This window comes from Bifidobacterium sp. B4079 (assembly GCF_026537385.1).
GTDB classification, from domain to species: Bacteria; Actinomycetota; Actinomycetes; order Actinomycetales; family Bifidobacteriaceae; genus Bombiscardovia; species Bombiscardovia asteroides_I.
The window spans coordinates 57,672-173,014 of sequence record NZ_JAFNMH010000002.1 but is presented as its reverse complement, the minus strand read 5'-3'; the positions used below and the strand labels follow the sequence as shown (position 1 = coordinate 173,014).

The following is a 115,343-nucleotide window of genomic DNA, read 5'->3' as shown; positions in this document are numbered from 1 at the left end:
TCATCCAATAAAAGGGCTTTGCCGATCCCTGTGAAGGTCAAGGGCATACGGCAGCCGGGCCAAGAGCGAATTTCAATGCCACGGCTGCCGTGGATTTTGTCAAGATATAAAGCCGATCCTGAGTCCTCCACAGCGAGATGCACCGTATCCTTGGCAGTCTGAGCCAGATCAAGCAGAAACGGGCGGGCAACCTCCTGAATCGATATCTTGTTCCTGGCCTGGAAACCCAGCTCGATCAGAGCAGGCCCCAAACGCAAATCCCCATTGCTCTCTTCACGGAGAAAACGCTGGCTGCGAAGAGCTTGTATCAGTCTATGCGCGCTGCTTCTGCTCAGACCTGTCTGTCCAGTTACTTCCTTGAGATTGCGCGCCCCATGCGCGACGGCCCGGAGCACCGCAATCCCATGCATCAGGGTCTGCGTTCCCGCAGGTGCCTTTGTCTCTGCCATATACCGCATTTTAAGGCGTCCCAACCAGGAGGACGAAAAACCCGTTCAGCCTTATTCATCTGAACAATGACAGCTCTTGTTCCATGGCACGCACATACAGATCGGTGTCTCCAGCGATAGCAATGAAACTTGCCCCCCACTCAAAATACTTTTTCGCCAGTGAGTCATCGAAGGCCAGGGACCCTGCAGCCTTGCCGTGGCGGAGGATGGAATCAAAGGCCTTATGTATAGCATCCTGGACCACAAGGTTGTCGGCATCATCCGGATATCCCAGCGAAGCAGAAAGATCCGCCGGCCCGATGAAGATTCCGTCGATACCATCGACAGCAGCTATGGCATCGATATTTTCCAAAGCCTCCCGACTTTCAACCTGCACGACAATGCACAATTCATCGGTGGCATCACGCATATAATCGGGTATTCGACCCCATTGACCCGATCGTGCCAGGACAGCTCCTACACCACGAATCCCCTCTGGGGCATATCGGACTGCCTTAACCATAAGCTGAGCCTGCTCAGACGTATTGACCATAGGCAGAAGGAGGGTCTGCGCCCCTAGGTCGAGGACCTGCTTGATCATCACAGGATCCGGACTGGCAGGACGCACGATCGGCGTACACGGATACCCGTGCACGGCTCTGAGCTGGTCAAGAATGGTAGTCAGCGTATTCGGACCATGCTCTCCGTCCACCAGCAACCAGTCAAATCCAGAACCAGCCGAGATCTCGGCGGCTGTCGCCGATCCGAAAGCTAGCCATAGCCCGAGTTGCCTACGATGCTCCTTTAAAGCCCTTTTGAATTCATTGTGAGGTATGTTGCACGACATGAAATGCCCTTCCGCATAGTTCTTTTCCTGACACGACCGGAACCGCGACATCGTCCGTCGCCGCTCAGTGCGTGTATGGCCGCTCCAGAGCGCATTCACGATTCAACTCGACGCCGAAACCCGGCTTGTCAAGTTGATTGGCAGTAATGACACCATGATCGGGAACAGGCTCTCCTATCAGGAGCGGATCAAACTGGGCACGGACATGATCCGCCTTCGGAGCAGTCATCAGATATTCGCTGAAGGGTGTGTTTGTAAAGGTGATGACGGCATGGTGGGAATATACGGACGAACCATGAGGAACCACCAATTGTCCATGAGCTCTTGCCAGTGCAGCAATATCCAGTAGGGATGTGATACCGCCGCACCAACCCACATCAGGCTGCAGAATATCGACTCCGGCATCCGAAAGTTCCTTGAACGAACTCAGATTGCCTGTATGCTCACCAGTAGTCATCAGCATGCCCGGAGGCATGTTCCTCTTTAATTCGCGATAGCTCTGTACATCGGCAGCGGGGAAGCACTCCTCCATCCACTTCAATCCATACGGTGCCGCAGCCCGAGCCAGTTTAGTCGCATAGTTCACATCCTGGCTCATCCAGCAATCGAACATAAGCCAGAAATCCGATCCGACTTTCTCGCGCATGTCAGCAAGCATCGCTATATCCTTGCGGATACCCTCCTCGCCGAAGGCCGAGCTCCAATGCGTCGGCATCTTTCCACCGATAAAGCCCATCTCCTTAGCCAGGTCGGGACGCGCCCCGGTGGCATAAAAATGGATTTCATCCCGGACTGCTCCTCCGAGAATTTTGTAGACAGGCAGTCCAATGACTTTCCCGAGAAGATCCCACAATGCCAGATCCACACAGGAGATCGCGTTTATGACGACACCGCCACCTCCTGAATAGAAAAGAGTCGCATTAGTCATCTGATCATGGATCAACTTAATTTGATCGACTCGTTTGCCCTCAACAAAGCGGCTCAAATGCTTCTCCACGATGAAGCAGCCGATCTGGCCGGCAGTCGAGATAGCGAACCCTGTCGTTCCATCGGAAGCCTCAACTTCAACGACCAGAGTCCCCAATACATTCAATCCAAATGACTGGCGGGACTGCTCATATTCTTTGTACTTGCTCATTGGCGTCGCGATATGGTCATCAATCCAGTGCCCTTTGCCCTGGTCATGGTAATCACCCCCTCCCTGGCCGTGTACTTTGGCCGCAGCACCACCCATGCTGTATGCCCTGATGGATCGTATCGTTGGCAACTTGGTTGAAGACAGCGACATTGCAACCTCCGGTTCTTCGTCATTGAATCGGCTTCTTCTTAGGATTTCAAAACCTATCCGTCGGAAGCCTGATATTCACAGTATCAGATATGAAATTACATCCCAATATTTGGGAATATTCCTAATAAGATACAGGCGGGAACATTATTGTCACGCAATTATGTGCAACAAGAGTTGTTCCATATATAGGGACGATTGCCCAATACTTGTATACTGGTGTCAATCACTGGTCCACTCGAGCAGAGATGCGTTAACTCAACGCTCCGATCACAGAGGATCGCGACACATGACCAGATGGGACAAATGCCGCAGACATGCGACTCTCCACTCCTGCACAAAGAGGTCAATATGACAAAAGAGCCAACGATCACAGCGAAACAGGCACGTCTCGACAAGATCATCATTAAGACCACGAAACGCTTGGTTCCTTTCCTGTTGCTCATGTACGTCATGGCGTTCTTCGACCGAAGCAACATCAGCTACGCCCAGCAATCGTACATGGCGGACACTGGGCTCACTGCCCAAGGTTATGCCTTGGGATCGGGATTGTTCTTCGTTATCTATTCCTTCTTAGGAGCACCATCTAATTTGATGATGCGCAAGGTAGGTGCCAGACGATGGCTCACCATACTGACTATTTTGTGGGGGATCGTCGGCACCGGCATGGCCTTTACGCATAATCAAACACAGTTCATTGTCGTGCGAATCCTGCTGGGCGTGGCAGAGGCAGGCTTCTTTCCCGGAGCCATCTATCTAACTACAATCTTCTTCCCCAGGAAACAGCAGGACGAAATCAGAGGACTGTTTTACATGGGGGCTCCTCTGGCCATGATCATCGGCGCGCCAGTGTCCGGTCTGCTACTACAGATGCACGGAATTCTCGGGATGCCTGGGTGGTTCTGGATGTTTCTGATCGAGGGTGTGGCTGCCATAGCCGTGGGAATCGCAGCTTACTTTTATCTGGACGACAGCCCCCGGACAGCAAGATTCCTGGATGCTGGCGAGGGCGAAATCCTGGCCGAGGCTATCGCTCATGACGAAGCAAACACCAAGGACAAGACGGAATCGAGTATGTCCGGGGCTCTCGGTTCATGGCGAGTCTGGGCTCTTTCAATCGTGTACTTTATGATTCAAGTGGGAGTCTACGGAATAACCTTCTACCTCCCTTCTCAGGTTTCTGGATTAATCGGCAAGAAGGTGGGCATGGAGGTCTCTCTGATATCCATGCTCCCCTGGCTTTGCGCACTGATCGGCACCTGGCTGCTCCCCAAATGGTCAACCAAGATCGGTCATCACCACCTCTTCGTCGCCATGATCCTGCTCGTCACCGGTTGCTCCATCACCTTTTCCGCATTCGCCAAACCATTGCCGGCTATCCTGTGTCTGTGCATTGCAGCCACGGGGGTAATCGCCAGTCAGCCCATCTTCTGGAGAATGCCTACCGAGCTTTTGACCGGTGCAGCCTTGGCAGGCGGCATCGGTGTCGTCAACATGGTAGGAGGGTTCGGAGGTTTCTTCGCACCCAACATAAGGGTATGGTTCGACTCGCTCTTCGGCACTCCCGCCACCGGCAGGGCCGGTCTGGTAGCCTTGGGGGGCTTCGTTCTTGCAGGCGCTCTGATATCCTGGCTGGTAGGTTTATCCGAACACCAAAAGCGCTGATCCCAGCAATCCCATCTATATAGGCCAACGGATTGCATACGGATCAGCAGCAGTCCACCGTTCATCACTGCGGTAACCGCAAAAGAGACAGGCGCACTGCTTCTGAATCCTTGGAAACTTTCGAATCGACCATCCCTGAATCCAGCGCCTGCGCACAGTCGCCATCCGCGTCAGAGCCTTCTGAGGCAGACGCTTCAAGGCTGGCTTGCCCAGCAGCGCCTGGCATGAGGCGGGCGGTCCGCCAAAGGATCACCCGCCTCGATCACTGGGCACTTTTCAGACAAATACGAACGGCGCAATCATCCGCTTGCACAAATCTTCACTTGGCGTAGTACTCGTCATAGGCCTTCTGCTCCAGCTTGATGCTCTGGTCCAGATTGGCCTTCTTGAGGGTGTCCAGGTACTGATCCCACTCGGCATCTACTCCCCCCTTGGTGGTCCATTGCGCAAACTTGGTCATGGCTGTATTGAGTATGGCCGTGTTGTTGTTCTGCAAAGTGCTGTTGTCGGCAGAAGAGAATTTGAGCCCACCGGGCAGAATGTCACGCTTGGGATCGACGTGGTTGAGAATGGGCTCCAAGGTCTTGACCTGGCCGCGCGCCTCCTGCACATCCGCCGGCAGCTCAATCTTCAGGTCCGGGCGAATCCAGTATGGCGAACCATCGGCCAGGGTCTGCGACCACTTCCATGTCGAAGGATCCTTGGTGGAGTCTGCAGGCGGCAGAATCTTATAGGACTTCTCGCCGGTCTTCCGAATATCCTTGCCCATGTCGCCCCAGAACTGCTGAAGAGACACGTCCTGGCCATAAAGGGCGTTGATCACCTTGAGCACAGCCTCCTTATTCGAAGGCTTGGCTGACATGGCCAAGGCTGATTCGTTGTAATCGTACTTGTCACCCACATGGTCGTAGACCAGTTCATCAGGATTCTGATCAGGCTTGGCCTTGAGCGTCGACATGGTCACGTACTGCTTGGCCAGCTGGGCACCGAACCGATCAGTCGCTGTCCAGCCCCAGGTGAATCCTACCTTGGCGGTGTCCCCCTGGCCGCGGGCGGTGGATTGCGCCGTGGAGTAATCGTGGGTGAAGGCATCCTTGGCGATGACCCCATCCTGCCAGAGCCGGTTCATGAACTGTACGACCTGCTTATATCTGGGATCAGTGAAGAAGGACTTGACCTGACCCTTGTCCACGTAATACCCCTGGGCGCTGCCAAGTGAGGTCACGATTCCCAGGCTGTTAAGAAAGATGACGGGCTCGTTCTTGCCGAATCCGGCCGGGGAGGGCGAATAGAAGTCGAAAGGCACCTCGTCAGCCTCTCCATTTCCGTTGGGATCCTGGGTCTTGAAGGTCTTGAGCACGTTCTCCAGCTCATCCCAGGTGGTCGGAACCTGCAATCCCAGCTTGTCCAGCCACTGCTTGTTGATGAATGTGTGGCTGGCATCGGCCGGCATGATCCCCTTGGCCACTGAGGGCAGAATGTATATGGCTCCGTCCTTCATGGTGACCGATCGTTTGGCGGCCAGATCAGTAGTGAACATCTTCTTTACGTTGGGCATCTTGTCCAAGTCCTTGCTCAGATTCTCGAACAGGGTGCTGTAGGTGGCCAGATCGGCCAGAGTAACGCCCTTGAGGATCAGATCCGGCACATCTCCGGCTGCGAACATGGCCTGTTTCTTCTGATCCCAGTCTGAGCTCGCCTCCTGCCAGTGGATCTCGCAGCCGCACTCCTTCTCAACCTGCTTGGGCCAGGCCATCTTGGACATCTTCTGCGTCAAGGGGTGCTTGGCCACAGCTATGGTGACGATGGGCTTGCCCTCGGCATTGGTTTTGGGCTTGCTGGACGAGCCGCCGCACCCCGCCAGCAGCATGGACAGGGCGACTATGCCCGCGCCCACGGCAGCCAGATAGGCGCGAATGCCCCCTGGTTCATGGTTTTTCATCATTGTTTCCTTTCTCTCGACTGATGACTGGTTGACCACGGCCATACAGTGCTTCATCTGCGATTGACCTTGACACTGCAACGATGAAGCAGGACCAAGCCAGAGCGCGACAGGGCCCGATCAGCCCTTGATGGCCCCGATCATGACTCCTTTGTTGAAGTACTTCTGGATGAAGGGATAGATGACCAGCAGGGGCAGGGTAGAGACGATGATGACCCCATACTTGATCTGGTCGGCGTATTCCTGGCCGTATCCAGCCCCGGAGGTGGCCCCCGATCCGCCCTGGAAAGCCTGATTCGACAGGAGGATGTCCCTGAGCACTATCTGCAGGGGCTGCTTGTCATAGGTGCGGATGTAGACCAAGCCGGTGAAGAAGTCGTTCCAGTGGCCCACCATGTAATAGAGGCCGATGACTGCAACGATAGCGCTGGACAGGGGCAGTACCACGCGGCCGAGATAACGGAACCAGCCTGCGCCGTCGATCTGAGCCGCGTCATGCAGATCCTCGGGAATGCTGGTCTCGAAGAAGGACCGGGCGATGATCAGATTGTAAACGCTGACCGCTCCGGGGATGACGAAGACGGCCCAGGAATCCAGCAGGTCCATCTGCTTGTAGAGCAGGTAGGTAGGAATCAGCCCGCCGTTGATGAACATGGTCACGGTGAAGAAGAGCATGATCAGACGCCGGCCTCGCAGCTCGCGTCGCGAAAGCGCGAAGGCCGCAGGCATGGTGACCACCAAGTTCAATGCAGTGCCGACAACTGTGTACAAGAGGGTATTTCTGTAGCCATTCCAGATGCGTCCATCGCCGAGAATCTGCCGGAATCCGTACAGGGAGAAACCCTTGGGCAGCCAGTTGACCTGCCCGGTATTGACCATGGTCTGGTCAGAGACCGAGGCGATGATGATGAACCATATGGGGTAGATGATGCTGGCGACCACCACAAGGAGGAGAATGACGATGACCGAGTCGGCAAGTCGGTCCTTCCAGCTCTGAGGATGGGTCAGCCGCCGGATACCGCTGCTCTTGATGCCATGGTTGATGCTCATGTCGGCTTCCTTCCGGATTCAGAAGATGCTGGTGTCGGAGATGCGCTTCGAGATTTGATTGGCGGCGACCAGGAAGATCAGATTGATCACCGTATTGAACAGGCCTATAGCCGTCGAGTAGGAGAACTGATTCTGCAAAATGCCGATTTTATAGGTGTAGGTACTGATGACCTCCGAGGCCGGCAGATTCAAAGTGTTCTGCATAAGGAAGACCTTTTCGAAGCCCACGTTGAGCACACCGCCCATATTGAGGATGAGCAGGATGCCGGCAGTAGGCAGGATGGCGGGAATGTCGATGTAGCGAATCAGCTGGAAGCGACCAGCGCCATCCATTCTGGCCGCCTCATAGAGGGCCGTATCCACCGAGCTTAGAGCCGCCAGGTAGATGATTGAATTCCACCCCATGTGCTGCCAGACTTCGCTGATCCAGTAGATGGGTGTGAAGGCTGCGGGATCACCCATGAAATTGGGATTGACTACATGCAGAAAAGCCAAAAAGCGGGTCAGCAAGCCTGATGAGGGAGCAAGGAAGAGATTGATCATCGCTACAATGACCACGGTGGAGATGAAGTGGGGCATATAGGTGATGGTCTGCACAAATCCCTTGACTTTGCCCGAATGGATCTGGTTGATGAGCAGGGCCAGGATGATGGGTGCAATGAAACCCATGACCAGGGTCCATAGGCTGATGCGGACCGTGTTGATCATCAGCGGCTTGAACATGGGCGAGGCGAAGAACTGACGGAAGTAGTGGAAGCCCACCCATTTGCCGCCGGTCAGGCCCTTGGTGAAGTCGAAATCGCGGAAGGCCAGCTGGATGCCGTACATGGGGCCGTAATGAAATATGGCCACAAAGACGATGGCAGGAAGCACCATCACCCACAAGGGCCAGCAACGATGCGCATATTCCGCGAAGCTCTCGCGACGGAGCCCACGCCTATTCGAAGTCTGTTTCCGCCGATAACGGGATGATCCGCGCTCTGAGTCCAATGCATCCTTGTGCGAGGTCATGACATGTCCCTTCTTCATCGAGTGGGATGCGCAGGAGCCGAAAGGATCAACCTCGATCGCACCTGAAACCGGACCGGACGACCTACGGCCCTAATCCCTATCGGCAACTCCGACACTGGCCATAATAAGAAGAAAGGAAAATTTTGTCAAATAAAAAAGTTTCTTAAAAGTAAAGTACGGAAGACTTGCTTGTGTCAGTGAAATTGCGACTGTGCGGCCCTCTGAAACTTTCGACTAGTGGATTTAGAGCGGCACTCTGGTGGAGGCGCGCTGGACAAGCGTGCCCTTGACGCACTCGATACCCTGGTGACCTCGGCCTTCCAGCATATCAGCCAGGCAGCTGGCTGCCCTGGTACCGATGGCCTTCAGGTTCAGGTCGACGCTGGTAAGCGGAGGACGCGAGTTGCCGACAATGACCGTCCGATTGTCAACCCCAACCACCGACACTCTATCCGGCACGGAAATATGCCGATCATGCAGGATATCCAGGCACCCACGGGCTATCTCGTCGTTGCCGCAAGCCACCCCATCGAAGTCGATGCCTTCATCCAGCAAGCCGACCATGGTACTACGCCCAGTCTCCTCGTTCCAGCCTCCATACCGAACTGTACGCACGGCAGCCAACCCGCGGCTATCCAGTTCTGCCATCTCGCCCTTGAGCCGCCTGACCGAGGACTGGAAGGCCGGATCGCCGGCAATCAGCACGATTTTTTTGGATCCTCCCTCGACCAGATGCCGTACCATCAGCCGCCCGATGTCCTCGTTGTCGGTAATGACAGAGCAGTCATGGGGATCCATGGACGCCTGGTTGGCATAGACAACCGGCACCGGGCAGCTGGTCAGCGCTGGCCGCGGATCGGTACGCCATCCCACCATCAGCAGACCTTTGACACCATAGGCCAGCAGATTATCTATATGGTGCTGCTCAAGAGCCGGATCCCTGCCGGCGTTGCACAGAAAAACAGGAATGGACTCGACTCCGAAGTAGCTTTCCGCGCCGATCAGGATGGGCATGGAGAACTGGCCGTCCAGGTCCGAAGTGACCAGGCCCACCGACTTAGGCAGGCTGGGAGGCTGGGACTGCTTTTGACGCTCATTGAGTGAAAAGGAAAGCTCCGCGGCGGCCTTGTACACCTTGGCTCTTGTCGGGCCGCTGACCTGTGCGCTGTTACGGAGCGCCTTGGAGGCTGTGGACACTGCAACCCCCGCCTTGGCAGCCACGTCGGCCAGCGTCACTTTCTTGCTCATCGGATCGCCTCCCGGCTCTTCTGGACTGTGAGCGTCTCCAACTATGGTAATGGAGAGAGACGGCCATCGAGCCCTGCCAGTCTCGCTCATCTTTTTACTCATTGAAAATTTTCCTAATCTGGTGTTAGCCTATGGGTGTCCAAACACAGGCGGCAGAGCATCCGCCTGATCAGAAGACAGTGGGAGCGACACCATGGTCACCTTGTTTCATCCCCAGCCCGGAACCATCCCAGTGACCGCCGGGTCAGGCGCTGTTCTGGCCGATTCAGGGGTCCGGCCTAATTGGCTGCTGGATCATGGCGAGGATACGGCCGTGCAAATTGCGGCGGGCAATCTGATGAGGGATTTTGCGACTGTCACAGACCGGACCCAGAGGCCGACCAATCTGATCGACGAGAGCAGCCCGACCATCTGCCTGGGCACCCTGGGCCATTCCAGTTGGATCGATTCGGCTGTCTGCTCCGACCAGCTCGATCTGACCCCGCTCAAGGATCCCCAAGGAGAGTACCGCTGGGAAGGCTTCACCTTGCAGGTCATCGACGGCACCCTCTATATCGCCGGGACTGACCGGCGCGGAACTATCTACGGAATCTACGCCCTCAGCCGGGCCATCGGCATCTCACCCTTGCACTGGTGGGGAAACGTACCGGCCCGTCGCCATGAACGGATATGCCTGCCCGACGACCTGCGCGTCTTCGACTGGCCCTCGGTCAGGTACCGGGGCTTCTTCATCAACGACGAGGAGGAGCTGGACGACTGGGCTCGCCTACACACTCCGGACGGAACCATCGGACCGGCGACCTATGAAAAAGTCTTTGACCTGATCCTACGGCTGGGCGGCAACTATCTGTGGCCAGCCATGCACGTCAACGCCTTCAATGCCGATCCGCGCAACGGAAGACTTGCCCAGAGCATGGGGATTGTCATCGGGAGCAGCCACTGCGACATGCTCCTGCGGAGCAACCAGCATGAGTGGGATCCCTGGGTGGCCTCACAAGGCAGGCATGTGGACTATGACTATTCGTTGCCCGGATGCAACCGGGATATGATTCGGCGCTACTGGTCACAGAGCGTGGACATGAACCGGAAATACGAGGTCACCTGGACCCTGGGCATGCGCGGTATTCACGACACGGGCCTGACCACGCGCGCCATCGACGAAGATCCGAACCTGGATCAGGAGGGTCGTCTGCGAGCGCGAGTCGATCTGCTCGGTCGGATTATTCGCGACCAGAGGAGCATTCTGCACGAACACTTGGGTCGACCTCCGCAGGAGGTCCCCCAGCTCTTCATTCCTTATAAGGAGGTGCTGCCCCTCTACGACGCGGGCCTGGACCTGCCCGAGGACGTGACCATCATGTGGGTCAATGACAACTACGGGTATATGCGCCGCTTCCCCAATCAGGCCGAACGGGCGCGCAGCGGGGGCAATGGGGTCTACTACCACAGCTCCTACTGGGCGCCGCCGAGGACCAGCTACCGCTGTACCTCATCCACTCCCCTGGCTCTGATGAACGACCAGCTGAGCAAGTGCTGGGATCGGGGCATCCGCCGGGTATGGGTAGACAATCTGGGAGCCATCAAGCGCCTGGAGCTGGAGGGATCCTACTTCCTCCACCTGGCCTGGAATGCAGACGAGAATCACCACAGTCTTTCGGCCCGGGACTTTGTGGCCGCCTGGTTCGACCAGAACTTCGCAGACGATCGCGGCTCTGAGGCGGCCGACATGTGCATGAGCTACTACCGGATCAACAATCAGGCCAAAATCGAACACCTGCATGAGGACTCATTCACCCAGACAGGGTACGATGACGAGGCCGGCGGCCGCCTGGCAGCCTTGCGGGAACTAGCAGAGCGCTCGCACAATCTCGGCAGGAGCGTAAAGCCAGAGTTCCGCGAAGCTTATCGATCACTGGTGGACCTGAAGATCGCCATGGCCTACTACGTGAACGCCCAGTTCTACCATGCGGACCGCAGCCGTCTCGAGGCCGCCCGAGGCGCTATGCCGGCCGCCCACAGACAGACGAGGATCTCCCATCTCTTCCAAGGGATGATCCGGGCTCTGCTCCATTGGTATAACAAGGAGCTGGCCCAGGGCTGCTGGGACGGCATCCTCACTCCCAACAGGTTCCCTCCTCCTACGCTACCTCAGTACCCGGCTTGCAGACCGGTGAAGGTCCAACCGAATCAGGGACTGATCCTGACGCCACAGGGAGCACAGGAGGGCGTCATAGTCCCTGGCAATAGCAATCACGTCAAGCTGGTCTTCGATCCCTATGGCATCACCGACCGTTGGATTGACCTGGACCTTATGGGCAGTCCTGCAGAGGAAGTGTGCATCAGCGCCAACCAGGACTGGATCAGTCTGCCAGCGGAACGGCGAATCGTCAGGGATGAATGGCGAATCCATGTACAGGTCGAGAACGCCTCAACCCATGCGGGTCGGCAGGGTACGCTGACCATCGTCACCCGTCCCAGCAAGCCAGAGACAACTGAAAAAGCCTGGTCTACCCCGATCATGGTCGATGTTCTGGTAGGCGAGAATCCTGGCTTCAGACAAGGATTCACCGGCTACGTCGAGGCTGATGGACACATCAGCATGGACCCCTCACGCGGACGTGTCAACCCCGACCTGACGGAGACCACCACTTGGCTGGCAACCCAAGATCTGGGGCGTTTCGGCCCAGGCCTGATGCAGACCAAGGGCTGGAGCGACCCGGAATCAGGAAGCGGGGCCTGTCTGAGTCTGGACTTCTGGCTAAAGACCCCCGGCCGCCACCGTCTAGAGGTTCACCGTCTGCCCACACTGAACTCGCGTGGGCGAATTCGCCTGCGTGTCAGCCTGGATGGCAATCGGGGCGAAATCCTGGAATCGCCCACCACTGACGAGTTCCGTGGCGACTGGCAGGAGACCATCGTATATAACGCCGAGCAACTGACCATGGTCCTGCCCTATTTGGAGGCAGGACCCCACCAGCTGCAGCTTATTGCCGTGGATGACTCCTTCGGCATCGACAAAGTCGTGATCAACACCGGTCGGAAACGGTCCAGCCGGCTGGGACCTGCTTTCAGCACCTGGGTGGCGGATGGCCGGCCCTCCAAACAGGCTGGCAACAGGAGCTTTCACGCAGCTCACATAGACAGGGCTCAGACCAGCAATCAGATTACAGTCTGTCAGCCAACGCCCACGGCCGGGGCCTTGGACCGCCCCCTACGGAATCTGGCCGTTGGAGACTACGGAATCGATCCGGACCGCACCCCGGAAGAACCTGTACCCTACTTCGATCAGGACTACTGGCTTCACGGCGGCTTGTATACACGGCCGAAGCTGGTCTGGCCTGCCGGGCATCAGCACGAGCAGAAGCTGAGCCAAAACAATGACGCCAACAAGACACCAGAGCGCATCTACCTTGAGACCGCTGACTGCCTAAGACAAGGCGAAAACGCCTGGCTGTCACAGAATGGGTCACAAAACGGCAAGCGTCGGCAGGGCTGCTGGTTTCCCACCGACGCCCCCACTCACAGGGGCCGGGGCCTGGCCATGCGGGCCGAGCCTAGGCAACAGCTCTGGCCCAAACCCGGTCAAGCTCCCGGCATGAACCTGGCCTTCCAGGTTGGCAGGCCAGGCAACTACCGGATCTGGCTCCTAGCCCAGTTCGCCTCCGACCTGGAGGACTCCTGCTATGTGATCTTGGACGGCGACCCGCTGCCCCCGGGCGACCTTTTCCCCCGAGGGGGAAGACTGATGACCTTTGCCACCGAGCATGTCTGGGGATGGTCGGAGATGGCCGCCATCCAGCTGACCGGCGGTCGGCACGTTCTGGTCTTGGAGCCGGAACGAGCCGGCATGCGCATCGCACGTGTCTACCTGGCCTGCGATGGATCACGGCCTCCCTTGGATGAGCAGTGGCCCGGTTAGAAAGACGACAGACCTGAGGACGCACATGGGCTGGACGCCTGAAATCAGCGGTCACTGCCGTTCTCTATGCCCTTGGGCATCCGCCTGGCCTTGCCGGAGAGGAGCGAGCCAGTCATGACTGCCGCAGCAACAATGGCTAGAGGAAGAGCTATAGCTGCACCTGTTCTGGGCAGTGCCTCCACCAGGGCGTTCCAATCGTCGCTATTGGAACGGACAGCCCGATCCGAGCACAGCAGACGGCCGTCGACCATCACGCCCCGGAAATCAGGCTGTTGATGGGTCTTGTCGGCATCTTCCCGCTCAGGAAGGGCCGCTTGACCTTCTACAGGACAGGGCACCAGGGGACTGCCGATCACCCTAGCCCTGTCAGTATGCCGGCCAGACATGCCCGACACTGTGGCATGCACGTCCACAGACTGGCCAGGACGGAGCATTAGGGTTGACCAATTATTCGGATAGCGGATCCCGGTCACCCGTCCCTGGCCCACGACTGTCTGATCCTCCAAATGCAGTTGGCGGGCAGGGAAGATTGCTCCAGTCCCATCGCTGGGATCGCGAGGAGAATCATTGGTGATCCGGAAGACAATGGGAACATCGTCATGAGCCCGGAGGGCCTGTTCCGGCTGATCCCGATCTCCTTTGGGCATGCCGCCGGCCTGATCAAACTTCTCGATATGCAAAGCCGGCGTCATATCGGGCGTGCTCGTCCAGACCGTGTTGGATGCCAGAATCTTGTCCTGATAGAACTCAGTGAATCGGTTCTCATGACGTTCCACGTTCTTCAGCCGCCTGCATTGCAAGTAGACCCTCCAACCGACCGGGCGGTCGCCTGAAGCGCTGACCAAGGCCAGATACCGCGACGTAGCCTCCACTTTGATCAGACCTGCAGGGCCTGCGGTCATCGTAAACCAAGGACCGCCATGTATATCTGCGGACATGTCTGAACCAGCCATGATCTGTCCATGATGAATCAGGATGCGTCCATTCTCGTAGAGGTCCTGGGTTGCGTAGACGGCCCAATGGCCAGTGAACCTATCCACCGCTGGGTCCAGCCGATCCTCAATCCGCCAGGTTTTCACCTGCGGATAGGCACGTCCGGCCGGCAGCAGACTGGAATCCAGACGGTACAGGAAGAGTCGGTCACGGTAGATACTGCCACCATGAGCGCTTCCTCCACCCACTGCGGCTACCACATCCTTGGCGGGATTGAGCGGCTTGACCGGATTGGTGACCACGTTGGTCGCTTTATGCAGGTTGTTGACGATCTGGGTCGCCTGGTTGCGAACCACATGACCGGTTTCCGCACGGATGACCGTGTAGGGCAGGACCAGATCATAAGTGCGCCCCAGCAGCCCTTGGTCAATAGACGGTTCTAAGAGGGGATTATGGCCTCGGACAGCGGCATAGGCTGCCAGATCGGCAGGCTGGGGATCCCCTTTGAGGGTCACGCCTGTAGCCGGCACATAGGTATCCACGGTTTTGGCGAAGACCAGGACTGTGCCGTTTCTTACCTGAATGTTGAAGGCCTTGGTGTAATCGCGGCCGTCAGAACCCAGAACCTCGATCCCCTTGGGATCGATATCCAGGTGACGAGCGTCGTAGGCATCCGTCATGCCCAGCCGCCAGACCGGATAGGCGGTGTCCTTACGGCGGGCGTCCAGACTGATCCGATAGACACCATGGTCGCCCACAAAAAGCACCTTGCCGTCGATACTGATGCCTGGATCATGCGCGCTGACATCGCTCTTTGATGGATGGAAGTCAGCCGGCGGATTGCTCACCTGATTGGAGGGAGTCAGCGAGTTGTTCAGCGTCAGCACCCACTGATTGCCCACGCGATGATCCGTTGGGGCCTTGGGGTCAACCCTGCCTTCGAAGCGCAGACGGATTCTGGGATTGCCCCCGGCCCGCCACTGGCTGATACGGACGGGGTCGGTAATGGTCACCCGCAGGCTATGGTCCTTGTCCTTCCACTTTGTGGCGTATCCGGTCTTGGCGATGACATCGCCGCTCTGCAGGTCAGTCACCTCAAGGGTCTGTTTGTCGGGCAAAAACCAGCGGTCATAGACATCCGTCAGGATGATTGATTTGACAGGATAGGCAAGATTGTCGGGCAGGCTGGGCTGGGTATCCAATCCATACTCCAGCCGCTGACCAGGAAAGACCACCCTGCCGTCAACACTGGCCTGCTCCCCGCCTTGGCCGGCCTCCGAGATGACATCCTTGCGCACCGGAGGCAGATATCCACAGATGCCTGGCTCGTTGGTCTGCACACTCTGTGTGTTGACTGTTTGGGAGCCCGAGTTAATCAGGGCCTCGCCCTGGTTGCCATGGCCGTCGGGCGCCTTGCAGAAGGTCAGCTCCTGATCGGGTGTTCTGCCCAAATCCTTGCGAACCTTGGCCGCACCGCCGCCGCCGGCAAATCGGACCGTGAAGGGAACCAGCATGGTGACCTGCATAGGGACCTCCATCCCCTTGAGAACGTTCAACCACCCGCTCTTGGCCTGGGCCCGCGCCCGAGCGCCTGTCACGCTGATCTCGAAACGGTCGGTCACATCCCTGCCCTTGGCCACGATGCCTCCGACGCTGCTGCGGCGGTAGTGCCCGTCTGCATCCGCCTTGGCCTTAGCCGCAAAAATGCGGATAGCCCCAGCCCCGTCCTGATCAACCAGATAGTTTGCAGCGCTCCAGTCGTCAGTCAGGGCGAAAACCTTAGGGGCCTCAATCAAATGAGCTTCGACAGTAGCGTTGACCACCGACCCCACTTGGTCGCCGTCCAAAAAGACGTGTCCGTCGGCACCTGTCCCGTTACTCCATTGGGGGTCTATGACGCTCTTCCACGCCCCCGTGGCTGTGTCTCGCAGAATCCAGGATTTGTCCGGCCTGGGCTTCCAGGTGGGCGTACGACGCTCCGGGGTCGACTGGTCAACCTGCCGGGCGGCGCCCTCCCAATGGATTCCTCCCTGGTCCAGAATCACCCCGGTTTCTGGCCGGTCGACAGTCACATCTAACTGCCATGCCCAGCGGTGTTCCTCCGGCAGAGCACCACCCTTCCAGGCGGCTGTGGCGCGGTCTCCAGGCGGCCTGGTCCCTTCGGCAGTGTTGAAAACGAATTTGTCGGTCAGGTCCTCGCCGCTGGTCTGGTCCCTGACATGCTGACCACTGATTCGGTACTGCTTGCCCTGAGGGTTGAAGACATCGCTAAAAGTCAGTTCGCGACCGTCCCGACCGGTTCCAGTGACAATATGCGTGCGATTGGTCATCCCATCCGCGCTGGTGCCACGATCTACTTGCTTATCAGGTGGATCCGGCGGCAGATCGGCCGGCTTGGGCTCGTAGTCGTTGAGCATGATCACCACCAGGGAGATGCCCTTCTCGTTGCCCGCATACTCGTCAGCGAACTTGTCCAGGTTGTCGTTGGGCTGATCCCAGAAGGAATCGCTGGTCCGATAGGTCACCCCACGATTGCTGAATGTGCTGTTTGCCACCTGGCTGCGCCAGTTATCCATCCAGAGCTTGTGAATAGCCACGGAGATCCCGTCAAATATACGTTGGGATCCACGGTAACCGGCAACCACGCCCACGCCGGTCACCCGGCAGTGGCCCTGTCCGGATTGGTCGGCATGGGCCTCGTTAAAGCGCGCCTGACAGTTGCCGTTGGCCTCATCCAGAGCCTGCCGCTTGACCCGGGCCGTAGTGGCATTGCGCCCGTCCACTACCCCCATCTGGGAGAACGCCCTGTCTATGCTGCCTATTTCATAACCGCCAAAAGCCCCCTGGTCGTCATCCTTGTAGGCCCAGCCCTGCCAGAGCCGGATCTTTTGGCCACCGGGTGGCACCGGTCTGCCACCGGCATGGCCTGATCCTCCGCCAGCCATGGCAGGAGCCGCCGGACCGGCAAGGGTCGCCAGGGCAGCCAGAGCCGCCAAGAGGCCGATCCATCTATGCTTGTTCATACTCGTCCTCACTTTTTCGCCCGCCCCATGCCTTGAGTATGGGCGGCCGCCGGGCATATAGGTGCGTGGGAGGGGAACTGTGGTCGAATGTGCCGCGAGACGGTTATGCTGTGTATGACACATACCTGTGCCGTCCAGACCGAAAAGGAGACAGGACAATGGCAGAGACATTCGACGTGTTGGTCGAGATCCCACGCGGCTCCCGCAACAAGTACGAGATGGACCACGACAGCGGCCATATCAGGCTGGACCGCACCCTCTTCACCTCCATGGGCTACCCCGATGACTATGGGTACATCGACGGCACCCTGGGCGAGGACGGGGATCCTTTGGATGCCCTGGTCATGATTCCCGACTCGGTCTTCCCGGGTTGCATCGTTGAATGCCGCGCCGTGGGGCTCTACCACATGGTCGACGAGGCCGGCGGGGATGACAAGGTCCTCTGCGTGCCCGCCGATGTCCGCTTCGACGCCATCAAGGACATCGACGACGTCTCCGACTTCCACAAGCAGGAGATCAAGCACTTCTTCGAGCAGTACAAGGCCCTGGAACCAGGCAAGGAGGTCATGCCCGGCGACTACTGGACCAACGCCGAGGCCGCCGAGACCCAGATCAAAGCTGCACGCGAGCGCCTGGCCGCCCAGCACTGACCCCACTTGAGGCCGCCCAGCGGCCTCATCAACCACCCCGGCGAGGGCCCAATCGAGCGTCCTAACCGGGGTTTTGCATGCCCAAATCCTCCCAAAATGCGTCTGGCCGTCTACCATTGCGAATTGCGGGTGTGCGCGCAAGGGCAGGAGCGGCTATGACTTTCTATACATACCAATACCTCAAGGGCGGGCAGACCAACTGGACCATGATCAGGATCATCGTGGTCGTCGTTCTGGCCCTGGCCTTCCTCTTCTTCCTGTTCATGTACTCCCGCCATCGCTGGAACCACAAGTACAAGGATCTGTCCATCATCCTGGCCACCCTGCTCCTGCTGGCGGCGGCCATCCAATACAGCGACTACACCAATCTGCGCACAGCCAGCCTGCAGAGCGGACAGCTGACCACAGTCATCGACAAGTCCGCCGCCAAGCTCAAGGTCAACCCTGAGCAAATCAGCATCAACGACACCTCGCGCAACAATGACATGATTATCAAGACCCCCAAGGGCTACTACACCCTGGTATTCAACAGCTCCGGCTCCGAATTCCTGCTGCAGCGTGCCGACCTGTACCACCCAGACATCACCGTGATCGGAGAGTGACCCATGGATATCAATTTCTACGTCAACGTGGCCTTGAAGCTGATCGTCGGGTTGCTCTTCATCACCCTGCTCATCAACGTGACCGGCAAGGGGAACCTGGCGCCCACTTCGCCCATGGACCAGCTGCAGAACTATGTCCTGGGCGGCATCATCGGCGGGGTCATCTACAGCGACAGCATCTCCATGGCCCAGTACATTGTCATCCTGCTGATATGGGCCGCGCTGATCCTCATCACCCGGTATGCCAAGACCCACATCCACGCGGTGGGCAAGTACGTCGACGGCGAACCGGTTACCATCATCAAGAACGGCAAACTGCTGGTACAGAACTGCCTCAAGGTCAATCTGACAGCGAAGGAGGTGGACTTCAAGCTGCGCACTAAGGGCATCAATGACATTCGCGACGTTAAGCGGGGCATCGTCGAGCAGAACGGCGGCCTGACCATCATCTCCGAAGGTGACAAGGACGTGCGCTACCCGGTGGTCATGGACGGGCGGGTCAATCCCGATGTACTCGACACCATGGGGCGGGACGAGGCCTGGCTCGACGAGCAACTGGCCAAGCAAGGCATACGCAAGGTCAGCGATGTGTACATGGCCCGATACCAGAACGGCGAGTTCTATGCCGTCACCTACCAAGACCAGTAGCGCCATCCAAACGGCGGCAGGCGGTCTGACGGTGACCATGACTCATCGACGGACCTATCCCACAGGCTGTCATGCTTGATAGTTCCAGCGCTGACAGGTAGAATCTATGTCCATATTGTTATGGCGTAGCATGTGAACGGCATTCAACGAATTCAAAGCCGATTCCAATCGGCAGTTCCGCGCTCGACGCTCCCGAGGCGTAGGCTGGTTTGAGGAGACCTGGTCGAGGCCCATCCCACCTGGGATGAACCCTTTCAAGGAATGCCGTGTTCTTGAGATTGCTGTTTATCGCTTTAGGTGTATCTTCCGACGCTTTTGCCGTCTCCATCAGCAAGGGGCTGTCCGTGGACCGACTGCAGGCCCGCCATCATTGGCTGGTCGGACTTTGGTTCGGCGGATTCCAGACTCTGCTACCCTTGCTGGGCTACTTCGCTGCCTCCATGCTGCAGGATTCCTTGGCCGCCGTGGATCACTGGATTATCTTCGGCATCCTTTCAGCCATCGGGATCAACATGATCCGCGAAGGCGTCTACGGCGAGGAAGAGGGAGCGAACGGCGAGGAGAGCTTTTCCTGGCGGCGGATGCTCCCTGCAGCCATCGCCACCAGCATCGACTCATTCGGCGTGGGCGCAGGCCTGGCCTTGCTGGGCATCAACATCTGGCTATCCGCACTGGTCATCGGGCTGGTGACGGCTGCGGCCTCCATTCTGGGGTTGCGCATCGGATACGCGGTCGGGTCCCGCTGGCGCAAGCCTGCCAGAATCGCCGGCGGCATCATTCTGATCGTCATGGGCATCCAGATCCTTCTGGATCACCTGATGAATGCCTGACTCAGAACGTCGTCTGCAAGACCATGGCGGCCAGAACCACGATGGATCCGGCCAGAAGAACCGACATCAGCGCCAGACCAACAGCCCCGCGCCGATCAGCTGCCTCCTGGGCCCAGCGATAGCCGGAGGTCATGAGCCCGACCAGCAGCAGCAAGGCCACAAGCACCACCAGAACCGGCATCAGGTCAGGATGCAAGCCTCTGACCAGCTCCGGCAGAAAGACCCACCCCGAGGCGGCGACAGCGGTCACCCCGCCCATGGCGGTTGCAGAAATGCCGCGGATAACCATTCGCCGGTCCCGACGCAGCATCTGACGAACAAACATGAATACGGCCAAAAGGGCCAGCAGAAATGCCGCAGTCGACAGCCAGGCCCAGAGAGCACCAGGCCCCTGCCCGACCAGGGCCGGCACCAGAGCGACCAAGGCCAGCAGACCAGACACGGCTCGGTCGGGGCCGGGTCGGATGCCACGGCCCACCAGGGGCCAAGAGACCAGCATGGCCAATGCCAGCACCAGGACCAGAACGGCCTGCACCCATTGAGCAACCCCGGGCTCGGCCAGCAAGCCCGCCACCACGCCCGGCAGGATCAGGGCCGCCAGAGCCAGCAGCTGCGTCAGGGCGAGTACGCGTCCATCCCGGATTCCTTTTACAGTCTGCGCCATGGGTCCTCCTGCCTGTCCCCGTCGGGAAGCTATACGTCACATCCTAGGGCAAGGCCATCCTGTGAACTCGGAGCCCCTGTGACTGGCCGATTGTACAATGATGGCAACTGTTCAACGAATCCACCCCCGCTATGGACGAACGGACAGGGAAGAAGGTACCCCCGTGACGGATCTGACCTTGATGACCTGCGCCGAGGACCCGGCATCGGTTCTGCCAGCCTTGGCCCTGCTCTCCCATCGAGTGCGCGTCCTGCCCCTGGATGCCGCCTCCCTGGTAAAGATGCCCGAGGACACCGTGCTGCTGATTGACGCCAGCGACGACCTGGCCGAAGCCAGGACGCTCTGCAACCTGACTCGGGCCTCGGGCCTGTCCACGCCCATCATCCTGATTCTGAGCGAGGGCGGCTTCACTGTGGTCAATGCCGGCTGGGGCGTGGCCGACGTCATCATTCAGTCCGCGTCCCCGGCCGAGGTCGAGGCCCGGCTACGACTGGTCTGCCAGCGAGTGACAACGACACGCAAGCCGGATGCCCGGCCAGAAGAGGCAGAAGATCAGGTACCTACCGGTCAGGTCCGCTCGGGCGATCTGGTTGTGGACACCGAGAGCTATACGGCCCGGATCCACGGCCGTCCCATCAACCTGGCCTACAAGGAGTTCGAGCTGCTCAAATACCTGGTCCAGCATCCCGGCAGGGTCTTCACCAGGGCGCAGCTCCTCCAAGAGGTCTGGGGCTATGACTACTACGGCGGAACCAGGACGGTTGATGTGCACGTGCGGCGACTCAGGGCCAAGCTGGGCAGCGAGTACGAGCACCTGATCGGCACAGTCCGCAACGTTGGCTATAGGTTCGACCCGCCCTCCTCAGCAAGGACGACCTCAGTCCCCAGACCGGAGCCGGATGCCAAGACCAATCCAGACCCAGTCGAGCAACGCGAGCAACAGGACGGCCAGTCGGAACAACCCGAGGATTCCAAGGAAAAGAAACCCGATCATAGTGACTGATGCATCATCAAATCGAAAGCGCCCCCAGGGCAGGGAAAGCAAGGCCCGGCGCCTGGCCCGCATGCACGAGGAGTACCAGATCCTCTGTCTGGTCTTTCCCGAGGCTGTCTGCGCCTTGCACTTCCGCAACCCCTTCGAACTGCTGGTGGCCACGGTCCTGAGCGCCCAGACCACCGACAAGCGGGTCAACTCGGTGACCCCCGATCTCTTTGAGCGCTACCCCGACCCCGCAACCATGGCCCAGGCCCAGCCGGCCGAACTGGAGGCCATCATCCACCCGGTGGGCTTCTACCATGCCAAGGCCCGCCACCTCTTAGGGCTCTCCCTGATGCTGACCGAAGACTACGGCGGCAAGGTCCCCCAGACCATGGAGGAGCTGACCAGCCTGCCCGGCGTGGGGCGCAAGACCGCCAACGTGGTTCTGGGCAATGCCTTCAACATCCCCGGATTCCCGGTGGACACCCACGTCACCCGGGTCACCGGCCGCCTGCGCTGGCGGACCGACTGGCGCAGCGCCCATCCCGATCCAGTGAAGATCGAGCATGAGATCTGCGACTGTTTCCCGCCCGAGGACTGGACTAATCTGTCGCATAGGCTGATTCTGCTCGGCAGGGCCACCTGCCACGCCCGCAAGCCCGACTGCCTCCACTGCCCCCTGGCCGAGACATGTCCCAGCGCCGAGATCCTGGCTGGACCGGCCTCTCGGTAGAATCAAGACCATGGCACGCGGCAGACACACACAAATCAAATCCGGAATCATCTTCTTCCTGGTACTGGCGGTCCTGACCGCGGGCACCTACATGGCCTGGCCGCTGGCGACAGGCAGAGGAGGCTGGCGGCTGCCCTGGGCACAGGAAGGTTCAGGCCGAATCGTGCACATCCGGGCCCGCCAGGCCCCCGTCTCCCTGGACATCCGCACCGAACCCGGACGCGCCACTGACCAGGCTCTGATGGGCAACGTCTACCAGACCCTGACCAGGCCCGACGCCAAAGGTCAGCCGACACCTGGCCTGGCCCAGAACTGGGAGGTCTCCGCAAACGGCCTGCTCTATACCTTCCATCTGCGCAATGACGCTCGTTTCGCCGATGGACGTCCCCTGACCTCGGAGGATGCCCTCTGGTCCCTGCACCAGATCATCGACCACCAATACCAGGGCTATCGGGACTTGGACGGACTGGCCAGGGTCACCAACCCCGATGATGCCACACTGGTAATCGGCCTGAAGAGCCCGAACGCCAGGCTGCTGACCGCACTGAGCGGTCGGGCGGGCATCGTCTACGACCGCCAGGCCCGGGTCAACTATTCCACTCGATCAGCTGGTTCGGGTCCCTACCAAGTGGACGACTGGCAACCGGGCACTAGCCTGACCCTGGCTGCCAACAAATCCTACCGAGGCCCAGACAGGCCCACCATTGGCAGGGTGATCTTCACCTATACCGGCAGCCCGCAAGGGACCATCAAGGATCTGGACCAGGGACGCCTGGACGCTGTAGTGGACATGGATCCCGCCACCGCCGCGCAGGCCCATAAGGCGCCGACCGTTACGCCCAGCACGGACAATGTGGTCTTGGCCTTCAACAACATAGCGACCAGCCCGCTGTCCGACCAGCATATGCGCGAAGCCGTCCGCTACGCCCTGGACCGCCAGTCCCTTGCCAAACTGGAGAGAGGCGGAGCCAAGGCGCTGGGCGGACCGCTCAACCAGCTGAGCCCTGGCTACGATCCTGGCCTGCAGGCCTTCCCCTTCGACCGGGCCCAGGCGATTCATCGGTCCTCCTACTACCGCCCGTCCTTCTTTAAGAACGGTCTGCGTCTGGTGTATCCCCGCGAATTCGGCAGCCGGATGGGCGAGCTGATGTGCACACAACTCAAGGCAGCAGGCATCCCCACTCAGGTTTCCATGGTGGATCAGCCCACCTTCCGCGACCAGGTGCTCAACCGCCGCGACTACGACATGGCCCTGATGGTCATGGACAATGATGAAATCGACCGCTTCGCTGACCCCGACTCCACCATGCTCTTCGACAACGTTGATGTTCAGAACTCCTGGAAGCAGGTGGCGGACTGCACCGACCAGAACACCTATGCCGGACGACTGCGGGCCTTTGCCCGGCAGGTCAGCGACCTCTCCCCCAGCGACTGGCTTTATCAGCGTACGCCCCTGGTCCTCACCGCCCCCCGCCTCCAGGGCATGCCCAGCTCCCTGGTGGACCGCTATCTGCCCCTGTGGAACCTGCACGTCCAGGGGTGAAAGGCCGGCGCCCCTTGTCACTGTTCGTCCATAAAATGCTGGTATGTCTGCTGAACACCAAGGAATCGTCAATGCCCATCTGACCCCCCTGCCCGACAGGGTGGGCGTGGATGGCCTGGAGGAAAAGTGGTGCCGCGACTGGGATGAGTCCGGCGTCTACCGCTTCCGCAACACCCGCGAGCGCTCCGGCGTCTACTCTATCGACACCCCGCCGCCCACGGTTTCAGGGCATTTGCATGTGGGGCACGTCTTCTCATACACCCATACCGACGTGATCGCCCGGTTCAAGCGGATGCAGGGCTACGATGTCTTCTACCCCATGGGCTGGGACGACAACGGTCTGCCCACCGAGCGACGGGTCCAGAACTATTACGGGGTCCGCGTGGACACCTCGCTCAAGTACGATCCGGACTTCAAGCCCCCCTTCCACGGGACCAAGGGCAAGAAGATCAGCGCTAAGGACCAGGTGCCCATCTCCCGTCAGAACTTCATCGAACTGTGCGAAGAACTGACCACCGAGGACGAGAAGCTCTTCGAGCAGCTCTGGCGGTCGCTGGGCCTGTCAGTGGATTGGTCGCAGACCTACCACACCATCGGCGAGCATCCCCGCCGGGTGGCACAGAAGGCTTTCCTGCGGAACCTGGCCCGGGGCGAGGCCTATCAGAAGGAGGCCCCCGGACTCTGGGACGTGACCTTCCAGACCGCCGTGGCCCAGGCCGAGCTCGAGTCGCGCGAGTACGACGGCTTCTACCATCGGGTGGCCTTCCGGTTTGCGGACGGCGCGCCAATATACATCGAGACCACCAGGCCTGAGCTGTTGGCGGCCTGCGGCGCCCTGATCGCCCACCCTGACGACAAGCGCTATCAGAAGTACTTCGGGCAGAAGGTCTACTCCCCCCTGTTCAAGGTAGAGGTGCCCATTCTGGCCCACCCCGCCGCCGAGATGGACAAGGGCGCCGGCATCGCCATGTGCTGCACCTTCGGCGACGTAACCGACGTGCAGTGGTGGCGGGATCTGAACCTGCCCACCAGGTCCATCATCCAGCGCAACGGTCGAATCGTCATGGATGTGCCTGACTGGATCACCGATGAAGGCGGACGGCGAATCTTCAAGCAGACCGAAGGCAAGACCACTTTCTCAGCCCGCAAGATCATCGTGGACGCCCTGCGCGAGTCCGGCGACCTGGACGGCGAGCCCAAGCCCACCAAGCGCATGACCAACTTCTATGAGAAGGGCGACAAGCCCCTGGAGATCGTCACCTCCCGTCAATGGTATCTGCGCAACGGCGGCACTGACCAGAAACTGAACCAGGAGCTGCTGGAGCGCGGCAGAGAGCTCAACTTCCATCCGGACTTCATGCGGGTGCGTTACAACAACTGGGTCGAGGGCCTGAACGGCGATTGGCTGATTTCCCGCCAGCGCTTCTTCGGAGTTCCTTTCCCCCTCTGGTACCCGGTAAAGGAGAACGGCGAGACCGACTACGCCCATCCCATCACCCCGGCCGAGGACAGGCTCCCCATTGATCCCAGTACTGATGCGCCCGAAGGCTTCGAAGAGTCTCAGCGCGACCAGCCCAGCGGATTCACGGCCGAGAAGGACATCATGGACACTTGGGCCACCAGTTCCCTGACTCCTCAAATCGTGACCCACTGGGCCGAACCGAGCGAGAAAGACCAGGCCCTCTTCAAGGCTACCTTCCCCATGGACCTGCGACCCCAGGGCCAGGACATCATCCGCACCTGGCTCTTCAGCTCCATAGACCGGGCGCACTTGGAGAACGGCTGCCTGCCCTGGAGCGACACCACCCTGTCGGGATGGATCCTGGACCCGGACCATAAGAAGATGAGCAAGTCCAAGGGCAATGTAGTAGTGCCGGATGAACCCATCAAAAAGTATGGCGCCGATGCCGTGCGCTACTGGGCATCCTGCGCCCGGCTGGGTCTGGACGCCACCTACGATGAGGGGCAGATGAAGATAGGCCGCCGTCTGGCCGTCAAACTTCTCAACGCCGTCAAGTTCGCCCTGGCCATCGGCCGCGAGGACGAGAACCATAAGGTCACCCGGGCAGCGGAGACCACCTGGAATCCTGCCGACGTCACGGTCCCGCTGGATCGCGCGGTCCTGGCCGGCCTTGCAAGGGTGATCGACCAGACCACCAAGGCCTTGGAATCCTACGAGCACTCCAAGGCCCTGGAGGTGACCGAATCCTTCTTCTGGGACTTCTGCGACAACTACATCGAGCTGGCCAAGAACCGGGCCTACGGAACCGCTGACGCCACAGGCAGGATCCCCGATGATGCCCAGGTGCTGAGCGCCCGCACGACCCTGGGGCTGGTCCTGGATGCGCTTGACCGTCTTCTGGCCCCCTTCCTGCCCTTCGCCACCGAGGAGGCATGGCAGTGGATGCACCAGGGGGACGGTTCAGTTCACCGGGCCTCCTGGCCTCACCCGGAAACATACCTGGCTGCCGCCCAGGGCCAGGACCCAGCCCTTCTGGCCTGGGCAGGAAGCGCCCTGGCATCCCTGCGGCGAATCAAGTCAGAGGCCAAGGTCTCCATGAGGACCCCTATCCTCTCCGCATCTCTCAGCGTGGCACCGGAGGGCCTGGAAGCTGTGAAGAACGCTTTGGAAGATATAGCCGAAGCAGGCAGGGTCACTGGAAACCTGAAACTGGCCGAGGAAGCCAACCAGCCCAAAGGGATGGGATCCGCCGAGGATGAGACCGGCATCCGTGTGACTGCCAGCCAGCTGGGCGAGCCTCCGGCTAAGAAGCCTCGCAAGTAGGCTCCAGGATTCGCAAGGCAACCGAAGCGATTCGGCCCTGGCCACCCGCCGCCGCCCTGAAGACATCGTCGTCTCCAGGGCGACAATCATAACAATCCGCGATGTCGAGCGTATGATTGCCGCTCGCACAAGAGACGGAACACAATCCTTACATCCTCGGCCCTTCCTTAAACCGCGACTTGCAGCATACAGGAACAACAGGATTGATCAGCGTTCATCCCTGTTCCATGGTCAAGGGCCGGGTCAGCTGCAGGCTGCCCTGCAGCGGTGCAAGAGCCTGAATACGACACCCCGATCCTGCCATTGATTGCAATGCTAAGGTTGAACGTGTATAGGGGCTTTAATCGGTGTGCATCGACGCAGTTTTGGGCCTTGGCCTGGGGAGTCGGCACACTGGGAGAAGGAAGATTCAAGTGGGGAAAGATCATGGCATCCGCAGACTGATGGCATTGACGGCTATGGTTGGGCTGGCGCTGGTCGGAGCATCAACGGGGGCGTACGCATCCACCGACGAGATGGCGCCGGCGCCTACCGCGGGGAGCAGCGGCACGGCTGAGGACGGAGCGCCCTCCCCCGGACAATACAGCAACATGGGCCCAGGCAGGGCGGCGGAGGCAAGGGCCCTGACCCCAACAGCCTGGCCGTCTCCGCTGGCCAGCGGCAATCCTTCCCCGCTCAAGGCCCTCCAACCATTGAGCGGAAAAGGGGCGGACGAATCGTTCAAGGACAGGCCGCGCGGAGACAAGCCATCCCGAACTATGGATTCATCATCGTATGCCATCACCTTCGATCCGGACGGAGGCTCGCAGACTCCCGGCTCACCAGCCTTGAACCAGTCGGTAACCGCAGGTCATCTGGCATCCCCTCCCTCCGTCACCAAGTCGGGCTGCCTCTTTGACGGCTGGTTCCTGAAAGATTCCAAGGTGGCCTACGACTTCGGCAAGCCGGTCACCGGCCCGCAGTCGCTTACAGCCCACTGGTCATCGATCAAAGATGGCCGGTGGACAACAGCCGACGCCAGCGGCGAAGACACAGGGGGCTCCGCAATCACCCTGACTCCGCCCAAGCCCCGAGGGGTCAGATTCGCACAGGTCAGCGCCGGACACGACCACACCCTTGCCGTGGGTTCAGACGGCCACATCTACGCCTGGGGCGACAACAGCAAGGGCGAACTCGGCAACGGCACCCTCACCAATGCAGACACACCGGTGCGGATAACTGACAATGCAGCCATACAAGGCAAGACCTTCATAGCCGTCAGCGCAGGAACCACATTCTCCATGGCCCTGGCCTCTGACGGGACGGTCTACACCTGGGGCAACAACAGCCGCGGCGAACTCGGCAATGGCTCCACCACGGACTCCGCCGAACCGGTGAAGGCAAACCTCAGGGCCACAATCACCGCCGTCAGCGCCGGGTACTGGCATGCCATGGCTCTGGCCTCGGATGGCACGATCTACACCTGGGGGGACAACGAATACGGCCAGCTCGGCAATGGGATGTCCGGCGTCAACGCCAACCCCACGCCCGCCGCGGTCCATTCACCATCCGGCATCACCTTCGCAGTCATCAGCGCCGGATACGATTTCCAAACGGCATTGGACAGCCAGGGCCATGCCTATGCCTGGGGCCGCAACCAGGGAGGCCAGCTGGCCAACGGAACAGCCGGCAACGCAGCCAGCGGCGTCTACACGCCCACACGCATTCTTAAAGACCAGGGCGGAACCGAGGATGGCACTGTCTATACCGACATCGATGCAGGGTATCTGCATGTCCTGGCGCTGAGCAAGGAGGGCGGGGTGTATTTCTGGGGCTATCCGCTGACCAAGGGAAGCGACACCGATGTCGACAGCGTTCACGCCTTTCACCCCAGCCAGATCAGTCTGCCTGCGGGGACAGCGGCACCTACCGCAGTCAGCGCCGGCGATTTCTCCTCTGCGGTGATCGACTCTGCGGGCAGCCTGTATATGCTCGGCAGCAATTCCAGCGGTCAGCTGGGCGACGGAACGACAAGCCCCAAATCAGCCATGACCAAGGTGAGCCTGACGGGCGCCACAGTCGCTGCATTCGATGTCTGCCGACACAGCCTGGCCATCGGCTCCGACGGACTCCCCTACAGCTGGGGGGAGGCAAGGAACGGCAAACTTGGAGAAGGCGACAATGGGCCTGCGTCCGGCCCGCAGACCAAACCTACACTGGTCAGCCCCCCTCAGATAGACCTGTCCAAGCTGAGCTTCGGCAAAACCGATGTAGCCAAGACCGACAGCAGCACCCCGATCAGCCGAGCCTCGGACGACACATGGAGCGCGAATGGCCAATGGACGGTCACCACCCCTCACCACACTTACGGAACCACCAAGATCAAAATCAATGATGGACAATGGGCCATCGGAGGCGCAAAACAGCAGGGGCAAGTCATCGCCGACTATACTTTCACACCCACTGCGCAGAAGATCGTCTTTGATTCGGACGGAGGCTCACAGGCCTCCAATCAATCCGTAACTGCAGGCCAGCTTGCTTCGCCCCCCACCGTGACCAAGTCAGGCTGCGTCTTCGACGGCTGGTTCGTCGAAGACGCCGATGGCAGCTCCAGGGTGGCCTACGACTTCAGCAAGCCGGTCACCAGACCACTGAACCTGAAAGCCCATTGGTCATCGTCGAATGCCGAATGGAAAACAGCGGACGCCCTCCACGGCGATGACACCGGGGGCTCCACAATCACCCTGACTCCCCCAAAACCCAAGGGGGTACGGTTCGCGCAGGTCAGCACAGGCCGCTACCACACCCTGGCCGTGGGCTCTGACGGGCACGTGTATGCCTGGGGAAGCCAGGCCAGCGGAACCCTGGGCAACGGCAAGGACACTGGCACGGCGGCAACACCAGTGCGGATCACCGATAATGATGCCGTAAAAGGAAAGACCTTCACAGCCGTCAGTGCAGGTGATGCCTACTCCATGGCCCTGGCCTCAGACGGCACGGTCTACACTTGGGGCAGCAACGGCAAGGGGCAGCTCGGCAACGGCTCCGCCGAGGATTATTCCACCGAACCGACAAGGGCAAAGACGGGCGATGCCGAAATCACCGCCATCAGCGCAGGACGAACCTACGCCATGGCCCTGTCCAAGGACGGAACGGTCTATACATGGGGTGACAACCAACGGGGTCAGCTCGGCAACGGCAGTTCGGACAACGACAGTCACCCCTCGCCCGCCAAGGTAACGTCGCTGTCCGGCATCACCGCCATCAGCGCAGGCTTCACCACCAGCACAGCGCTGGACAGTCAGGGCCATGCCTGGTCCTGGGGCGAAAACAGCAGGGGACAGCTCGGCGACGGCACCATCAATGACAGCCCAACGCCGGCACGTGTCCGAGACCTGGCCACAGGACAGCATGACGACCGGTTCTATATAGCCATCAGCGCTGGCTACCAGCATGTGCTGGCACTGGATACCGACCATGATGTCTACGGCTGGGGTTCCGGCACCGCAATCGGCCACTCTGCAGATACCAATGAAAGCGTGAAGGGATCTGTCGAAGTCAGCTTCGGCAGCGACGCTGTCAACATCACCGCCATCAGCGCCGGCGACGATGGATCCGAGGCTATAGATGACAGCGGAAGGATCTATACCTGGGGCAAAAAGGCCTACGGTCAGCTGGGCAACGGCTCAAGCCAAGAAGCAGCATGGCAGATCAGCCCGACTGCCATTGTCTTGGCTCAGTCTGTGAAAGCCAGCTCCGTATCCACCTCCAGCCATCACCAGACAGCCATTGGGTCCGACGGATTGCTCTACACCTGGGGATACAGCTACTACAACCAGCTCGGACGAGACTCATCCTCCACACGGCCCGGCACCACGCAACCGCCGCAAATCACTCTCACCAAGGTCGTCTTCGGCAACATGGCGAGCGGTGCCCGGCCGGCCAAGGAGCTGGCCCAGAGAGGCAGAGACACTTGGAATGACAATCAGGACTGGACTTTTACTACGCCCGCCTACCCGTACGGCCCCACCAGCTTCACCATCACCTGGAACATCGCCGGGGATTCCGGGGGCTCAAAGCAGACACAGCGATTCAGCTACACCTTCGATCCGGTCGATAAGCTCATTGCGCTCGAGCCAGCCGGAGGCACCGGAGCGGCATGGACAAGCAAGAACATCAAGGAAGGAGAATTGGTGCCTCGGCAAACCCTGGCCAAGGCAGGCTTCCAGTTCGACGGCTGGTTCGTCAAAGACGCCGATGGCAGCTCCAGGGTGGCCTACGACTTCAGCAAGCCGGTCACCAGCCCGCTGACCCTGGTCGCACACTGGACACATTCAGCCCGGATGACTGTCGACCCGGCCGGCAACCCGTCCACTGGCGGATACCAGGTCAGCATCACTCCACCTCCGCAGCGCGGCATCCGCTTCGCCCAGGTCAGCACGGGCAAGAACCATTCTCTGGCCGTCGGCAGCGACGGGAACGCCTACGCCTGGGGAAGCAACAGCAATGGACAGCTCGGCAACGGCACCACAAACAGCAGCAAGGTGCCCGTCCTAGTGAGGAAACCAGCCGATGCCGACGAAGATTTCACCTACACCCAGGTAAGCGCCGGATATGGATTCTCACTGGCCGTCGGCAGCGACGGGAACGCCTACGCCTGGGGAAGCAACAGCAATGGACAGCTCGGCAACGGCACCACAGACAGCAGCAAGGTGCCCGTCCTAGTGAGGAAACCAGCCGATGCCGACGAGGATTTCACCTACACCCAGGTAAGCGCGGGGGGATACCATTCCTTGGCCATTGGAAAGAATCATCAGGTCTACGCCTGGGGTGATAGGAGCAACGGCGGTCAGGTGGGCGACGGCAAGACGACAGGGAATGCCCCATCCCCCGTATCGGTGAATGTAGACGATGGCGCCAGCGGCTTTCACGCCAGACAGATCAGTGCAGGATACCAGCACTCCCTGGCCATCGACATGAGCGGACAAGTCTACGCCTGGGGATATGGCAATAGCGGCAGGCTGGGCAACAGTGCGCAGGCGTCAAAGGCTGCTCCCACATCCGTGTCCTCACCCCTGGAATACGGGGACGGGTCAGCAGGCTTCTTTGCCACCCAAGTCAGCGCAGGAGGCTCCCACTCGCTGGCCATTGGCAGAGACGGCAAGGCCTATGCCTGGGGCGCAAATACAGACGGCCGCCTCGGCACAGGAGATACCAACGATGCCGCCGTGCCGACCTTGGTGGCCGACCCCGACGGAAGCAGCGATGGTTTCAGCCCCATCCAGGTCAGCGCAGGAGGATGGTTCTGCCTGGGGATCGACGGCGGAGGACGGATCTACAGCTGGGGAAACAACGGTCAGAACGCCTTGGGGAATGTCTCCATCGCGGGGCCGATCAGCAGAATCCCTGCTCAAGTGGCGAACGCAGACAGCAACACCACTCGGATCAGCGCAGGCGAACGACAGGCCCTGGTCATCAACTCAGACGGCAAGGCCTACGCCTGGGGAGACAACAACGGCAAACAGCTGGGCGTCGGAACCGACGCAGCCAGCATCAAAGCGGCCACGCTGGTCTGCCCGCCCCAGTTCACAGTCAGTGCAGTCACGGTAGGGACGGATCCGCATACCACAAAGGTTCTCGAGCTGAAGCGGAACGGCGGATCGGACACATGGGAGTCCAGAAATGTCTGGACCTTCTACGCACCGGCATTCAAGGCAGGCACGACAACGGTCAACATCACCTGGAACATAGGCCAGGGCAGTCCGGAGACTGAGAGGCTGACCTTCACTTATAGGGATATTTTGCCGCTGACCGGCAGCCGGGGTCTGCTCGTCATACTGTTTGTCGGACTATTCGTGACGGCAACAGTCCTGGCGGCAAGGCAGCAGCATCAGGAAGCCGCGGGTCCGACCACGGCTGGCATTTGACAAGAGTAGGTCCCTGAGGGGGGGTTCTCCTGGCACTTGCTGGTAAGACGAACCTGTCTTGCTCTCAGTACTGTGGCCGAGGGCACAGGAGCTCGCCCATGTCCACGGCCATCATCGCATGATGGGCCCTTTCAGCGTGGACCAACCTGGCCGGCCAGCCGTTCGTGACACCGCTTGGCGGCATCGGCCACCAGATGAAGATAGGCCTCGGCCAGATCCGGGTCCAGTCCGTAGTCATCAGCCTTGCCTCGCAAGACCGCCACCTGGGCGGCCTCACGATGCAGATCCGCCGAAGCGAACCCCGCTCGGGCTTTAAGAAGCCCAATGCGACGCGTCACTCTGGACCGTTCAGCCAGCATGGCAATAATGGCAGCATCGATGGTGTCCACATCAGCACGCAGCTCTGCCACCTGGCGGGCGGCTTCGGCCTTGGCTCCCCCCTTCCGCGCCTGATCATCGATCACCGTTTCCACATTCGCTTCGCTCATAGGTCACCAGTCTAATCAAACGCTTCAGACGACCCAGCCGCTCCTCCTTTCGGAGACCGGCCTTGACTCGGCATGCGGATCACACAGGCTCCAGGGGGATGCTCATCCGCGCACGCCCACCGATGCAGGTGCCGAATGCGCGGCAGAGGAATTCCTTAACATATGAAGATGGCCGCACCCGCCGCCTCACGGCGCTTGTCAGTCTTTGTCGCAGCCTGATCGCCTGCAGGATCAACCGGTCGAACTGCAACCGCAATCCATGAGCCCACTCCAGCTAAAGCCGTCAGGCAAAAAGCCGAAAATCACAGCAGACAGAATCCGAATGGGCCAAACCGTTGAAAGGTACCGTTGCCTTGCATCACTGCATATACGCTGGGCCCCATCCGCGAAATGAGTCGCGGATGGGGCCCAGCGAGCGAATAGGTCATCAGGCCCGAGTCACTTCTGAGCCAGCATGGACTGGTTGATGGCTGCCAGGAAGTCCCGGTTGGTGGCGGTCTTCTTCAGTCTGGGCACCAGAGTCTGGTAGGCCTGCTCGGTCTCCATGCCACCCAGGAGACGACGCAGCCGGTAGACCACAGCCAGTTCCTCGGGCGCGGTGATCAGCTCTTCGCGCCGGGTGCCGGAGGCATTGATGTCGATGGCGGGGAACATGCGCTTGTCAGCCAGATCCCGGGTCAGCCTAAGCTCCATGTTGCCTGTGCCCTTGAACTCCTCGAAGATGACCTCGTCCATCTTGGATCCAGTCTCCACCAGGGCCGAAGAGATGATGGTCAAGGAGCCGCCGTTCTCGATGTTGCGGGCGGCGCCGAAGAAGCGCTTGGGCGGATAGAGGGCCTGCGCGTCCACGCCGCCGGAGAGGATGCGGCCGGAGGCGGGGGCCGAGATGTTGTAGGCGCGGGCCAGGCGGGTCATGGAATCCAGAAGGACCACCACATCCTGCCCCAGCTCCACCAGCCGTTTGGCCCGTTCGATGGCCAGCTCGGCCACGGTGGTGTGATCGCTGGCGGGGCGGTCGAAGGTGGAGGAGATGACCTCGCCCTGAACCGTGCGTTCCATGTCAGTGACCTCCTCGGGCCGCTCGTCCACCAGGACCACCATCAGGTGCACCTCTGGGTTGTTGGCGGTGATGGAGTTGGCGATGGACTGCAGGGTCAGGGTCTTGCCAGCCTTGGGAGGCGAAACTATCAGGCCGCGCTGGCCCTTGCCGATAGGGGCGACGATGTCGATCAGACGACCGGTGATGTTCTTGGGCTGGGTCTCCATCCGCATGCGCTCCTGCGGGTAGAGGGGGGTCAGCTTGTTGAAGTGAGGGCGCCCTGCAGCGTCCTCCACGCTCATGCCGTTGATGGTGTCGATGGCCTGCAGAGGAACGAACTTCTGCCGTTGGTTGCGATGCTCACCCTCGCGGGGGGGACGGATGGAGCCATGCACGGCATCGCCCTTGCGCAGGCCGTACTTCTTGACCTGGCCCATGGAGATGTAGACGTCGTTGGGGCCGGGCAGGTAGCCGGATGTGCGCACAAAGGCGTAGGAGTCCAGCACATCCACAATGCCTGCCACGGGGACCAGGTCCTCGGGCTTGAAGTTCTCCCTGGGCTCATAGTCACGATCCCGGCCGCTGCTGCGATGGTTGTTGCGGTTGCGACGGTCGTTGCGATCGTTGCGATCGCCCCGGTTCCGGCGATCATAGCCGTTGTGACGGTAGTCATGCCCTTCCTCGCCGCGATCCTCGTAGCTGCGCCGACGAGGGCGGTCATTCCGTGAGGGCAGAGCTGCCAGAATGTCGTCCAAATTGCGCACTGAGCCGGAGCCTTCGCGCTCCTCGCCATGCTCACGCTCGCTCCGGCTGCGGTTGGTGTGAGAGCCTCGAGATGAATCCGTGTTGCGGTGACGGCGACGGGATATGACCACGTTCTCCTCATCGGCCACGGTATGGGGGAATCGGTTCCGGTGCTCGCTATTATGGCCGCTCTTATGATCGTCAATGCCCAAAACATCGAAGAGGTCTCCGACAGGACGACCGTCCTTGGATTCCTCGGATTCCCTGGTATCGGTGATCTCCTGTCCGCCTTCTGCGGCGGGCTTTGCCTCCTGCCCTGTCGGCTGCTGCTGATCAGCGGCCTGGCCCCCCTTGGCCACGGCGGCCGCAGCCTTGGGCTTACCAACGGTTACTCCCTCAGGGGCCTTGCCGCCCGAGCGTGCCGCCTCGATCGTCTCGATCAGGACCGGCTTGCGCATGCCGGAAATACCGCGCAACCCCAGCTGCCTGGCCAATTCCTTGAGTTCGGGCAGCTTCATGGAATGAATATCTTGGCTTGTTGCCACTGTTGTAATGCCTTTCCTTCGCTATGCCTAATTAGGCTAGGCAAATAGCTTGAGAATAGTGCGGGGGTACCGCTCATGAAAATTCGATGCCGACTCGGCTTATCGAACTTCCATCAGCCTACAACGTGCGGCCGACCGGCGCAAGAATCGGCCCGCGTGTCCAGAAATTCATGGGTAAGCCTCTAGACTGAGCATATGAATAACCGATCATCTCTGCGTGAGCAACGGCGGAGCGAATTCGTAACCACCGCCATGCGGGTCTTCGACCGGAAAGGCGCTGCAAACACCTCCCTGCGCGACGTAATCCGCGCCATGAACCACGGCAAGGGCGTGGGCATGAGCGTTTTTTATTACTACTTCAAATCCAAGGACGACCTGGTAGATGCCTGCGCACGCACCTACCTGGCCTCCTACGTGGACCATGTAGTCGACATTCTGCAGGACCCGGACTTGAGCGTTCAAGAGGCGCTGGACGACATTTGCCCGCATCTGATAAGGGCCATCTGGAAGATGGATGTCATCTTCGCGGACAAAGCCAACTGGTACAACTACCTGAGTACCAACAGCAATGTGATGGAGGGCTTCGTCAGGCAAATCATCGACCCCTTGACCAAGGCCCTGGACCGCTGGCTGGATCAGGGCGGCCTGCCGCAGACCCAGCTGATCCAAACAGCCGGCACCCGCAGTGTGGCCTGGCTGATGGCCGACGGGCTATCGTCCATCGTCAGCAATGGCAGAAGGGCGGCAGGTCACCCGCACATCAGAGAGGTGGTCCGCCAACGTGTCCGCGAGAGCGTGGCCTTCTTCTCGCAGCTGCTGGGCCTGCCCCTGAAAGCACCCGCCATTGCCCTGTCGTAAATGACAAAGCCCCCAACCATACGGTCGGAGGCTTAAAGGAAACGAAGGCCGAAGTCTGCCTACTTCTCCTCGTGGTAGGACTTCTCGGTGTTGACGTTCCAGACGTTGGTCTTGTCGGCACGCCCCGATCTGATGTTGGCCACGGCCTCCATGGATGTGGCCATGGAGTGGTCCTGGTTGTTGTAGTGGTGCTGCCCGTTGCGGCCCACGCAGTAAAGGTTGCCAAAGGAATCCAGCCACTTGACCAGCTCCGGCATCTGGGCGTAGGTGTCGAAGTAGGCCGGGTAGGCCTTGAAAACCCTCTCCCGGTGCGAGTCCAGCACGTCGGCGGATCCGTTGATGATGCCCATTCGCGTCAGCTCCTTGACGGCGAAGTCAGTGGTCTCCTGATCGCTCATGCTCCAGAAGTCATCACCCTCCTTGCAGAAGTACTCCAGGCCGATCCAGACAGTGCCATCCACATTCTTGACCATGTAGGGACTCCAGTTGTTGAAGATCTGGATGCGGCCCATCTTGTAGCCGGGATCCTGCACGTAGATCCAGCAGTCGGGAACGATGGGCGGGTCGCCCAGGGTCTTGATGGAGGTGGTGTTGCGGATGCGCAGGTGACGGACCAGCAGGCCAACGGTCACGAAGTCGCGGTAGGGCAGGCCCTGAGCCACTCTGACCATCTCCTTGTCGGTGGACGGCTCCTCGTGGGCAATGGCCTCCACCAGGTCCTTGATGGGCATGGAGGAGATGATCTGGTCAGCCTGCAGGGTCACCTCCTTGCCATCAGCATTGCGATAGATCACACCAGTCATGTGGCCGTCTTGCTGAGTCAGTCCTATCACACGTGCATCGGTGATCACGTGGACTCCATGCTCCACATTGCGACGCTCCACGGTTTCCCAGAGTTGCCCTGGACCCAGCTTGGGGTACCAGAACTCCTCGATCAGGCTGGTCTCGACCTGGTGGGCATCGCGCTTCTTGGGCAGCAGCTTTTGGAAGGCGTTCTTGAGCACGCCCATGATGCTGAGCCCTTTGACCCGCTGGGCACCCCAGTCGGCGCTGATCTCGCGGGGGTGGCGACCCCAAAGCTTTTCGGTGTAGCCCTCGAAGAACATGGAGTAAAGCTTGCGACCGAACCGGTTGATATAGAAGTTCTCCAGGTTGTCCTCTGGCAGCTTGTGGACGACGGACTTCAGGTAGCTGAATCCGGCCTGCATGGTCAGCTTGAAACCCATGGCCTTGAGGGTGTTTGCGGACAAGGAGATGGGATAGTCGAAGAAGTGGTGGTTCCAATAAATCCTGGAGACTCGGTGACGCTTGAGCATGACCCGGTCGGTCTTCTCCGGGTCGGGGCCGCCGGGCTCCAGGTCGTGGTGGCGGCCAAGTTTTTTATCGTCATAGGAGGGTGCGCCCTGCAGAGGCAGGACATCCTTCCACCAGTCCATAATCCGGTCATCCTTGGAGAAGAACCGATGGCCGCCGATGTCCATGCGGTTGCCGTTGTGTCGAACCGTGCGGGAGATGCCGCCAAAGGCGTTGGTGGCCTCCAGCACAGTGACGTCATAGCGCTCGTCGCCGCCGTCCTTGACCAGTTCCCATGCTGCTGTCAAGCCGGCGGGCCCTCCGCCGATGACGATCACGGACTGTTTGCGCTCCATGCCAACCTCCTGAAAACGGTATGAAATCATCACAACTGTACCTGGCTCGTCCCCAGTCAGAGACTTCCGAAGGACTTCCCACACGAATTCCCGCCATTGCGTGGAACAAACGTGATGATGCTCGCCCTAGCGCGTCGTTTAGCCCAGCGAATCGGGAATATCGATGTCTGTCTTCTGCACTTCCTCCACATTGACATCCTTGAAGGTGACGATGCGGACGTTCTTGACGAATCGGCTGGACCGGTAAACATCCCAGACCCAGGCATCGGTCAGCCGGACGTCAAAGTAGACGTCCTGCCCAGCGGATCGGACGTTGAAGTCCACCTTGTTGGCCAGGTAGAACCGCCGCTCGGTCTCGACCACGTAGGTGAACAGCTTGATCACGTCCCGATACTCGCGATACAAGGCGAGTTCGGCGTTGGTCTCGTAGTTGTCGAGATCCTCAGCACTCATCGACTGCCTCCATTCTCGCGATCGCGGCCATGGCCGAGCGTACGCCACCAGGCGCGTTTGGATCGCTTGGCTTCAGCCGACCCGTAGGCCCAATCCGAGGCCGTGCGCTCCTCGCCAGAATGCTCGGCGACGAATTCTTGAGAACCGGACACCTCCTCCGCATCCTCAGCGTCCTTCTGACCAGGGACTGCCTTCTCATCATTCCTGCTATCGGATCCTGCATGGCCTTCAGCAGACTTTTCTGAATGCGGGCCACTCTTCGGAGTCAGATTGGTCCGGTCACCCGACGTCTGCGAATCCTGAGCTGCCGAAGTGGACTCTGCAGACTCGGGCTCACTTATGCCGCCATCCTCATCTGCGACGTATCCGTGTGCAACAAGAGCCTCAGCCACACCGGGATTTTCCCGGATGACATGCATGCCGAAAGCATTCAGAGAACGGATGGGATCGTACTCGTCGACCAAGGCGTCCATGACGATCTGATCCTGATACTTGCCGTTCTCGGCATCCCAGAGCGCATCACGGGCGGTGCCCGAAATCATGAATCCCAAAGACTGGTAGACGGAGATTGAACGCGTGTTTTTCTCTGGCACAGCCACCCAGATCCGGTGCAGGCCCAAACCCATAGGAGCAGCCGCGTACCCGTAGGTCATGATTCTGGGCATGGCATCCCGGGAGTAACCGCGCCCACGGAAATGCCTGCCCAGGACCACCTGGATCCTGGCCGAGCGGGACCAGCCATCCACATCGATCAGGAAGATCATGCCAATGACGCCCTTGGTGTCATTGGCATCGGGCGAACCATCCTGGTCGGTGTCCGCATCAGTGACCATAGCCCAGGCCAGGGTGCGGCGGGACTCTGGATCGCCCACGCCCGAATCACGGGCAGCCAGACCCTTGGACCAGGACACCGACCGATGCACCCAGGCGTTGACCACGGCCCGTTCGGCACTGGGCCCCTTGCCGGTGATGCCGGTGGAATTGTAGAAGGCCTCTAGCTGATCCATTGCCGTCAGATCGGCGATGACCGCCGGCCGCAGGTGCAGCATCTCGCCACGGATATAGGGGATCTCGATCCGGTCGGGCAGCTGTCTGCTCGCCACGTCGTCAGGTCTTTCGGTTTGCGTTTGCGGTCGGTCATTGCCCCTGCCGCTCATAGACATCACGTCACCTCCATGATCGCCACCTTGCGATGGCAATCAATTGTAATCCCTCGCCCCTGGGAAAACCACGAGAAGCCAAGCAGGTCCGCCGGTCCGAGCCCGCTGGAACCAGGCGGACCGGGCCTGATCAGGACTGAGCGATGCGCTCCATGACGATCTTGCTGACTGCCTTGGCATCGGCTTGACCCCTGGTGGCCCGCATGACAGCTCCGATAATAGCCCCCATGGGCTTCATATTGCCGCCCTTGAGCTTGGCCACGATGTCCGGGTTGTCCTTGAGGGCCTGATCAACGGCTGCATCCAGGGCCCCGTCGTCCGAAACTACCTGGTAACCGTGCTTCTTGACAACCTCGGCAGGTTTGCCCTCGCCGGCCAACACGCCGGAGACGGTCTGTTTGGCCAGCTTGTCGTTGAGCTTGCCGTCAGCGATCAGCCGTTCCACATCAGCCACATCCTGAGCCGAGATGGGCAGCTCCTGCAGGCTGACACCACGAGCGTTGGCCTCGCGGGAAATCTCGCCCAGCCACCACTTGCGGGCTCCGACGGCCGTGGCACCGGCTTTGACCGTATCCTCGATCAGATCCACGGCATCGGCATTGACCGCGTCCTGCATCTGCCGGTCGGTGAAGTCCCACTCCTTCTTGAGACGGGCGCGGCGTTCGCGCGGCATCTCAGGCATCTGAGTCTTAAGCTCATCGATATGGTCCTTGGTGACATGAACCATGACCAGGTCAGGATCCGGGAAGTAGCGGTAATCGTTGGCATCGGTCTTGACCCGGCCGCCGGCAGTGGTCTGTGTGGACTCATCCCAGTGGCGGGTCTCCTGCAGCACCTCCCCACCGGACTCCAGGAGAGCCGCCTGACGGCGGATCTCATAGGTCAGGGTCTTCTCGATGCCCTTAAAGGTGTTGACATTCTTGGTCTCCGACCGGGTTCCCAGAGGGGCATCCGACCCTGCGTGCAGGGAGACGTTGACGTCGGCACGCATGTTGCCCTGCTCCATTCGAGCGTGGGAGATGCCCAGGGCCCGGACGATGTCTCTGATGGCCCGGACATAGGCCCCGGCCACCTCGGGGGTACGCGCCCCGGCGCCCTCGATTGGCTTGGTCACAATCTCGACCAGGGGAACGCCGGCACGGTTGTAGTCCACCAGGGAGTGGTCGGCACCCTCGATACGGCCGTCGGCTCCGCCCACGTGGGTGTTCTTGCCGGCGTCGTCCTCCACATGGGCCCGCTCGATGGGCACACGGAAGATGCTGCCGTCGTCCAGCTCCACGTCCAGATAACCCTCGCCGTTCAGGGGCTTGTCATACTGGGAGATCTGATAGTCGCGGGGCATGTCCGGATAGAAGTAGTTCTTCCTGGCGAACTGGCTCCACTCGTTGACCTTGCAGTGCAGAGCCAGGCCAAGCTTGACCGCATAGTCGATGGCGGTCTTGTTGACCACGGGCAGGCTGCCGGGCAGGCCCAGGGAAACCGGGGTCAGCTGGGTGTTGGGCTCGCCGCCGAACTCGATATGGGCCGGACAGAAGAGCTTCGTGTTGGTGCAGAGCTCGACATGGACCTCCAGGCCGAACACCGGGTCGTACTTGGCCACGGCATCGGCGTACTTCATCAGTTTTTCAGCCATTGTGATTCCGTTTCCTTCCGATGCCTACTTGGTCGAATCCTGAGCCAGGCCATCCAGCCAGGGAGTGGGCAGCTTCTTGGAGATGGGCCCGCCCCACTGCTCCTCCAGGGCCGCCTCAAGAGCGGCGGCAGGCCGGTACATGACCTCGTCGCGCATCTGGGGGGCAAAGAACTGGAAGCCGACAGGCAGCCCGTCGTCGCTGAGCCCGGCGGGAATCGACATGGCCGGAGTGCCGGCCAGGTTGGCCGGAATGGTGGCCACATCGTTCAGATACATAGCCAGCGGGTCGTCCATCTTCTCACCGAAACGGAAGGCCGTGGTCGGCGAAGTGGGCGATACCAGCACGTCGGCCTGCTCGAAAGCCTTCTCGAAGTCGCGGATGACCAGGGTGCGGACCTTCTGTGCCGAGCCGTACCAGGCGTCGTAGTAGCCGGCAGACAGGGCGTAGATGCCCAGGATGATCCTGCGCTTGACCTCGTCGCCGAACCCGGCTTCCCGGGTGGCAGCCATCATGTTGGCAGCCGTCTGGGGGACGCCTTCAGAGGGCATGACCCGCAGGCCGTAGCGCATGCCATCGTAACGGGCCAGGTTGGAGGAGACCTCGGAGGGCATGATGATGTAGTAGGCGGCCAGCGCGTAGGGGAAGTGCGGGCAGGAGACCTGGACCACCTCGGCGCCCATGGACTCCAGCAGCGAGACGGCCTCGTTGAAGCGGGCCTCGACGCCGAGCTGGTAACCCTCGCCGCCCAGCTCCTTGACCAGACCCACCTTGAGGCCCTTCAGATCGCGCTTCTGGCCCTGTCGAGCAGCCTGGGCCAGAGGGGGAACCGGCTTGGGAATGGAGGTGGAATCTCGGCGGTCATAGCCACCGATGACCTCCTGCAGCAGGGCCGCATCCAGCACTGACCGGGAGACTGGACCGATCTGATCCAGGGATGAGGCCATAGCGATGGCCCCGAACCGCGAGACGCCGCCATAGGTGGGTTTGACGCCCACAGTGCCGGTCAGGGATCCGGGCTGGCGAATGGACCCGCCGGTGTCGGTGCCCAGGGCCAGTGGAGCCTCGAAGGCGCCGACAGCCGAGGCCGATCCGCCGCCCGAGCCGCCCGGAACCCGCTCGGTATCCCAAGGATTATGTGTGGGCTTGAAGGCCGAGTGCTCAGTGGAGGATCCCTGGGCGAACTCGTCCAGGTTGGTCTTGCCCAGAATGGGCATCCCTGCGGCCTTGAGCTTCTTGATAACGGTAGCGTCGTAGGGTGGCACCCATCCCTCGAGAATCTTGGAAGCGGCCGTTGTGGGAATGCCCTTGGTGACGATCATGTCCTTGATGGCAATGGGAACGCCAGCCAGTTCCGGCAGCCCTTCGTCGCCTTCATGGGCCAGGCGCTGATCGAAGGCATCAGCCTGTTCCAGGGCCTGGTCGGCATTGACCTGCAGAAACGCATCAATGCTGGGCTCGGCAGCTTCAATCACGTCCAGATGAGCCTGAACCAGCTCACGGCTGGAGACCTGCCCCGACCGCAGCTGCGCGGCCATGTCGGAGGCGGATTGCTTGACCAATTCTTCCTGTGCGCTCATCTTCTCACTCCTCACCCAGAATGCGCGGGGCCACGAACATGCCCGACTCGGTGACCGGTGCCCCCGAAAGGGCAGCCTCCTGGGTCAGCGGTTCCTCAGCCTCATCGGGACGCAGGTAGGCCTCCAGAGGAATGGGATTGGCAGTGGGGGGCACGTCGTCGCCGGCCACCTCCTGAACCTTGGTAATGGAATCGGCGATCACGTTGAGTTCGCCCCTGAGGCGGTCGGCTTCCTGATCAGTCAAGGCAATCCGGGCCAAATCGCCCAAGTGCTTGATCTCTTCACGTGTAAAAGTTGGCATACCACTCATCATATGGGTGCTCTATGACACGCAGAAGGCAGGGTCAACCGATGTCTGCGCGCCTAAAGACCAGGGTTCCCAGAGCACAGCATAGGGCCGTCCAGACCATCATGATCAGGCCCGCCTGCCACCAGGTGGGCCACCATCCGTGACCAGCCTCCACCGCCTGTCCCAGACCACAAAGGAAAGTACTCAGCAGGCTGGTTGGGGTCAGTCTGAAAGGGATCTGCAGCCAGCCGGCATGAGAATTCAAACCCTGCATAAGGCCCAGAATCAGTGGCAGGGCCAAAGTCAGCCCTGAGAACATGCCAATCCCGCCGACCTTGGATCGGCTCAAGGCCCCCAGACCCAGGCCCATCAATGCAAAGAGGATCAGCATGAGCGGACCGCCCAGCAAATCAATCAGAGCAAGCCCGGGCTTGTAAGCGGGCAAGACCCCCGATCTGCCTGGCAGAAGCAGGGTCGCCAGGATCCAGCTGAGCAGCAGGCCCACCTGTGCCGCCAACCATGTCAACAAGGCCAAGGCAAGACCTTTGGCCGTCAGGACCATGCCCCGACGAGGATTGGCCGTCAGCGTGCTCTCAATGGTGGCGTCGGAAAACTCGCGCGTAAGGACCAGAATCCCCAGAATGCCCGCCACGATCATGCCCGGAAACAGGCCGAAAGCGACGGCCGACCAGAAGACGTCACTGGACGCAGGCAACAGGTGAGCCGGAAGACGATCGGTCTGCCAGCCCAGGCCAGCCATGGCCCGGGTCCCGCAGGCCATCAGACCGGTGCTCAACGGCTGCAACAGCATGACGATCAGAAGCAAGACCCAGGTCGATCGCAGGGAGAGCATCTTGCGCAGCTCCCCTCGAACCGCCCCGAAAAAGGTCAGCTGACCGCATGGACGACGTGAATCCAGGAAGGACAGCCCCGAGGTTCGACGCAGCCGAGTGAAAGCGGAGCCATGCCGTGGAGTTGCGTTATCAGGCCCTGAGGGTACCTCTCGCAAACTCCGGCGGAATCGACGGCCGCTGCCGGCACTCATGGCCGTGCATCCCTTCTGCCGTGGATGATGTCCTTGTAGGCCTGTTCCAAGGAAACCTCCTCCGGCTGGAAATCGTAGAGAACTACTCCCTCCTGGGCCAGAATCGAAGCTGTCGAAGCCAGGGGCGCACCCTGGATGCGGAAGCGTGCGGCATCTGGCGGACAGCTCTCATCCGGCGGCAGACGGGTGATGTTGATTCCGGCGGCCGTGGCCAGGGCGGCCTTTAACTGGTCGGGCTGAGGCGTCACCGCATATATGGAGTCTCGGGAGTGCTCACCGATGAACCGGGCCACGGTCGTTCTCTCCAGGATCCTTCCCTTAGCGATGATGACCAGATCGTCGGCGATTTGAGCCACTTCGTTGATCTTACGGGAGCTTAGGAGGACTGCCCTGCCCTGTGAGGCGAGGCCACGCCACATTTCCCTCACCCGCTCGGTTCCCTCCGAAGCCAGGCCGTCAAGGAGCTCATCCAGAACCAGGTTGTGCGGGTCGCCCAGAAGGGCGGCGGCCAAAGCCAGCCGCTGACTCATTCCCAGAGAAAGGGACCCCGTCGGCCTGTCGGCGACCGATTGCAGGCCGACCATCTCAAGCACCTGGTCCACCCGACGGTGATCAATACCACTGATCGCGGCCAGGGCCAGCAAGTGGTCCCTGGCCTTGCAAGCGGGGTGGGCATTGCGTGGATTCAGTACCGCTCCCGCTGTCCGCATGGGCGATGAGAGCCGGACGAAGGGCCGACCATCGAACAGGGCCTTGCCTGCGTCAGGGCGAACCAGTCCCAGAGCAATGCGCAGTGTGGTCGACTTGCCAGCGCCTTTAGGCCCCACAAATCCGGTCACCCGACCGTCCCTAGCCGTGAAGGAGACGCGGTTCAGTGCCTTGCGGGAGCCAAAGCGCTTGGTCAGCGAGTCGACGACAATCATGGCAGAGGCCCCTGGTCTGACTGATCTGCCACCCTGGCATGCTGACGGATCCAGGAGTGCATAGCCACGGCAGCTGCAGCCCCGGCGTTGATGGAGCGCACCGATCCGAACTGGGAGATGTAGACCACATCGTCTGCCAGCTCCAAGGCCTTCTCGGACAGCCCCGGACCCTCAGCGCCGAACATGAGCAGGCAGCGACGGGGAAAGTGATAGGTCTCCATGGGGACAGCCCCGGGAACGTTGTCGATGGCGATCATACGGGGCACGGACTCCCCCCGCCCGGCCGCCTCTTCTTGCAGGGTGGCCGTCATGGTTGCTATGTCGGGGTCGTGGACCACATGCTGGTAGAGCTCGGTCATCAATGAGCCCTTGCGATTCCATTTGTGAGGACCGACTATATGGACGCGGCGAGCAGCGAAGGCGTTGGCGGTTCGGACCATGGAGCCGATATTGAAGTCGTGGGTCCAATTTTCCACAGCCACCTCGAAATCATGACGGCCTCGGCGATCCAGGTCGTCCCGAATGGCCTCGACCTTCCAATAGCGGTACCGGTCCAGGACGTTACGACGATCCCCCTGCTCCAGCAGTTCGAGGTCATAGCGCGGGTCCATCGGCATGGGCTGCTCAGGATGCTCTTCCTGCCAGGGACCGACCCCCACCTGCCGGAAAACCGGCTCATCTGAGGCCATGGCCGCTCGGGTCACTGGATTCGGTTCTCTCATGATCGCTCCGGAGAGTCGTCGGCCGCACCGACGAGTTGATCCTCCTGATAGGCACAGATGAAAGGCAGCCGCTGCCGGGAGCCGTTCACCGGATCGACCACCTGAATGCCGCCATCGGTCCGGCCGCCCACCAGCGAGGCGATAGCCAGCGTCTTGGCACCCTGACGCTGGATGATCCCGCAGTCAAGATTGAGTTCGTTGTTCTTGCCCAAGGTAACCAGTGACGAGGTCTGCACGTAGGATTTCCGGCCCAGCCAGGCATCCAGCAGGATAACCCGCCTGCCTTCGATGGATGGGCCCTTGATGGAGGGGTAGACGAAATCCATAACGAAGGCGTCCAGATCCTGCCCGCGCGAGGCCGCGGCATGAAGCATGGCATCAGCCAGCGGCACGGCAGCTGCTGTCAGAGCCCCAACCGCGTCGAAGTCGTCGACTGAATAACCCGCATCCTCCAAGGTGTCCAGAAGAACATGACCGGCAAGTTCAGCCCCACGATGATGAAAAGTGACCCCGCTCAGCTCAGTGAAGGGACGCCCGCCAATCTCCTGGGCCAGGAGTTCACGCAGCTGATCGACCGGCTCAGGCAGGTCCGCGTCGGATTCGCGCCCGACCAAATCAGGCGACCCAGTGGGCCTGAAGGATGAACCCTCTTGTCTCTTCGTTGCCTCGTTCATACTTATCAGACTAGCGCCCGAGGCCCCTAAGCGGCACTTACCGCCCTTGGTCAGGCAAAGCTTCCGGCGCGGTAAGCTCCCTGATATTGCCCTTGTCTGAATCGATCATGTCGACCGAGTCGATGACCTTGGAGGGATCCATCTGCTGCAGCTTGCGGGCTGTGACCAGTACGCGCGACTCCAAAGAGGAAGCGAACTTGTTGTAGGCGGTCACCGTGGCAGTGATGGAACGGCCCAGTCTGTTGGCCCGATCGCCCAGAACCACAAAGCGGTCATAGAGCTCGTGGGTCAACGTGAAGAGGGTGCGAGCGTCCTCGGACAGGTTCTGCTGCTGCCAGGCATAGGCTACCGACTTGAGCACAGCCCAGAGGGTCACCGGCGAGGTCAGGGCCACCTTTTGGGCAAAGGCGTCATCCATCAGGGTAGGGTCCACCTCCAGGGCGGCCTGCAGAAGGGAGTCGTTGGGGATGAAGGCCACCACGAAGTCCGGGGCCGTTTCGAAAGCGTTCCAGTACTCCTTGTCCGCCAGGGCCTTGACGTGCTCGCGCAGGGCCCGGGCATGCGCCTTGAGCAGTTCGTCCCGGCGGCGCAGCTCATCATCCGAAGCAGTGTCGGGGATCTCGCAGGCCCGCTGGTAGTCGGAATAGGGGGCCTTGGCATCGATAGGAATGGTCTTGCCACCGGGCAGGTGAACCACCATGTCGGGACGCAGGACGCGACCATCCGAGGCGGTGACCACCACCTGGGTGTCGAAGTCCACATGCTCCAAGAGCCCCGCCGACTCGACGATATTCCTGAGCTGAGCCTCACCCCATGCGCCGCGCACCTTGTTGTTGCGTAGGGCCGAAGCCAGGGAGCTGGTCTCCTTGTCCAGTCTCCCCTGCTGCTCGCCCAGACTCTTCAGCTGCTGTCCCAAGGAGCCCATCTCCTGCTTGCGGCCCTCCTCGATCTGGGCCACCTTATGCTGGAGGGCATCCAAATTCTTTTGCACGGGGGCCAGAGCCGAGAGCACCTTGCTCTCCTCCTCCATGCTCTCTGCCTGCCTGCGCCGCTTCTCCTCCTCCTGAGCCTGGGCGCGGCGGCGCTCCTGCTCGATTCTGATCTGCTCCGCCTGCTGGGCCTGGGCCAGCTGGGACTTGACAAAGGAGAGCTCGCGGTTCAGACCGTCCACCTTGGTCCGTGCCTCGACCAGGGCCGCATCGGATCCATGGAGCTGTTCCTGGGCCTGATCCAGCTGAGCGCGCAGTTCATCCACCTGGCCGTCGGACCCCATGCCGACGGCCCTCCGGCCCTGGGTGCGACCCAGCACATACCCTGCCAATCCCCCCAGGACTATACCGATCAGCAGGAGAAGCACCACCATGACCACTGATGACGTAGAATCGAACATATGTTCTAGTAAACCTCAAGCACTGGACCCGAAAACGTGGTCGCCGCGGCAGGCTGCCGGCGATAATTCGAGAATTCGTTTTTTCCGCAAGGAATCGGCCTTAAGACCTGTGCCGGGCCGCGATGAAGGGCACAATAGGAGATATTAAGGGGTTGGAGCAAGACCGAAGGAGATCCGTGGGTGTCGATATCTTCCTGGCGATAGCAGATCTGGTCGTGGCCTGTGCGGTCACCTGGCTGATCATCTGGTACTTCCTTATGCCATCGGCTCATGCCAGTGGCCAGGAAGCAGCCGCAGACTCCCCAGCCAACCGCCCCTGGCGTGATCCCGAGGACTGGGGCAAATGGGGGGCTGATCTGGATTCTCGCAGCCACCGCCTGCTCAGGCCAACCATCGTAAGTGCCCTGCTGACCGCACCTGTTTTAGTTCTGGATCTGTTCGATCGCTTCGGCCCCGATCTGATTCCTTCTTGGCTGACCAGCCCCTGGGTCCAGGCTATTCTGATAGCCCCGGTCATCTTCTACGGCGGCCGTGGAACACTCACAGGCGGGTGGAAGGCCATGACCGAGCACCGCTGCAGCCCAGATCTCCTGGCCGCGCTGGCCACAAGCCTGGCCTACCTATACAGCCTGGCTACCTGCCTGGCTGGATCCCTGCTGCCAGAGGGCTCCCGATCCCCTTACTTCGATCTGGTCGGCGTGGTCATCACCCTCCTGCTACTGGCCCGGGTCATCGGCACCAGAATGGAAGCCTCCCTGGTGGCTTCCTTGAACCACTTGACGGAGATCCGCCCAGCCTCAGGTCTGGTGGCCGATTCTCAGCATCCTCAGACAGTCCCCGCCCAGATACTTGCACGTGACCAGATCCGCCCAGGCAATCTGCTCCTGGTACGTACAGGCGAGCGCCCAGCGGCCGATGGGCTTGTGGAGTCAGGATCGGCCCTGGTGGACGACAGCGAGCTGACAGGTGATGACAGACCCCGGCCGTGCGGACCCGGCGATCGAATCCTGGCCTCTAGCAAGATCCTCGAGGGTCGACTGTCCATCCGAGTGGATGCCGCCGGCGACAACACCTATGCAGCCAGGCTCGTGAAGATCATCCCCCAGGCCCTGGTCGAGCGATCCCCCGCTATGCGCAGGATGGATCGTATCGTCCACACAGCCATCGCCCTGATCATGATTCTGGCTGTCTGGACCTTCATGCTCTGGCTCATGCTGGGCCCGCAGCCCCACTTGGCCCATGCTGTAGGCAATGCCGTCTGTGTACTGACCATCGCCTGCCCCGCCGTCGCAGCCATGACCATCCCCATGGCCTTCCGAACCAGCCTGGAGACGGGTCTGGCACACGGTCTGCTCTTCACCTCGCCACGGGCCATGAACCACCTGGGCCGGGTGCACACCCTGATTCTGGATGACTCCTCTCTGCTGGATCCCGACGACGCGGAGGGCCAGGGTGTCCACACGGAATCCCTGACCCGGACCGCCACCCATCTACGCGCCCTGCGAGTAAACAGCCTGATCCTGGACGGGAGCCGCCAGCCGGACGACAGGATTGAGCGGGCAGCCCGCCAGGCGGGCGCGGATATGCTGATCACCCGGCTGACCCCCGAGCGCAAGCGCGAATGCATGGATCGGCTCAATCACGACCTGACCCGGACCAACAGGGGCATCCCACTTGATCAGACAGGTCAAGACCCAGCATCCGCCGTGAGGCAGGGCCGAACCAGCCTGGTGGCCCTGGCAGCTGGGACCACAGCGGATCCCGAACTGACGGCCAGGGCTCAGGTGGACATCGCTTTGGGTCCAAAACTCCAGGCTGACACGGACGAAGCCGCAGACGACATCGACCTACCACAGCCGGACCTTATCCTGCAGCAGGGCGACCTGGACGGAACCAGTAGGGCCATAGAACTGAGCCGAGCCACCACCCAGGTCATCAGGGAGAACCTGACCTGGTCCACTGTCTACAACGTCATCGCCCTGGTCATTGCTACCGGAATCTGCCAACCCTTCCTAGGCTGGATGCTCAACCCCATGATCGCAGCGGTAACAGGGGCTCTGTCATCCATCCTGGCCATGCTCAACGTTCGTCGTCTGCACCGGTTGCGGCGCCTGCGCCGTCGCTGGCTGCACCTCGCCCTGATCGACACGGACCAGCTTCCGACAGTCGCGGCACGACGCCCCCAGATCATCGTTGACAGCCAGTGGAAGCCCATGCAAAAGGGCAGGGACCCAGCTGCTGCTATGGACTGAATCCACAGAGCACGGCAGCTAACGTAAAAGGGCCGGCACCTGGAGATTATCCCGGTACCGACCCTGATTGATCTCAGTGAGTCTGGCCCTGACCTTGGTCATCGCCACGCGCAGCATGACGGCCACGGCCACCATCGCGTCCGGCATCGTCGGCATCAGCATCACCGTCAGTCGTCACACCATCGACCTTGACCGAATCATCGACCAGATTCTCGGTGGGCCAGGCAGTCAGTTCCAGATGGTCGCCGCCGGTTTGGTCCACTAGGACCGTGTCACCGTCGTGGACCTTCCCGGCAAGCAGCATCCTAGCCAGTTGGTCGCCCACCTCAGTCTGCACCAGCCGACGCAAAGGACGGGCGCCGAAGGCCGGATCGTAGCCCACGTTGGCCAGCCACTCCCTAGCGGAGTCGGTGACATCCAGGGTGATACGCCGATCGGTCAGCCGCTGGGCCACTTGCCGGACCTGGATATCCACAATGGAACCCAGCTCGTCGCGGGTCAGCGGATGGAAGATGACCAGATCATCCAACCGGTTGATGAACTCGGGCTTGAAGTTGGCGTGGACAGCATCCATGACGGCCTTGCGCTTGGCCTCCTCATCCAGGTCGTCCCGGACCAGGAACTGCGAGCCAAGGTTGGAGGTCATGATCAGGATGGTGTTCTTGAAGTCCACCGTCCTGCCCTGGCCGTCAGTCAGCCTGCCGTCGTCCAGAACCTGCAGGAGCAGATCGAAGACTTCAGGGTTGGCCTTCTCCACCTCGTCGAAGAGTACCACCGAGTAGGGCCGCCGACGCACGGCTTCGGTCAGCTGGCCGCCCTCCTCATAGCCCACGTAGCCGGGAGCAGCGCCGATCAGCCGGGAGACCGAGGCCTTCTCCATGTACTCCGACATGTCGATGCGGACCATGGCCTTCTCGTCGTCGAAGAGGAAGTCGGCCAAGGCCTTGGCCAGCTCCGTCTTGCCCACGCCGGTGGGGCCCAGGAACATGAAGGATCCAGTGGGCCTGTCAGGGTCGGCGATGCCGGCACGCGAGCGCCGGACCGCGTCGGAAACTGCATGGATGGCCTCTTTCTGGCCGACCACCCGCTTGCCTAGGTAGTCCTCCATATGCAAGAGCTTCTCATTCTCGCCCTCCATGAGCCGCCCCACAGGGATGCCGGTCCAATCAGAGACGATCTCCGCTACGGAATCCGCATCAACGTGGTCAGGAACCATGGGCTCCTGGGCTGGCCCCCCAGCGATGTCAGCCCCATCGGGACCAGCATCATTGGAGGCGTTCTTAGCCTGCTCGGCGGCGTTCTCCGCCTGGGCCAACTGCTTGCGAATGCCTGGAATCTCCCCGTAGAGAATGCGGGAGGCCTTCTCCAGATCACCTTCGCGGGTGGCCTTGTCGGCCTCGACCCGCTTGGCGTCCAGCTGAGCGCGCAGGTCACCGACCTTGTTGTGGCCAGCCTTCTCGTTCTCCCAGCGGGCCTTGAGGCCGCCCAGCTTTTCGCGGGAGTCCGCCAGCTCGGCCTGCAGCTTGCTCAGACGGTCCTTGGAGGCCGGGTCATCAGCCTTCTTCAGCTGCATCTCCTCCATCTCCAGACGGGTGACGCGACGTTGAAGCTCGTCGATTTCCTCAGGCTGGGAGTCCAGCTCCATCCGCAGATGTGCAGCGGCCTCGTCAACCAGGTCGATGGCCTTGTCTGGCAGCTGACGACCCGAGATATACCGGTTGGAAAGGGTGGCCGCAGCCACCAAGGCATCATCCCCGATGGTCACCTTGTGGTGGGCCTCATAACGCTGCTTGAGACCACGCAGGATGGCCACGGTGTCCTCCACGGAGGGCTCGCCCACGAAGACCTGCTGGAAGCGGCGCTCCAGAGCCGGATCCTTCTCGATGTTTTCACGGTATTCGTCCAAGGTGGTGGCGCCGATCAGGCGCAGTTCGCCCCTGGCCAGCATGGGCTTGAGCATGTTGCCCGCATCCATGGATCCCTCGGCGGCACCAGCACCGACGATGGTGTGGATCTCGTCAATGAAGGTGATGACCTGGCCGTTGGCGCTCTTGATCTCATTGAGGACGGCCTTGAGTCGTTCCTCGAATTCGCCACGGTACTTGCTGCCAGCCACCATGGAGCTCAGATCCAGGGAGATCAGCTTCTTACCTTGCAGGGTGGTGGGTACGTCGCCCGCCACGATACGCTCAGCCAGGCCCTCGACCACAGAGGTCTTGCCCACGCCGGGCTCTCCGATGAGGACAGGGTTGTTCTTGGTACGCCGGGAAAGGATCTGCATGACACGACGAATCTCCTGGTCCCTGCCGATGACTGGATCCAGCTTGCCCTCCTTGGCCTGTGCGGTCAAATCGGTGGAGTACTTCTCCAGGGCCTTGTAGGTGCCCTCGGCATCCGGACTGGTCACCTTGGCGCCGCCGCGCACCTGGGGCACGGCCTTGCGCAGGGTATCAGCCTGCAACCCGTTCCGGTTCAGAATATCGGCGGCCTGCGAGGGACCCTGGGCGATGGCGATAAGCAGGTGCTCGGTGGAGACATATTCATCCCCCATGGCCTGCATTTCCTTCTCAGCCTGGGCCAAAGCCATGCTGAGCTGACGGCTGGCATCGGGTTGCGAGGCCGTAGATCCGCTGGCCGATGGCAGAGCCACCAAGGCCTGACGGACCTCGGCTCCGACCCGTTGGCTGTCACCACCGGCCGCTTGGATCAGCCCAGGCACCACGCCGGACTGCTGACGCAGCAGAGAGTCCAACAGATGGAGCACATCCACCTGGGGGTTGCCGGCCGCCGAGGCCGACTGGATAGCATCGCCGATGGCCTGCTGAGCCATGGTGGTGAAGTTTTCGTTCATAGAGCATCCTCCAACATTCTTCGGCGGGACCAGCCGAATCACTCGACCAGACCCCGTCACGGGTTCATCTGTCTTCTACAACAGCGAAAGGAGGACACCTATTCCCAAACTTGAGCCTAAATGACTCAAGTTTTTATGTCGCTTGTTCTCCTGTTATTTGCTACTCGTCGATGACCACATTGCGCAGGTAGCCGATTCCCTCCACCTGGACAGTAGCCTCGTCGCGGTTTTTCAACGAACCTGTGGCGTTAGGGGTACCGGTCATGATGACATCGCCGGGCAGTAGGGTCGCGAAGCTGGAGATGAAGGCGATCTGCTCAGGGATGGAGTGGATCAGGTTAGCGGTGGTGCCCCTGGCCTCAGGCACCTCTTCCCCGTTGAGCTTGAAAGAGACCTTCGCATCCCGGTAGTCCAGGTCGGTCTCGATCCAGGGCCCAAGAGGGCAGGCGGTGTCAAAGCCCTTGCAACGGGTCCACATGGGGTCGTTCTTCTGCAGGTCACGCAGGGTCACATCGTTGACGCAGGTGTAACCCAGCACATGGTCCATAGCCTCGTTGACGCTCACCTTCCGGGCCATCCTGCCTATGACGACGGCTACCTCTGGCTCATAGTTCATGTCCTTGCTGCAGGAGGGCTTGACAATGGGGTCGTCAGGGCCAATGACCGAGGTGGAGGGCTTCATAAAGAGCATGAGCTTTTCCGGAGGCTCCGGGTTCGAGGACTGGCCATGCTCAGCCATGTAGGCGGCGTGGGCGCGGTAGTTCTTGGCCGCTCCGTAGATCTTGGAGGGGATGACCGGGGCCAGCAGCCGCACATCCTCGTCGTCCAGGGGGTAACGCTTGCCGGTGGGTTCGACCTGCTGGCCAGTCAAGGGGTAGCCTCTTAGCTCGACCAGGTAATCCTTGCCGTCATGCTTGTCGGTTTGGACGAAAGCGTATCGTGGGGTGTCCTTGTAGGAAAAACGCGCGATTCTCATAGGGCACAGTCTAGCCCCAGGCCGGGCCTCTTAAGAGAATCAGGCTCCCAAACAGACAGCGGCTGGTCAGATAAAAGCCCGCGGGCCGAAAATGGCTGTACCTACACGAACCTCGGTCGACCCCTCAGCCACCGCATACTCCATGTCTCCGGTCATCCCCATGGACAGCATGGTGCAGGTGCCGGTGCCAGACTCCCCCGAATCCCTGATGCGGTCGCGCAAACCACGCAAATGGGCGAATCCGCTCCTGATGACGGCCTCGTCGTCCACATGTGCACCGACGGTCATCAGACCCTTAAGCTGAATCCCCTCCATAGCAGCCAGCTCATAGGCCAGATCCAAGGCCTGGTCGGGAGCGCATCCCGACTTGGCCTGCTCGCCGGACTCGTTGACCTCCAGGAGTATGCCCACGGTCCTGCCCGCAGCCAGTGCCCGCGTGGCCAGCTTCCGAGCCAAGGAAGGCCCGTCGACCGACTCGACCGTGTCGACATATGGCAGGATCTTATTGATCTTGTTGGATTGGAGCTGCCCGATCAGACGGAAACCCACGCTGGATGAATCTCTGCCCGCAGCGTCGGCGCCAAGGACCAATCCCCTGTCCCGACAGAGCTCCAGCAATCCCTGGGCCTTGGCGGTGACCTCCTGGGGACGATTCTCGCCGATCCGCTGCACCCCGGCATCGATGGCTGCCATGATCTCGCCCACATCGCGGGTCTTGGTGGCCGCCAACAGAGTCACCGAGCCTTCTTTTCGGCCGGCGGAGCCCTCCGCTTTGGCGATCCTGTCAGACACACGCTTGACCCCATCTGCGATCTGCGCGGCACGTTCCCGGCTGATCCGGCGATTGCCCAGATCCTTGTGGTCCATATAGGCGACCATGACCCGCTACCTCCTTAAAATCCGGAAACCTTGACTGAGGCCATGGTAGCCAGTGGCTCATACCGGCAAATGCACAGCCCCGGGAGAAAGCGGAGGCCGTGAACAAGCGACAAAACTCGAGTTAGAAGAACCTACAAACTCGGCTTCACATCAGAAACGGTCAGCTCGTTTGGGTCGCTCAGGTCCAGCTGCCGGTCTTCGCGGTCAGCAGCCAGTGTGTTCCACGTGAAACCATCCAGCAATTCCTGTGCGCTTGCAGGTCTGGGCCGTTGCAAGAGACCCAGGAGCCAGCCGCAGACTCCCAACACCTGCCTGGCCGACCAGCCGTCTCTTCTGAGTGACCCCAGGTCCGGCGATCCAAAGCGCTTGGACATCCTCCTGCCGTCTACGCCATCGATCAGCGGCAAATGGGCATACTGAACACCAGGAGCCTGCGGTTGGAGATGATGCCGAATCCATATCTGAATGGCTGTGGACCTCAGCAGGTCCCTTCCTCGCACAATCTGATTGACGCCCATGGCCAAGTCATCCACCGTCACTGCCAACTGGTAGGAAACCAAGCTGTCCGAACGTCTGATGACCACATCGCCGACCTGCCTGGGCAAATTGAAGGACTGCGGGCCATAGATCAGATCGTCGAAGCGACAGGTGGCGTCCGGCTCGTCGGACTGATCAGGGACCGCGATTCGGAGGCTGTGCCTCTGCCCCCGGGCCAACCTTTCACTGATTGTCTGATGGGAAAGTCCTCGGCAAGTGCCCGGGTAGACGATGAACCCGTCACCTTCATTCGGCGCTGATGCTGCACGAATATCGGCCCGCGAACAGAAGCATGGATAAACCAGGGGCTGCCCGCCGATCAATTGCTGGGATTCCAGCAGCTTCAATGCCTGACTGTAGATATCGGCGCGCTGGGACTGGTAGACCGCCTCGCCGTCCCAACCCAACCCCAGCCAGACCAGGTCATCCATGATCCAACGATCAGCATCCTTGACCACCCGCGGCGTATCTATATCTTCGATGCGGAGCCGCAGAACCCCACCAGGCCCTTGCGACCTGACACCCAGCCAGGCTGCCAGACAAGCATAGATATTGCCCAGATGCATCCGCCCAGTCGGCGAAGGCGCCAACCTTCCTACGACCTTGGCCTGGCCGGCTCGGCGCACTCTCAGTTCACTCTTTTGCATACCGACATGCTTGCATACCATCCGGTCATCGTGGAAGCAGCAGAGAGCTCGGCCATTGCCTGCCCCTAAATGGTCAGAAGCTGTCGAGCAGGCGATCGATCTCCTCGAAGTGCTCGACCTCAGGCCGCCATACCGGCTTGCCGCGCACAATGACCAGCTTGGGATCAGCCAGGGTCCGTACATTCCTGGCAGGATCCTCGTCAAGGACGATCAGATCCGCATCCTTGCCCGTGTCGACCGAGCCAGTGACATTGTCGAAGCCCAGGTTTCGGGCATTGACCTGAGTTGCGGCGTGGAAGGCCTGCGCTGGAGTGAAGTCAGCGTACCGCACCAGATAATCCAGCTCACGCCAAGTGCCGTACTGGGGCACGAAGGTCATGCCGGTGTCGGTGCCAACGCCGACGGCAATGCCGTTCTCGTGAGCCTGCTTAGCGCTCTTGACCATGCCGTCGACTACCAGCTCGGAATTGCCTCGAACTATGTCGCTGATCCCCAGCTCCTGCTGGCTGACCTTGACCAGCGGCAGGCCAGCGGACAAGGTGGGGTCCAAGGCCGAGAAGCCGCGAAGCGAGCGCGGATTGTCGAGGAAGAGCCCAATCATCTCGTCGTCAAGGGCGCTGCCATGCTCGATGGTGTCCACGCCAGCCTTGAGAGCGGCCTTGACCCCCTCCGGGCTCTGAGCGTGCGCTGCGACGAGCACACCAAACTCATGGGCCTCATCGCAGACGGCAGCCATTTCCTCCTCGGTCATCTGCGGGCTGCCGGCCTCGCCAAGCTCGGTAGCATCGGTGACGCCACCGGTCGCAGCCACCTTGATGGCATTGACCCCATGATCCAGGTTCTCCCTGGTCCGGCGCCTGGCCTCTTCGGGTGAGGAGCAGGACAGGGCGATGAAGGGATCACCATGCCCTCCGGGAATCGCCAGGAGGGGGCCAGCAGCCAGCATGCGTGGACCAGTCAGCTCGTCGGCGTCAATCCTGTCGCGCAGACGAACCGCCTCATAACCCACATCACCCAGGGTACGAATGGTCGTCACTCCCGAGTTCAACAGCGTGGAAACGTTGCCCTTGATCCTGGCATCCATAAGGACTTTCCCGGCAGGGCTGTGCACCACTTTCAAACCAGCATCGACCACACGCGGCGACAGCTCCGTGCCGCCAGATAGGGGCTTGCCGTCGGCGAAGAGGTGGGTATGGGCATTAATGAGGCCGGGTGCCACAAACTTGCCCGTAGCGTTGATGCGATGGTATCCGGAAGGCACGTAGGCCAGCGGGGTCGGACAGACCTGCTCTATCCGGCCGTCCGCGGACACCAGAACAGACATATCTTTCTGGACCGTGCCTTTTTCATCACCGGTCGCGATACTGGCATGCTCGAGCACAAACGGCTCGCGCTCTTTCCTGCCTTGAAGACGCCCCATGGTCGTACCTGCCTTCCCATCTCCGATGCACTCATTGCGAGGAATCGGGCATATATGGCCAATAATATCCATGGCAGGACGAACCATTCAAGCTTGACTACGCAATAAACAAGGTCCTGAGCCCCCAAGTTGAAGTCCGGGACCTCGTCGCCGAGCTGCTGATCAGGCAGCGAAAAGAACCTTGAAAATCGCGGCTCCGACGATGGCGCCAATGATGGGCGCCACTACTGGAATCCAAGCCTCACCCCAGCGTGAGTCCCCCTTATTGGGCACAGGCAGAATCCAGTGCAGGAAGCGCGGCACCAGATCGCGTGCGGGGTTCAGACCAGGGCCGGTGGGACCGCCCAGAGAGGTGACCAGCCCCCAGACGATCAAGCCGACAACGATGGAGGCGGCAGCCAACCCCTTAGACCCCCATGGACCCTGCAGACAGCAGAGGGCTCCCAAGACCAGCACAAGCGTGCCAAAGAACTCATTAATAAAATAATTGACCAGCGATCCCGCGGCGTCAGTGGTGCAGAAGGTGCCCAAAATCGGCATAGGCTCCTTGGTCATCCGATAGTGCGGGAAGTAACAGACATAGACGACCAGCTGGCCCAGGGCCGCCCCGACCAGCTGCGCCAGAATATAAGGCAGTACCTGGCTCCATGGGAAGATACCGATGACGGCTTGTCCCAGAGTCATGGCCGGGTTGATGTGGGCTCCGGATATCCCGCCGAACATGAGCACGGGAAACATGACTCCGAAACCATATCCCATGGCAATAGTGAGCCAGCCGGAATGGTGGCCCTTGGTACCCTCCAGATCCACGTCGGCGACCGCGCCGTTCCCGAAGATCATCAATATGGCGGTGCCGACACATTCAGCGGCCAACTTGGTCATGAGCGAATATTCCATTCGACCCTTCACTCCTCTCTCAATGCCGCCTTGGGGCCTTCACCCCAACCGGTCATACATGGGCCAAGGCATGGGCATCATTCAATAAAAAGGTGATGGCACTAGGCCGAGAAGCACTCGTGATCTCCATTGATTCAAATAATCCGTTGAAATCCGATATCGCACCAGCTCCAACCGCGTGTCACCATCAACACGACTGCACTCAAACCGGCATAAATGTTTTATGCCAGCCACTGCTGATTATAGCGCATTGAGAACCACGCGCAGCTATCCATATCCCAGACGGATCGCGCACTCTCGGCAAGTCACCGAAGTACCCCCCCCCCCGCTGACTCATCTATCCACTTGATTCGTAAACACAAGACTCACGAACTCTCCTTCTGGTCAGGAATGACCGACCGCTGTTTTTGCAGGCTTCTATGCCAAGAGTGCGCACGGAAAGCTGCGCTAAGGCTGAGATCGCTGGCAGGGAAAGCAATAGGCAGGGGACTTGAGAAATCCACTGGCTGATAAACAGATAGACTTTGTGCCCCGCTTCGTCAAACTTTTTCCTTTGCCAGGACTTTTGTCACATAGATGTCACGCAAAATCGATTCTCGTACGGATACACCGGGCATAAAAAAGCCCCGCAACCTTTACGGATGCAGGACTTTGACTCTGTGCCCCCACGGGGGCTCGAACCCCGGACACGCTGATTAAGAGTCAGCTGCTCTAGCCAACTGAGCTATAGGGGCAGGGCACTTTCAAGAGCCAAGTAGATACTATACACGGTTTCGGCAGGCCCGCAACACGGCGCGTCACAGGTCTGCCGAATCCGTGCATTGCCTGCTCAGACGATCTTGGGCATGGGCGTGGTCAGGGAAGTGGTCAGGTTCACCTGCAGGAGACCGGCACCCGTATGGGCCTCGACCTTCTTCAGAGTGACCGTGCGCCTGTCCTGGTCGGCCCGGTCATCGTCGGTCATGGTAGCTGGCGACTTGACCGCCACCACCACCAGATCCTCGAGAGGAATGCCTGCCTTGTTGCAGAGGTCAGAGGCCGCCTGAAGGCTGCCCTGGAAGCCCTCACGCTCAATAACCCGATCAGCCGGCACGCCGTAGGCGCTCTGGGCGATCCAGCGAATCCGATTCGGCACGGACATACCATGGAGGCTGGTCGTGCCCGCCTCAGCTTTCGCGGTCTCCTGCAGGGCCTTGATCAGATCGTCCAGCTGGGGCTCAAGGGCCTTGCCCCCGTCACGGAAGAGGTTGCCGGCGATGGGCCTGCGGAAGCCCAGACCATCGGCGGTCTCCTGCAAGGATTCCACCTGCTCGTCCTCACCCTCCCAGAGGTTGATCAGCGGGAAGGTGGGGATGCCCAGTCCTTCCAGACGATGCACATGGAAGGGATAGCGCCAGCTCAGCTTAGGATCGTCCCGCCAGGTGGTGGCACGTGTGACGACCACGGCGGCGGCCGGCCATTGGGCCCCATATTCGCGGGCGGCGATGTCCAGCCACTTCTGGGCGCCGGCATCGGCTCCATAGCCCGCCTCGACAACGACCACGTCGTGCCGGGCGCAGGCCATCTCCACGGACACCAGGCTGGGAATGCCGATGGAGACGTTGGCGAATGGCCCGCCATGCACGTAGACTGGAGAACCCTCCAAGGTCTGGGTGAAAGCGGGCTTGACCGCATCAGTCAGGATGCCAGTGATACGCCAGAGGTCCACAAACTCTCCGAAGGTAACTGGACGGCCATCCAGGGTCCCCGCGACCATGGCGGCCACGCGCTGTTCAATCTCCTTCATGCTCCGGGAGAGCACTACAATCTGCATGAGCTCGCAAGTGGGCGTCAGCACGGTCCGCTCAGGCAGGTCGCCCTTGCCTCGGTCCACGGTGATCTGCCGCAGGGACCGCGAGGGCACCTCGCTGACCCGGGGCACTAGGACAGTGTCCAACCGCCCCTCGTCCACTGCCTTCTCCGCAAAGGAGACCAGCAGGTTCTGAGCGGATTCGATGGCAGCCATCTCCCCACACAGGCCCCAGTCCACCAGCTCAGGATGCGTCAGGGAGGATTTGCCGCCACCGGAGGCGCCACCCTTGGACCCTGCGGCGGTAATGCCCATGCTGGGCTGACGCAGGACGGCAGCGGCGTCCACGCCCCGGGCGCGCAAGGCGTCGATCAGGGCGATGGTGGTGGTGGTCTTGCCCTCTCCCCGCGATGCCTTCAGCGGAGTGTCGGCGGTGACCAACAGCACCCATCCATGCTTGCGCGGCATATCCGGATGATCCCGCAGATCCTTCAGGTAGCCGAAGGCATCGATCTTGTCAAACAGGCCGTATGGCCTGACGTAATCGCCGAAGCCCGTCATGCGGCTCTCCTCCCTTATGATCCTTGTCAATCGGATGGCTCAGTTGTCGGACAGATGGTAGCCGTTGCGCATGCCCATGCTGGCCGTATAAAGCACCTGGCTCAGCAGATCGTCGGTCTCCTTGCGCAGACGTTCGGCCATGTCCTTGTTGGCAGCCTCCAGCACTTGGCGAACCTCTGGGTTGTCAGTGCCCTTGTCGGCGCCTTCCAAACGGGCCACCTGCTCGTCTGCAGCGGTGATCATGCGATGACCCTCAGCGCCTACGCTCTGCTGATAGCGTTCGACGGCCGCCGAAGTGCCCGCAAAGGCCGAGTCGCACAGGGCGGCGACCAGCCGGTCGGACCAGTAGAGGCTGTCGGTGGAGACCCGCCCCGTGGTGTTGGCCAGATAGTCGGGTGTGCGATCCACATTGGTATAGAAGGGAACCAAGGCATTGAAGGCGTTGGACCCATATGAAATCCACTGGATGGCCCTGCATGATTCAGGCTGGTAGGGGCGCAGCTGGATCAGGGACAGCTGGTCGTTGCGATTGATGCCGATGGGGCGGTAAAGTCCCTTGGTATGCTCGTCGCCGGTCCGCCCATAGGGATCGTAGGGTGTGCCCTGATAGTGGGAGCTGAGCAGGTACTTGACATCCTCCACGGTAATTAGCCGCTCAGGCTGACGGCACCAGGGAATGTTGTCGCTGGCGGGAGTGTGATCGGCATCCGGCCCGTCCCAGATCTCGTCATAGGGATTGAGGAAGCGCTGCATGTACCAGGCCCGAGGCGTGTTATATACGTGGTCTGAATCGCTGTGGGATCCAAAGGCGTCACGCGGGTTGAAGGGCGAAGCCGACTCCACGGACAAGTCCAGGTGGTTGTCGGCGATGAACTCCCGCAGGTCGGCCGAGCAGAGGTGGTCGGTCTGGTCTCCGAAGGCGTCGTCCAGATCGAACTCGTCGATGCCCAGCTGGTTGGGCATGGTCACATAGGAGTCATCAGGCACACGCTTGGCGATCCAGTGATGGCCGCCCACAGTCTCCATCCACCAGATCTCGTCCACATCGCTGAAGGCGATGCCATTCATCTCGTAGGTGCCGTAGCGCTCCAGCAGGGAGCCCAGCCGCTGAACGCCCTCCCGAGCCGAGTGGATATAGGGCAGGACGATGGTGACCAAGTCCTCCTCGCCGATGCCTCCGGGCGCTGCGGCCAGGTAGTCCTTATCCCCAGGACGGCCCTGGGCAGTGGTGGGCTCAACCAGAGGATCTGCACCCAGAACACGTTCGTTGGTGGTAATGGTCTCGGTGGCTGACATGGCCACGTTGGCGCTGTTGACGCCTGCAGCAGCCCAGAACCCCTGATCGTGCAAAGCGTCGGGCACCGAGGTATATCGCATGGGATCCTCGGGCAGGTCCATCTCCAGGTGGCTGATCACACTGTGGTAGTGCCGTGGCTGCTGGTCAGGAGTGACTAACACGAAGCGCTTGGGACGAAACTCTCCGTTGGACGAGTCCTCATTCCGAGCGATGATGGTGGACCCGTCATAACTGGCATTCTTGCCTATCAGAAGCGTGGTGCAGGGCATATGAGCGTCTTCCTTTGTCTGATCGCGGTCAGCGTCATCACCAGTCAGAATGTCGGTGGATGCCTTTCGAACCGACTGCGTGGCAGGCAGGGATGACGGCCGTCTGCGCACTTGGGGCATGGCCTCACTCTAGTGCTAGACCGCCCCAACCAGGTCAGGCATCAGCTGGCAGCCAGGCCCGAGCTGCTGCGGCCACCGGCTGGGCGGAATGGATGGCATGGGCCAGGGCATTCAGCCAGAACCCCTCCTCTAGGCCCGGCAGAGTTTCTCGTGTGGCCCAGACCGACAGCACATAGTCATGAACCCGGTCCGGAGGCGTAGGACCGTTGTAACGCATAAGCACGGCGGGGTCGTCAGCGATCTCCTCCTCCATGACCAGGGGCGAGGCCGCCGAGGTGCGCCCTTGAGGCACACCGGGAATCAGGTTAGACAGATTTCTGGAGAAGTCTTCGGGAATCGCCAGAACAGAGCTTCCGGTCCCCTCGGGCTGCAAGGCGAGCAAGGCCTCGATGGGCAGGTTGGCCAGGGACCAGTGAATCCAAGGGAAGCCGCACACGGGCACGGAGTCAGGATCCACCAGCATCCAGTGCAGGCAGCGGGCCTCCTGAGGCACGTCCTCAAGGCGGAAGGGGAAGGAGACTACAGGACGTCCCTTGCGGGTAAGGGACTGAGGGGCGCGCTTGGCATACCGATCGGGAATGGTGCCGAAATCAGTGATAATCCTCATGATTCGATTCTCGCCCGCCCAGCCGACGAGGTCAAGTTCATCATTGAAAACAGCCGCGAACAGCGTCCAGCATAATAAATCCCGCCACCCTACGCTAAAAGTGCAAGGGCCGCCTGGATCCTTCCGCATGGAAATGATCCGGGCGGCTCTAAATTGGACTGGAGAAGGGAATCAGCAAGACCTTTCTCCTGGCGCTTATGCGGCGAACTTGAGCATGCCTATTCGGCCTTTGCGGCCTTGGCCTGTGCACGAGCGGCCTTGGCGGCTGCGCGAGCCTGAGCCTTGGCCTCCTTCTCTTCAGCCTCGACACTGGCGATGAACTCAGCATGCTTGGCAGCAGGCATCCATCCAGTGTTGACCACCTTGACCTGCCAGACACAGGCCAGGGCGAAGATCACCACCGCCAGAATCACCAGGACCACGGCCCCAACGGGAATGCCCAGCTGGGACAGCTTGCCGACCACAGTGCCATACCAGGCAAAATCAGCATCCCCGAAGGTGGCGTTGGACAGGCCGAAGCTGCCCAGAACCGTCATCAGGATGGCCGGCAGGAAGGTGATCAGCAGACCGTTGATGAAGCCGCCGACCACAGCCCCGATGCGGCCGCCGGTTGCGTTGCCGAAGACGCCGGCGCCGCCGCCATCGAAGAAGTGGGGCACCATGCCCGGCAGGATCAGGGCCAGACCCCAGACGGGCCCGAGCCAGACGGCTATGATGACCAGAGCCACCAGACCGCCGGCGAAGGAGGCCAGGAAGCCAATCAGGGATGCATTGGCACCATAGGGGAAGACGATGGGGATATCCAGGGCAGGACGGGCGCCAGGAACCACCTTGTTGGCGATGCCCTGGAAGGCGGGCACCAGCTCACCCAGGATGATACGGACACCGTACAGGATGATGCTCACGCCGATGCCGAACTGCAGGGCCTGGGCGAAGGCGGCCATGAAGAAGGCTCCCCAGTTGGCCGGATGAGAGGGGAAGACGGCGAAAGCCGCTTTGGCAGGCACCACCAAGGCGGTCCAGATGGCGAAGACCAAATAGAGGATGACCATGAGCAGGGTGGTGGAGACCATGGAATCACGCAGGAAGCTCAGCCCCTTGGGGAAGTCGATGTCCTCGGTGGAACGCGACTTCTTGCCCACAGCGCTGCCAACCGCGCCCGAGACCACGTAGCCCAAGGTGTTGAAGTGGCCGATGGACAGCTTGTCGCTGCCGGTCACCCGGTTCATGTAAGGCTGGGCGAAAGCGGGCATGGCCACCATGATCACGCCCATGAGCAGGGCGCCGATCAGCACGATAAGCAGGTTGTTGCCCTTGCCGAACCCGATCGAAAGGACCAGAGCCAGCAGGGTGGACATGAAGACCATATGGTGGCCGGTCAAGAAGACGTACTTGAGGGGGGTGAACCGGGCCAGCAGGATCATGACGATGAAGCTGAGCACGATGATGTAGGCGGAGGCTGCGCCGAACTGGCTGGAGGCCTGGGCCACGATCACCTCGTTGGTGGGTACGACCCCGTGGGCCCCGGTAGCTTTGAAGACCAGCTTGCCGAAGGGACCCAGGGCGTTGGTCACGACAGTGGCGCCGGCGCCCAGAATCAGATAGCCCATGGCCGCCTTGAGGGCACCCGAAATGACCTGGCCCGCACTCCGTTTCAGGGCGATCAGGCCGATGGCTGCCACGATGCCAATCAGATAGGCGGGCACATTCAGAATCTCCTGGCTGATGAAGTTCAGCACCGCAAGGAAGACATTCATTGTTTGTCCTTACTATTTCTCTCTTGTTGTCAAGTTAAAGAGCGGGTATTCCATCGGCCTGGCGATGATGAATGTCCGCCGGACTCATCAGTCGGCGTACTGCTCCAGGATGCCCTTGATTTCGTCCTTGTCCATGAAATTCTGGACGGTCTCGACTGGGGTCGTGGTCCCCTCCAGCTCGGGCGCCAGCTGAGGCGACGTCAGCACCAGGTCGTTCATGTTGGCCGTGCCCTTGGCGCTGCCAGCGTCGGAGGTGGTCACAGTCACATCCATGCCCAGCTCCGATGCCACCTGCTCCACGTTGACCTTGAGCAGAACCGAAGTGCCGATTCCGTTGCCGCATACGCAGAGAATATCCATGAGTTGCTCCTTTGTTCCTTGTTTACTTCTTACTGCTTCTTGCATTTGCCATGCTGGGATCCGCAAAAGCGGGTCCTGCTCACGATCCAAGAATGGCGCGGACCTCGTCAGGGGTGCCGGCCTTGGCCAGCTGCTCGGTCTTCTTCGCGTCGGTCAGAGCACCGGCGATGGCGGACATCACTTGCAGGTGCTCCTGCTCATCCCGTCCGGCCAGACCAATCACCAGGGAGACCGGATCGTTGGCCTTGTTGCCGAACTCGACAGGCGTGGACAGCCTTACCCAGCTCAGGCCGGTTCCCAGGACCGCCTCGCTGGGCCGGGAATGAGCCAGAGCCAAACCGGGGGCGATGACGATGTAGGGACCCATCTTCTCAACAGTCTCGATCATCTGGTCCGTGTAGGCATCGGTGGCGAACCCGGAGGCCACCAGTCTGTCGCCCGCCTTGCGAATGGCATCCCGCCAATCAGTCGCCGGCACATCCAAGGCGAAGGATGTATCGGGAAGGAAGGCTTGGAAATCTGTCATGTCTGCTCCTTGCTCGTGCTGTTTGACTTGATCGACTGCACCGGATCCGATGGATTTGCACAAATCCGGTCGGCTGCTCACCACCCCTGGGGATGATAGAACTCTCCGTCCAGAGCCTTGGCGGCGAGCGCCTTGGCCTCATCCATGGTGTGCTTGGCCAGTTCGGCGCGGACATCATCCAGGGCGACCGGAGTCATGGACAGGCTGGTCACGCCGATTCCGGCCAAAACCACGGCCAGGTCCGGATCCGCAGCAGCCTCGCCGCAAACTCCGACAGGCATGTCATTGGCTTGACCGGCATCAGCGATGAGCTTGATGGCCCTGAGGACGGCAGGGTGCCAGGCGGTCTGATAGGAGGCGACCGAGCCCAGCGTGCGGTCGGCGGCCAGCGTGTACTGGGTCAGATCGTTGGTGCCGATGCTGACGAAGTCGGCCACCTTGGCTACCTTGTCGGCCATCAGGGCGATTGAAGGAACCTCAGCCATGACGCCCACGCGCTTGAGCCCCTTGCTCTTGCCCAGACGGACGAAATAATCGGCCTCGTGCTCATCAGCAACCATGGGCGCCATGACCCACAGATCTGCATCAGTCTCGGCATCAGCCCGGGCCAGGGCCTCCAGCTGATCCTCCAGGACCTGGCTGTGGACCTTGAGCGTGCGCAGGCCACGCAGTCCCAGGGCCGGATTTGGCTCGTCGGCCTGGGTCAGGAAGGGCAAAGGCTTGTCAGCGCCGGCATCCAGCAGACGGATGACCACCTTGCGGCCAGGGAAGCGTTCAAGAAGAGCACGGTAGGCCTTAGCCTGCTCCTCGACACCGGGCGCCTGCTCGTTGCCAAGGAAGAGGAACTCCGAACGGAAGAGCCCAACCCCCTCAGCTCCATACTCCAGGGCTGGATCGGCATCCGCAGGCTTGCCGACATTGGCCAGGAGAGGGATTCTGGTTCCATCCTTGAGCTGGCCCGGGCGACCCCGCAAAGCCTTGGCCTGATCCGCATCGCGGCGGGCCTGCTCAGCTTTCTCAATCTGTTCATTGGTAGGATCGGCTGTCACCTTGCCGGCAGCGGCATCGACAATGACTGTCTGCCCGTCGCACAGCCCAGCTGCGTCCTGAGCGCCTACGACGGCGACAATCCCTCGGGACCGGGCCAGAATGGCGGTATGGCTGGTCGGACCGCCCTCAATGGTGACAATGGCCAGAACCTTGGTCATGTCCAAGCTGGAAGTGTCGGCCGGAGACAGATCAGGGGCGACCAGGACGAATGGCTTGTCGCTTTCTGGCACGCCCGGCGCCGGGACGCCGAGCAGATGGGCGATAACACGCTGGCCTACATCATGCAGATCGTTGGCACGCTCCCCCATGTAGCCGCCGATGGCCTGGAGCTTTTCTTCGAAGTCGGCAAAAGCCTCATAAACGGACCGTTCGGCGGTTTTGCCACCCTCCAGCAGGGATCGGATCGAGGTCTTCAGGGCCGGGTCCTGGGCCATTTGGGCCAAGGCGGTCAGAATCGGTGCAGCATCCTTGGCCCCCTGCCCATCCTGGGCGGCCTTGGCACGCGCAAGCAGGTCCTTGTTGACCGAGGTCAGAGCGGATTCGACCCTGCCGAATTCAGCATCCGCCATCAGATTCTCAGGCCTCGCCTCATCGCCGGGCACATCCAGTCCGGCCGCCATATGAATGACCGGGCCAACGGCAACGCCGCGGCCAATGCCTACGCCTTGGATCTCCATGTCGCACTCCTTAGTGCCTGCCCACTGCTCGTGAGCCGCCCCTGGGGCCAACTCCGCAACGGCGGTGGAAACGTTCTTCAAGCAACGATGTTCAGTATACACAAATTCATTTGTTTTTCAACGGTAATCGTTTTCTGTAATTCTTCTTTTGCAGTGGTAAGATGACCAGCGTACTCACAACTCGACATACCGGTTCAACAAGACCGACCATATATTCAGGAAAGCTGGTCATCATGGCAACAGCGCAACGTTCTACCATCATCACCGACCCGGTCGGCATTCATGCCAGGCCCGCTTCAGAATTCTCGCAGGCCGCCGCATCCAGCGGTTGCAAAGTCACCATAGCCAAGGACGAAGGCAATCCCGTAGACGCCAGCAGCATTCTGATGGTCATGAGCCTGGGCATCGCTAAGGGCGACAAGGTCACCGTGACTGTCGAAGGCGATGAGGCCGAGTCCGTAGCCGACTCCCTGGTCGCCAGGCTGACCCGGGCTGAGTAACCCGCCGCCAAGTGCAGCCGGCATCAAAGGAAAGGGCCTTCGAGGGAAACGATGGGACACACGGCGGACAATAAACCTTCCATTGCCAACGTCGCAGCCCTGGCCGGAGTTTCGACGGCGACTGTGTCCCGCGTCCTTTCAGGCCATAGACACAAGAACGACGACATCAGCCGCAGGGTCAGAGCTGCAGCCGAAAAGCTCAATTACTCGGCCAACTTCGCTGCCAGCACCCTCCGCTCGGACCGCAGCAGGACCATAGGGCTGATCCTATGCGGCACCTCCACAGGCATAGACGGGTCCATCCTGGATTTGCTCAGCAGGAGGCTGACCGAACAGAGCCGCTACTTGCTGGTCATATCCGTCAGGGGCGATCAGGAGCGAGAGGCGGCCATCAGGTCCATGGCGGCCCGGCAAGTCGAAGGAATTATCATCGTTCCTTCGCCGGACGACGATCCGGTCGGCATGCCCGTAGACCTGCCGTCCGGGCTGCCCATCGTCCAGGTCGGCGGCAGACCGCTTTCCTACCACACCAGCTGGGTCGGCATGGACCAGGCGGCCTCCATGCGGCTGATCATTGCCCACCTGGCCGAGCAGAACGCGCATTCGGTGGCCTACCTAAGCCGCGAACTGAACACCAGTGAGGCCACTGAGCTCTTCACGACCTTCTCCACCCTGACCAACACCCTAGGCATGACACCTCAGCCGGACTGGATCCAGTTTGGACCCTGCAGCATGCGCCGCGGCCACGATGCCGTCATGACCATGCTCGCTGAAGGAAACGACCGTCCCGATGCCATCATCTGCGGGGACGACTCGCTGGCCCTGGGCGCTCTGATGGCCTGTGGCCAACTGGGCTTCCAGGTTCCCGACCAAGTCAAGGTGGCCGCCTTCGTGGACAGCCCAGCCTGTCTGATCAGCAGTCCGACCTTGACCGCAGTCAAGACTCCTTTGAAAGGCATCGTCCAAGAGGCGCTGCGGCTGGTCGATACCAAGGGACAGTCCATTCTGCCCTCCCATGTGGCTCTGCCGCCAGCGCTGGAGTGCAGGGAATCGACCTGGTCGCCAAGAATCGGCAGCAGCGACATGACCTCGCCGGGCACTTTCGCCTGATGCCCCTTAAGCCTGTGCTCAGACCAGCAGGGTGCAGAAGAGGGCCTCGAAGACCAGGATCGGCGAACCGTTGGCAGCCAGCCTCCTGCGAGCCCGGGCGATCAGCTGAATGCGGTCGATGGCCCCCTGCCTGGAGAGCCTGACAGACAGATCGGCAATTGCCGCCCGATTCTCCAAATTGACCAGGCCCGCCTTCTCCTCGGCGCCGTTTTGCAGGACGCCCACATCCCGGTAAACGCTGGCCAAGGTGCTCAGGTTGCGGTCCAGCACATCCCGGGTCAGTCTGGTGACCCGCCGACGGACCTGATCCTTGCCGCCCAAGGCATGATAGGCCCCACGAAGCTGCCGGGGAATGCGTTCCTTATCCCTAAGACCGTTTATCTGCCGAAACTCCCGCTCGTTCCTGGCCACCTCATCGTCCACGGTGGCAGTGGCCTGATCGCGGGCCGCATCCACCACCCGGCCAGCCAGGACCACAGCATCCGAAGCGCGTCTAAGGCCCAGCAGGCCCACGACCAGCTCATCACGGTCGGCCAGAACCTGATCCCTTGTGGCGTAGAGGCGAGCGATGCCGATGTGCCCCTGGGCCAGACGGGCGGCCTTAGCAGCCAGGGGCTGGTCCACCCCCACCTGGTCAGTCAGGAAATCAACCACTGCGGTGTTGGATGGCACCGCCAAGTTGAGCACCCTGGTCCGTGAGCGGATGGTGGGCAGCACATCCTGGGCGCTGGGTGCGCACAGAAGCCAAATCGTATGCTCGGCTGGCTCCTCGATCTCCTTGAGCAGCACATTGGTGGTCCGCTCCAGCATCCGATCCACGTCTTCGATGATGATGACCCGCCAGCGCGAAGTTGAGGGCATCTGCTCCGAGGTCATGATCAGCTCCCTGACCTCGTTGATGCCGATGGTGACCTTGTTGGTGGACAGTATGGACACATCCGGATGGGTTCCGGCCAGAACCTGCTGAGTGACGCGAGTAGGCTGGTCGCTCAGTCCCTGATCCGGACTGATCAGGGCTGCCGCAAAAGCCCGGGCCAGATTGGATCGCCCTGATCCAGGAGGGCCGCAGATCAACCAGGACTGGGCCACCTCGTCATGACCCCGCGCCTGAGCGGCCACCGTCCGCTTGAGCAGCTCGACCGTGGGCTGCTGGCCCACAATGGCGTCCCAGACGCTCATCGGGTCTTCCGCAGGAGCCGGGACCGGAGCAACCAGCGAGCGCGAGAACCTGCAGGAACCGAATTATCGTCAGCGTCACCGCCGACTGTCCCTGCCTCCATGGGCTGGTCATCCTGGTCAGCATCAGCCTCCGGTGCCTGAGCGGACGTATCCGCAGCCTCGGTCCAGTCCGACTCGGCACCCTGCTCATCATCCTCATACCCCGCCGTCGATTCATCCTCGTCGGCATCGTCCTGAGCATCAGTGTCGTCATTCTCATCATCGACCTGCGGCAGATCTGGCTCGCGCCCTTCGACCAACTTGTCCAAATCGTCCTGGATGATCTGCCAGACCTGGTCGATGGATTGGGTGGCGTCGATAACCAGGAACCGGTCGGGCTCCCTCTGGGCCAGCTGCAGGAATGCCTGACGCACATGCTGCTGAAAGTCGTCGCCAGCCGACTCCAGCCGATCGGGCTCATGGTCCAGACGCGACTTGGACTGAGACGGATCCGCGTCCAGCAGGTAGGTGCGCCTGGGCAGAAGGCCCTGACTGGCCCACAGACTCAGCCGACGAATCACACCCACCGACAGATCACGGCCTCCGGCCTGATAGGCCACTGAGGAATCCAGGTAACGGTCGCAGAGCACAATGTCTCCGCGATCCAGAGCCGGACGCACCACCTGGGCCACATGCTCAGCCCGATCCGCCGCATAGAGCAGAGCCTCGGTCCTGGGGGCCAGATCGTCGGAGGCGTCAACCACGTCGGTACCTCCGGTCACGGCGACCGAGGGAAAAGCGGCCAAGCCGTGGAGGACGAGTTCCCGAATGGTCAATCCGACAGGGGTGCCGCCTGGCTCGCGGGTAACCAGGGATCGCAGGCCGCACTCCTGCAGATAGTTATGTGCTCGTTGAACCTGGGTGGTTTTGCCTGCACCATCCACGCCCTCGAAGGAAATGAACAAACCATCGCTCATGCCTTATGCTCCATACTCTTGGAAGTCTTGGCGGTTTTGGCCTTCTTTGTGGTTTTACGGGCGCGAGTGACCGACTTGCCAGCTGTAGATTTGCTGGACGCCGACTTGCGGGCGGCGGACTTTCGCGCAGTCGACTTGCGGGCGGTCCGGCCGCGTCGCTTGACAGGCCCGGCCGCGCGCTTCTCTGCCAGCAGGCGGAAGGCCACCTCCGGCTCGATGGACTGGGCCGTGTACTGCTTGGGCAGGGTCCTGTTGGTCTGCCCGTCGGTGATGTAGACACCGTAGAACCCGTCCTTGATGGTGACGGGTTTGCCGCTGTCCGGGTCCGTACCCAGCTCACGAAGAGGGGGCTTGGCCGCGCTCCGGGAACGCCGTCCGTACTTGGGCTGGTCGAAGAGGGCCTTGGCCCCGGCCTGATCGATGGTGAAAATCTGCCCCTCGTCGGTCAGCGAACGCGTCTCGGTGCCGCCGTCAGTCTTAGTGGCCGTCAAATAGGGGCCATAACGGCCGTTGCTGGCCGTGACGGTGGCCTGGTCGGTTTCTCCCGTCTTGGCATCGGTCAGCTCGATGCCGCCCACCGTCCTAGGCAGGCTGAGCAGTTTCAAAGCATCCTCCAAGGTGACCGTGTCTGGATCCATGGTTTTGAAGAGCGAGGCCATCTTGGGCTTGGGACCGGCCTGCTTGGCTGTCCGTGCAGTCTTGCCGGTCGGCTTTTTCTGCTCGGCCGCTTCCTCCTCGGGGCTGATCAGAGCCACATAGGGGCCGAATCTACCCTTACGCACCTCAACCCGACCGCCGGTCTGCGGATCCTTGCCCAGCTGACGGGGACCGCCGGCATTGGCGGCAATCAGTTCATGGCCCGCCGCCACGGTCAGCTCGTCCGGAGCCATGGTGGGCGGCAACGAGGCCCGCTTGGGGTTGCCGTCGGCATCCAGGTCGGCCGTATCCTCAAGATAGGGACCATAGCGGCCAACCCTCACCTGCAGGCCATCGCCAATCTCGATGGTGTTGATCTTGCGGGCGTCTATGTCTCCTAGTTGGGCCACCTGCTCCTGCAAGCCCTGATGAGCCTGATCAGCGTTTTGGGCGGCACCCGGGCCTGAGCCGAAGTAGAACCGTGTCAGCCAGTCCTTGCCCCGCTCCTTGCCATGGGCAATCATATCCAGGCCGTTCTCCATCTGCGCCGTGAATTGGTAATCCACATACCTGGGGAAATTGGTCTCCAACAATCTGATTACCGAAAATGCCAGCCAGGAGGGAATCAGTGCACGGCCGCGCTCATAGACATATCCACGATCGATGATGGTCGAGATGATGCTGGCATAGGTGGAGGGCCTGCCTATTTCCTTGGCCTCTAGGGTCTTGACCAGAGATGCCTCAGTGTAACGGGCCGGCGGCTGGGTCTCATGGCCCTCGGGATCGACGGAGACGGCACGAAGCACGTCCCCCTGCTGGACCGGAGGCAGGGATGAACCCTCATCGGTCTGCTCAGAGCCTGCACTCATGGCCTTGAGGAAGCCGGGGAACTTGATGACGGTGCCTGAAGCCTGGAAGAGGGCCGTACCCTCTTTGCCCGCCTGCGCCGACAGGCGGATGGTGGCTGTAGACCCGGTGGCGTCGGCCATCTGCGAAGCCAGGGTGCGCCGCCAGATCAGGGTGTAGAGCTTGAGCTGGTCAGGAGCCAGACGGTCGGCCAGATCCTGAGGCCTGTGAAAGGTGGAACCGGCGGGCCGGATGCACTCGTGGGCCTCCTGGGCGCCGGCGGTCTTGGTTACATACTGCTTGGACTCAGCCGAAAGGTATTCGGCGCCGTACTCACGCTCGACCCCCTTGCGGGCAGCGGCAATGGCCTCCTGGGAGAGGGTGACCGAATCCGTACGCATGTAAGTGATGAACCCGTTCTCATAGAGCCCCTGGGCAGCGCGCATGGTGGCCCGTGAACTCATGCCCAGCCGGTTGCCAGCCGTCTGCTGCAGGGTAGATGTAGTGAAGGGGGGCTGAGGACGCCGCCGATATGGCTTGGTCTCCATACCCGTCACTGTGAAGTCCTGCTCCTTCAGCGCCTCAGCAAGGTTCCGGGCATGCTGCTCGTCCAGCTGCAGGACTTGCTCCTTGGTGGCCGTTTCCGTCAGCTGACCCTTGGATGTGAAGTCCTTGGAGACCGCCAGCCGCTGCTCCCCCAGACCGATCATTCGTGCCTGAAAACCACTCGACGGCGCCGATTCCCCGACATCCTTCTGCACCAAACGCGCCAACAGATCCCAGTAGGAGGCCTTGACGAAGGCCATACGCTCACGCTCACGCTCCACGATCAGCCGAGTCGCCACAGACTGAACACGCCCGGCGCTCAGCCCCGGACCTACCTTGCGCCAGAGCACCGGTGAGAGCTCGTAGCCATAGAGCCGATCCAGGACCCTACGGGTCTCCTGGGCATCAACCATGTGGGCATCCACGTCCCTGGTGTGCTTGAGCGAATTCTTGATGGCCTCTGGGGTGATCTCATGAAAGACCATGCGCTTTACCGGCACCTTGGGTTTGAGGGTCTGGACCAAGTGCCAGGCGATGGCCTCCCCTTCCCGATCCTCATCAGTGGCCAGATAGAGCTCGTCGGCGTTCTTCAGCGCCTTCTTGAGCTCGGACACCGTGTGTTTCTTCTTATCGTCCACGATGTAATAGGGCTTGAAGCCATCGTCCACGTCTACGCCGAACTTGCCGTAGGCCTTCTTCTGGGAGGCCGGGATCTGCGATGGCTGGGCCAGGTCGCGGATATGGCCCACTGAAGCCATGACCGTGTAGCCCTTGCCCAGGTACCCGCCGATCTTCTTTGCCTTGGTTGGCGACTCAACAATGACGAGCTTATTGCCGGATGCCATGGCCTCTCCTTATATTGTGGTCTTTCGCACGCCATCTTACTCACGCGGTTCCGTCACCATGCAAATCAAGAGGTCATGTGCACGGGTGTGGATCCCTGAGTCCGATGGTGGATGAATCAGAGACGTTCAGTACGCCCAGAGAACGACCTCAGTCGTTCTGGGGCGGAGCCGGAGGCCGACCGACAAGGCCCATCCTTGTCAGAGGCGAGGCGGTGATCTGCCTCATCGCCAGAACCAGTCCCAGGGTCAGTGACAGAACGGATGCCATCATTATGACGGCCGAGCAATGGACCCCGTAGGCCGTCCACCGGGCTCCGATCTCCAGTCCAGGGCTGACCTGCCAGATGACATAGCAAGCGTAGAGAATCCCTAGGAACCCCGCAGCCAGCATCAGGGTGGAGACAATCTGAATCGAAGCCGATGACATCCTGGTCCCAGGAACATCCATCCCGGTTCCCCGAGTAGCAGCCAGAGCAATAAGACAGAGGCCGGCCGGAATAAGAATGCCCATGATCACGTCCGAGGGGCGATGCCAGCCACCCTGCACCAGCGAGCAGCCCACGGACAGGTCAAAGGCGAACCCCACCAAGGCGACCGGGGCCCTCCAAACGCGCGGCACCACACAGAGCAGGGCCAGGACCACCGCCAGAGCCAGGACGGTATGCCCGGATGGAGTTGAGTTGGATGCGGAGGCCTGGGCATGGATAAGCACGGGGCGAGGCAGGAAGCGTTTGAGAATGCGGGCCACCCCGAAGACCACCAGAGCATATACGGCAACCTGGCCGAGCAGCCACCACCGGCGGCGCGCCAGAACGACCGCCAGGGCTGTAAGACCCAGCACCATGCAGATCACCACAGTCACATAAGGGATGGTGAACAGCCCCAAGTAAGCCTTGACCAGGGGCGCCTGGTCAAGGAAACCGCGGAAGTTGGTCAGGGCCATATCGTCATAGGTCTGCCCGGGAACAGTCCAGACAGCCGCCCACCAGACCAAAGCAGCCAGACCCAGACAGGCCAGGCCGGCGACCAGGCACAGAACCAGGGATGAAATCCGGGGTCGGAACGTCAAAGGATCACGGTCAACGTGACTGTCGTCCTCCTCGGTCTGCTCATTCGGGTCCCGGTACCAGGTCTGCTGTGCTTCGCCCTGCTCGCGCTTGTTGGTCATACCTCAAGACTCTATCCAACCCCTGGGTCGACAGCCGACACCCTGTCCGACAAACGCATTGTTTTCACGACTCCATCCAGCCTGGTCAGGGCAAATATGGAAAACTCCCACGCACCCGCCAGAGGCCACTTACCCTTGCTGCATTCCTGCCCTGGGGGGATTGGGTGACATAACGCCACGTGAGAGCAAGTCACTATCATAGCAGACATGCTGCACTTGTCCACTGGAAAGCACTGATCCATCCATGCCAGGTGCGTATTCGGTCGATATTGCCGCCCGTTGCTTCCCTGACCAGACCTGTCCGCTAGCATGTAGGCAACAGGATCGCCGTACTCCAGCGGTTGATCACGGATCATGCCGGACCCTGGCAACGGACAGTAGGCAGCCCGGCATCAACAGCGACAAGGGATGGATGGCTGAAGACGAATGGCTGACATGGATGCTGATTTGGTGATTGTGGGCGCTGGCCTATTCGGTCTGACTGTGGCCCAGCAGGCGGTCGAGCACAGCGGGGCCCGGGTGCGGATCATCGATGTGCGCGACCACATCGGCGGCAACGCCTACTCCTATATGGACGAGGAAACCGGGGCCGAAATCCACAAGTATGGGGCCCACCTCTTCCACACCTCCAACCGCAAGGTCTGGGAGTATGTCAATCGCTTCACCGAATTCACCGACTACACCCACAGGGTCTACACCACCCACAAGGGCGAGGTCTACCCCCTGCCCATCAACTTGGGGACCATCAACCAGTTCTTCCACGCCCACTACACCCCCCAGCAGGCCCGAGAACTGATCCGGGAGCAGGCCGGCGAGCTGGCCGGGACCGACCCGGGCAACCTGAACGATCAGGGCATCTCTCTGATCGGCCGCCCCCTGTATGAGGCCTTCATCAAGAACTACACGGCCAAGCAGTGGCAGACCGACCCCTCCCAACTGCCCGCCTCGATCATCAAGCGGCTTCCGGTGCGGTTCAACTACGATAACCACTACTTCAAGGACACATGGGAAGGCCTGCCCAAGGACGGCTACACAGCCTGGTTCGATAGGATGATCGACGATCCGCGCATCCAGGTGAGCCTGAAAACCGACTTCTTCGACAACTCCCAGCCCTGGAACCGGGATGCTCTGGTAGGACAGGTCCCCGTTGTCTATACCGGCCCGGTCGACCGCTACTTCGGCTACCACTTGGGCGAGCTCAAGTGGCGGACCGTGGACTTCAAGGAGCGCCGCTACGACGAGGACGACCACTTCGGCTGCCCGGTCATGAACTTCTCCGATCCTGACGTGCCATACACCCGCGCCATCGAGTTCAAGAACTTCAACCCCGAACGCTACGACCGGCAGAACCATGAACGCACCGTGGTCTGGGAGGAATACAGCCGCTTCGCCGGCAAGGGCGACGAGCCCTACTACCCCATCAACACGGGTGGCGATCGGGCGCTCTACACCCAGTACAAGCAGCTGGCCATCCAACAGCCGAAGGTGGTCTTCGGCGGGCGCCTGGGCACCTACGCTTACTACGACATGCACCAGGTCATCAATTCAGCCCTGGATGCCTGGAACAGGCGGATCGCTCCCCTGGTAGGCCAGGCCAAGGGCTGAAGCCGGAACCGAATCACTATCGCCCCTTCAGAGGCAATCCTTGGAGGGGAGCATGAGGCTGAAGAGCTCAATATCAGGCGAAGCCAGCCAATCCAAAGCGGCTATTCCAATCCGAATGCAAGAAGGCCGGCCACTCACGAAAGTGGCCGGCCTTTTTTAGATCAGGCATCTGCCATTCAAACCTCCAAGGTAGCCCTTCGAACAGGCGCCTCAGAAATCAACCAGGCAGAATCTGCGGGCTCAGGCGTGCCAGACGTCCTTGCCGTTCTCCTTGGCGGCCTTGACATCGGCATCCAGGGCGCTCTCGTCGCTCTCCACCTTGCCGACGATGTAATCCTCGACCAGCTGACGAGCCTCGTTGTCCTCATGCTGGACGGCGGGGGACTTCATGAAATAGGAGCTGGGTGCCAGCACCGGGCCGGCCAGGTGACGGTCCAGGGCGATCTTGGCGGCACGCAGGGCGTCGATGACGATGCCGGCCGAGTTGGGTGAATCCCAGACTTCCAGCCTGTACTCCAGATTCAGAGGAACGTCGCCGAAGGTGGTTCCTTCCAGACGCACAAAGGCCAGCTTGCGGTCATCCAGCCAGGCCACGTAGTCAGAGGGACCGATGTGGACGTTGTGGGGATCCATGTCATGAGGAACAATGGAGGTGACGGCACGGGTCTTGGAAACCTTCTTGGATTCCAGACGGGAGCGCTGCAGCATGTTCATGAAGTCCATGTTGCCCCCCACGTTCAGCTGGTAGGTGCGGTCCAGACGCACGCCGCGATCCTCGAAGAGGCGGGCCATCACCCTGTGGGTGATAGTGGCGCCCACCTGGCTCTTGATGTCGTCGCCCACGATGGGCAGGCCGGCATCGCGGAACTTCTGGGCCCACTCGGGGTCGGAGGCGATGAAGACAGGCAGGCAGTTGACGAAAGCGCACCCGGCCTCGATGGCAGCGGCGGCGTAGGCCTTGTCGGCCTGCTCAGAGCCGACGGGCAGGTAGGAGACCAGCACATCGACCTTCTTGTCGCGCAGAACCTGGGCCACATCAACAGGCTCGGCGTCCGACTCGGTGATCATCTTGCTGTAGTACTCGCCCAGCCCATCGCCGGTCGGCCCGCGCAGGACCTCCACGCCCATGTTGGGAACGTCGCAGAACTTGTAGGTGTTGTTCTGCGAGGCGAAAATGGCCTCGCTCAGGTCCTTGCCGACCTTGAGGGAGTCCACATCGAAGGCGGTCACGAACTCCACGTCACGAATGCGGTAGCCACCGAAGTTGGCGTGCATGATGCCGGGGATCTTGTCATCATCCTTGGCGTCCTTGTAATACTCGACTCCCTGTACCAGCGAGGAAGCGCAGTTGCCCACGCCCGCTACAGCTACACGGATGCTCATACAAACTCCTCTGATTTACTGGGTTATTTCCACTTTAAGCATACCTTCTCCCGGCGGATGGCATGGTGGAATAGAACTTCGTATGCCTGCCCCCTGGCAGGACAGACCCCCAAGCAGGGCGCAAACGTACGAAAATGATGAACGTTCAGCCTTAGGTCGAACAGTTTTCAGCCCCGCCGGATAGCGTGGTTGGCATGGCCAATCAGACTCGTTCAGTCAGTTCGACCTCGCTCACACGCAGGACTCAGTCCGGAACGCGCGTCAGCAGGAATCGCGCCGACAGGCTCACCTCGCGGCACGCCGACCGGAATACCCGGGGCGGCGGACCTCGCCGCAGACGGCCCCACAAGTCGCATCGCGTGCTTAAGTGGACCCTGGCCCTGCTGGGACTGGTGCTAGTCGCCGGGGCGGCGGCCTTCGCATACCTGTATCTGACCACTGAAATCATCCCGCCTGAGAAGCAGGCCCTGGCGCAAAAGACCACGGTCTATTATGCGGACGGCACCACCCCCATCGGAACCTATGCCAATCAGAACCGAGAGATTATCGATTGCGCTGTCCTGCCCAAGTATGTGGGCAATGCGGTCGTCGCCTCGGAGAACCGCACCTTTTACAAAGACAACGGCATCGACCTCAAAGGCATCAGCCGAGCGCTCTTCAACAACGTGACCAAGGGCACCCGACAAGGCGGATCCACCATCACCCAGCAGTATGCCGAGCGCTACTATCTGGGCGAGACCACATCCTATAAGGGCAAGCTGCGCGAGGCCATTCTCTCCTTGAAGATTTCCAGAACAGAGGATAAGAACACCGTCCTTTGCAACTATCTGAACACCATCTACTTCGGCCGTGGCGCTTACGGGATCCAGGCCGCCGCCCAAAACTACTTCGGCAAGGACGCCAAGGACCTGACCATGCCCGAGTCAGCCATGCTGGCCGGCATCATCCCGGCCCCTGCCTCCTGGGACCCGGCAGTCAACCCCAAGCAGGCCGAGTCGCGCTTCCGCCGCGTGCTGGCCATCATGGAGGAGGACCACTACATCAGCCATCAGGACCGGGCCAGCGCCCAAATGCCGCAGACCATCAAATACATGCCGCAGAACGTCTACCAGGGACCCAACGGCTACCTGCTGCGCATGGTCCGCAACGAGCTGTCCTCCGGCAAAAAGGCCCCCTTTACCGCGGACGACCTGGACACTGGAGGCTACCGGATCATCACCACCATCCAAAAGGACAAACAGGATCTGATGTTCCAAGTGGCCAGTCCGTCCACAGGGAACAAGCATCTGCCGCCCACTCTGCAAATTGGGGGGCTCTCGGTCGACCCCAAGACCGGTGCCGTCATCTCCCTGTACGCCGGTGACGACTACCTGACCCACCAGCTCAACAACGTGGATCAGGCGACCTTCCAGGTCGGTTCGACCATGAAGGCCTACACGCTCCTGGGCGCCATCCAGGATGGGGTCAGCCTAAACACGGTCTTCAACGGCAATTCGCCGCGTACCTTCTCCAGCGTGGGCAAGTCCGTCGCTAACGCCGGGAATGTCAGCTACGGGTACATCAACCTATACTCGGCATTCGCCAACTCGGTCAACACAGTCTTCATGGACTTGGGCGAGCACGTGACCTCACGCAAAATCGCCCAGGTGGCCCACACAGCCGGCATCACCGGGAAAATCGACGATACGACCACCTTCGACACTCTGGGTGTAGACGCTCTCTCGGTCTATGACGTGACCCAGGGCTACGCCACTCTGGCCAACGGGGGACAACGACCCAAGCTGCACTTGGTCGCCCAGGTCAAGGACGCCAAGGATCAGGAGCTCTACACGGCTACGACCCAGTCGGATCAGGTCTTCAACGCCGATCAAGTGGCTCTGCTGCAAAAGGCTATGACCACGACGGTCCAGCGCGGCACTGCATCCTATGCCCGTTCCCTGGGGCGGCCCATCGCCGGCAAGACCGGCACGGCCAATGACCAGACCGCCATCTCCTTCATCGGATTCACCCCCTCGCTTCTGACCACTTTCGCTGTCTGGAACCAGGGTCAGGACGGCGGAGCCCTGAAGGTACCGGATCACTATCACGACGGCTTCTATGCGGTTCAGCTCTTCACCCAATATATGAAGTCGGCCCTGGGCAACAGTCCAGTGGAGCGTTTCCCGGATGCTGTGGACCACGGCAAGGTCGGTGGCCCAGAAGGCAATTGGGGCACCGGATCCCGGCAGAGCAGTTCATCCACGCGCAACCGTGAATACTCATACGCGCCCCAGCAGCGCTCCCAGCGCCAGAACTCCGAGCAGGGGCAGTCCGGGTCCGGCAGTGGTTCGGGCGCTGGCACTGGAGGCGGAACGGAGAATGAAGACAGCAGCGGCAGCAGTGAGGGCGACAACGAAGGCAGCACTCAGGGCAACTCAGGGGCCGAGTCAACCCAGCAGTAAACCAGCCAGATGTAAACCAGTTCAGATAATTTGTTCCGATCCGGGCGTAGTTGTGCGTCCGGATCGGATCTGAAGGACCCGTATTGGATTTTCTGGCCTTCAGCCGCGCTGGAAGCGGTTGAGCGCCGAGATGATGGCCTTGAGGGAGCTGGTGGAGATGGACGAGTCGATACCCACACCCCAGATCACCCGGGACCTGGCCGGTTCGCCCACTTGGCACTCCACGTAGGAAGCCGCCAGAGCGTCCGTGCCGGCGGTCATGGCGTGCTCGGCGTAATCCAGGACCGAGACGGTCTGATCCAAAGACTTGAGTGCATTCAGGAAGGCCGCAATAGGACCGTTCCCATGCCCATGAACACGACGACGTTCCTCAGGATCGCCTGGGGCAAGTCCTCGGTCCAGCAGGGTGGCATCCAGCACGGTGTCGGAGCCGTCCTCGCCGGAGGTGACCGCCACATTCAGCAGCTTGAATCGTCCCCACTGGCGCAGGGTCTCGTCGCGCTGATCGGCCATGGATTCGCCGCCGACCACGCTTCCGCCGGCCTCCACGGGCAGATACTCATCCTTGAAGAGCCGCCAGATGTCGGCATCCTTGACCTCGCGCTTGGTCCTGTCGGCATAGCTCTGGACCAGCCGTTCGAACTCCGCCTGAAGACGCTTGGGCAGATCCAGATGATGGTTGGCCTTGAGCAGATAGGCCATGCCGCCCTTGCCCGACTGGGAGTTGACCCGGATGATGGCCTCATAGTTGCCGCCCACATCCTTGGGGTCGATGGGCAGGTAGGGCACCAGCCAGAGGAAGTCATCGGGGTTGGCGTTGGCACGCAGAGCCGCCTGCTGCCGGGCATCCAGTCCCTTCTTGATGGCATCCTGATGAGAGCCGGAGAAGGCTGTGAAGACGAAGCTGCCCGCATAGGGGTGCCGCTCGGAGACGGCGATCTGATTGCAGTACTCCACCGTCCGACGGATGCCGGGCATGTCGGAGAAGTCCAGCTGGGGATCGATCCCCTGGACCAGCAGGTTCAGCCCCACCGTGCAAATGTCAACATTGCCGGTACGCTCTCCATTGCCCAGCAGACAGCCCTCCACCCGGTCGGCCCCGGCCAGCAGGCTGAGCTCGGTGGCGGCCACAGCCATGCCCTCGTCGTTGTGAGGGTGCAGGGAAAGCACCACAGCATCCCGATCTTTGAGGTTGGTGGATATGTACTCCACCTCGTCGGCGAAGACGTTGGGGGTGGTCATCTCCACGGTATTGGGCAGGTTGATGATCATGGGATGCTCCGGTGTGGGCCGGATCACATCAATGACCGCGTTGCAGACCTCCAGAGAATACTCGGGCTCTGCGCCGGAGAAGGACTCGGGCGAGTACTCATAGGAAAGATCAGCGCCCCCGGCATCGGCCTCCAGGGAGCGGCAGAGCTCGGCGGCGTCGGTGGCCAGCTTCTTAATGCCGGCCTTGTCCTTGTGGAAGACGACCTCCCGCTGCAGGACCGAAACCGAGTTGTAGAAGTGGACTACGGCTCGCTTGGCGCCACGCAGGGCCTCATAGGTACGGCGAATCAGGTGCTCGCGGGCCTGGGTCAGGACCACGATGGTCACATCGTCGGGAATCAGCTCGCGCTCTATCAGCAAGCGGATGAAGTCATAATCGGTCTCCGAAGCCGAGGGGAAGCCCACCTCAATCTCCTTGAAGCCCATGGAAATCAGCAGATTCCAGAATCTCAGCTTGCGCTCGGAATCCATGGGGTCGACCAGGGCCTGGTTGCCGTCACGAAGATCGACCGAGCACCAACGAGGCGCCCGCTTCAGGGTCTTGCCCGGCCAGGTACGCTGCGGATAGTCAAAGGGGACCTGCTTCTTGTAGGCCACATATTTGTTGTAAGGCATGGCGCTGGGCTTCTGCGGCGAACCCACGAACCTGGGGGGAGGCAGCAACAGGTCGTTGTTCCCTCCATTGGACGCCGCAGCCTGGGCCGCAAGATCAAACACGGATGCACGATCCTGATCCATCTCTCCTCCTTCTTTCGTTCGTCGGAAACCACAATGTCACCCGGCAATAGGTATTCGGGCAGGCCAAAACCGTGCCAGGGGTGCCATTATTTTACCGGAGGAGAGCCGGGATATGCGGTCCAGGTCCGCATTCCGACGCAGAGGAAGGCGAACACACAGAGACCGGCATGATCTGCGCAGTTGCCCGCAGTGCAAACACCACACGGCGCAAACACCGAAGAGTGCTCACTGCATAAGGTTCATTGCAAATGACTCACTGGAAGAGGGAGACGCCGCGACGCCCCTCGCAGTAGGCGTTGCCCAGCCAGGTGTGACGCGAGTTGGGCCAGACCGAACCCAGGCGGGGGGCGTTCTGGCTCATCCAGATGCTGGGCACGCGCCCATCGGCGCTGTGGGAACCCAGCAGGTTGAAACCATTCTTGACTGCCAGCCAGTCGGGATGCTGGGTGGCGATGGCCAGACCCTCCTCCAAGGTCAGAGGGAGCCGGTCGTCGGAGTCGATCAGCTTGCGAGCCACGTCCGGTTCTCGGTTGGTGTAGCAGGTGCCGGTATGCGGCTCCAAGACAATGTAAAAGGGCCCCTCAGGCGGTTCAAACCCGTTCTGAGGCAGGAAGCTGGCGATGTCGCGCGGCGGCATGGTGGTAAAGCCCGCCATGCGATTGATGCTGGTCCGGGCGATCAGCGATTCGGGCGAGACCAGCTCCCTGGTGGGGATAAGCAGGATCTGCTCGCCCAGCTCAGTGGACTCCAGCGCAGAGATCAGGGGCTGGGCCAAGGCTCTGAAAGCGGCGGCGCTGATGTCCGCCACATCCGGATAGCCCAAGGCCACGATCCGATCCAGTTGCCGCTGCACTTCTTGGGAAGATCTGGTCATGGTCTCTAGTCTAATCGGTGCCGCACAGGCGAACCGGTCATCTCAGATCCTGTCGGCGAAGTGCTTGCGGGCGATCAGCTCGGCGATCTGCACGGCGTTGAGGGCGGCTCCCTTGCGCAGGTTGTCATTGGCCACGAACATGGACAATCCCCTCTTGCCTTCCACGGCTTGGTCCTGGCGGATGCGGCCCACAAAGCTTGGGTCCTTGCCGGCTGCATCCAGAGGAGTTGGTATTTCCGCCAGACTCACTCCGGGGGCCTTGGACAGCAACTCGCGGGCTTGGTCAGGGGTGACATCGTGCTCGAACTCGGCATTGATGCTCATGCCATGGGCTGTGAAGACTCCTACCCGCACGCAGGTGCAGGAGGCGGCCAGATCAGGCAGGTGCAGGATTTTGCGGCTCTCATTGCGCAGCTTCTGCTCCTCGTCGGTCTCCCCGCTGCCGTCATCGACCAAGTCGCCTATAAAAGGAACGGCGTTGAAGGCGATGGTGCGCACCACCTTGGTGGGCGGGGGGAACTCGATGGCCGATCCGTCGAAGACCAGACGATCAGCACCCTGCTCAACGGCGGTTTTGGCCTCGTCGCGCAGCTGGAGGACGCCGGCACGCCCAGCCCCCGACACGGCCTGGTAGGAGGAGACGATCAGACGGCGCAGACCGTAGGCCTTGGCCAAGGGACTCAGCACCGGCATGCAGGCCATGGTGGTGCAGTTGGGATTGGCCACGATCCGCCGGGGGATAAGATCCAGGTCCTCGGGGTTGACCTCAGCCACCACCAGGGGGACCTCGGGATCCATCCGCCAATGGGAGGAGTTGTCGACCACGTAGGCTCCGGCCTCGGCGAAGCGAGGGGCCCAGGTTCCTGAGGTCGAGCCGCCGGCGGAAAAGATGGCCAGATCAATTCCGCTAAGGTCGGCCTGCTCCACATCCTCGACTGTGATGGTCCTGTCACGCCAGCGCAGCTGCTCTCCAGCAGACCGGGAGGAGGCCATGAATCGCAGGTCGGACACAGGAAAGTCCCGTTCGTCCAGCATGCGGCGCATGACCATGCCTACCTGGCCGGTGGCACCCAGAACGGCAACATTGATGCCACGGCGACCGTTGTTCGTCAAATCGGCCTTGTCTGTCATCGCTCTCTCTCCTCTCCGCTCAGCGACCTGTGCCGCCATAAACGACCGCCTCGACCTGATCGGCGTCCAAATGGAAGGCCGTATGGATGGCCCGTACCGCCTCGTCCAAGGCCTGAATGGGCACCAGGGCGGAGATTCGAATCTCGGAGGTCGAGATCATGAGCACGTTGATATGCCGGTCGCTCAAGGCCCGGAAGAAGGTGGCGGTAATGCCCGAGTGGGTCTTCATGCCCACCCCTACCAGGGTCACCTTGCCCACCTCGGGATTGATGTCGACCGAGCGGAACCCCAGTTGCTCGCGGGAGTCATCCAGCATGGGGACCACCTGATCAGCCTGAGCGGATGGCAGGGTGAAGGAGATGTCCACGGTTCCGGTAGCCGCCCCAGCCTGGACGATCATGTCGATGTTGATGCCGCCCTCGGCAAGGATGGTGAAGAGCCGCGCGGCCACGCCAGGTCGATCGGGTACGGCCCGCAGGCTGACCTGGGTCTCGCTGCGGTCGTGGGCAACCCCTGAGATGATGGGTGACTCGGGGCCGTTCAGGTCCGGAAACAAGTCGCCCATGGATTCGCCGTTGGTCATGACCTTCCTTCCGTCATATCCCGTTGCCTGTCAGCGTGCGCAGCGGGGGAATCCGGCAACTGGCCGGTCTCCAGATTGGGAATCTTGACGACATCGACATCGTCGGGCATGATCAGCGTGCCTCGACGATGGGAAAATGAACTGCGCACATGGATAGGCATGCGGAAGCGCTGTGCATACTCCACGCAGCGCAGAGCCAATACCTTGGAGCCGCCGGCCGCCATCTCCAGCATCTCCTCGTACGAGATGCGAGCAATTCTTCGGGCGGTGGGGACAATGCGCGGGTCGGCGGTAAAAACGCCGTCTACGTCGGTATAGATTTCGCAGACATCCGCATTGAGCGCCACAGCCAGAGCCACAGCCGAGGTATCCGAGCCGCCGCGTCCCAGGGTAGTAGCATCGCCGTCGGCGTTAACCCCCTGAAAGCCTGCCACAATACCCACTTCGCCTCGGTCCAGAGCCTTCATGACTCGCTGGGGTCGGACATGGCGGATGTGGGCTGCGCCGTAGCGTGCATCAGTCATGAATCCCGCCTGCGAACCGGTGAAGGAATGGGCGCGCTCGCCTTGTGCATGGATGCTCATGGCCAGCAGGCTCATGGAGATGCGCTCCCCCGCCGTCATGAGCATGTCCATCTCACGGGCCGGTGGATTGGAATCCACATCCATGGCCTGATCGATCAGATCGTCAGTGGTGTCCCCCATGGCGGAAACCACCACTGCGATGTCATTGTCAGCGCGCTTGGTATCAATGATGCGCTTGGCCACACGCTTGATGGAGTCCGAGTCCGCCACCGAAGACCCACCATACTTCTGAACGATAAGTGCCACTGCTGTTCCATCCCGCGACGGTTAAGCCACTAGACCATCATCTGCAACATGTTGATTATATGGATTATATGAACGACACCGTTCTATCAGACCCTCTCCACCAACATGCGAAACAATGGCTGCAGGCCTTACAGATCGCGACGGCCGGATATTGCCCGGCCAAGGGTGATCTCGTCAGCATATTCCAGATCACTGCCGACAGGCAGACCGCTGGCCAGCCTGGTGACCCGCAGGTCCAGGGGACCCAGCAGCCGTCCCAGGTAAGTGGTGGTGGCCTCGCCTTCGATGTTGGGGTCCAGGGCCAGCATGACCTCCTTGACCTGATCGGTGCCCAACCGCTTCAAGAGCTCGGGAATGCGCAGATCACCTGGCCCGACGTTGGACATAGGATCGATGGCCCCGCCCAGCACATGATATAAACCCCGGTACTCTCCGGTACGTTCGATACTCATGACGTCCTTGGGCTCCTCGACTACGCAGATGATGCTGCGGTCACGCCGTGGATCCTGACATATGGGGCATGGGCTGGTCTCGCAAACATTGCCGCAGATCTCGCAAAACCGAACCTTCTCCTTGGCGGCGACAATAGCATCGGCCAGATCCTGCGCGCTGCGCCGATCGGCTCCCAGAATATAGAAGGCGATGCGCTGCGCTCCCTTGGGACCAATGCCCGGCAGTTGAGCGAAAGCGTCAATCAGCTCTTGAATGGCTCCATCATAGGTAGCAGCCATCATTCACCTCCCTGTCGCTGTGCCTGTTCCTGCCGGCGCTTTTGGACGTTGATCGGATTCTGGGGGTCGTCAGCAGCAAAATCCTCCACCTTGGTCACATCAAACAATTTGGTCAGTTCATCCTGGTTCATGGCATTGTCCGCCCCGAGCCTGGCATCGTCCATGGAATAGACATCGTTCTCGGGATCCACGGAAGGCCCCGAGGCTTGGGAGGAGACTGCAGCAGACGATGCTCCATCCCGATCGGGACCGCTCTGGGCCGAACTAGCGAAGCCTGCAGGCATTCTCCTGCCCTCAGCTCCAGAGACCTTTGCCATCGTCTGGGGACCATCCAAACCGTCAGCAGCATCGGAACCGTGACCGTCGCTCTGCACCGACGGAGTTGGGATGCCAGCCGCCATGGCCCCTTCATCGGGGACCGATCCGGTCCCCAATGCCGAATCCGGGGCTGCACCCGAGACGCTTCCCTGGCCAGACGAATCAGCTGACTCCGAGACTGCAAGCCCTTGATCCGAAGCCTCACGGCCCTGACTGTTGGAGGACTCTGCAGAGGCTGCGGCGCTGATCCCGGAATCGGGCACGGCCCAGGGATCCGTGTCATCGCTCATGTCCGGCAGAGCTACCTTTTTGGACTCATGGTCTTTCTGGCCATAGGATCCGTCGTCGCCCTCACCGGGCTGCCGGACCTTTTGCGGCGCGAGAGTCGCTGGCATGGGGTGAGCCCAGGGATCATCATCCGGCAATACCGTTGAAGCAGTTGAGCCAAAGCCCGCCGCCGGCAGCGGTTCCGAAGATGTTTGGACCGGACCGCCGACCGGGTGGTGGACGTCGTCGGAGTTCCCGTCGTCGGCAGCTTCTCCAGGAGTGGACCTTCCCTTCGATGCTGATGCTCCAGCCTCACCTCGATGACCAGCCGAAGCCGTCATCTCCCTAGGGGCATGCCCCTGCTCCGTGGCTGCATGAGGCATGACAGCTGCTCCAAGGTTCATGGTGGCCAAGCCGGCTCGCGCTAGAGCCACTTCCTTCTTGACCTCTGCCCGACGCTGCGGAGACATCCTGTTGACGGACTCTACCGTCTCGCCGTTGGCAGCCGTCCCCGATGGGGCGATCATGGTGGCCTGTCCAAACTCCTGACGAGCGCGGACCATGACGATACGCGGCACCTTGGTCTCCCCGTCAACCGACTGCGCAGACACGGCCATGGCGAAGGCATGCTGGCTGAGTGGACGGTCAAAAGTCATAGACAGTCGCTTGCGACCGGAAGGGTCTGCACTCATGGCCACGGTAGGCACCCGGTCCCGCACCACATACTGGCGTACCTCATCCGGTAGGGCAGCCACTAAGGCATCCCAGCGCTTATCCAGTTCCGTACCAGTCGGCACCTCGTTTGTCTGCCCCTGCGTAACCTTATGTTGGGCTGACCGAGGCGGTTCAGCGGATTGGACGGGTCCGGCAGAATTGGGTGATCCGGTCTGCCCCGTCGGCTGTCGAGTCGTCGAGGAGGGGACTTCCTTGCGTTCAGGCTGGGCAGAGCCTGAACCGGAATAGGTGGGCCATCCTTCGCCCTCTTGCTGTCCTTGAGCATAGGAATCGGAATGAGAATCTGCCGTAATCCGCGGCTCTGCAAAGGTGGCAGGTGCTGCAGCAGACGGCGAGCCTGTCCTGCCAGGCTGTTCGCGGCGATCAGCCCCGTCAGCACGGCCAGACTGGGATGCTCTGGACGGCCGACCGTTCTGCTGAGACCTGTCAGCGCCAATGAACCCGCTGCGGGCGGGCGCAGGGGCCGTGCCAGCGGCGGAAGCCGCCGCTTCAACCGGTGCCTGCTCCATAGACTCGCAGCCAATTGCCAGCAGCCTGGCGGCCAGCAGCTCCAAGCGCATCCTGGGCGAGGTGGCCCCGTTCATTCCCGCCAGCGCATCATTGATGATGTCGGCTATCCTGGTCAGGACCTGCAGATCCAAAGCATTCGCCTGACGATGCAGATCGGCCACCTGGTCGTCGTCCGCATCCTCGCTAAGCACGCTTTCAGCCCGGTCGCCCGCCAGTTTGAGAACCAGCAAGTCGCGGACATGAGCCAGCAGGTCCTCAACGAAACGCTGGGGCTCGAACCCGCCGACGACCACCTTTTGAATGACCCCATAGAGGCCAGCCCCATCGTGGGCGATCAGTGCGTCCACAGCTTCGCCGATCAGCGCGGCAGGAGTGAACCCCAGCAGAGCTACAGCCGCATCATAGGTGATGGTGTGCTCGTCAGCGCCTACCATGAGCTGGTCCAGCACGGAAAGGGTGTCACGCACCGATCCGCCTCCAGCCCGCATGGCCAGCTTAAGCACGCCAGGTTCGGCCTTGATGCCCTCTTTTTCGCAAATCCCTTCTAGGTAGGGCCCCATGACTTCCTGGGGCACCAGACGGAAGGGATAATGGTGGGTGCGGGAGCGAATGGTGCCGATCACCTTCTCCGGCTCTGTAGTGGCGAAGATGAACATAACGTGTTCCGGCGGCTCCTCGACGATCTTCAGCAGGGCATTGAATCCTTGCTGGGTGACCATATGAGCCTCGTCCAGAATGAAGATCTTGTAGCGGTCACGCACGGGGGCGAAGCCTGCTCGCTCCCTGAGTTCCCTAGCATCGTCAACGCCATTGTGGCTGGCGGCGTCGATCTCCACCACGTCAATGGAACCAGGGCCTCCGGTGGCCAGATCCCTGCAGCTGTCGCACTCGCCGCAGGGATGGCTGGTCGGCCCCTTTGCGCAGTTAACGCAGCGGGCGAAAATCCTGGCACTGCTGGTCTTTCCACAACCCCTGGGACCGGAGAAGAGGTAGGCATGGGTCAGCCGGTTCTCATCCAGAGCTCGGGTGAGAGGCACCGTGACCTGCTTCTGACCGATGATGCCGTCAAAAGTGTCAGGCCGATACCGCCGATAGAGTGCTAGTGCCATAATTCAAGGCTATCCATTTCTTTAGACACGTTCGCTTTCCTTCCTGAGGCTTTCATCCTGCTTCCTCCTCTCACCCACAGGGCTCGGGGCCTGCCCGGGCTGACTGGACCAAGCGGGGCATCATCGGGACTCCGGTGTCTACTCCCACCGAGACCTTCACGTCGTCTCCATCTACCTGACAGTCCGTCAGGACACCACGGTTGAGACGTGCAGCCCGGGAAGCCAGAGTACAGGGCTTCGTCTGTCCTTCGTCCAAGGCAGAAGCTGCAGCGAGAGCCGAAACATCGGCGCCAGTGCGTGCACGTGTCCGGCAGATCATGAGATTGCCCAGTAGCGCTGCCAGAACCAGACCCAGGCTAACTAGAGTCATCAGCATGATGCCCAGAACCGTGCCGGAGCCCGGATCCGAACCCCCTATCCATGAACCGGTATGCTCTACGCGCGTCTTTCTGGCATGTCCGGGCATGACTCATTCCTCCAATATGGCCATGGCATCGCCATGGACCTGTGCAGGCAGCACGCCCATGGGGCCGGAAACCACTGGGCATGACACCCTGACCGCCGTCTGCCCGGCCGATGGACTCAACCTCACCTGGGCATGCGGACCGGCCATCCGGTGCACCAGCTCTTGGGAATCGCCCTTGCCTTGGGTGACGATCAGGTCTCTGGCAGCAGCGTTGGCCGCATCCTGACAGACCATGCCAATCCGGATCGTCTGGGTCAACGTCAGCAGCATGAGAGCCAGAACCATGACCGCGGGAAGAACGATGGCGAACTCGGCCGTTACCGTACCGTTATCGGATCGCCACCGTCGTCTCCGCTCGGACCGTCTTTCATCCGACGGCACTGAGCGCCTTCTTCACCAGCCCCATTAGCAAAGTACGCGTGGAAGAAGATTTGACAATGGCCAGCAGTACGCCAGCCAGCGTGGCGGCCGCCACCATGATCACGGCGTATTCAGCAGTGATGGCCCCCGATTCAGGCCTGGCCAACACCACGCTCAACCGCCGATGCAGGGCACGCACTCCAGAATCCATAGCCTGGCTGACGCGAACATAAAAAGCAGTCATGAACCGGTTGGAACGCTGCCTCATTCTTTGCAACCACCCGGATCCGGCACCTGCAGCAGGCCATGTCGCAGCCGGGACCAATTGGCCTCTTGCCTGCCTGTTCTGTAAATGGAAGACCGTCGCAACCTCCTGCGAATATGTCATTGTTCTCACCTTTGCCTTTCCTTGCCTTCCCCGCCCTGGCGAATGACCGTTCCTCAGGGGATCGGCAGCCGCTACCTTTCACTCTGCCTGTTCCAGTCCGTTTCGGTCGACTTGTCCGATACATGTGGACAAGCGAACCTGCATCGGCAGCCTGTGGACAACTGCGCCCGCATGGACTTCATGCCCTCAGGACATCCCACCCGCAAAAGCCGCAATGCACGGTATGACTCCGATCAGCACGAAAGCCGGCAGAATGCACAGCCCTGTCGGCACGAGCAGCCTGACGGTGATCGTCGCCGTGGCCCGGGCCAGCACGCTGCGGGCGTGGTGATCCAGTTGGCGCATGGTCGTCTCGATGCGCGTCAGAGGCGATGATCCCAAACGCCAGGACGGCTCCAGACAGTCAGCTAGAACCTGCATGGACTGCCCGCAATAAGGATCGCCGATGGCTCCCGACCAGGACAGATTCCATCCGTTGCCACGTCCGAGCAGGTGAGCCACGCGAACCATCCGAAGCCCATAAGGGCCTGGCAGCAGCCCGCCAACCACACCCAGGGCCCTGGGCAGGGAGGCCCCCTGACGAACAGCGACTCCCAGCAAAGCCAGCACCAGGCTCAAGGGCGGCGGGGAGACCTGCTCGTCGGCTAATCGCTCACCCAGGACGTCGAATTGCATGAGCAGGAGCGCCAATATAGTCGACAGAGCGGCGATCAGCGGTTTCAGATCCATGAATCCCCCCTGCCCAGATCGCTCATCAGCAGATGCATCCAAACCAGACCAAGAACATAGAAGGCCGCTCCAAGGACTAGGCAGACGGTTCCCGGGCCTGGGTGGCATAAGAAGGCGAGTGGTCGCGCACCCATGAACTCTCCCAGGATGATGGTCAACACTGGCAAGGTCGACAGCAGACGGATCGTGGCCTTGGGCACAGCAAAGGCTTTTTCCCGGGCCTCATCCAGAGCCGCCCTCCGCCTCTGCATGGCTGCCACGGTCCGCAGACCATCCGAAGCCCGGCACCCCAGGGTGGCGCTGAGCCCGTAGCAAGCCATCAGAGCCTGGGCCATAATCGTCAGAGTCGGCCCCCGTTCCTGGGGCAAACATCGGTTCTCCAGCATGGCCATGACACGTTCCGGCGTGACCTCCCGGGTGGCGAACCGCCTCCCGGATGCCTCTTCAAAAGCCTCTATCAGACCGCCTCCATTGTCGACATAAGCAAGCAGAGAAGTGATCAACACCGCCAGACCGGGCTGACTCGACTGTATGGAGGGCCTGACTGACATTGTCTTCAGTCTTGCGGCTGCGCCGCCTCTCAGAGGAGGCAGGGCCAGACAGGCAAGAGTCGCCATTATCGCAGCCAACCAGACTGCAGTCTCGTCATTCATAATCCACCTCAACTATGGAGCGCTCGCCGAGGCGCTGGTCACAATGCCCCACCGCCTAGCGAACTTCGACCAGGCCGTCCCATATGCAGCGGCCCCTCGGCCCGTCCAAGCACAGACAGCCTCCCCAAGAAGCCGACCGTCGGCGGCCGTTGTCAGTCGGCCAATCTGAGCTATATGCCTATGACCGCCGGAACGTTCCAGATGGATAACAGCGTCGAACGCTCCTTGGGCCAGAGCCGCCAGTGCCTTCGGCTGCAGCCCCGCCAGCAGCCCCAGAGTCGCCAGCCTGGCAGGAACGCGTTCAACACTGTCAGCATGAAGAGTTGCCATGCCGCCCCGATGACCAGAATTGAAAGCCCTCAGCAGATCAGCTATCTCCTCGCCCCGGCACTCACCCAGGATGATCCGATCGGGCCGCATGCGCAGTGTGGCCTTGACCAGATCGACCAGCCCCACGGCCCCCACCCCTTCAACATTGGACTCTCTGACAGCCAGGGAAACCATATTCCTGTGGCCGGCAATACGGCCCAGCTCACGGACTTCCTCCACGACGACCAGCCGCTGCTCCTGCGGACACATGCCTAGCAAGGCCCGCAGAAGTGTGGTCTTGCCGGCACCCGTGCCACCGGTCACCAGAATGCTGGCCCGATTGACCACCAGCGCCCGAAGGATGAAGAGCCAACTAGAGGGACACAGCCCGGCAGCGGCCAGCTCCTCCAGACCGGGTGGGTGTCTGTTGGGCAGCCTGATGGAAATGGCGGCGCCCTCGGAAACGAGTGGGGCCAGCACGGCGTGGACTCTGATCCCCTCCTTGCTGGAAGCGTCGGCCATGGGACGAGCATCATCCAGGCGACGCCCCAGCTGAGCGCATAACTGCACAGCGAAGTCCCTCACTGCCCGAGGGCCTGTGAACCCAGGCCGAAGCAGAACCTCCTCCATACCCGAGCCCCGGTCGATCCAGACATCACCCTGACCGGTCACCGCGATGTCAGTCACCGCAGGATGGCTCACCAACCCATCCAAATAGCCGAAAGTAGGCGGCTGGCCCGAATCGTCATCAGGGAATGAACCTTCAAGGCTTTCTTCCCTCCCCCTGATCATTTGGCAGCCTCAGACCGAGCCAACCCGCGAGAAGAGACCCACTCTTCCTTTCCCCCGCTGACGACGACCATCCCCGCGATCCGCTCCACCAGGGGTTGAAGGGCCCGGGCGTACGCACGTGGCACCCGTTCCAGGCCACGACCATCCAGAACGGATGCCGACAGCTTCGGCTGCGGCTTGAGAACCACGTCCACCGATTGGCCCAGAAACTCCTCCGCCTGTTCCGGGTCGACACCATGGCTGACCCGGTGCTGGGTGGGCATCATCCCAATCAGAGCCATGGGGGGCCTACATGAGATCAATGGACTGTCGTGGTCCCGATCGCCAGCGTTCCCGCGGCCTTTCAGGGCATGAAGAAGTGCCTTTGCCCGTGCAAGGCCCAGCACGGTCATGTCCACCATCAACAGCGAAGGCAGTCCCTTCAGCGAGCGCAGATTACCCAGGCTCTGGCCTCGACCGGCATCGATCAGTAGGAGATCAGCAGATCCAGCCATTGCGCTGACGGCTGCGTCCACATCCCACCAGCCCTGTGGCAGAGCAGTCCAGGGATCGTTGCTGAGCAACGGGATGCCATCCCAGATTGGCAGCTCTTCACGGAGAGCCTGAGGATCCACCCGGCCCAAGGGAGCGCGGATCCGTCCCAGCCGCATGCCAGGTGCCCCCTCGATGCCGACCAGGACATCCATCCCTCCACCACCCAGGTCCAGATCCACCAGAGCGCATGACAAGGCCATGTTCCGAAGCTGTTTGGCCATCAGAGCCGTCATGGTCGTCAGCCCAATGCCTCCCGAAGCCGAGAGAAAGACCAGCCCCGTCACAGCGGACCCGTATTTGACTCCTGTGTCACTCCGCCCGATGCCGGTATCTTCGCCCGCCACCCTCCCTGGTCGGCGTTCCGGAGTCAACCCGACGGCATTAAAGGAGCGAGGAGTCCATTCAGGCTCCCGCCCTTTCATGCGGCCTTTTACCATCGTCGGCGGTCTGCCTATGCTCATTTCAGTCATGGCTACCAGTACATCCGGCCCATGTGATCGGCACCAGTCCCTGGAGCTGATGTGGTCGAATGACCTTATGTTTCCACATCGCTTCACCCTCGCTGTGCACAAATGTATCAACACCACGACACGCCTCGAATTACAGCATTTTTTGAGTCCATGCCCATGAAAGGCTACAGATGTTCGCATGGAAGCAACAGATTCCTGCAAACCTGCTGTATTCAGCTTGCCGCAATGCACACAATCGCACAAAAGACCAAGCCGATAACCTCCTGCACTTCGACCGATCGGCATGCTTGCCATCGGCCTCGAAACTGGCATAATGGCATATACAAGGACGGTTCAAGAGCACGGAAGCCCACAAAGTGTATGGCCACTAGGACCGATACGTTGAACGGGTGCGTAAGACTTGACCGTTGCAACGATGATGTTGTGCAGAGATTCCATCTGGACCGACCTTGTGGGAGCGGCCTCCCGCGGGGGGCCGCTCCTATTTATCCACAGGCTTTATCAACGATTGCAGAGGACGGCACCTGCGAATAAAGTGCTATGGTATGGTTCAGAAATTTGACGCACCCTCCAAGGCCTTGCTACGCAGCCAGATCGCGGAGCATATTGCCGAGACCGACGGCCAGGCACGGCATGTATCGAGGCGCTCGGATCACCCGGTCTCGCGCTTGCCTGAGGACCGTTATTTCGACCGGGAGCTGAGCTGGCTCAAGTTTAACAAACGCGTGCTTGAACTGGCCGAAGACGAGAGCGTGCCCCTGTTGGAGCGCGCCAATTTCGCCGCAATCTTCGCCAGCAATCTTGATGAGTTCTTCATGGTCCGCGTGGCAGGTCTGAAGCGTCGCGTGGACACCGGCATCGCTATGACGGCAGCCAGCGGAATGAGCCCTCGTCAGCAGCTGAGGGCCATCTCCGAGCAGGCGCACAAGCTTCAGGATGAGCATGCCCACTATGTCATCGACCACATCCTGCCGGATCTGGCCGCAGAAAGCATCATTCTGCTGAGCTGGCCACAACTGAGCAGCCAGGAGCAGGAGCGACTCACCAAGTTCTTCCGCAACCAGGTCTTTCCGGTGCTGACTCCGCTGGCCGTCGACCCGGCCCACCCCTTCCCCTATATCTCAGGCAACTCCCTGAACCTGGCGGTCCTGGTGGAGAACCCCACCTCGGGCAAGACCCACTTCGCCCGCGTCAAAATTCCCGACAATCTCTCCCGTCTGGTTCCCGTGGACGATCTGACCGACGAAGAGGGTCGGGAGGAGCGCTATGGGTTCATCACCATGGAGAACCTGATCATCGCCCACTTGGAATACCTCTTCCCGGGCATGATTATCAAGGAAGCCCGCTCCTTCCGCGTCACACGCAACGAAGACATTGACGTAGAGGAGGACGACGCAGAGAACCTGCTCAACGCCATGGAGAAGGAGCTGCTTCAGCGGCGGTTCGGACCGCCCATCCGCCTGGAGATTTCCGACTCTGCCTCCCCCTTCCTCTCCCAGCTGCTGGCCAGCAAGCTCCGAGTCAATCAGGAGGAGGTCTATCGGCTGCCCGCTCCCTTGGACTGCACGGTCCTGTTCGAATTGCAGTCCATCGACCGGGCCGACCTCAAGTTTCGCCCCTTCATTCCCACAACCAACCGGCAGATAGCCGAGGTGGAATCCAGCCAGGCCCAGGATATCTTTGCTGCAATCCGCGAGCATGACATCCTCCTTCACCACCCCTATGACTCCTTCTCCACCTCGGTTCAGGCTTTCCTGGAGCAGGCGGCGGCCGATCCGCGGGTGCTGGCCATCAAACAGACCCTCTACCGGACCTCGGGCAACTCGCCCATCATCGATGCTCTGGTGGATGCTGCGCACGCCGGCAAGCAGGTCCTGGCTTTAGTCGAAATCAAGGCCCGATTCGATGAGGAGGCCAACATCGCCTGGGCCCGTCAGCTGGAACGGGCTGGCGTCCATGTGGTCTACGGAATCGTAGGGCTCAAGACCCACTGCAAGCTCTCCCTGGTGGTCCGTCAGGAGCAGGACGGCCTGCGTCGTTACTGCCACGTAGGCACCGGCAACTACAACCCCAAGACCGCTCGCCAGTACACCGATCTGGGCCTGCTTACCTGCGACCCAGTGGTGGGGCAGGACCTGACCCGGCTCTTCAACCAGTTGTCAGGCTATGCGCCCAAGTCCTCCTTCCACCGTCTGCTGGTAGCTCCGCGCACGGTCCGTTCCGGGCTGCTGCAGCGGATCGCCCGCGAGGAAGAGACCGCTCTGAACGGCAAGCCTGCGTGGATACGGATCAAGGTCAACTCCCTGGTGGACGAAAAGATCATCGACGCCCTCTACCGGGCCAGCCAAGCGGGGGTCCGCATCGACATCGTGGAGCGCGGCATCTGCTCTCTGAAGCCAGGCGTGCCCGGGCTGAGCGAGAACATCCGGGTCCACTCCATCCTGGGACGGTTCCTGGAGCACAGCCGCATCTTCGCCTTCGCCAACTCCCAAGGCCCCCAGATCGGCGAGGGGCCCCTGGCAGGACCAGAGGTCTGGATAGGTTCTGCTGACCTCATGCACCGCAACCTGGATCGCCGTGTGGAGGCGCTGGTCCGGATCACTGCGCCCGAACAGGTGCAAGGGCTCATTGACTATGTGGATCTGCAGATGGCTGAAACCACTAGCTCTTGGCACATGCAGCCCGACGGCACCTATGTGCGCCACAGTCGCGATGATCAGGGCCGACCTCTGGTCGACTCACAGGAGTACCTGATCGACCGTCATGCCCGAACCCCCAGGGCCAGGCGATGATGATGCGCCTCCAGGTCGGCGGGTCCGCCGCCGAGGTGGGCGATCGGGATGGCACCCGGCCATGAGCAGGACGGTCGAGGCAGCCGGAGCCATCCCCTACCGGTGGCGCACAAGCTTCCAGGGATGGATGAAATTCAGCGACGACGGCCGGGCAGCCCCAGGAGCCAGCCCCCGATCCGACCTTGATGAGCTGGAGCTCTGCCTGGTCCATCGCCCCAAGTACGACGACTGGAGCTGGCCAAAGGGCAAGCTGGAGAACCGTGAGACCCACCTGCGAGCGGCCGTGCGCGAGGTCGGTGAGGAGACAGGCTGTCTTGTCCACCTTGGGCCATACCTGGGAGATGCCGAATATCCCCTGAATAACGAGGGCCGGCGCCGGGGCGGCAAGGGCGGCAGGCTCAAACATATCTGCTATTGGATGGCGACACCGACCGACTCGGAACACGCCGCCGGTCAGAGCGCACTTCTAGGTCCCATCCACCGGCCTGATTCCAGGGAAGTCGACCAGATACGATGGGTCGGGGCCTCTGAAGCCCGCAAACTATTGACCCACCCCAGCGACAGAACCATACTGGATGCCTTCGTGGACCGTGTGGAGCAGGGCGGCATCCGGGCTCGTCAGCTGATCATCGTCCGCCACGGCAAAGCGGTGGCCCGGAAGGAGTGGACAGGCAAGGACGCGAATCGTCCTCTGACCCCCAGGGGCGCTGGCACCTCCTACGCCCTGGCTCGCGAACTGGCCTGCTTCGCGCCCGACCGCCTCCTTTCCTCCCCCTGGATCCGCTGTGTGCAGACATTGCGACCTTACGCCGACGAGGTAGGCCTGCCCATGGGGATGGTGGCCTGCCTGACGGAGTCCTCCTACCACCGCCGCCCCGAACAGGCTCACAACTGGCTGGACAGACAGATGGCCGACCTGCTGGCAGGCAACCGAACGACCATGATCTGCATGCATCGCCCGGTCCTTGGAGGTATCTTTGAAAAGCTACGCGGACTGTGCTCCAGCGGGTCACTGTCCAAACGGCTTCCCGACGACTCCCCCTTCATGCCCACCGGCAACGCCGTCGTCCTCAGTTTGACCGGCGACCCCAATCATCCGACCATCATCGACATACAGAAGGTGACCCCCATTGTCTACTGACAGCAACTCCAGAATCGGCTCATCCTCAATCCGCTCGTCCCGCACAGGATTCGTGGCATCCGGCACCGGAGCATCACGGCCCTCACGCCCTGGTCAGCTGGACCCGGCCATCGCCGACCAGCTCTCCGGAGGCATGGATCCGCAGCAGATCAGCGAGATGAGCCACGTTTCGGCAGCCTCCCTGCTGGACCGAGTCCACCACAGCGCCGACCCGGACATCGTAAAACGGGTTCTGACCCTGGTAGACCGTGAGGGTGTGGATGTCGTGGCCGAGCTCTGGAGTGACAGCGACCCCGACTCTCTGCCGGGCATTCTTTGGCGGCTCTACATGCTTCGCAGCTGGATGCGTAAGGACGCTGATGGAATCAGTCGTCTGTGGCGGCTGGGCGAGCCCACCGACACTGCCGCATCAGCTATAGCCGGGGTGGATCAGGCCCCGGAAGCCGATGACATCATCCGAACCGCCGACTCCATCCTCTCCGGAGCCTTCACCGGCGACTTCGCCATAGCTCTGGAACGGGCCGGAGCCTTCTGCGACGTGATCGCTCGCGGCATTAAGACCGCCATTCGGGATGCCCAGAGCCGGCAGTTGGACGGCCAGGAGGCCGAGGAGGTGGATGCGGCACAGCGCACCGTCAACTCCCTTAATCAGACGGCCCGTGACTTCATGCGGGGCGCCTCGCTCTGGCGGCGGGGACGGCTGGAGTAGAATCAGTCACCCTTCACGCCGGAAGCGTAAGCCTGCCGTGAACAAGGATCAGACCCTGGCATGCCCTACAATGGAGACTGCGTCGGACCATGGCTAAGCCCCGGGCTCCGTTTGTTGCCGCTGCGAGCGGCGTTTGCGCCGACAGGCGCTTACATGGTTCGGCGTTTTCATTTCCATTCCCGAATCGAAAACAGCATGGCTTGCCGGTCGCTACCAGAAGCCGACCCGCTGAGCTACGCTGAGAGGTATGGAACTTCACGTACTGGAACACCCGTTGATCGAGCATAAGCTGACCGTACTGCGGGACAAAAACACCCCTTCCAACACTTTCCGCGAGCTGATCAGCGAACTGGTCATGCTTGAGGCCTACGAAGCCACCCGCAATCTGGACATAGAGGATCACCCCATCGAGACCCCTGTCGCTCCCATGGTGGGCAAGAAGCTCTGCTCCCCGCGCCCCATGGTTGTTCCCATCCTGCGTGCCGGGCTGGGCATGCTTGACGGCATGACCCGTCTGTTGCCTACCGCTGAGGTCGGATTCCTCGGTCTCAAGCGCGACGAGAACACCCTGGACATCATCACCTACGCCAACCGCTTGCCTGAGGACCTCTCCGGCCGTCAGTGCTTCCTGCTGGATCCCATGCTGGCCACCGGCGGCACCTTGATCGCCGCCACCAAATACCTGGCCGAGCGCGGCGCCAAGGACGTGACCTCCATCAACATTCTGGCCGCTCCCGAGGGCCTGAACCGACTCAAGAAGGAGATGGACCCCTCCATCAACCTCAAAGTGGTGGTCTGCGCAGTCGATCAGAAGCTGAACGAGCACGCCTACATCGTGCCCGGCCTGGGCGATGCCGGCGACCGCCTTTACGGCGTCATCGACTGATTCTGTTCTTTCTTCGGTGGGGATCGTCGCGCATTGACGATCCCCACCGTTTTTTATAAGTAGACAGAACGCCGTTCAATCTCCCCTTTTTCCCGACTTGCGATGATAGGCTTCCCCTAGGGGTCGAATAGTCACGATTGCCCGGGGAGAGGCCGATCATGGTTGAATCAATACAGGTCATCGACGACGGCGACAGCATGGCAATACTGGGGGACCTCGAAGCCATCGACGGGTTCCTGCAGTCGCACCATCTGCAATCATTGGCCGAGCCCATCAATCCCCATACCGACCGAGGGTACCTATCGGGAATGGTCGCGCAGGTCCTTGGCGATAGGGCTTTATCCGGCAAATGGGTCAGGCAAGACGGGAAGGTCCCCAAAGCCCTCAGCCAATATGACCTGCACCGGGACCAGCGCACGGGCCTGTCCGCAGGCACGGTCCTGGTGAAGGATGGCGAGGAGGCCCAGGGTGGGCAGCGGTTCCTGGACGGTTGGAAATCCGCCCTTTCTCCGGTCATGCTGACCAACATCGGTGCCCTTATAACCCAGTATGAGCTTCAACAGACCATGCAGGCCATGGTGGAGTACCTGCGGAGAATCGACAAGCATGTGGACGACATCCTGCGCGCCCAGCGGGACACGGTCCTGACCAACATGGTCGGGGTCAACCTGGTCATCGAAGATGCCCTGGCCGCGCGCAACCAGATCGGGCACGTTTCACAGACCACCTGGGACAAGGTGCAGGCCACGTCGTTGGCCATCGCCCAGACGCAGGCTTACGCAATCCGCCAAATCAATGTCATCACCGAGAAGATAGGTGATGGATCAGGGGTCCATGACCTGGGCACCGACATGGGGAATTACCGGGATCAGATCAATGAGTGGCTGGCCGTCCTGGCCAGATCACTCCAACTGCAGGATGCCAGCACGATCCTGGAACTGGACCGGGTCGCCCAGGTGGAACCCGATGAACTCGACCAACACCGCCAGGCGGTGAAGACCGCGCGTGAACACCGTGTCCGTGTCATTTCAGAGAATGCCGACCATCTACTCAAGCAACTTGATCAGACAGCAGAAAAAGCCAACAAGGAGGTTCTGCTCCACCCCCAACAGTCGCCACGAATAGTTGATTACTGCAACCTGATCAAGCAGGACATGGCGGAATTCGGCCAGGGCATCGGACTGGACCGGAGCAGCGACCCCCTCACCTCCCGACCCTGGCTGGATGCAGCCCGTGATACCACGTCCCAGATCATGGAAACAAGCAGGGAGGGCGTCGATACCGCACGCAACATCGGCGGGCAGGTTCTAGGAAAGACCCTGAAAGGCGTAAGCACCGCTTGGGATCTGAGCGGCCAGGCCCTTGACCGGACCAAGGGAGGCGTGGACAATGCCCGCGACCTTGGTGACCAGGCCCTGAACCAGGCCAAGGAGCTCGGTGGCAGGATAGCCGGCTCCGTCTCCCGCCAGTCGTCGGAAATTCTGCATAACGCCAATCTGAAAAAGAGAATAACCCACCTCTTCCACTCAGATGAGCACAATCAGGATCCCCAATAGCCGGCCTCGGGATAGTACGAATGCCATCCCTGCCAGTTCCTCTCCGATTTGTTTCCATGTACCGACCGAGCGACCCAGAGTCCCAGCCTTCCAAGAGCCAACCCGCGAACGGCCTTAGCTGACAGATTTTTGCCCATCCGAGCATGCCCGGCATCTCCATGCCGTATTTCCTGCTGTAATCAGGTACCCTGATTCATCACTGATCCGACCCCGAAAACACCCTGAGGGGCAGTCCTTTCTGTGCTCGAATGGTGGTATCCGAACAATCGGGATGCCCCCGATGAGACGGACCCATGGAAATCGGATGGAGGGACTCCGGCTATGCAGACGACGAGGACGAACAGGGCACCATACCCAAATGCCGGAACCAGAACCGGAACCGTCAGGAGGCCTGATCTGCTTTCTTTGGTCTCATCCCTCCTCCATGAGCATCGAGCCTCTTACACGGTCATGGTCCTGGCGGTCATTGCCTCATCTGCGCTGACCAGTGCCTGGGTCCAGGTCGCCTTGGCCGCGCGGATGGGCGACGGGATGCCGGACATGCAGACCCTGAGCGTCTTCGACCGCACAATGGCACAGAGCGCACAGGAAGCTGCCAAACAGCTGTCCATCATGGCCGCTTGTGTCTGTGGGTTCATCTCGATCTTCCTGGTCATCACCTCCGTAGGATTCCTGATTGAACGTCGCCGGCGCGAGTATGCCATGATGCGTCTTTCCGGAGCCTCCCCCAGGCTGGTGCGACTGATCTGTCTGCTGGAGTTCATCATTCCTTTGGGCCTGGCCGACCTGATCGGCAGTGCGGCAGGCTGCTCCCTGGTTCCCTTCTTCGCCAAGTCCCTCATCAACTCGGGTCTCGAACAGCTGAGCATGACTGCCCGGCCCCATCCCGAGGGGGCACTCATCTCCTTCGGCGGCATCCTTCTGGCCTGCCTGGTAGGGGCCTGGTTCGCCGCCAGGAGGATCACATCCATATCTCCCATCGAGGCCATGCAGGCCTCGGAGCACCGGGCGGGAGCCAAGCCAATCGGTCCCTTGCGCCTGGTGACCGCCCTGGCAGGCCTGGTCGGCGGCCTGGTCCTGGTCTTTCACAACTTCCACAGCATGGATGTGGAGAGTCAGATTCTGGCTGCCACCGGCTGCATGCTTGTCGCCGTCGGCGCTCTGGCCCCCGTCCTGGTGTCTGCCTGCAACAATCTGATAGGCATCCCCTTTCAGCTCATCTCCCACGGTTCCGGTCTCCTGGCCAGGCAAAGAGCGTACAAGGAAAGCCGCAGTTCCACTGCAATAGCCCTGCCCGTCATCCTGATGCTGGTCATCATGACCGGCATACTGAGCATGGCCAGAACGAGCTGGGCCAACTCAGCCATCGACCGATACAAGCCGGTCGCGGCCGATGTCGTGATCAGTGCAGGAAGCGAACGGACAGGGGACCTGGACCGGCGACTTCAGTCTTCATCAGACATCGAATCCGCCGTCACCTACAGCAAGGATGTCTGGAGGGTGGAAGAAGACAGAACCAGCGCGGCCGATGATGAGGAGACAACGGACAACCTTCCCGCCATCACGACCATGCACATCAACAAGGCTGGCAATGCCACCGACAAACTCAGCCCCAACTTCGTCAAGGGATCCGCTGACGACCTGGGCCCGGGCAGGATTGCCGTCACCCCGAATTGGTCCTTGTACCACAACAAGCAGGACCCCTTGGGGCACAAGCTGGACCTGGTCGACAAGAACAACCGACGCCACACAGTAACCATCACCGCCGTAGTTGACATGACCCCCACAGGGCAGACGGAGCAATACCTGAGTACGGATACCGGCCTGATTGATCTGGCACCCGACCCCAGGGGGCTGACCACCCTGGTCAAGGCCGCCCCGGGAGTCCAGACGGACGACCTGGCCAGTCGGCTCAACGGTTCATGGGACCATAAGGACATCAAGGCGCGCACCAGGAAAGAGCACATCAGGTATGACATAGGCAGGTCCCAGGAGGTGCAACGGGCCCTGCCCAAGATGGTGGGTGGAGCCGTCATCCTCACATCCATCTTCCTGGTCCAATCCTGCGCCATCGCCGTCAGCGAGCGCCGTCAGGAAAATCGCAGGATGCATGCCGCTGGTGTTTTACGCGGAACATTGGTCCGCGCCTCCGTCTGGGAATCGGTGATTGACACCCTTTCGGCCACCCTTCTCTCGGCCCTGGCTATGGTGGGTGTGCTGGCAATCATCTTCAGGGCCTTGTCGAAGCAGGTCGACATGGACATGGTGCCCCTGCCATACGATTACTTTTTCATCATGGCCTTGTGCGCGATGGCCCTGGCCGCCCTGATCTCCGGTCTCTACGGCTGGTTCAGTTCTTGGGCAGATAGGACTCGAAGATGATGCCGTCGAAATCCGGGCCGGCGGTCTCCTGGGCCTGTTCGGAACGGATGGTCCAGGCGATTGGGACCCCGCCGAGGAATCGGTAGAGGCGCATGGGCACAGAGTGGCCGCCATGCCACTCGCAGGCCACGAAGTCCGGCCGGCCCAGCCAATTGAAGAGGAGGGAGCCGGCAATCCACCGCAGGGCCGAATCGAAGGAGTCCACCCGACCGTGGTATGGGGCCACCAACTGCCCTCGGATCACCTCGGGCCGGTGGGCCCGATACCAGGCAAGCGCCAGGACATTGAAGGATTCGATGACATAGTCCCCGCGATAAGCGGAAAGGAGGGCATCGGTCTTGCTCATGAGCTCCCTGTCCAATCCGCCATCCATCTTGATCTCGACGATCAGGGGCGCCCGGCCATCCACCAGCGCAAGCACTTCGGACAGAAGGGGTACGTGCGGGGCTTCAGGATTCCCTACCTCCCCATCTGCTGTCTGCCCGCCTCGACCTCCGACATGATCGGCATGCATCGGGCCCCTGTCATCGGGGCCATCCGTCGCGTTTTCCCTAGGGTAGAGGGGAATCTGCTGCAATTGCGCATAGGTCAGGTCCGCCACGGCACAATTGACACCCGCCACCCGTTTTAGGTCCCCGTCATGGATGACCACCACCTGGCCGTCGCGGCTGAGGTGGACGTCCAACTCGATGCCATAGCCGGCTTCACATGCGGCCTCGAAGGCAGGCAAGGAGTTCTCCGGAGCCACTGCCATGGCGACCTCCTCCGGCCTCCCCGACGATGCATGCCTGCCAGCCGATCTTGCTGATTCGACCTGCAGACACTCGTGGACCCGGTTCAGATACGCCGTCCGCGCTGGGCCGGGCTCGTCCGAATCCATACCAGACCCGGCATCGTGCAATCCCCTATGGGCATATGGACGGCAGGAGAGGCTCGTCGGCCGTCTCCTGCCCGCGACCACCGAAAGCCCCGGTGCCAGGGCCCAGCACCATGCCCCCAGCGCCCCGAGACTCAAACCCAGGGCGACCTTGCCAATCGAATGTCCCTTGGACCTCATCATCGCCTCCCGCCGTCAGGTATGTCACCATCCACGCTAGCATCACCGGAATGTAAAACCGGGGTCGTCAATTTGACTTCGAGTGGCTTCACAGGCATATGGTGGACTAAAAGGGCAAAGCGGTTCCATCATCCGCTCCGCCCCATCGGTATCAGAGAAGAGGCCTGACCTTGCACGAGACTCAATCCATATCAATCCCGACCGTCACGCTCAACAACGGTGTCCTCATGCCCATGGAGGGCTTCGGTGTCTACCAGATCGCCGACCACGACGAGTGCCGGCGTTCCGTCATGGATGCCTTGGAGGCAGGGTATCGGGCCATCGACACGGCCCAGGCCTATGGAAACGAGCAGGCCGTTGGAGATGCCCTGGCCCAGAGCGGCCTCGACCGCGACCAGGTCTTTCTGACCACCAAGGTCTGGATCACCAACTACGGATACGACAAGACCAAGGTCTCGGTCGAGGAGTCCATGAAGAAGCTGGGCACGGACCACCTGGACCTGGTCCTCCTCCACCAGCCCTTCAACGACTACTACGCAGCCTGGCATGCCCTTGAGGACCTCTATGACCAAGGTCTCCTGCGGGCCATCGGCGTCTCGAACTTCTATGCCGACCGCTATGTGGACCTGGTCAAGTTCAACAGAATCGTCCCCGCCGTCAACCAGCTGGAGACCCATGTCTTCCACCAACGCCCCCAGGAACGTGCCTACATGGACAAGTACGGCACCCGGATCGAATCCTGGGGACCCTTCGCCGAGGGACGCCAGGGTATGTTCACCAACCCGACCCTCACCGAGATCGGGCAGGCACACGGCCGGACCGCGGCCCAGGTGGCCCTGCGCTTCCTGGTTCAGGACGGGGTCATCGTTATTCCTAAGACCACCCACCGCGAGCGCATGCGCGAGAACCTTGACATCTGGGACTTCCAGCTCAGCGACCAGGAGATGGACCGGCTGCGGGCCATGGATACCGGCAAATCCGCCTTCATGAACCACGAATCCCCCGAGACCGTGGAGGACTTCGCCAACTGATTCAGCATCAGACAGTATCTGTATCTGTGCAGGATGGGCGGGCTCTCAGTCTAGGCTTCACCGTTGCGTCGCCGACGCTTGAGGGCCCGATGCTTGATCAGGATGTCCAGGACTATCCAGACCGAGAGGATGAAGGCCACCACGTATCCCAGCATACTGACCACCGGAATGCCGAAGACCACTGGTTTGATGCGGGCGAAGTAGACGATTGAAGAGCCCACATAGAGGCCGACGACAATGAGGGCCATGGTCAGTCTGTTGACCATGTCGGACAGCTGCTGCAGGGGCTCCTCGGACCCCACCAGCTGCACGTTGGCCCGAAGCTGGCCCCGGGTCAGCATCCTGGCTGCAGTCTGAGACTCGGCCAAGGCGCCCAGAAGGCCGTGCAGGGCCAGATCGCCCTGGGCGCCCAGCTTCCGGGTCTCTTCCTTGAGCCTTGACCCTGCGCCCTGGCTGCAGGCGACATGGTCGGCTATGATCTGCACGATATTGGCCTCGGGCAGGAACTCATCCAGGAGTCCTTCAAGGGTGACCAGGCACCGCGCCACCATGGTGACCGACCCTGGCACCTTGATGCCATGGCGGGCGGCCAGCTTCATGACGGCATTGACGTATTCGGCGATATCAAGATCGGCCAGGTCCAGCTTGCCGAACCGCTGGACGACAGCATCCAGATCGGCCAGCAGATAGGGGTAGTCCTCGGCCCTGGCCTCTCCGGTGCCGGCGAAGCGGAGCAGGCCCTGGGCCAGGGCCGGTGAATCCTCGCGCCCTACTGCGAAAATCATGTCCTTCAAGGCCGCTTTGGTCACCTTGTCCAGGCGGCCGACCATCCCCAAGTCGATAAGCACAATACAGCCATCGCGGATGATGATGTTGCCAGGGTGCGGATCAGCGTGAAAGAAGCCCCGGTCCATGATCTGGCTGGCATAGTTGTCGACAAGCTTGGTGCCGATCTCCCTCAGGTCATAGCCCTGGGCTACCAGTTGCGCGGGCCGTGAAAGGGATATCCCGTCGATGTACTCCATCACCACCACATGCCTGGTGCAGAGCCCGGGATAGGGCTTCGGACAGTCGATATAGGCATAGGAGTTGCAGAAATCCTTGAACTCCGCCAGATTCGCAGCCTCCTGCTGGAAGTCGACCTCGGACTGGAAGGTCTCCCAGAGCTCTTCGACCACCCCGCGCAGGTCCACCACCTGGCTGCTGCGGACGAACCGCGAGGCCCACCTGACCATGCTACGCAGAATGTCGATGTCCTGGGCCATGGTCTCTTGAATTCCCGGGCGCTGGACCTTGACGGCCACGTCCTCCCCGCTCACCAGGCGCGCCCGATGCACCTGCGCCAGGGAGGCCGAACCAAGAGGAACAGAGTCTATCGAGGAGAAGATCTGGTCGAGTGGACGGCCATACTCGGCGGCAAGGGTGCTGGTCACCACAGAATAGGGAATGGGATCCGCATCAGCGCGCAACTTGGAAAGCTCACGACAGAAGGCCTCCGGCAAGATCTCAGAACGCATGGAGAGAATCTGGCCCACCTTGACGAAAGTGGGCCCAAGCGCCTCGAACATGCGACGCATGGTGACCGGGGTCAGACCGTGGATGATGTCGAACCGGTTGGCGATGCGAATCATCTCCGCCAATCGGCGGACCCTGCCACGCCTGTGCCGGATCCTTCCTGCCGCCCCTTGGTGCGCTCCCGTTCCAACCCCGAAGAGGCCAATGGTCTGCACCTGGGCATCATGTCCATTCATGGCATCCATGCTCACTGCTCACCCGCATCCTTTGCCCACATGGCCGACCGGCACGGGACCTCCCGGTGCAGATGACCGACGCCGACAGCGATTGGCTGCCTTCAGCCCTGCTGGCCCGCGATGGGATCATTGGAGGTGATGGGGATGGACCCGGGCCGGCGATCCGGAATTGGCGCCTGCGGCTCCTGGTCAGGACGGAAGGGGGCAACATGAGTTGCTGGCCTGGGCGCGCCAGCGGCTGGAGCCGGAGCAGGACGGTTCTGCCTGTTGCGTTTGAGCTCGGTATTGAGAATCCGCCCCTGCTCGACCGTCAGCTCGCCCTTCTTGACCAGGCTGTCGACGACCTCCTGGCTCTTCTCCACCCCTGTGGCCAGCGCTCCGATGCCAGCCAGAAGCACCTTGTGCAATCCATCACCTATATGCAAATCCGACATGATATGCCTCCAAGCATTCATAAGCCCTCGAGGTACCGGGCCCTGTTGACCGCTGAGAGACGAACGGCCGTCTCTTTCTACAGTCTAGACGAATATCCTTGACCGATCCGGCTCGACACTATGACAAGACGGACGGTCCGGGCCCTTTCACTGGCGCTGACTGCCATCCCTCGATCAAGAGCTCGCCGGAACAGGCTTCCTCTCATCGGGGCCTTGATGCAGCGATGCGGCTGGCCTGATCTGCCAAAGAGTCCAGACGCTCCAGCTCGCTCCGGCTCTTCTGGTCCATGGCCGCCTGCATCTGGGCGAGGGTGCCCTGACCATACCGTCTTTCTGCTGCTCCCTTGATAAGGAAGTCCGTGATGGCCGGGTTCTTAGGCAGCAATGACCCATGCATGTAGGTGCCGATGATCTTCTTCCATCGGGCTCCCTCGGTGTGGTCCTTGCCATTGTTGCCGCGGCCGTCTTCGGCCACCGTGCCCAGGGGCTGGGTCCCCTTCCCCAGATAGGTCAGACCCGAGTGATTCTCATAGCCGACCACCCTGCCGAAGTCCTGTGCCTGCTCCACCAGGTTGCCGATCATCCGATCGGGCTGGGCAACGGTGTGCGCGTCAAGGATGCCGACCCCCTCCAGACGCTCATGCTCGGAGGTCTCAAAGTAGTGGCCGAAAAGCTGATAGAGCCCGCAGATCATCAGCATGGGCACATCCTGGTCGGCCAGATCACGCAGCAGCCTGCTCCGCTTATGCAGGTCGTCGATAATCCGTTCCTGGCCATGGTCCTGGCCTCCGCCGCCCAGAATCATATCGATTCCCTCCGGCCACGCATCGCCGGGATCGTAATATCGGACCAAGGGACGGAACCCGTACAGCTCAGCCCTGCGGATCACGCTGAGTATGTTCCCTGAATCCCCATAGATGTTCATATCACGGTGGTAGAGGGAAAGAATCCGCAGCTGCGGACGGTTTCCCGCAACCTCGGCCTTATCCTGTGTCTGCGGCATTCCTGCGCTCCTTTTGATTCTCTCGCTCATGCGCCCACCCCGGCATCGTCCACACTCGTGATCCTGCCGAGGGCGGACCGAAGCCGGAGCATAGACGTGTAAGTGCAGTAGATCCGCTTAGGACGCCCTGGGTGCGCCTTGAGGAAGGCTGTCAGCGCCCGATCCAGGTCGGTCTCGATTGCCTCAGTGGGCACTTGGTCATAGGCCAGGCGCAGGGCCATGTCATAGGCCCGGGTGCCGGAGACCATGGCCACGCCGGTATCTCTGAGCGAGGTGAAGTCCACATCCCAGAGCCAGCTCATGTCACGCCCGTCCGCATACTCGTCACGGATGCCGATCATGGTGTCCTGACCGACAGGGTTGAAGGAGGACAGGGCCAGACGGAAGCCCATGGGATTTTTGACCAGGACCAGCTCGACCGGCGCGCCCTGGTAGGTGATGACCTCTCCACGCCCGAAGGCGGGCGTCACCTTGGACAGGGCATCCATGAGCGCTGCATCATCAGGCTCCCTGTCTTCCAGCACGACCCTCACCAACGCCAGAGCAGCGGCCGCATTGTAGAGGTTGTAGACGCCCTCCAGACGCAAATCGGTCTCCAGAAGCCGACCATCCAGGCGGAAGGCGGCCCTGTGTTCCATGACTCGCTCCAGGGTCGCCTCGGCCGGCAACCGATGGCCGGGACGGAACGAACGGGAAGCATTGTCCGCACCGGCACCGTCAGACTCCCGATCCGAGGCATGCATGTCGTCATCAGTGGGGAAATAGGTCAGCAGATCGTCTGACAGACCGAAGTAGGCCACGCCGGTCTGGGCCGGTGTCTGAGCAGCCAACCTAGCGATGCGCGGATCCTCACGGTTGAGGACCACCGTGCCCGTGGTGGCCTGAGCCACCTGGCCCAGCAGCCGGGCAGTAGTATCGATTTCCCCAAACCGGTCCAGCTGATCACGCATGACATTGAGCAGGAGGGCGTAGCGGGGCTTGACCTGTCGCACAAAGTGAACCGCATAGGCCTCGTCCAGCTCCAGAACGGCAATATCAGCATGCAGCCGGCCGGACAGCCCCAGTGCAGAAACCAAGGCCGAGACCACGCCGCGGGTGAAGTTGGACCCGGTCGGGTTGGTGAAGACTTTGAGACCCAGGGATTCCAACATGGAGGCCACCATCCTGGTGGTGGTGGTCTTGCCGTTGGTCCCCGAGACCAGGACCACACCACGGGGCAGCCCCGACAAGGTCCTGGCCAGGAAGCCCGGGTCGATCCGCTCGACCACCTTGCCAGGCAGCGCCGAACCGCCGTGATGGGACAGACGCGAAACGAGGCGCACAGCCTTGCCAACCAGAAGGGCCAGAAGCGAACGCCAGCGTCGGGAAGAACGACCCGGCTGATCGGCAGGCTGCGTCTTGGAAGCCGTTGAACGCATGATCAGACCCCTCCCTGCTGGTAGTCCTGGGGCATGTCCTTGAACTTGGACTTCTCGCCTAGGAAGGCCAGCTTAAAGGTGTCGGTGGGGCCGTTGCGGTGCTTGGCCAGAATGATGTCGGCCTCGCCGGGACGGTCCTCCTTGTCGTAGAAGTCCGGCCGGTGGACCAGAAAGACCACATCGGCATCCTGCTCGATGGATCCCGACTCGCGCAGGTCGGAGAGCATGGGCTTCTTGTCGTTGCGCATCTCGGGACCGCGGTTGAGCTGGCTCAACGCCACCACCGGAACCTCCAGCTCCTTGGCCAGCAGCTTCAGGGCGCGCGAGAAGTCGGAGACCTCCTGCTGGCGGGACTCGACCCGCTTGCCCGAGGTCATCAGCTGCAGGTAGTCGATGACCACCAGTTTCAGGTCGTTGGTCTGCTTGAGCCGACGGCACTTGGCGCGGATCTCCATCAGGCTCATGTTGGGCGAATCATCCAGGAAGAGCGGGGCATCCTGGAGTCTGCTCCAGAAGGTGTTCAGGGTGTTCCAGCGTTCGGGGGTGATGTCGTCCGCCCGACGCAGGGCCACCAGGGGGATGTCGGTCTCGGCCGAGATGATGCGCTGGGCCAGCTCGGTCTTGCTCATCTCCAGGGAGAAGACCACCGTGGTCATGTTGTTGTGGAGGGCCGCAGCGCGGGCGAAGTCGATGCCCAGGGTGGACTTGCCCATGGCGGGGCGGCCGGCCACCACGATCATCTGCCCGGGCTGCAGGCCCTGGGTCACGTCGTCGATGCTCTTGAAGCCGGTGGGCACGCCCCGCTCCATGTCGCCGTTCTGCAGTTTATCCAGCTGGTCCAGGGTGTCATGGACGACCGGACCGATGGCCTCGTAATCCTGGCGGACCCTGCCCACGCTCATCTCGTAGACTTCGGCCTGGGCCAGGTTGACGATATCCTCGGCCTGGGAGCCCTCAGCCGAGTAGCCCAGTTGGGCGATCTTGGTGCCGGCCGCGATCACATTGCGCAAAATGGCCCGCTGGTGGACAATTTCCGCATAGTAGGTGGCGTTGGCGGCTGTCGGGACCGAGGCCACCAAGGAGTGCAGATAGTCAGTGCCGCCCACCTTCTCGAGGTCGCCAGACTTGAGCAGCTCGTTGGCCACCAGGACCGCGTCCACTGGCTGGGAGGCCGAAAAGAGGGTGACGATGGCCTCGTAGATGGTTTGGTGCTTGGGCTGGTAGAAGTCGGATATTTCGATCATCTGGCTGACCTCGCCGATGGCATCCTTGCTCATGAGCATGCCGCCCAGGACGGCCATCTCCGCATCGTCGTCATGCGGGGGCACCCGGTCGAAAAGCATGTCGCGGCCGGTCTGGGCATGATCGGTGGGACGCTGTTCGGGATGGGTGTAGTCGGTGTAGTCCTCAGAAGCCATAGCCACGATTCTACGAAGAGGACCGTCCTCGACAGCCCTAAGAAGCGGATTTCACCCAAGGCATTCACCAGGACGCGCCTACCGTGCTGGACGGAGCACAAGGCCGCTCCTGCATGTGCACAGAAAAATAAGTTATCCACATTCAAGGCGTGTCCTAGAGGACACATGTGGAGCTTATCCACCTCATGGGTATAACTCTGTGCAAAACTTGGGGACAGCTTTCCACATCATCAATCAAGCTTGCGCCCAGGGCTGTTTGGTGATATGCATCTGCCGACAGAGCGTCCATGGACGGGCTTCCAAGGGCTGCGTCTTCAGGCCCGAGCACTAGCATGGCGTCCATGCGCAGCCACAGGAACATCCCCGAAACCAAGACCGGTTCAATCACGCCGGAAGAGCGGCGGGCGACCTACCGGACCATTGCTGGGCTGGCCATACCCACCTTCGGCCAGCTGATCGCTTCCCCGCTCTTCGTCATGATCGACACCGCCATCGTGGGCCACATCAGCGACTCGGCCCTGGCCGGGCTCTCCATCGGATCTACTGTGGTGCTGACCACCGTAGGCCTGTGCGTTTTTCTGGCCTACGGGACCACCTCCCAGGTGGCCCGACTCATGGGCGCCGGCCAGCGCCGGAAGGGGATGCAGGCCGGCGTAGACGGCATGTGGCTGGCCTTCGTCATCGGCCTGGTCGTCTGCGCCGTTCTCCTGGCTTTGAGCCGGCCCATCTGCAGCCTGATGGGAGCCCGCGGGCCAGTTCTGCAGGCAGCGCAGACTTATCTGAATGCCCTGGTCTTCGGCCTTCCGGCCATGCTCCTGGTCTACGCGGCCAACGGCATCTTCCGCGGATTGCAAAAGGTAAAAATCACCCTGGTGACCGCCGTGTCGGGCGCCATCCTCAACACCGCCCTGGAGGTCCTTCTGGTCTTCGGCTTACACATGGACATTCTGGGTTCGGGCCTGGCCACCCTGATTGCCGAGTGGGCCATGGGGCTTTTTTTGACCATCCCCGCCCTGGTCTGGGCCCGTCGGGAAGGCGCCCAGCTGCGGCCCAGGCTCTCAGGCATGGCGGCCAGCATGGGCGACGGCTTCCCGCTCTTCCTGCGGACCCTGGCCCTGCGGGTCTGCCTCTTTATGACCGTGGTGGCTGCAGCCCACCTGGGCGAGCAGGTGCTGGCGGCCTACCAGGGGGTCAACTCGGCCTGGAATTTCGGACTGAACATGCTGGATGCCGTAGGCATCGCCGGCCAGTCGCTGGTAGCCACCGAACTGGGCGCCGGACAGCGGTCACGGGCACGGGTCATGACCGACCTGTCAGCCAAGGCCGGCATGGCCATGGGAGTGCTGGTCGGGCTGGTCATGATCGCCTTGGGCCTCTTCGCCGCCCCCCTGTTCAGCCCAACGCCGACCATCAGGTCGCTGATCACCGTGGGCATGATCGTCCAGGGAGTCTTCATGCCCGTCGCCGGATGGATGTGGGCCCTGGACGGGATCCTGATCGGGGCCGGGGACTATCGCTACCTGGCAGCCACCTGCTCCCTGACGGCTGTGATCTACCTGATCGGGCTGCTAGGCATGACGGCTCTGGCTATGAACTGGACGCCCACCTGGCGGATAGCCATGCTCTGGGCCGTTCTCAATGTCCTCTTCATCGGCGTCAGAGCCATCTGCAATGGCTTGAGAACGCGCACCGATATCTGGATGGGGACGATTAGCCAGGTCAAAGAAGCCTAAGGAGTCATCTTCAACAACTCAGACATAGAAAAAGCAGGACCCCGACCGTTAGACCATGAAATGAGCCACAGCGACGGGATCCGGCGAAACCGGTCAGCAGGAAGACGACCATACAGAGTGGCGGCAGAAGACTGCCTCAGATAGCGTCTACGCCGGTCTCCCCGGTACGAACCCTGACCACTGAGTCCAGGGACTGCACCCAGACCTTGCCGTCGCCCACGGTATTGGTGGCGGCGGCCTGGACGATGGTGTCGACCAGCTCGCCGACCCGGCTGTCCTCGGTCAGCACCTCCAGGCGCGCCTTTGGAACCAGGTCCACCTTGACAGTGCTGCCCCGGTAGACCTCCTTATGGCCGCCCTGCCGACCATAGCCCTGGGCTGACGAGACGGTCATGCCGTGCACGCCGGCCTCGGTCAGGGCCTGTTTAATCTGATCCAGCCGCCCGGGCTGGATGATGGCGGTAATGAGTTTCATGCTGCCTTCCTTTCTGATCAGTTCAGAATAGACCCGAAGTCGTAGGCGCTCTCACCCTGATCGCTTTGATCGACGCCGATGACCTCCTGATCCTTGCTGACTCGCCAACCAATGGTCTTCTCCAGTGCGAAGGCGATCACACCGGTTACTACAGCTGCGTAGATGACCGCAATCAGCGCCACCAGGAACTGAACCAGCAGCTGCCGGAAATTGCCGCCGGCCAGGAAGCCCGTACCGGTACCAAAGAAACCTATCAGCAACGTGCCCAATAAACCACCCACACCGTGGATGCCCACCACATCCAAGGAGTCGTCATAGGCGAAACGGAACTTGAGCCCGCAGGCCAGACAGCAGACGAAACCAGCCAAGAGTCCGATGACCATGGCCCAAAGCGGGGAAACCACGTCGGCCGCTGGAGTGATGGCCACCAGGCCGGCGACCATGCCGGATGCTGCACCCATGGCGGTGTAATGCCCAGTGCGGACCCGTTCAGTGAAGAGCCAGCCCAGAGTGGCGCCGCTGGCGGCTATGGTCGTGGAAACCCAGGCATATCCAGCCGTGCCGTTGGCGGCGAAGGCGGACCCGGCATTGAAACCGAACCAGCCGAACCAGAGCAGAAAGGCGCCCAGCATGACCATGGGCACATTGTGGGGGCGCATGGACTCCTTGGGGAAGCCGATTCGCCTGCCGATAATGAGCACAATGACCAGGGCTGCTACTGCCGCGTTGATGTGGATGACCGTACCGCCCGCAAAGTCGTGCGCCTGGGCCCCGATGGCGTTGGAGATGGGTCCATCGGCAGCCAACAGTCCGTGATTCCAGACCATGTGGGCCATGGGCGCGTAATCCAAGGTGACCCAGAGGGCAACGAAGATCATCCAGGTGCTGATTCTGACTCGCTCTGCCAGGGCTCCCGAGATCAGGGCCACGCAGATCATGGCGAAGGCGGCCTGGAAGGCGATGTCCACCGTATGCGGGTAGGCAGCGTTTGCAGAATCAAGCGAAGTGAAGACCCCGTCCTTGGCCGTGACCGTGTCCCTGAGCAGGAAGCCGGTGATGGGGTCGCCGAAGACGCCTCCGATGTCCTTGCCCGCAAAGGAAACCGACCATCCCCAGAAGGTCCAAACAACCCCGGTCACGGCAATGGCCAGCGTGGACATCATCATCATGTTGAGTACAGCCTTGGCTCG

Annotated in this window: 87 protein-coding genes, 1 tRNA gene, 1 other RNA gene and 1 pseudogene (2 of these 90 cut by a window edge); 25 read left to right on the top strand and 65 right to left on the bottom strand. The window is 61.0% G+C overall.

Annotated features, from left to right (window positions below):
• The 3 genes from J3T95_RS05315 to rhmD all read right to left on the bottom strand — a co-directional run.
• Positions 1 to 449: the 5' portion of an IclR family transcriptional regulator gene (locus J3T95_RS05315; RefSeq protein ID WP_267450690.1), read on the bottom strand. It extends 346 nt beyond the left edge of the window; the window shows 449 of its 795 coding nt (coding positions 1-449); it begins with the start codon at positions 447 to 449; the stop codon falls past the left edge of the window.
• A gap of 55 nt (positions 450 to 504) precedes the next feature.
• The gene (locus J3T95_RS05310; protein ID WP_220237472.1) at positions 505 to 1,275 is read right to left on the bottom strand and encodes an HpcH/HpaI aldolase family protein; all 771 of its coding nucleotides are present in this window, start codon (positions 1,273 to 1,275) and stop codon (positions 505 to 507) included.
• Positions 1,276 to 1,339: 64 nt separating this feature from the next.
• Entirely contained in the window at positions 1,340 to 2,563 is a 1,224-nt protein-coding gene (gene rhmD / locus J3T95_RS05305; protein ID WP_267450689.1) for an L-rhamnonate dehydratase, read from the bottom strand.
• Between the two features lie 348 nt (positions 2,564 to 2,911).
• On the opposite strand from rhmD, the gene J3T95_RS05300 reads away from it, so the two are divergent.
• The gene (locus tag J3T95_RS05300; RefSeq protein WP_267450688.1) at positions 2,912 to 4,225 is read left to right on the top strand and encodes an MFS transporter; all 1,314 of its coding nucleotides are present in this window, start codon (positions 2,912 to 2,914) and stop codon (positions 4,223 to 4,225) included.
• A gap of 319 nt (positions 4,226 to 4,544) precedes the next feature.
• Here J3T95_RS05300 and J3T95_RS05295 read toward each other — a convergent pair whose 3' ends face one another.
• From J3T95_RS05295 to J3T95_RS05280, 4 genes are all read right to left on the bottom strand, one after another.
• A complete protein-coding gene (locus J3T95_RS05295) occupies positions 4,545 to 6,170 on the bottom strand; it encodes an extracellular solute-binding protein (protein WP_267450687.1) in 1,626 nt (541 codons plus the stop codon).
• 117 nt (positions 6,171 to 6,287) lie between these two features.
• Positions 6,288 to 7,217, bottom strand: coding sequence for a carbohydrate ABC transporter permease (locus tag J3T95_RS05290; RefSeq protein WP_220236396.1), 930 nt, complete (start codon positions 7,215 to 7,217; stop codon positions 6,288 to 6,290).
• Positions 7,218 to 7,235: 18 nt separating this feature from the next.
• Positions 7,236 to 8,246, bottom strand: coding sequence for an ABC transporter permease (locus tag J3T95_RS05285; protein WP_258561488.1), 1,011 nt, complete (start codon positions 8,244 to 8,246; stop codon positions 7,236 to 7,238).
• 225 nt (positions 8,247 to 8,471) lie between these two features.
• Entirely contained in the window at positions 8,472 to 9,476 is a 1,005-nt protein-coding gene (locus tag J3T95_RS05280; RefSeq protein ID WP_220236397.1) for a LacI family DNA-binding transcriptional regulator, read from the bottom strand.
• Positions 9,477 to 9,669: 193 nt separating this feature from the next.
• Between J3T95_RS05280 and J3T95_RS05275 the strand changes: the two genes are divergently transcribed.
• The gene (locus tag J3T95_RS05275; RefSeq protein WP_267450686.1) at positions 9,670 to 13,395 is read left to right on the top strand and encodes a glycosyl hydrolase 115 family protein; all 3,726 of its coding nucleotides are present in this window, start codon (positions 9,670 to 9,672) and stop codon (positions 13,393 to 13,395) included.
• A 44-nt stretch (positions 13,396 to 13,439) separates the two neighbouring features.
• On the opposite strand, the gene J3T95_RS05270 is transcribed toward J3T95_RS05275, so the two are convergent.
• Positions 13,440 to 17,351, bottom strand: a complete 3,912-nt coding sequence (locus tag J3T95_RS05270; RefSeq protein ID WP_267450685.1) for an LPXTG cell wall anchor domain-containing protein — start codon at positions 17,349 to 17,351, stop codon at positions 13,440 to 13,442.
• Between the two features lie 158 nt (positions 17,352 to 17,509).
• Between J3T95_RS05270 and J3T95_RS05265 the strand changes: the two genes are divergently transcribed.
• The 4 genes from J3T95_RS05265 (at position 17,510) to J3T95_RS05250 (ending at position 20,081) form a co-directional block, all read left to right on the top strand.
• Positions 17,510 to 18,001, top strand: coding sequence for an inorganic diphosphatase (locus tag J3T95_RS05265; protein WP_015022497.1), 492 nt, complete (start codon positions 17,510 to 17,512; stop codon positions 17,999 to 18,001).
• Positions 18,002 to 18,156: 155 nt separating this feature from the next.
• The gene (locus tag J3T95_RS05260; protein WP_015022498.1) at positions 18,157 to 18,603 is read left to right on the top strand and encodes a DUF3290 family protein; all 447 of its coding nucleotides are present in this window, start codon (positions 18,157 to 18,159) and stop codon (positions 18,601 to 18,603) included.
• A 3-nt stretch (positions 18,604 to 18,606) separates the two neighbouring features.
• Positions 18,607 to 19,251 (top strand): DUF421 domain-containing protein, encoded by a 645-nt coding sequence (locus tag J3T95_RS05255; protein WP_220236400.1) that lies wholly within the window; start codon positions 18,607 to 18,609, stop codon positions 19,249 to 19,251.
• A 266-nt stretch (positions 19,252 to 19,517) separates the two neighbouring features.
• The gene (locus J3T95_RS05250) at positions 19,518 to 20,081 is read left to right on the top strand and encodes a manganese efflux pump MntP (protein ID WP_267450684.1); all 564 of its coding nucleotides are present in this window, start codon (positions 19,518 to 19,520) and stop codon (positions 20,079 to 20,081) included.
• A 1-nt stretch (position 20,082) separates the two neighbouring features.
• On the opposite strand, the gene J3T95_RS05245 is transcribed toward J3T95_RS05250, so the two are convergent.
• On the bottom strand, positions 20,083 to 20,745 hold the full coding sequence (locus tag J3T95_RS05245; protein ID WP_267450683.1) for a hypothetical protein: 663 nt from the start codon (positions 20,743 to 20,745) through the stop codon (positions 20,083 to 20,085).
• A 163-nt stretch (positions 20,746 to 20,908) separates the two neighbouring features.
• On the opposite strand from J3T95_RS05245, the gene J3T95_RS05240 reads away from it, so the two are divergent.
• From J3T95_RS05240 to valS, 4 genes are all read left to right on the top strand, one after another.
• Entirely contained in the window at positions 20,909 to 21,748 is an 840-nt protein-coding gene (locus tag J3T95_RS05240; RefSeq protein WP_267450682.1) for a winged helix-turn-helix transcriptional regulator, read from the top strand.
• Positions 21,749 to 21,809: 61 nt separating this feature from the next.
• Positions 21,810 to 22,457: an endonuclease III gene (gene nth / locus J3T95_RS05235; protein WP_267450880.1), complete on the top strand. Its 648-nt coding sequence runs from the start codon at positions 21,810 to 21,812 to the stop codon at positions 22,455 to 22,457.
• A gap of 10 nt (positions 22,458 to 22,467) precedes the next feature.
• Positions 22,468 to 24,000, top strand: coding sequence for an ABC transporter substrate-binding protein (locus J3T95_RS05230; RefSeq protein WP_267450681.1), 1,533 nt, complete (start codon positions 22,468 to 22,470; stop codon positions 23,998 to 24,000).
• A gap of 43 nt (positions 24,001 to 24,043) precedes the next feature.
• Positions 24,044 to 26,785, top strand: a complete 2,742-nt coding sequence (gene valS / locus J3T95_RS05225) for a valine--tRNA ligase (RefSeq protein ID WP_267450680.1) — start codon at positions 24,044 to 24,046, stop codon at positions 26,783 to 26,785.
• A gap of 424 nt (positions 26,786 to 27,209) precedes the next feature.
• Here valS and J3T95_RS05220 read toward each other — a convergent pair whose 3' ends face one another.
• A complete protein-coding gene (locus tag J3T95_RS05220; RefSeq protein WP_267450679.1) occupies positions 27,210 to 27,464 on the bottom strand; it encodes a hypothetical protein in 255 nt (84 codons plus the stop codon).
• 79 nt (positions 27,465 to 27,543) lie between these two features.
• Between J3T95_RS05220 and J3T95_RS05215 the strand changes: the two genes are divergently transcribed.
• Positions 27,544 to 32,691 carry an RCC1 domain-containing protein gene (locus J3T95_RS05215; protein WP_267450678.1) on the top strand — a complete coding sequence of 1,716 codons (5,148 nt, stop codon included), beginning with the start codon at positions 27,544 to 27,546 and terminating at the stop codon, positions 32,689 to 32,691.
• 131 nt (positions 32,692 to 32,822) lie between these two features.
• Here J3T95_RS05215 and J3T95_RS05210 read toward each other — a convergent pair whose 3' ends face one another.
• The gene (locus tag J3T95_RS05210) at positions 32,823 to 33,179 is read right to left on the bottom strand and encodes a chorismate mutase (protein ID WP_267450677.1); all 357 of its coding nucleotides are present in this window, start codon (positions 33,177 to 33,179) and stop codon (positions 32,823 to 32,825) included.
• A gap of 438 nt (positions 33,180 to 33,617) precedes the next feature.
• A complete protein-coding gene (gene rho / locus J3T95_RS05205) occupies positions 33,618 to 35,480 on the bottom strand; it encodes a transcription termination factor Rho (RefSeq protein ID WP_416378748.1) in 1,863 nt (620 codons plus the stop codon).
• A 222-nt stretch (positions 35,481 to 35,702) separates the two neighbouring features.
• Here rho and J3T95_RS05200 point away from each other — a divergent pair, with 222 nt between their 5' ends.
• Positions 35,703 to 36,365, top strand: coding sequence for a TetR/AcrR family transcriptional regulator (locus J3T95_RS05200; RefSeq protein ID WP_267399289.1), 663 nt, complete (start codon positions 35,703 to 35,705; stop codon positions 36,363 to 36,365).
• A 59-nt stretch (positions 36,366 to 36,424) separates the two neighbouring features.
• Here J3T95_RS05200 and J3T95_RS05195 read toward each other — a convergent pair whose 3' ends face one another.
• The 11 genes from J3T95_RS05195 to rmuC all read right to left on the bottom strand — a co-directional run bounded on the left by J3T95_RS05195 (position 36,425) and on the right by rmuC (position 47,881).
• Positions 36,425 to 38,014: an NAD(P)/FAD-dependent oxidoreductase gene (locus tag J3T95_RS05195; RefSeq protein ID WP_267431069.1), complete on the bottom strand. Its 1,590-nt coding sequence runs from the start codon at positions 38,012 to 38,014 to the stop codon at positions 36,425 to 36,427.
• Between the two features lie 138 nt (positions 38,015 to 38,152).
• The gene (locus J3T95_RS05190; RefSeq protein WP_015022511.1) at positions 38,153 to 38,467 is read right to left on the bottom strand and encodes a DUF2469 domain-containing protein; all 315 of its coding nucleotides are present in this window, start codon (positions 38,465 to 38,467) and stop codon (positions 38,153 to 38,155) included.
• The gene (locus J3T95_RS05185) at positions 38,464 to 39,630 is read right to left on the bottom strand and encodes a GNAT family N-acetyltransferase (protein WP_442863936.1); all 1,167 of its coding nucleotides are present in this window, start codon (positions 39,628 to 39,630) and stop codon (positions 38,464 to 38,466) included. Before J3T95_RS05185 ends, J3T95_RS05190 begins: the two co-directional genes overlap by 4 nt.
• Positions 39,631 to 39,757: 127 nt before the next feature.
• Entirely contained in the window at positions 39,758 to 41,260 is a 1,503-nt protein-coding gene (gene gatB / locus J3T95_RS05180) for an Asp-tRNA(Asn)/Glu-tRNA(Gln) amidotransferase subunit GatB (protein ID WP_267450675.1), read from the bottom strand.
• Positions 41,261 to 41,284: 24 nt separating this feature from the next.
• Positions 41,285 to 42,838 (bottom strand): Asp-tRNA(Asn)/Glu-tRNA(Gln) amidotransferase subunit GatA, encoded by a 1,554-nt coding sequence (gatA, locus tag J3T95_RS05175; protein ID WP_267450674.1) that lies wholly within the window; start codon positions 42,836 to 42,838, stop codon positions 41,285 to 41,287.
• Positions 42,839 to 42,842: 4 nt separating this feature from the next.
• Positions 42,843 to 43,139 carry an Asp-tRNA(Asn)/Glu-tRNA(Gln) amidotransferase subunit GatC gene (gatC, locus tag J3T95_RS05170; protein ID WP_220236414.1) on the bottom strand — a complete coding sequence of 99 codons (297 nt, stop codon included), beginning with the start codon at positions 43,137 to 43,139 and terminating at the stop codon, positions 42,843 to 42,845.
• 43 nt (positions 43,140 to 43,182) lie between these two features.
• Positions 43,183 to 44,172 carry an ABC transporter permease subunit gene (locus J3T95_RS05165; RefSeq protein ID WP_267450673.1) on the bottom strand — a complete coding sequence of 330 codons (990 nt, stop codon included), beginning with the start codon at positions 44,170 to 44,172 and terminating at the stop codon, positions 43,183 to 43,185.
• Positions 44,169 to 45,095: an ATP-binding cassette domain-containing protein gene (locus J3T95_RS05160; protein ID WP_267450672.1), complete on the bottom strand. Its 927-nt coding sequence runs from the start codon at positions 45,093 to 45,095 to the stop codon at positions 44,169 to 44,171. Before J3T95_RS05160 ends, J3T95_RS05165 begins: the two co-directional genes overlap by 4 nt.
• Positions 45,092 to 45,817, bottom strand: a complete 726-nt coding sequence (locus J3T95_RS05155; RefSeq protein ID WP_220236417.1) for a TrmH family RNA methyltransferase — start codon at positions 45,815 to 45,817, stop codon at positions 45,092 to 45,094. The genes J3T95_RS05160 and J3T95_RS05155 overlap by 4 nt, the downstream gene beginning before the upstream one ends.
• Positions 45,814 to 46,491 (bottom strand): orotate phosphoribosyltransferase, encoded by a 678-nt coding sequence (locus J3T95_RS05150; protein WP_267444024.1) that lies wholly within the window; start codon positions 46,489 to 46,491, stop codon positions 45,814 to 45,816. The genes J3T95_RS05155 and J3T95_RS05150 overlap by 4 nt, the downstream gene beginning before the upstream one ends.
• Positions 46,492 to 46,528: 37 nt before the next feature.
• Positions 46,529 to 47,881 (bottom strand): DNA recombination protein RmuC, encoded by a 1,353-nt coding sequence (rmuC, locus tag J3T95_RS05145; protein ID WP_220236419.1) that lies wholly within the window; start codon positions 47,879 to 47,881, stop codon positions 46,529 to 46,531.
• A gap of 176 nt (positions 47,882 to 48,057) precedes the next feature.
• On the opposite strand from rmuC, the gene J3T95_RS05140 reads away from it, so the two are divergent.
• A complete protein-coding gene (locus tag J3T95_RS05140) occupies positions 48,058 to 50,133 on the top strand; it encodes a P-type ATPase (protein WP_267450671.1) in 2,076 nt (691 codons plus the stop codon).
• Between the two features lie 73 nt (positions 50,134 to 50,206).
• On the opposite strand, the gene clpB is transcribed toward J3T95_RS05140, so the two are convergent.
• From clpB to ptsP, 14 genes are all read right to left on the bottom strand, one after another.
• Complete coding sequence (gene clpB, locus J3T95_RS05135; protein WP_267450670.1) at positions 50,207 to 52,984, bottom strand: ATP-dependent chaperone ClpB; 2,778 nt, start codon at positions 52,982 to 52,984, stop codon at positions 50,207 to 50,209.
• 160 nt (positions 52,985 to 53,144) lie between these two features.
• Positions 53,145 to 53,960, bottom strand: coding sequence for a fumarylacetoacetate hydrolase family protein (locus J3T95_RS05130; protein WP_220236422.1), 816 nt, complete (start codon positions 53,958 to 53,960; stop codon positions 53,145 to 53,147).
• 66 nt (positions 53,961 to 54,026) lie between these two features.
• A complete protein-coding gene (locus tag J3T95_RS05125) occupies positions 54,027 to 54,839 on the bottom strand; it encodes a YggS family pyridoxal phosphate-dependent enzyme (RefSeq protein WP_267399275.1) in 813 nt (270 codons plus the stop codon).
• 131 nt (positions 54,840 to 54,970) lie between these two features.
• Positions 54,971 to 56,023, bottom strand: a complete 1,053-nt coding sequence (locus J3T95_RS05120) for a glutamyl-Q tRNA(Asp) synthetase (RefSeq protein ID WP_267450669.1) — start codon at positions 56,021 to 56,023, stop codon at positions 54,971 to 54,973.
• Between the two features lie 73 nt (positions 56,024 to 56,096).
• The gene (locus tag J3T95_RS05115; RefSeq protein WP_267450668.1) at positions 56,097 to 57,443 is read right to left on the bottom strand and encodes a metal-dependent hydrolase family protein; all 1,347 of its coding nucleotides are present in this window, start codon (positions 57,441 to 57,443) and stop codon (positions 56,097 to 56,099) included.
• A 162-nt stretch (positions 57,444 to 57,605) separates the two neighbouring features.
• Positions 57,606 to 58,340, bottom strand: a complete 735-nt coding sequence (locus J3T95_RS05110; protein WP_220236426.1) for an MIP/aquaporin family protein — start codon at positions 58,338 to 58,340, stop codon at positions 57,606 to 57,608.
• A 660-nt stretch (positions 58,341 to 59,000) separates the two neighbouring features.
• Positions 59,001 to 59,074 (bottom strand) — tRNA-Lys (locus tag J3T95_RS05105).
• 95 nt (positions 59,075 to 59,169) lie between these two features.
• A complete protein-coding gene (locus tag J3T95_RS05100) occupies positions 59,170 to 60,690 on the bottom strand; it encodes a formate--tetrahydrofolate ligase (protein ID WP_267450667.1) in 1,521 nt (506 codons plus the stop codon).
• 39 nt (positions 60,691 to 60,729) lie between these two features.
• Positions 60,730 to 62,256: a C69 family dipeptidase gene (locus tag J3T95_RS05095; protein ID WP_267450666.1), complete on the bottom strand. Its 1,527-nt coding sequence runs from the start codon at positions 62,254 to 62,256 to the stop codon at positions 60,730 to 60,732.
• A gap of 154 nt (positions 62,257 to 62,410) precedes the next feature.
• A complete protein-coding gene (locus tag J3T95_RS05090) occupies positions 62,411 to 62,983 on the bottom strand; it encodes a YbhB/YbcL family Raf kinase inhibitor-like protein (RefSeq protein WP_267450665.1) in 573 nt (190 codons plus the stop codon).
• A gap of 218 nt (positions 62,984 to 63,201) precedes the next feature.
• On the bottom strand, positions 63,202 to 64,740 hold the full coding sequence (locus J3T95_RS05085; protein ID WP_220236429.1) for a PTS ascorbate transporter subunit IIC: 1,539 nt from the start codon (positions 64,738 to 64,740) through the stop codon (positions 63,202 to 63,204).
• Positions 64,741 to 64,827: 87 nt separating this feature from the next.
• A complete protein-coding gene (locus tag J3T95_RS05080) occupies positions 64,828 to 65,100 on the bottom strand; it encodes a PTS sugar transporter subunit IIB (protein ID WP_024626949.1) in 273 nt (90 codons plus the stop codon).
• A gap of 79 nt (positions 65,101 to 65,179) precedes the next feature.
• Positions 65,180 to 65,626 (bottom strand): PTS sugar transporter subunit IIA, encoded by a 447-nt coding sequence (locus J3T95_RS05075; protein WP_267450664.1) that lies wholly within the window; start codon positions 65,624 to 65,626, stop codon positions 65,180 to 65,182.
• A gap of 77 nt (positions 65,627 to 65,703) precedes the next feature.
• Positions 65,704 to 67,353: a phosphoenolpyruvate--protein phosphotransferase gene (ptsP, locus tag J3T95_RS05070; RefSeq protein ID WP_267450663.1), complete on the bottom strand. Its 1,650-nt coding sequence runs from the start codon at positions 67,351 to 67,353 to the stop codon at positions 65,704 to 65,706.
• Positions 67,354 to 67,586: 233 nt separating this feature from the next.
• Between ptsP and J3T95_RS05065 the strand changes: the two genes are divergently transcribed.
• Both J3T95_RS05065 and J3T95_RS05060 read left to right on the top strand, forming a co-directional pair.
• A complete protein-coding gene (locus J3T95_RS05065; protein ID WP_220236432.1) occupies positions 67,587 to 67,853 on the top strand; it encodes an HPr family phosphocarrier protein in 267 nt (88 codons plus the stop codon).
• A gap of 51 nt (positions 67,854 to 67,904) precedes the next feature.
• Positions 67,905 to 68,963 (top strand): LacI family DNA-binding transcriptional regulator, encoded by a 1,059-nt coding sequence (locus tag J3T95_RS05060; RefSeq protein WP_267450662.1) that lies wholly within the window; start codon positions 67,905 to 67,907, stop codon positions 68,961 to 68,963.
• A gap of 18 nt (positions 68,964 to 68,981) precedes the next feature.
• Here J3T95_RS05060 and J3T95_RS05055 read toward each other — a convergent pair whose 3' ends face one another.
• The 5 genes and pseudogenes from J3T95_RS05055 to ffs form a co-directional block, all read right to left on the bottom strand.
• On the bottom strand, positions 68,982 to 70,142 hold the full coding sequence (locus tag J3T95_RS05055; RefSeq protein ID WP_267450661.1) for a DNA polymerase III subunit delta': 1,161 nt from the start codon (positions 70,140 to 70,142) through the stop codon (positions 68,982 to 68,984).
• Positions 70,143 to 70,444: 302 nt separating this feature from the next.
• Positions 70,445 to 71,098, bottom strand: a pseudogene (gene tmk / locus J3T95_RS05050) (dTMP kinase); the annotation flags it as partial.
• Positions 71,095 to 73,971 (bottom strand): type I DNA topoisomerase, encoded by a 2,877-nt coding sequence (topA, locus tag J3T95_RS05045; RefSeq protein ID WP_267450660.1) that lies wholly within the window; start codon positions 73,969 to 73,971, stop codon positions 71,095 to 71,097. The gene topA and the pseudogene tmk, both read right to left, overlap by 4 nt.
• Positions 73,972 to 74,119: 148 nt before the next feature.
• Positions 74,120 to 75,139 carry a phosphatase PAP2 family protein gene (locus tag J3T95_RS05040; protein WP_267450659.1) on the bottom strand — a complete coding sequence of 340 codons (1,020 nt, stop codon included), beginning with the start codon at positions 75,137 to 75,139 and terminating at the stop codon, positions 74,120 to 74,122.
• A 98-nt stretch (positions 75,140 to 75,237) separates the two neighbouring features.
• Positions 75,238 to 75,328, bottom strand: an RNA gene (ffs, locus tag J3T95_RS05035) — signal recognition particle sRNA small type.
• Positions 75,329 to 75,565: 237 nt separating this feature from the next.
• On the opposite strand from ffs, the gene glf reads away from it, so the two are divergent.
• On the top strand, positions 75,566 to 76,744 hold the full coding sequence (gene glf, locus J3T95_RS05030) for a UDP-galactopyranose mutase (protein ID WP_267450658.1): 1,179 nt from the start codon (positions 75,566 to 75,568) through the stop codon (positions 76,742 to 76,744).
• 240 nt (positions 76,745 to 76,984) lie between these two features.
• Here glf and J3T95_RS05025 read toward each other — a convergent pair whose 3' ends face one another.
• On the bottom strand, positions 76,985 to 78,127 hold the full coding sequence (locus tag J3T95_RS05025) for an inositol-3-phosphate synthase (RefSeq protein ID WP_220236442.1): 1,143 nt from the start codon (positions 78,125 to 78,127) through the stop codon (positions 76,985 to 76,987).
• 194 nt (positions 78,128 to 78,321) lie between these two features.
• On the opposite strand from J3T95_RS05025, the gene J3T95_RS05020 reads away from it, so the two are divergent.
• Positions 78,322 to 80,568: a transglycosylase domain-containing protein gene (locus tag J3T95_RS05020; RefSeq protein ID WP_220236443.1), complete on the top strand. Its 2,247-nt coding sequence runs from the start codon at positions 78,322 to 78,324 to the stop codon at positions 80,566 to 80,568.
• A gap of 99 nt (positions 80,569 to 80,667) precedes the next feature.
• Here the strand turns inward: J3T95_RS05020 and leuA are convergent, their stop codons facing one another.
• From leuA to J3T95_RS04950, 14 genes are all read right to left on the bottom strand, one after another.
• Positions 80,668 to 82,578, bottom strand: a complete 1,911-nt coding sequence (leuA, locus tag J3T95_RS05015) for a 2-isopropylmalate synthase (protein ID WP_267450657.1) — start codon at positions 82,576 to 82,578, stop codon at positions 80,668 to 80,670.
• A gap of 253 nt (positions 82,579 to 82,831) precedes the next feature.
• The gene (locus J3T95_RS05010) at positions 82,832 to 83,452 is read right to left on the bottom strand and encodes a DUF5701 family protein (protein WP_024626962.1); all 621 of its coding nucleotides are present in this window, start codon (positions 83,450 to 83,452) and stop codon (positions 82,832 to 82,834) included.
• Between the two features lie 42 nt (positions 83,453 to 83,494).
• On the bottom strand, positions 83,495 to 84,583 hold the full coding sequence (locus tag J3T95_RS05005) for an aspartate-semialdehyde dehydrogenase (protein WP_220236445.1): 1,089 nt from the start codon (positions 84,581 to 84,583) through the stop codon (positions 83,495 to 83,497).
• A 19-nt stretch (positions 84,584 to 84,602) separates the two neighbouring features.
• Positions 84,603 to 85,166 (bottom strand): ACT domain-containing protein, encoded by a 564-nt coding sequence (locus tag J3T95_RS05000; RefSeq protein WP_267450656.1) that lies wholly within the window; start codon positions 85,164 to 85,166, stop codon positions 84,603 to 84,605.
• Positions 85,163 to 85,996, bottom strand: coding sequence for an aspartate kinase (locus tag J3T95_RS04995; RefSeq protein ID WP_267450655.1), 834 nt, complete (start codon positions 85,994 to 85,996; stop codon positions 85,163 to 85,165). Before J3T95_RS04995 ends, J3T95_RS05000 begins: the two co-directional genes overlap by 4 nt.
• Positions 85,997 to 86,124: 128 nt before the next feature.
• A complete protein-coding gene (recR, locus tag J3T95_RS04990; RefSeq protein WP_015022549.1) occupies positions 86,125 to 86,727 on the bottom strand; it encodes a recombination mediator RecR in 603 nt (200 codons plus the stop codon).
• The gene (locus tag J3T95_RS04985; protein ID WP_267450654.1) at positions 86,727 to 89,666 is read right to left on the bottom strand and encodes a DNA polymerase III subunit gamma and tau; all 2,940 of its coding nucleotides are present in this window, start codon (positions 89,664 to 89,666) and stop codon (positions 86,727 to 86,729) included. Before J3T95_RS04985 ends, recR begins: the two co-directional genes overlap by 1 nt.
• Before the next feature lie 70 nt (positions 89,667 to 89,736).
• Entirely contained in the window at positions 89,737 to 90,132 is a 396-nt protein-coding gene (locus tag J3T95_RS04980) for an Rv3654c family TadE-like protein (protein WP_220236448.1), read from the bottom strand.
• 3 nt (positions 90,133 to 90,135) lie between these two features.
• Entirely contained in the window at positions 90,136 to 90,513 is a 378-nt protein-coding gene (locus tag J3T95_RS04975; protein WP_267450653.1) for a TadE/TadG family type IV pilus assembly protein, read from the bottom strand.
• Positions 90,500 to 90,760: a DUF4244 domain-containing protein gene (locus J3T95_RS04970; protein WP_220236450.1), complete on the bottom strand. Its 261-nt coding sequence runs from the start codon at positions 90,758 to 90,760 to the stop codon at positions 90,500 to 90,502. The genes J3T95_RS04975 and J3T95_RS04970 overlap by 14 nt, the downstream gene beginning before the upstream one ends.
• A gap of 306 nt (positions 90,761 to 91,066) precedes the next feature.
• Positions 91,067 to 91,609 (bottom strand): pilus assembly protein, encoded by a 543-nt coding sequence (locus tag J3T95_RS04965; RefSeq protein ID WP_267450652.1) that lies wholly within the window; start codon positions 91,607 to 91,609, stop codon positions 91,067 to 91,069.
• Positions 91,600 to 92,262, bottom strand: coding sequence for a pilus assembly protein (locus J3T95_RS04960; RefSeq protein ID WP_267450651.1), 663 nt, complete (start codon positions 92,260 to 92,262; stop codon positions 91,600 to 91,602). Before J3T95_RS04960 ends, J3T95_RS04965 begins: the two co-directional genes overlap by 10 nt.
• A 12-nt stretch (positions 92,263 to 92,274) precedes the next feature.
• Positions 92,275 to 93,363 carry a CpaF family protein gene (locus tag J3T95_RS04955; protein ID WP_267450650.1) on the bottom strand — a complete coding sequence of 363 codons (1,089 nt, stop codon included), beginning with the start codon at positions 93,361 to 93,363 and terminating at the stop codon, positions 92,275 to 92,277.
• Positions 93,360 to 94,319 carry an ATPase gene (locus J3T95_RS04950; protein WP_267450649.1) on the bottom strand — a complete coding sequence of 320 codons (960 nt, stop codon included), beginning with the start codon at positions 94,317 to 94,319 and terminating at the stop codon, positions 93,360 to 93,362. The genes J3T95_RS04955 and J3T95_RS04950 overlap by 4 nt, the downstream gene beginning before the upstream one ends.
• A 593-nt stretch (positions 94,320 to 94,912) precedes the next feature.
• On the opposite strand from J3T95_RS04950, the gene J3T95_RS04945 reads away from it, so the two are divergent.
• From J3T95_RS04945 to J3T95_RS04920, 6 genes are all read left to right on the top strand, one after another.
• Complete coding sequence (locus J3T95_RS04945; RefSeq protein WP_267450648.1) at positions 94,913 to 97,159, top strand: RNA degradosome polyphosphate kinase; 2,247 nt, start codon at positions 94,913 to 94,915, stop codon at positions 97,157 to 97,159.
• A 61-nt stretch (positions 97,160 to 97,220) separates the two neighbouring features.
• A complete protein-coding gene (locus tag J3T95_RS04940) occupies positions 97,221 to 98,300 on the top strand; it encodes an NUDIX hydrolase (RefSeq protein ID WP_267450647.1) in 1,080 nt (359 codons plus the stop codon).
• 13 nt (positions 98,301 to 98,313) lie between these two features.
• Positions 98,314 to 99,009 carry a thymidine phosphorylase gene (locus tag J3T95_RS04935; RefSeq protein ID WP_220237477.1) on the top strand — a complete coding sequence of 232 codons (696 nt, stop codon included), beginning with the start codon at positions 98,314 to 98,316 and terminating at the stop codon, positions 99,007 to 99,009.
• 247 nt (positions 99,010 to 99,256) lie between these two features.
• Positions 99,257 to 99,895 carry a uracil phosphoribosyltransferase gene (upp, locus tag J3T95_RS04930; RefSeq protein WP_267450646.1) on the top strand — a complete coding sequence of 213 codons (639 nt, stop codon included), beginning with the start codon at positions 99,257 to 99,259 and terminating at the stop codon, positions 99,893 to 99,895.
• Between the two features lie 158 nt (positions 99,896 to 100,053).
• Positions 100,054 to 101,451, top strand: a complete 1,398-nt coding sequence (locus J3T95_RS04925; RefSeq protein WP_267450645.1) for a hypothetical protein — start codon at positions 100,054 to 100,056, stop codon at positions 101,449 to 101,451.
• Between the two features lie 405 nt (positions 101,452 to 101,856).
• Positions 101,857 to 103,833: an ABC transporter permease gene (locus J3T95_RS04920; RefSeq protein ID WP_267450644.1), complete on the top strand. Its 1,977-nt coding sequence runs from the start codon at positions 101,857 to 101,859 to the stop codon at positions 103,831 to 103,833.
• Here the strand turns inward: J3T95_RS04920 and J3T95_RS04915 are convergent.
• Positions 103,802 to 104,587: a glycerophosphodiester phosphodiesterase family protein gene (locus J3T95_RS04915; RefSeq protein ID WP_267399217.1), complete on the bottom strand. Its 786-nt coding sequence runs from the start codon at positions 104,585 to 104,587 to the stop codon at positions 103,802 to 103,804. The two genes, J3T95_RS04920 and J3T95_RS04915, sit on opposite strands and share 32 nt — an antisense overlap.
• Before the next feature lie 530 nt (positions 104,588 to 105,117).
• Between J3T95_RS04915 and J3T95_RS04910 the strand changes: the two genes are divergently transcribed.
• Positions 105,118 to 105,921 (top strand): aldo/keto reductase, encoded by an 804-nt coding sequence (locus tag J3T95_RS04910; RefSeq protein WP_220237478.1) that lies wholly within the window; start codon positions 105,118 to 105,120, stop codon positions 105,919 to 105,921.
• 50 nt (positions 105,922 to 105,971) lie between these two features.
• Here J3T95_RS04910 and J3T95_RS04905 read toward each other — a convergent pair whose 3' ends face one another.
• The 5 genes from J3T95_RS04905 to dnaB all read right to left on the bottom strand — a co-directional run bounded on the left by J3T95_RS04905 (position 105,972) and on the right by dnaB (position 111,870).
• A complete protein-coding gene (locus tag J3T95_RS04905) occupies positions 105,972 to 107,681 on the bottom strand; it encodes an ABC1 kinase family protein (protein WP_220237479.1) in 1,710 nt (569 codons plus the stop codon).
• A gap of 92 nt (positions 107,682 to 107,773) precedes the next feature.
• A complete protein-coding gene (locus J3T95_RS04900; protein WP_267399216.1) occupies positions 107,774 to 108,106 on the bottom strand; it encodes a phasin family protein in 333 nt (110 codons plus the stop codon).
• 202 nt (positions 108,107 to 108,308) lie between these two features.
• Complete coding sequence (locus tag J3T95_RS04895) at positions 108,309 to 109,109, bottom strand: type 1 glutamine amidotransferase (protein WP_267450643.1); 801 nt, start codon at positions 109,107 to 109,109, stop codon at positions 108,309 to 108,311.
• Between the two features lie 26 nt (positions 109,110 to 109,135).
• Positions 109,136 to 110,527 (bottom strand): Mur ligase family protein, encoded by a 1,392-nt coding sequence (locus J3T95_RS04890; RefSeq protein ID WP_258561490.1) that lies wholly within the window; start codon positions 110,525 to 110,527, stop codon positions 109,136 to 109,138.
• Positions 110,528 to 110,529: 2 nt separating this feature from the next.
• A complete protein-coding gene (dnaB, locus tag J3T95_RS04885) occupies positions 110,530 to 111,870 on the bottom strand; it encodes a replicative DNA helicase (protein WP_033510868.1) in 1,341 nt (446 codons plus the stop codon).
• A 416-nt stretch (positions 111,871 to 112,286) separates the two neighbouring features.
• Between dnaB and J3T95_RS04880 the strand changes: the two genes are divergently transcribed.
• Entirely contained in the window at positions 112,287 to 113,678 is a 1,392-nt protein-coding gene (locus J3T95_RS04880; protein ID WP_267457968.1) for an MATE family efflux transporter, read from the top strand.
• Positions 113,679 to 113,814: 136 nt separating this feature from the next.
• Here J3T95_RS04880 and J3T95_RS04875 read toward each other — a convergent pair whose 3' ends face one another.
• Positions 113,815 to 114,153 (bottom strand): P-II family nitrogen regulator, encoded by a 339-nt coding sequence (locus J3T95_RS04875; RefSeq protein WP_267450641.1) that lies wholly within the window; start codon positions 114,151 to 114,153, stop codon positions 113,815 to 113,817.
• Positions 114,154 to 114,170: 17 nt separating this feature from the next.
• Positions 114,171 to 115,343: the 3' portion of an ammonium transporter gene (locus tag J3T95_RS04870; RefSeq protein ID WP_267450640.1), read on the bottom strand. The gene runs 93 nt beyond the window's last position; 1,173 of the gene's 1,266 nt are visible here — the last part of the coding sequence; the start codon falls outside the window, past its right edge; the stop codon is at positions 114,171 to 114,173.

Excerpts from the sequence above, each read along its gene's own strand:
- J3T95_RS05310 (WP_220237472.1), bottom strand. The coding sequence starts at position 1,275 with ATGTCGTGCAACATACCTCACAATGAATTCAAAAGGGCTTTAAAGGAG.
- rhmD (WP_267450689.1), bottom strand. The coding sequence starts at position 2,563 with ATGTCGCTGTCTTCAACCAAGTTGCCAACGATACGATCCATCAGGGCA.
- J3T95_RS05300 (WP_267450688.1), top strand. The coding sequence starts at position 2,912 with ATGACAAAAGAGCCAACGATCACAGCGAAACAGGCACGTCTCGACAAG.
- J3T95_RS05295 (WP_267450687.1), bottom strand. The coding sequence starts at position 6,170 with ATGATGAAAAACCATGAACCAGGGGGCATTCGCGCCTATCTGGCTGCC.
- J3T95_RS05290 (WP_220236396.1), bottom strand. The coding sequence starts at position 7,217 with ATGAGCATCAACCATGGCATCAAGAGCAGCGGTATCCGGCGGCTGACC.
- J3T95_RS05285 (WP_258561488.1), bottom strand. The coding sequence starts at position 8,246 with ATGAAGAAGGGACATGTCATGACCTCGCACAAGGATGCATTGGACTCA.
- J3T95_RS05280 (WP_220236397.1), bottom strand. The coding sequence starts at position 9,476 with ATGAGCAAGAAAGTGACGCTGGCCGACGTGGCTGCCAAGGCGGGGGTT.
- J3T95_RS05275 (WP_267450686.1), top strand. The coding sequence starts at position 9,670 with ATGGTCACCTTGTTTCATCCCCAGCCCGGAACCATCCCAGTGACCGCC.
- J3T95_RS05270 (WP_267450685.1), bottom strand. The coding sequence starts at position 17,351 with ATGAACAAGCATAGATGGATCGGCCTCTTGGCGGCTCTGGCTGCCCTG.
- J3T95_RS05265 (WP_015022497.1), top strand. The coding sequence starts at position 17,510 with ATGGCAGAGACATTCGACGTGTTGGTCGAGATCCCACGCGGCTCCCGC.
- J3T95_RS05260 (WP_015022498.1), top strand. The coding sequence starts at position 18,157 with ATGACTTTCTATACATACCAATACCTCAAGGGCGGGCAGACCAACTGG.
- J3T95_RS05255 (WP_220236400.1), top strand. The coding sequence starts at position 18,607 with ATGGATATCAATTTCTACGTCAACGTGGCCTTGAAGCTGATCGTCGGG.
- J3T95_RS05245 (WP_267450683.1), bottom strand. The coding sequence starts at position 20,745 with ATGGCGCAGACTGTAAAAGGAATCCGGGATGGACGCGTACTCGCCCTG.
- nth (WP_267450880.1), top strand. The coding sequence starts at position 21,810 with ATGCACGAGGAGTACCAGATCCTCTGTCTGGTCTTTCCCGAGGCTGTC.
- J3T95_RS05230 (WP_267450681.1), top strand. The coding sequence starts at position 22,468 with ATGGCACGCGGCAGACACACACAAATCAAATCCGGAATCATCTTCTTC.
- valS (WP_267450680.1), top strand. The coding sequence starts at position 24,044 with ATGTCTGCTGAACACCAAGGAATCGTCAATGCCCATCTGACCCCCCTG.
- J3T95_RS05215 (WP_267450678.1), top strand. The coding sequence starts at position 27,544 with ATGGATTCATCATCGTATGCCATCACCTTCGATCCGGACGGAGGCTCG.
- J3T95_RS05210 (WP_267450677.1), bottom strand. The coding sequence starts at position 33,179 with ATGAGCGAAGCGAATGTGGAAACGGTGATCGATGATCAGGCGCGGAAG.
- rho (WP_416378748.1), bottom strand. The coding sequence starts at position 35,480 with ATGAAGCTGCCCGAACTCAAGGAATTGGCCAGGCAGCTGGGGTTGCGC.
- J3T95_RS05200 (WP_267399289.1), top strand. The coding sequence starts at position 35,703 with ATGAATAACCGATCATCTCTGCGTGAGCAACGGCGGAGCGAATTCGTA.
- J3T95_RS05195 (WP_267431069.1), bottom strand. The coding sequence starts at position 38,014 with ATGGAGCGCAAACAGTCCGTGATCGTCATCGGCGGAGGGCCCGCCGGC.
- J3T95_RS05190 (WP_015022511.1), bottom strand. The coding sequence starts at position 38,467 with ATGAGTGCTGAGGATCTCGACAACTACGAGACCAACGCCGAACTCGCC.
- J3T95_RS05185 (WP_442863936.1), bottom strand. The coding sequence starts at position 39,630 with ATGTCTATGAGCGGCAGGGGCAATGACCGACCGCAAACGCAAACCGAA.
- gatB (WP_267450675.1), bottom strand. The coding sequence starts at position 41,260 with ATGGCTGAAAAACTGATGAAGTACGCCGATGCCGTGGCCAAGTACGAC.
- gatA (WP_267450674.1), bottom strand. The coding sequence starts at position 42,838 with ATGAGCGCACAGGAAGAATTGGTCAAGCAATCCGCCTCCGACATGGCC.
- gatC (WP_220236414.1), bottom strand. The coding sequence starts at position 43,139 with ATGCCAACTTTTACACGTGAAGAGATCAAGCACTTGGGCGATTTGGCC.
- J3T95_RS05165 (WP_267450673.1), bottom strand. The coding sequence starts at position 44,172 with ATGAGTGCCGGCAGCGGCCGTCGATTCCGCCGGAGTTTGCGAGAGGTA.
- J3T95_RS05160 (WP_267450672.1), bottom strand. The coding sequence starts at position 45,095 with ATGATTGTCGTCGACTCGCTGACCAAGCGCTTTGGCTCCCGCAAGGCA.
- J3T95_RS05155 (WP_220236417.1), bottom strand. The coding sequence starts at position 45,817 with ATGAGAGAACCGAATCCAGTGACCCGAGCGGCCATGGCCTCAGATGAG.
- J3T95_RS05150 (WP_267444024.1), bottom strand. The coding sequence starts at position 46,491 with ATGAACGAGGCAACGAAGAGACAAGAGGGTTCATCCTTCAGGCCCACT.
- rmuC (WP_220236419.1), bottom strand. The coding sequence starts at position 47,881 with ATGTTCGATTCTACGTCATCAGTGGTCATGGTGGTGCTTCTCCTGCTG.
- clpB (WP_267450670.1), bottom strand. The coding sequence starts at position 52,984 with ATGAACGAAAACTTCACCACCATGGCTCAGCAGGCCATCGGCGATGCT.
- J3T95_RS05130 (WP_220236422.1), bottom strand. The coding sequence starts at position 53,960 with ATGAGAATCGCGCGTTTTTCCTACAAGGACACCCCACGATACGCTTTC.
- J3T95_RS05125 (WP_267399275.1), bottom strand. The coding sequence starts at position 54,839 with ATGGTCGCCTATATGGACCACAAGGATCTGGGCAATCGCCGGATCAGC.
- J3T95_RS05120 (WP_267450669.1), bottom strand. The coding sequence starts at position 56,023 with ATGCAAAAGAGTGAACTGAGAGTGCGCCGAGCCGGCCAGGCCAAGGTC.
- J3T95_RS05115 (WP_267450668.1), bottom strand. The coding sequence starts at position 57,443 with ATGGGGCGTCTTCAAGGCAGGAAAGAGCGCGAGCCGTTTGTGCTCGAG.
- J3T95_RS05110 (WP_220236426.1), bottom strand. The coding sequence starts at position 58,340 with ATGGAATATTCGCTCATGACCAAGTTGGCCGCTGAATGTGTCGGCACC.
- J3T95_RS05100 (WP_267450667.1), bottom strand. The coding sequence starts at position 60,690 with ATGACGGGCTTCGGCGATTACGTCAGGCCATACGGCCTGTTTGACAAG.
- J3T95_RS05095 (WP_267450666.1), bottom strand. The coding sequence starts at position 62,256 with ATGCCCTGCACCACGCTTCTGATAGGCAAGAATGCCAGTTATGACGGG.
- J3T95_RS05090 (WP_267450665.1), bottom strand. The coding sequence starts at position 62,983 with ATGAGGATTATCACTGATTTCGGCACCATTCCCGATCGGTATGCCAAG.
- J3T95_RS05085 (WP_220236429.1), bottom strand. The coding sequence starts at position 64,740 with ATGAATGTCTTCCTTGCGGTGCTGAACTTCATCAGCCAGGAGATTCTG.
- J3T95_RS05080 (WP_024626949.1), bottom strand. The coding sequence starts at position 65,100 with ATGGATATTCTCTGCGTATGCGGCAACGGAATCGGCACTTCGGTTCTG.
- J3T95_RS05075 (WP_267450664.1), bottom strand. The coding sequence starts at position 65,626 with ATGACAGATTTCCAAGCCTTCCTTCCCGATACATCCTTCGCCTTGGAT.
- ptsP (WP_267450663.1), bottom strand. The coding sequence starts at position 67,353 with ATGGAGATCCAAGGCGTAGGCATTGGCCGCGGCGTTGCCGTTGGCCCG.
- J3T95_RS05065 (WP_220236432.1), top strand. The coding sequence starts at position 67,587 with ATGGCAACAGCGCAACGTTCTACCATCATCACCGACCCGGTCGGCATT.
- J3T95_RS05060 (WP_267450662.1), top strand. The coding sequence starts at position 67,905 with ATGGGACACACGGCGGACAATAAACCTTCCATTGCCAACGTCGCAGCC.
- J3T95_RS05055 (WP_267450661.1), bottom strand. The coding sequence starts at position 70,142 with ATGAGCGTCTGGGACGCCATTGTGGGCCAGCAGCCCACGGTCGAGCTG.
- topA (WP_267450660.1), bottom strand. The coding sequence starts at position 73,971 with ATGGCATCCGGCAATAAGCTCGTCATTGTTGAGTCGCCAACCAAGGCA.
- J3T95_RS05040 (WP_267450659.1), bottom strand. The coding sequence starts at position 75,139 with ATGACCAACAAGCGCGAGCAGGGCGAAGCACAGCAGACCTGGTACCGG.
- glf (WP_267450658.1), top strand. The coding sequence starts at position 75,566 with ATGGCTGACATGGATGCTGATTTGGTGATTGTGGGCGCTGGCCTATTC.
- J3T95_RS05025 (WP_220236442.1), bottom strand. The coding sequence starts at position 78,127 with ATGAGCATCCGTGTAGCTGTAGCGGGCGTGGGCAACTGCGCTTCCTCG.
- J3T95_RS05020 (WP_220236443.1), top strand. The coding sequence starts at position 78,322 with ATGGCCAATCAGACTCGTTCAGTCAGTTCGACCTCGCTCACACGCAGG.
- leuA (WP_267450657.1), bottom strand. The coding sequence starts at position 82,578 with ATGGATCAGGATCGTGCATCCGTGTTTGATCTTGCGGCCCAGGCTGCG.
- J3T95_RS05010 (WP_024626962.1), bottom strand. The coding sequence starts at position 83,452 with ATGACCAGATCTTCCCAAGAAGTGCAGCGGCAACTGGATCGGATCGTG.
- J3T95_RS05005 (WP_220236445.1), bottom strand. The coding sequence starts at position 84,583 with ATGACAGACAAGGCCGATTTGACGAACAACGGTCGCCGTGGCATCAAT.
- J3T95_RS05000 (WP_267450656.1), bottom strand. The coding sequence starts at position 85,166 with ATGACCAACGGCGAATCCATGGGCGACTTGTTTCCGGACCTGAACGGC.
- recR (WP_015022549.1), bottom strand. The coding sequence starts at position 86,727 with ATGGCTGCTACCTATGATGGAGCCATTCAAGAGCTGATTGACGCTTTC.
- J3T95_RS04985 (WP_267450654.1), bottom strand. The coding sequence starts at position 89,666 with ATGGCACTAGCACTCTATCGGCGGTATCGGCCTGACACTTTTGACGGC.
- J3T95_RS04980 (WP_220236448.1), bottom strand. The coding sequence starts at position 90,132 with ATGCCCGGACATGCCAGAAAGACGCGCGTAGAGCATACCGGTTCATGG.
- J3T95_RS04970 (WP_220236450.1), bottom strand. The coding sequence starts at position 90,760 with ATGAGGCAGCGTTCCAACCGGTTCATGACTGCTTTTTATGTTCGCGTC.
- J3T95_RS04965 (WP_267450652.1), bottom strand. The coding sequence starts at position 91,609 with ATGGATCTGAAACCGCTGATCGCCGCTCTGTCGACTATATTGGCGCTC.
- J3T95_RS04960 (WP_267450651.1), bottom strand. The coding sequence starts at position 92,262 with ATGAATGACGAGACTGCAGTCTGGTTGGCTGCGATAATGGCGACTCTT.
- J3T95_RS04955 (WP_267450650.1), bottom strand. The coding sequence starts at position 93,363 with ATGATCAGGGGGAGGGAAGAAAGCCTTGAAGGTTCATTCCCTGATGAC.
- J3T95_RS04950 (WP_267450649.1), bottom strand. The coding sequence starts at position 94,319 with ATGAAAGGGCGGGAGCCTGAATGGACTCCTCGCTCCTTTAATGCCGTC.
- J3T95_RS04945 (WP_267450648.1), top strand. The coding sequence starts at position 94,913 with ATGGTTCAGAAATTTGACGCACCCTCCAAGGCCTTGCTACGCAGCCAG.
- J3T95_RS04940 (WP_267450647.1), top strand. The coding sequence starts at position 97,221 with ATGAGCAGGACGGTCGAGGCAGCCGGAGCCATCCCCTACCGGTGGCGC.
- upp (WP_267450646.1), top strand. The coding sequence starts at position 99,257 with ATGGAACTTCACGTACTGGAACACCCGTTGATCGAGCATAAGCTGACC.
- J3T95_RS04925 (WP_267450645.1), top strand. The coding sequence starts at position 100,054 with ATGGTTGAATCAATACAGGTCATCGACGACGGCGACAGCATGGCAATA.
- J3T95_RS04915 (WP_267399217.1), bottom strand. The coding sequence starts at position 104,587 with ATGGCAGTGGCTCCGGAGAACTCCTTGCCTGCCTTCGAGGCCGCATGT.
- J3T95_RS04910 (WP_220237478.1), top strand. The coding sequence starts at position 105,118 with ATGCCCATGGAGGGCTTCGGTGTCTACCAGATCGCCGACCACGACGAG.
- J3T95_RS04905 (WP_220237479.1), bottom strand. The coding sequence starts at position 107,681 with ATGGATGCCATGAATGGACATGATGCCCAGGTGCAGACCATTGGCCTC.
- J3T95_RS04900 (WP_267399216.1), bottom strand. The coding sequence starts at position 108,106 with ATGTCGGATTTGCATATAGGTGATGGATTGCACAAGGTGCTTCTGGCT.
- J3T95_RS04895 (WP_267450643.1), bottom strand. The coding sequence starts at position 109,109 with ATGCCGCAGACACAGGATAAGGCCGAGGTTGCGGGAAACCGTCCGCAG.
- J3T95_RS04890 (WP_258561490.1), bottom strand. The coding sequence starts at position 110,527 with ATGCGTTCAACGGCTTCCAAGACGCAGCCTGCCGATCAGCCGGGTCGT.
- dnaB (WP_033510868.1), bottom strand. The coding sequence starts at position 111,870 with ATGCTTTTCGACCGGGTGCCCCCGCATGACGACGATGCGGAGATGGCC.
- J3T95_RS04880 (WP_267457968.1), top strand. The coding sequence starts at position 112,287 with ATGCGCAGCCACAGGAACATCCCCGAAACCAAGACCGGTTCAATCACG.
- J3T95_RS04875 (WP_267450641.1), bottom strand. The coding sequence starts at position 114,153 with ATGAAACTCATTACCGCCATCATCCAGCCCGGGCGGCTGGATCAGATT.